This is a genomic window from Ruegeria sp. AN11 (assembly GCF_056536005.1).
Window position 1 is genome coordinate 500,488 of sequence record NZ_JBQFJD010000002.1, and the last position, 115,343, is coordinate 615,830.

Annotated in this window: 104 protein-coding genes (2 of these 104 only partly in view); 56 read left to right on the plus strand and 48 right to left on the minus strand. The window is 57.9% G+C overall.

The window, feature by feature from the left end:
* Both ACR3EQ_RS22145 and ACR3EQ_RS22150 read right to left on the minus strand, forming a co-directional pair.
* On the minus strand, positions 1–874 hold the 5' portion of the coding sequence (locus tag ACR3EQ_RS22145; protein ID WP_170463833.1) for an extracellular solute-binding protein. Its footprint begins 371 nt before the window's first position; 874 of the gene's 1,245 nt are visible here — the first part of the coding sequence; its start codon is at positions 872–874; the stop codon falls past the left edge of the window.
* Between the two features lie 98 nt (positions 875–972).
* Positions 973–2,019, minus strand: coding sequence for an ABC transporter ATP-binding protein (locus ACR3EQ_RS22150; protein WP_170611512.1), 1,047 nt, complete (start codon positions 2,017–2,019; stop codon positions 973–975).
* Positions 2,020–2,181: 162 nt separating this feature from the next.
* Between ACR3EQ_RS22150 and ACR3EQ_RS22155 the strand changes: the two genes are divergently transcribed.
* From ACR3EQ_RS22155 to ACR3EQ_RS22185, 7 genes are all read left to right on the plus strand, one after another.
* Positions 2,182–3,183 carry a nuclear transport factor 2 family protein gene (locus ACR3EQ_RS22155; protein WP_480492138.1) on the plus strand — a complete coding sequence of 334 codons (1,002 nt, stop codon included), beginning with the start codon at positions 2,182–2,184 and terminating at the stop codon, positions 3,181–3,183.
* Positions 3,180–4,070: an amidohydrolase family protein gene (locus ACR3EQ_RS22160; RefSeq protein ID WP_170611515.1), complete on the plus strand. Its 891-nt coding sequence runs from the start codon at positions 3,180–3,182 to the stop codon at positions 4,068–4,070. Before ACR3EQ_RS22155 ends, ACR3EQ_RS22160 begins: the two co-directional genes overlap by 4 nt.
* Complete coding sequence (locus ACR3EQ_RS22165; protein ID WP_170611517.1) at positions 4,067–4,543, plus strand: thioesterase family protein; 477 nt, start codon at positions 4,067–4,069, stop codon at positions 4,541–4,543. The genes ACR3EQ_RS22160 and ACR3EQ_RS22165 overlap by 4 nt, the downstream gene beginning before the upstream one ends.
* Before the next feature lie 504 nt (positions 4,544–5,047).
* Positions 5,048–5,530 carry a paraquat-inducible protein A gene (locus tag ACR3EQ_RS22170; protein ID WP_480492140.1) on the plus strand — a complete coding sequence of 161 codons (483 nt, stop codon included), beginning with the start codon at positions 5,048–5,050 and terminating at the stop codon, positions 5,528–5,530.
* On the plus strand, positions 5,491–6,141 hold the full coding sequence (locus ACR3EQ_RS22175; protein ID WP_480492141.1) for a paraquat-inducible protein A: 651 nt from the start codon (positions 5,491–5,493) through the stop codon (positions 6,139–6,141). Before ACR3EQ_RS22170 ends, ACR3EQ_RS22175 begins: the two co-directional genes overlap by 40 nt.
* Positions 6,138–8,219, plus strand: coding sequence for a PqiB family protein (locus ACR3EQ_RS22180; protein ID WP_480492143.1), 2,082 nt, complete (start codon positions 6,138–6,140; stop codon positions 8,217–8,219). Before ACR3EQ_RS22175 ends, ACR3EQ_RS22180 begins: the two co-directional genes overlap by 4 nt.
* A 2-nt stretch (positions 8,220–8,221) precedes the next feature.
* Positions 8,222–8,785 carry an ABC-type transport auxiliary lipoprotein family protein gene (locus ACR3EQ_RS22185; protein WP_170611523.1) on the plus strand — a complete coding sequence of 188 codons (564 nt, stop codon included), beginning with the start codon at positions 8,222–8,224 and terminating at the stop codon, positions 8,783–8,785.
* A gap of 182 nt (positions 8,786–8,967) precedes the next feature.
* Here ACR3EQ_RS22185 and ACR3EQ_RS22190 read toward each other — a convergent pair whose 3' ends face one another.
* The 4 genes from ACR3EQ_RS22190 to ACR3EQ_RS22205 form a co-directional block, all read right to left on the minus strand.
* Complete coding sequence (locus ACR3EQ_RS22190; protein ID WP_170611525.1) at positions 8,968–10,218, minus strand: aminotransferase class V-fold PLP-dependent enzyme; 1,251 nt, start codon at positions 10,216–10,218, stop codon at positions 8,968–8,970.
* A 211-nt stretch (positions 10,219–10,429) separates the two neighbouring features.
* The gene (locus ACR3EQ_RS22195; protein WP_170611527.1) at positions 10,430–11,017 is read right to left on the minus strand and encodes a TetR/AcrR family transcriptional regulator; all 588 of its coding nucleotides are present in this window, start codon (positions 11,015–11,017) and stop codon (positions 10,430–10,432) included.
* A 304-nt stretch (positions 11,018–11,321) separates the two neighbouring features.
* Positions 11,322–11,843 carry a DUF2141 domain-containing protein gene (locus tag ACR3EQ_RS22200; RefSeq protein ID WP_170619649.1) on the minus strand — a complete coding sequence of 174 codons (522 nt, stop codon included), beginning with the start codon at positions 11,841–11,843 and terminating at the stop codon, positions 11,322–11,324.
* A 4-nt stretch (positions 11,844–11,847) separates the two neighbouring features.
* Positions 11,848–12,756 (minus strand): sterol desaturase family protein, encoded by a 909-nt coding sequence (locus ACR3EQ_RS22205; RefSeq protein WP_170611531.1) that lies wholly within the window; start codon positions 12,754–12,756, stop codon positions 11,848–11,850.
* A gap of 238 nt (positions 12,757–12,994) precedes the next feature.
* Here ACR3EQ_RS22205 and ACR3EQ_RS22210 point away from each other — a divergent pair, with 238 nt between their 5' ends.
* On the plus strand, positions 12,995–14,746 hold the full coding sequence (locus ACR3EQ_RS22210; RefSeq protein ID WP_170611533.1) for an adenylate/guanylate cyclase domain-containing protein: 1,752 nt from the start codon (positions 12,995–12,997) through the stop codon (positions 14,744–14,746).
* Between the two features lie 57 nt (positions 14,747–14,803).
* On the opposite strand, the gene ACR3EQ_RS22215 is transcribed toward ACR3EQ_RS22210, so the two are convergent.
* Genes ACR3EQ_RS22215 through ACR3EQ_RS22230 form a run of 4 tightly spaced genes read right to left on the minus strand, consistent with a single transcriptional unit; the run spans position 14,804 to position 21,023 of the window.
* Entirely contained in the window at positions 14,804–15,784 is a 981-nt protein-coding gene (locus ACR3EQ_RS22215; RefSeq protein ID WP_170611535.1) for a C45 family autoproteolytic acyltransferase/hydrolase, read from the minus strand.
* Positions 15,785–15,789: 5 nt separating this feature from the next.
* A complete protein-coding gene (locus ACR3EQ_RS22220; RefSeq protein WP_170611537.1) occupies positions 15,790–17,241 on the minus strand; it encodes a biotin carboxylase in 1,452 nt (483 codons plus the stop codon).
* Positions 17,242–17,259: 18 nt separating this feature from the next.
* A complete protein-coding gene (locus ACR3EQ_RS22225) occupies positions 17,260–20,004 on the minus strand; it encodes an aminotransferase class I/II-fold pyridoxal phosphate-dependent enzyme (protein ID WP_480492146.1) in 2,745 nt (914 codons plus the stop codon).
* A 50-nt stretch (positions 20,005–20,054) separates the two neighbouring features.
* A complete protein-coding gene (locus ACR3EQ_RS22230) occupies positions 20,055–21,023 on the minus strand; it encodes a carbon-nitrogen hydrolase family protein (protein ID WP_170611539.1) in 969 nt (322 codons plus the stop codon).
* Between the two features lie 479 nt (positions 21,024–21,502).
* Between ACR3EQ_RS22230 and ACR3EQ_RS22235 the strand changes: the two genes are divergently transcribed.
* A complete protein-coding gene (locus tag ACR3EQ_RS22235; RefSeq protein WP_170611541.1) occupies positions 21,503–22,558 on the plus strand; it encodes a tyrosine-type recombinase/integrase in 1,056 nt (351 codons plus the stop codon).
* Positions 22,559–22,624: 66 nt separating this feature from the next.
* On the opposite strand, the gene ACR3EQ_RS22240 is transcribed toward ACR3EQ_RS22235, so the two are convergent.
* Together ACR3EQ_RS22240 and ACR3EQ_RS22245 are read right to left on the minus strand one after the other, a co-directional pair.
* The gene (locus tag ACR3EQ_RS22240) at positions 22,625–23,731 is read right to left on the minus strand and encodes a ParB/RepB/Spo0J family partition protein (RefSeq protein ID WP_480492149.1); all 1,107 of its coding nucleotides are present in this window, start codon (positions 23,729–23,731) and stop codon (positions 22,625–22,627) included.
* Positions 23,728–25,035, minus strand: a complete 1,308-nt coding sequence (locus tag ACR3EQ_RS22245; protein ID WP_170611545.1) for an AAA family ATPase — start codon at positions 25,033–25,035, stop codon at positions 23,728–23,730. The genes ACR3EQ_RS22240 and ACR3EQ_RS22245 overlap by 4 nt, the downstream gene beginning before the upstream one ends.
* A gap of 462 nt (positions 25,036–25,497) precedes the next feature.
* On the opposite strand from ACR3EQ_RS22245, the gene ACR3EQ_RS22250 reads away from it, so the two are divergent.
* From ACR3EQ_RS22250 to ACR3EQ_RS22280, 7 genes are all read left to right on the plus strand, one after another.
* Positions 25,498–26,181, plus strand: a complete 684-nt coding sequence (locus tag ACR3EQ_RS22250; RefSeq protein ID WP_170611547.1) for a DnaA N-terminal domain-containing protein — start codon at positions 25,498–25,500, stop codon at positions 26,179–26,181.
* A gap of 714 nt (positions 26,182–26,895) precedes the next feature.
* Positions 26,896–27,987 carry an ABC transporter ATP-binding protein gene (locus ACR3EQ_RS22255; RefSeq protein ID WP_170611548.1) on the plus strand — a complete coding sequence of 364 codons (1,092 nt, stop codon included), beginning with the start codon at positions 26,896–26,898 and terminating at the stop codon, positions 27,985–27,987.
* Entirely contained in the window at positions 27,987–28,916 is a 930-nt protein-coding gene (locus ACR3EQ_RS22260; RefSeq protein WP_170611550.1) for an ABC transporter permease, read from the plus strand. The genes ACR3EQ_RS22255 and ACR3EQ_RS22260 overlap by 1 nt, the downstream gene beginning before the upstream one ends.
* A gap of 3 nt (positions 28,917–28,919) precedes the next feature.
* A complete protein-coding gene (locus tag ACR3EQ_RS22265) occupies positions 28,920–29,729 on the plus strand; it encodes an ABC transporter permease (RefSeq protein ID WP_170611552.1) in 810 nt (269 codons plus the stop codon).
* Positions 29,730–29,748: 19 nt separating this feature from the next.
* Complete coding sequence (locus ACR3EQ_RS22270) at positions 29,749–30,786, plus strand: extracellular solute-binding protein (protein WP_170611554.1); 1,038 nt, start codon at positions 29,749–29,751, stop codon at positions 30,784–30,786.
* 178 nt (positions 30,787–30,964) lie between these two features.
* Positions 30,965–31,210, plus strand: a complete 246-nt coding sequence (locus tag ACR3EQ_RS22275; protein ID WP_170611556.1) for a hypothetical protein — start codon at positions 30,965–30,967, stop codon at positions 31,208–31,210.
* A gap of 14 nt (positions 31,211–31,224) precedes the next feature.
* Positions 31,225–31,587: a cupin domain-containing protein gene (locus tag ACR3EQ_RS22280; RefSeq protein WP_170611558.1), complete on the plus strand. Its 363-nt coding sequence runs from the start codon at positions 31,225–31,227 to the stop codon at positions 31,585–31,587.
* 17 nt (positions 31,588–31,604) lie between these two features.
* Here ACR3EQ_RS22280 and ACR3EQ_RS22285 read toward each other — a convergent pair whose 3' ends face one another.
* The 8 genes from ACR3EQ_RS22285 to ACR3EQ_RS22320 all read right to left on the minus strand — a co-directional run bounded on the left by ACR3EQ_RS22285 (position 31,605) and on the right by ACR3EQ_RS22320 (position 39,191).
* The gene (locus tag ACR3EQ_RS22285; protein ID WP_170611560.1) at positions 31,605–31,865 is read right to left on the minus strand and encodes a CBU_0592 family membrane protein; all 261 of its coding nucleotides are present in this window, start codon (positions 31,863–31,865) and stop codon (positions 31,605–31,607) included.
* Positions 31,866–31,873: 8 nt separating this feature from the next.
* Complete coding sequence (gene argE, locus ACR3EQ_RS22290; RefSeq protein WP_480492152.1) at positions 31,874–33,022, minus strand: acetylornithine deacetylase; 1,149 nt, start codon at positions 33,020–33,022, stop codon at positions 31,874–31,876.
* Between the two features lie 117 nt (positions 33,023–33,139).
* A complete protein-coding gene (locus tag ACR3EQ_RS22295) occupies positions 33,140–34,078 on the minus strand; it encodes a LysR substrate-binding domain-containing protein (protein ID WP_170611565.1) in 939 nt (312 codons plus the stop codon).
* Positions 34,079–34,103: 25 nt separating this feature from the next.
* Positions 34,104–35,600: an aldehyde dehydrogenase gene (locus ACR3EQ_RS22300; RefSeq protein WP_480492154.1), complete on the minus strand. Its 1,497-nt coding sequence runs from the start codon at positions 35,598–35,600 to the stop codon at positions 34,104–34,106.
* A gap of 15 nt (positions 35,601–35,615) precedes the next feature.
* A complete protein-coding gene (locus ACR3EQ_RS22305; RefSeq protein WP_170611568.1) occupies positions 35,616–36,290 on the minus strand; it encodes a DUF1028 domain-containing protein in 675 nt (224 codons plus the stop codon).
* An 84-nt stretch (positions 36,291–36,374) separates the two neighbouring features.
* The gene (locus ACR3EQ_RS22310) at positions 36,375–36,791 is read right to left on the minus strand and encodes a RidA family protein (RefSeq protein WP_170611570.1); all 417 of its coding nucleotides are present in this window, start codon (positions 36,789–36,791) and stop codon (positions 36,375–36,377) included.
* Between the two features lie 17 nt (positions 36,792–36,808).
* Entirely contained in the window at positions 36,809–38,086 is a 1,278-nt protein-coding gene (locus ACR3EQ_RS22315; RefSeq protein ID WP_170611572.1) for a flavin-containing monooxygenase, read from the minus strand.
* A 301-nt stretch (positions 38,087–38,387) separates the two neighbouring features.
* Positions 38,388–39,191 carry a helix-turn-helix transcriptional regulator gene (locus ACR3EQ_RS22320; RefSeq protein WP_480492409.1) on the minus strand — a complete coding sequence of 268 codons (804 nt, stop codon included), beginning with the start codon at positions 39,189–39,191 and terminating at the stop codon, positions 38,388–38,390.
* A gap of 167 nt (positions 39,192–39,358) precedes the next feature.
* Here ACR3EQ_RS22320 and ACR3EQ_RS22325 point away from each other — a divergent pair, with 167 nt between their 5' ends.
* The 6 genes from ACR3EQ_RS22325 to ACR3EQ_RS22350 all read left to right on the plus strand — a co-directional run bounded on the left by ACR3EQ_RS22325 (position 39,359) and on the right by ACR3EQ_RS22350 (position 45,551).
* Positions 39,359–41,428 (plus strand): oxidoreductase, encoded by a 2,070-nt coding sequence (locus tag ACR3EQ_RS22325; protein ID WP_480492156.1) that lies wholly within the window; start codon positions 39,359–39,361, stop codon positions 41,426–41,428.
* Between the two features lie 193 nt (positions 41,429–41,621).
* The gene (locus ACR3EQ_RS22330; protein WP_480492158.1) at positions 41,622–41,984 is read left to right on the plus strand and encodes a YybH family protein; all 363 of its coding nucleotides are present in this window, start codon (positions 41,622–41,624) and stop codon (positions 41,982–41,984) included.
* Positions 41,985–42,327: 343 nt separating this feature from the next.
* Positions 42,328–43,812, plus strand: a complete 1,485-nt coding sequence (locus ACR3EQ_RS22335) for an FAD-binding oxidoreductase (protein ID WP_480492159.1) — start codon at positions 42,328–42,330, stop codon at positions 43,810–43,812.
* Positions 43,809–44,219 (plus strand): DUF4383 domain-containing protein, encoded by a 411-nt coding sequence (locus ACR3EQ_RS22340; RefSeq protein WP_170611581.1) that lies wholly within the window; start codon positions 43,809–43,811, stop codon positions 44,217–44,219. Before ACR3EQ_RS22335 ends, ACR3EQ_RS22340 begins: the two co-directional genes overlap by 4 nt.
* Positions 44,216–45,268 (plus strand): hypothetical protein, encoded by a 1,053-nt coding sequence (locus ACR3EQ_RS22345; protein ID WP_170611583.1) that lies wholly within the window; start codon positions 44,216–44,218, stop codon positions 45,266–45,268. Before ACR3EQ_RS22340 ends, ACR3EQ_RS22345 begins: the two co-directional genes overlap by 4 nt.
* A complete protein-coding gene (locus tag ACR3EQ_RS22350) occupies positions 45,258–45,551 on the plus strand; it encodes a hypothetical protein (RefSeq protein WP_170611585.1) in 294 nt (97 codons plus the stop codon). The genes ACR3EQ_RS22345 and ACR3EQ_RS22350 overlap by 11 nt, the downstream gene beginning before the upstream one ends.
* 53 nt (positions 45,552–45,604) lie before the next feature.
* On the opposite strand, the gene ACR3EQ_RS22355 is transcribed toward ACR3EQ_RS22350, so the two are convergent.
* Positions 45,605–46,645: a LacI family DNA-binding transcriptional regulator gene (locus tag ACR3EQ_RS22355; RefSeq protein WP_170611587.1), complete on the minus strand. Its 1,041-nt coding sequence runs from the start codon at positions 46,643–46,645 to the stop codon at positions 45,605–45,607.
* A gap of 113 nt (positions 46,646–46,758) precedes the next feature.
* Here ACR3EQ_RS22355 and ACR3EQ_RS22360 point away from each other — a divergent pair, with 113 nt between their 5' ends.
* The 11 genes from ACR3EQ_RS22360 to ACR3EQ_RS22410 all read left to right on the plus strand — a co-directional run bounded on the left by ACR3EQ_RS22360 (position 46,759) and on the right by ACR3EQ_RS22410 (position 57,835).
* The gene (locus tag ACR3EQ_RS22360) at positions 46,759–48,270 is read left to right on the plus strand and encodes a tripartite tricarboxylate transporter permease (protein ID WP_152459976.1); all 1,512 of its coding nucleotides are present in this window, start codon (positions 46,759–46,761) and stop codon (positions 48,268–48,270) included.
* Positions 48,267–48,722, plus strand: coding sequence for a tripartite tricarboxylate transporter TctB family protein (locus ACR3EQ_RS22365; RefSeq protein WP_170611589.1), 456 nt, complete (start codon positions 48,267–48,269; stop codon positions 48,720–48,722). The genes ACR3EQ_RS22360 and ACR3EQ_RS22365 overlap by 4 nt, the downstream gene beginning before the upstream one ends.
* Positions 48,723–48,765: 43 nt before the next feature.
* Positions 48,766–49,725, plus strand: a complete 960-nt coding sequence (locus tag ACR3EQ_RS22370; protein WP_152459978.1) for a Bug family tripartite tricarboxylate transporter substrate binding protein — start codon at positions 48,766–48,768, stop codon at positions 49,723–49,725.
* 60 nt (positions 49,726–49,785) lie between these two features.
* Positions 49,786–51,207 (plus strand): acylating sulfoacetaldehyde dehydrogenase, encoded by a 1,422-nt coding sequence (gene sauS, locus ACR3EQ_RS22375; protein ID WP_480492161.1) that lies wholly within the window; start codon positions 49,786–49,788, stop codon positions 51,205–51,207.
* Positions 51,204–52,715, plus strand: coding sequence for an AMP-binding protein (locus ACR3EQ_RS22380; protein WP_170619641.1), 1,512 nt, complete (start codon positions 51,204–51,206; stop codon positions 52,713–52,715). Before sauS ends, ACR3EQ_RS22380 begins: the two co-directional genes overlap by 4 nt.
* A gap of 280 nt (positions 52,716–52,995) precedes the next feature.
* Complete coding sequence (locus ACR3EQ_RS22385; RefSeq protein ID WP_170611594.1) at positions 52,996–53,223, plus strand: hypothetical protein; 228 nt, start codon at positions 52,996–52,998, stop codon at positions 53,221–53,223.
* A gap of 251 nt (positions 53,224–53,474) precedes the next feature.
* A complete protein-coding gene (locus tag ACR3EQ_RS22390; protein ID WP_170611596.1) occupies positions 53,475–54,272 on the plus strand; it encodes an inositol monophosphatase family protein in 798 nt (265 codons plus the stop codon).
* A 4-nt stretch (positions 54,273–54,276) separates the two neighbouring features.
* On the plus strand, positions 54,277–55,977 hold the full coding sequence (locus ACR3EQ_RS22395; RefSeq protein WP_170611598.1) for a Na/Pi cotransporter family protein: 1,701 nt from the start codon (positions 54,277–54,279) through the stop codon (positions 55,975–55,977).
* Between the two features lie 330 nt (positions 55,978–56,307).
* On the plus strand, positions 56,308–57,138 hold the full coding sequence (locus ACR3EQ_RS22400) for a DeoR/GlpR family DNA-binding transcription regulator (RefSeq protein WP_480441482.1): 831 nt from the start codon (positions 56,308–56,310) through the stop codon (positions 57,136–57,138).
* 131 nt (positions 57,139–57,269) lie between these two features.
* Positions 57,270–57,476 (plus strand): FAD-dependent oxidoreductase, encoded by a 207-nt coding sequence (locus tag ACR3EQ_RS22405; protein ID WP_480492163.1) that lies wholly within the window; start codon positions 57,270–57,272, stop codon positions 57,474–57,476.
* Between the two features lie 14 nt (positions 57,477–57,490).
* The gene (locus ACR3EQ_RS22410) at positions 57,491–57,835 is read left to right on the plus strand and encodes a RidA family protein (RefSeq protein ID WP_480492165.1); all 345 of its coding nucleotides are present in this window, start codon (positions 57,491–57,493) and stop codon (positions 57,833–57,835) included.
* Between the two features lie 610 nt (positions 57,836–58,445).
* Here ACR3EQ_RS22410 and ACR3EQ_RS22415 read toward each other — a convergent pair.
* On the minus strand, positions 58,446–59,234 hold the full coding sequence (locus tag ACR3EQ_RS22415; RefSeq protein WP_480492167.1) for a helix-turn-helix transcriptional regulator: 789 nt from the start codon (positions 59,232–59,234) through the stop codon (positions 58,446–58,448).
* 91 nt (positions 59,235–59,325) lie between these two features.
* Between ACR3EQ_RS22415 and ACR3EQ_RS22420 the strand changes: the two genes are divergently transcribed.
* Both ACR3EQ_RS22420 and ACR3EQ_RS22425 read left to right on the plus strand, forming a co-directional pair.
* Positions 59,326–60,273, plus strand: coding sequence for an ornithine cyclodeaminase family protein (locus ACR3EQ_RS22420; protein ID WP_480492169.1), 948 nt, complete (start codon positions 59,326–59,328; stop codon positions 60,271–60,273).
* Between the two features lie 11 nt (positions 60,274–60,284).
* Positions 60,285–61,448 (plus strand): aminotransferase, encoded by a 1,164-nt coding sequence (locus ACR3EQ_RS22425; RefSeq protein ID WP_480492170.1) that lies wholly within the window; start codon positions 60,285–60,287, stop codon positions 61,446–61,448.
* Between the two features lie 113 nt (positions 61,449–61,561).
* Here ACR3EQ_RS22425 and ACR3EQ_RS22430 read toward each other — a convergent pair whose 3' ends face one another.
* Together ACR3EQ_RS22430 and ACR3EQ_RS22435 are read right to left on the minus strand one after the other, a co-directional pair.
* Complete coding sequence (locus ACR3EQ_RS22430) at positions 61,562–62,434, minus strand: isocitrate lyase/PEP mutase family protein (protein ID WP_480492172.1); 873 nt, start codon at positions 62,432–62,434, stop codon at positions 61,562–61,564.
* Between the two features lie 101 nt (positions 62,435–62,535).
* Positions 62,536–63,207 (minus strand): IclR family transcriptional regulator, encoded by a 672-nt coding sequence (locus ACR3EQ_RS22435; RefSeq protein ID WP_170611612.1) that lies wholly within the window; start codon positions 63,205–63,207, stop codon positions 62,536–62,538.
* Between the two features lie 87 nt (positions 63,208–63,294).
* Between ACR3EQ_RS22435 and acnA the strand changes: the two genes are divergently transcribed.
* The 6 genes from acnA (at position 63,295) to ACR3EQ_RS22465 (ending at position 70,656) form a co-directional block, all read left to right on the plus strand.
* Complete coding sequence (gene acnA, locus ACR3EQ_RS22440; protein WP_170611614.1) at positions 63,295–65,883, plus strand: aconitate hydratase AcnA; 2,589 nt, start codon at positions 63,295–63,297, stop codon at positions 65,881–65,883.
* Positions 65,883–67,037, plus strand: a complete 1,155-nt coding sequence (locus tag ACR3EQ_RS22445) for a PrpF domain-containing protein (RefSeq protein ID WP_170619636.1) — start codon at positions 65,883–65,885, stop codon at positions 67,035–67,037. The genes acnA and ACR3EQ_RS22445 overlap by 1 nt, the downstream gene beginning before the upstream one ends.
* Positions 67,034–67,528 carry a ribonuclease E activity regulator RraA gene (gene rraA / locus ACR3EQ_RS22450; protein WP_170611619.1) on the plus strand — a complete coding sequence of 165 codons (495 nt, stop codon included), beginning with the start codon at positions 67,034–67,036 and terminating at the stop codon, positions 67,526–67,528. Before ACR3EQ_RS22445 ends, rraA begins: the two co-directional genes overlap by 4 nt.
* Before the next feature lie 36 nt (positions 67,529–67,564).
* Complete coding sequence (locus ACR3EQ_RS22455) at positions 67,565–68,551, plus strand: tripartite tricarboxylate transporter substrate-binding protein (protein WP_170611621.1); 987 nt, start codon at positions 67,565–67,567, stop codon at positions 68,549–68,551.
* A gap of 79 nt (positions 68,552–68,630) precedes the next feature.
* The gene (locus tag ACR3EQ_RS22460) at positions 68,631–69,134 is read left to right on the plus strand and encodes a tripartite tricarboxylate transporter TctB family protein (protein ID WP_170611623.1); all 504 of its coding nucleotides are present in this window, start codon (positions 68,631–68,633) and stop codon (positions 69,132–69,134) included.
* Between the two features lies 1 nt (position 69,135).
* Positions 69,136–70,656, plus strand: coding sequence for a tripartite tricarboxylate transporter permease (locus ACR3EQ_RS22465; protein WP_170611625.1), 1,521 nt, complete (start codon positions 69,136–69,138; stop codon positions 70,654–70,656).
* 133 nt (positions 70,657–70,789) lie between these two features.
* Here the strand turns inward: ACR3EQ_RS22465 and ACR3EQ_RS22470 are convergent, their stop codons facing one another.
* From ACR3EQ_RS22470 to ACR3EQ_RS22515, 10 genes are all read right to left on the minus strand, one after another.
* Complete coding sequence (locus ACR3EQ_RS22470) at positions 70,790–71,353, minus strand: TetR/AcrR family transcriptional regulator (protein ID WP_170611627.1); 564 nt, start codon at positions 71,351–71,353, stop codon at positions 70,790–70,792.
* A gap of 5 nt (positions 71,354–71,358) precedes the next feature.
* On the minus strand, positions 71,359–72,420 hold the full coding sequence (locus tag ACR3EQ_RS22475) for an FAD-dependent oxidoreductase (RefSeq protein ID WP_170619635.1): 1,062 nt from the start codon (positions 72,418–72,420) through the stop codon (positions 71,359–71,361).
* A 3-nt stretch (positions 72,421–72,423) separates the two neighbouring features.
* Positions 72,424–73,107, minus strand: a complete 684-nt coding sequence (locus tag ACR3EQ_RS22480; RefSeq protein WP_170611631.1) for an SDR family NAD(P)-dependent oxidoreductase — start codon at positions 73,105–73,107, stop codon at positions 72,424–72,426.
* Between the two features lie 3 nt (positions 73,108–73,110).
* Positions 73,111–73,779, minus strand: coding sequence for a cupin domain-containing protein (locus ACR3EQ_RS22485; RefSeq protein ID WP_170611633.1), 669 nt, complete (start codon positions 73,777–73,779; stop codon positions 73,111–73,113).
* Between the two features lie 52 nt (positions 73,780–73,831).
* Complete coding sequence (locus tag ACR3EQ_RS22490) at positions 73,832–74,152, minus strand: thioredoxin domain-containing protein (RefSeq protein ID WP_170611635.1); 321 nt, start codon at positions 74,150–74,152, stop codon at positions 73,832–73,834.
* A 169-nt stretch (positions 74,153–74,321) separates the two neighbouring features.
* The gene (locus ACR3EQ_RS22495; protein WP_480441494.1) at positions 74,322–76,301 is read right to left on the minus strand and encodes a bifunctional 2',3'-cyclic-nucleotide 2'-phosphodiesterase/3'-nucleotidase; all 1,980 of its coding nucleotides are present in this window, start codon (positions 76,299–76,301) and stop codon (positions 74,322–74,324) included.
* A 486-nt stretch (positions 76,302–76,787) separates the two neighbouring features.
* On the minus strand, positions 76,788–77,414 hold the full coding sequence (locus ACR3EQ_RS22500; protein WP_170611639.1) for a lectin-like protein: 627 nt from the start codon (positions 77,412–77,414) through the stop codon (positions 76,788–76,790).
* A 146-nt stretch (positions 77,415–77,560) separates the two neighbouring features.
* A complete protein-coding gene (locus tag ACR3EQ_RS22505) occupies positions 77,561–78,028 on the minus strand; it encodes an adenylate/guanylate cyclase domain-containing protein (protein ID WP_480492176.1) in 468 nt (155 codons plus the stop codon).
* 57 nt (positions 78,029–78,085) lie between these two features.
* On the minus strand, positions 78,086–78,874 hold the full coding sequence (locus ACR3EQ_RS22510) for a hypothetical protein (RefSeq protein ID WP_170815997.1): 789 nt from the start codon (positions 78,872–78,874) through the stop codon (positions 78,086–78,088).
* A 556-nt stretch (positions 78,875–79,430) separates the two neighbouring features.
* Positions 79,431–81,827: a DUF2235 domain-containing protein gene (locus ACR3EQ_RS22515; protein WP_480492178.1), complete on the minus strand. Its 2,397-nt coding sequence runs from the start codon at positions 81,825–81,827 to the stop codon at positions 79,431–79,433.
* 335 nt (positions 81,828–82,162) lie between these two features.
* Between ACR3EQ_RS22515 and ACR3EQ_RS22520 the strand changes: the two genes are divergently transcribed.
* From ACR3EQ_RS22520 to ACR3EQ_RS22545, 6 genes are read left to right on the plus strand one after another with little or no spacing between them, the layout of a single operon-like run.
* A complete protein-coding gene (locus ACR3EQ_RS22520) occupies positions 82,163–84,574 on the plus strand; it encodes a hypothetical protein (RefSeq protein WP_170611647.1) in 2,412 nt (803 codons plus the stop codon).
* A 9-nt stretch (positions 84,575–84,583) separates the two neighbouring features.
* Complete coding sequence (locus ACR3EQ_RS22525; RefSeq protein ID WP_480492179.1) at positions 84,584–86,440, plus strand: GMC family oxidoreductase; 1,857 nt, start codon at positions 84,584–84,586, stop codon at positions 86,438–86,440.
* A 13-nt stretch (positions 86,441–86,453) separates the two neighbouring features.
* The gene (locus ACR3EQ_RS22530; protein ID WP_170611651.1) at positions 86,454–86,906 is read left to right on the plus strand and encodes a hypothetical protein; all 453 of its coding nucleotides are present in this window, start codon (positions 86,454–86,456) and stop codon (positions 86,904–86,906) included.
* 21 nt (positions 86,907–86,927) lie between these two features.
* The gene (locus ACR3EQ_RS22535) at positions 86,928–88,229 is read left to right on the plus strand and encodes a hypothetical protein (RefSeq protein WP_170815995.1); all 1,302 of its coding nucleotides are present in this window, start codon (positions 86,928–86,930) and stop codon (positions 88,227–88,229) included.
* Positions 88,226–89,725, plus strand: a complete 1,500-nt coding sequence (locus ACR3EQ_RS22540; RefSeq protein WP_170611655.1) for a Dyp-type peroxidase — start codon at positions 88,226–88,228, stop codon at positions 89,723–89,725. The genes ACR3EQ_RS22535 and ACR3EQ_RS22540 overlap by 4 nt, the downstream gene beginning before the upstream one ends.
* Before the next feature lie 9 nt (positions 89,726–89,734).
* The gene (locus ACR3EQ_RS22545) at positions 89,735–90,934 is read left to right on the plus strand and encodes a catalase family protein (RefSeq protein WP_170611656.1); all 1,200 of its coding nucleotides are present in this window, start codon (positions 89,735–89,737) and stop codon (positions 90,932–90,934) included.
* Positions 90,935–91,144: 210 nt separating this feature from the next.
* On the opposite strand, the gene ACR3EQ_RS22550 is transcribed toward ACR3EQ_RS22545, so the two are convergent.
* From ACR3EQ_RS22550 to ACR3EQ_RS22560, 3 genes are all read right to left on the minus strand, one after another.
* Entirely contained in the window at positions 91,145–92,035 is an 891-nt protein-coding gene (locus ACR3EQ_RS22550) for a LysR substrate-binding domain-containing protein (RefSeq protein ID WP_170611658.1), read from the minus strand.
* Between the two features lie 156 nt (positions 92,036–92,191).
* The gene (locus ACR3EQ_RS22555; RefSeq protein WP_170611660.1) at positions 92,192–93,124 is read right to left on the minus strand and encodes a M48 family metalloprotease; all 933 of its coding nucleotides are present in this window, start codon (positions 93,122–93,124) and stop codon (positions 92,192–92,194) included.
* Positions 93,118–93,729, minus strand: coding sequence for a hypothetical protein (locus ACR3EQ_RS22560; protein ID WP_170611662.1), 612 nt, complete (start codon positions 93,727–93,729; stop codon positions 93,118–93,120). The genes ACR3EQ_RS22555 and ACR3EQ_RS22560 overlap by 7 nt, the downstream gene beginning before the upstream one ends.
* Positions 93,730–94,098: 369 nt before the next feature.
* Here ACR3EQ_RS22560 and ACR3EQ_RS22565 point away from each other — a divergent pair, with 369 nt between their 5' ends.
* The 4 genes from ACR3EQ_RS22565 (at position 94,099) to ACR3EQ_RS22580 (ending at position 99,231) form a co-directional block, all read left to right on the plus strand.
* Entirely contained in the window at positions 94,099–95,349 is a 1,251-nt protein-coding gene (locus tag ACR3EQ_RS22565; RefSeq protein WP_170611663.1) for a sarcosine oxidase subunit beta family protein, read from the plus strand.
* A 72-nt stretch (positions 95,350–95,421) separates the two neighbouring features.
* A complete protein-coding gene (locus ACR3EQ_RS22570) occupies positions 95,422–95,709 on the plus strand; it encodes a sarcosine oxidase subunit delta (protein ID WP_170611665.1) in 288 nt (95 codons plus the stop codon).
* Positions 95,706–98,666, plus strand: coding sequence for a sarcosine oxidase subunit alpha family protein (locus ACR3EQ_RS22575; protein WP_480492182.1), 2,961 nt, complete (start codon positions 95,706–95,708; stop codon positions 98,664–98,666). The genes ACR3EQ_RS22570 and ACR3EQ_RS22575 overlap by 4 nt, the downstream gene beginning before the upstream one ends.
* A complete protein-coding gene (locus ACR3EQ_RS22580) occupies positions 98,659–99,231 on the plus strand; it encodes an aminomethyltransferase family protein (RefSeq protein WP_170611669.1) in 573 nt (190 codons plus the stop codon). The genes ACR3EQ_RS22575 and ACR3EQ_RS22580 overlap by 8 nt, the downstream gene beginning before the upstream one ends.
* A 122-nt stretch (positions 99,232–99,353) precedes the next feature.
* Here the strand turns inward: ACR3EQ_RS22580 and ACR3EQ_RS22585 are convergent, their stop codons facing one another.
* From ACR3EQ_RS22585 to ACR3EQ_RS22615, 7 genes are all read right to left on the minus strand, one after another.
* Positions 99,354–101,087 (minus strand): thiamine pyrophosphate-binding protein, encoded by a 1,734-nt coding sequence (locus tag ACR3EQ_RS22585; RefSeq protein ID WP_170611671.1) that lies wholly within the window; start codon positions 101,085–101,087, stop codon positions 99,354–99,356.
* A 69-nt stretch (positions 101,088–101,156) separates the two neighbouring features.
* Entirely contained in the window at positions 101,157–102,281 is a 1,125-nt protein-coding gene (locus tag ACR3EQ_RS22590) for an enolase C-terminal domain-like protein (protein ID WP_170611673.1), read from the minus strand.
* A gap of 31 nt (positions 102,282–102,312) precedes the next feature.
* Entirely contained in the window at positions 102,313–102,747 is a 435-nt protein-coding gene (locus tag ACR3EQ_RS22595) for a universal stress protein (RefSeq protein WP_480492184.1), read from the minus strand.
* 57 nt (positions 102,748–102,804) lie between these two features.
* Positions 102,805–104,118 carry a TRAP transporter large permease subunit gene (locus ACR3EQ_RS22600; protein WP_170611677.1) on the minus strand — a complete coding sequence of 438 codons (1,314 nt, stop codon included), beginning with the start codon at positions 104,116–104,118 and terminating at the stop codon, positions 102,805–102,807.
* Between the two features lie 5 nt (positions 104,119–104,123).
* On the minus strand, positions 104,124–104,651 hold the full coding sequence (locus tag ACR3EQ_RS22605; protein ID WP_480492186.1) for a TRAP transporter small permease: 528 nt from the start codon (positions 104,649–104,651) through the stop codon (positions 104,124–104,126).
* A 62-nt stretch (positions 104,652–104,713) separates the two neighbouring features.
* A complete protein-coding gene (locus tag ACR3EQ_RS22610; protein WP_170611680.1) occupies positions 104,714–105,694 on the minus strand; it encodes a TRAP transporter substrate-binding protein in 981 nt (326 codons plus the stop codon).
* A 62-nt stretch (positions 105,695–105,756) separates the two neighbouring features.
* Positions 105,757–107,007 carry an NAD(P)/FAD-dependent oxidoreductase gene (locus ACR3EQ_RS22615; protein WP_170611682.1) on the minus strand — a complete coding sequence of 417 codons (1,251 nt, stop codon included), beginning with the start codon at positions 107,005–107,007 and terminating at the stop codon, positions 105,757–105,759.
* Positions 107,008–107,148: 141 nt separating this feature from the next.
* Here ACR3EQ_RS22615 and ACR3EQ_RS22620 point away from each other — a divergent pair, with 141 nt between their 5' ends.
* Positions 107,149–107,850 carry a GntR family transcriptional regulator gene (locus ACR3EQ_RS22620; protein WP_170611684.1) on the plus strand — a complete coding sequence of 234 codons (702 nt, stop codon included), beginning with the start codon at positions 107,149–107,151 and terminating at the stop codon, positions 107,848–107,850.
* A 52-nt stretch (positions 107,851–107,902) separates the two neighbouring features.
* Here ACR3EQ_RS22620 and ACR3EQ_RS22625 read toward each other — a convergent pair whose 3' ends face one another.
* From ACR3EQ_RS22625 to ACR3EQ_RS22640, 4 genes are all read right to left on the minus strand, one after another.
* On the minus strand, positions 107,903–108,655 hold the full coding sequence (locus tag ACR3EQ_RS22625; protein WP_170611847.1) for an aspartate/glutamate racemase family protein: 753 nt from the start codon (positions 108,653–108,655) through the stop codon (positions 107,903–107,905).
* Positions 108,656–108,740: 85 nt separating this feature from the next.
* A complete protein-coding gene (locus ACR3EQ_RS22630; RefSeq protein ID WP_170611686.1) occupies positions 108,741–109,511 on the minus strand; it encodes an enoyl-CoA hydratase-related protein in 771 nt (256 codons plus the stop codon).
* Positions 109,512–109,513: 2 nt separating this feature from the next.
* Positions 109,514–110,827 carry a hypothetical protein gene (locus tag ACR3EQ_RS22635; protein WP_480492188.1) on the minus strand — a complete coding sequence of 438 codons (1,314 nt, stop codon included), beginning with the start codon at positions 110,825–110,827 and terminating at the stop codon, positions 109,514–109,516.
* Entirely contained in the window at positions 110,827–112,452 is a 1,626-nt protein-coding gene (locus ACR3EQ_RS22640; RefSeq protein ID WP_480492190.1) for an amino acid adenylation domain-containing protein, read from the minus strand. The genes ACR3EQ_RS22635 and ACR3EQ_RS22640 overlap by 1 nt, the downstream gene beginning before the upstream one ends.
* A 153-nt stretch (positions 112,453–112,605) precedes the next feature.
* Here ACR3EQ_RS22640 and ACR3EQ_RS22645 point away from each other — a divergent pair, with 153 nt between their 5' ends.
* The 4 genes from ACR3EQ_RS22645 to ACR3EQ_RS22660 all read left to right on the plus strand — a co-directional run.
* Positions 112,606–113,424, plus strand: a complete 819-nt coding sequence (locus ACR3EQ_RS22645; RefSeq protein ID WP_480492192.1) for a DUF6502 family protein — start codon at positions 112,606–112,608, stop codon at positions 113,422–113,424.
* 2 nt (positions 113,425–113,426) lie between these two features.
* Complete coding sequence (locus ACR3EQ_RS22650; protein ID WP_480492410.1) at positions 113,427–114,311, plus strand: DUF5666 domain-containing protein; 885 nt, start codon at positions 113,427–113,429, stop codon at positions 114,309–114,311.
* Positions 114,301–114,762: a hypothetical protein gene (locus tag ACR3EQ_RS22655; RefSeq protein WP_480492193.1), complete on the plus strand. Its 462-nt coding sequence runs from the start codon at positions 114,301–114,303 to the stop codon at positions 114,760–114,762. The genes ACR3EQ_RS22650 and ACR3EQ_RS22655 overlap by 11 nt, the downstream gene beginning before the upstream one ends.
* A 105-nt stretch (positions 114,763–114,867) precedes the next feature.
* On the plus strand, positions 114,868–115,343 hold the 5' end (the start) of the coding sequence (locus ACR3EQ_RS22660; protein ID WP_480492194.1) for a YcaO-like family protein. Its footprint extends 718 nt past the window's final position; the window shows 476 of its 1,194 coding nt (coding positions 1–476); it begins with the start codon at positions 114,868–114,870; the stop codon falls past the right edge of the window.

A 115,343-nucleotide genomic window follows, 5' to 3' on the forward strand; every position in this document is an offset into this window, starting at 1 on the left:
CGCCGCCAACGGTTGGTGCAGCCGACAAAACTGTATTCGAGGTCACCTCTTCGGTGGACCCTTCATCATCCAGAATTGGCGCGCCGCGCGAACCCCACATGACGGCCAGAGCCGCCTGACCGGATTCCCAGAGACCCTGCGTTTCGTTTGACGCGTGGGTCAGGTGGTCGGGATGGGCGTATTCCGCCAGAGCCTTCATGACTTCCAGTGCGGCCACGCCTTTTTCGTTGTTGATCGACGGCTCGGCCGACCCGGGTACAAAGAACTCACCGCCATGACCGAGATAGATCATGTTGAACACCTCGGCCAGGTTCCATCCGGTCTGAAGGTTCATTGCGATCGGATGTTCCATGATACCGGCAGCACGGATTTTCTCAGCGGCTTCAAGAACCTCTTCATAGGTGGCCGGGATGCCGTCGAAACCAGCTTGTTCCAGGATATCCTTGCGCGAGAACAGGTGCTGCGAGTTCGCCATGAAGGCCACAGCCATGACATTGCCATCGATGGTGATCAGCAGGTTCGGCGGGATGCTGTCTTTGTATTTTTCGACCAGATCGTTCAGCGGCCGCACCAGACCGTCGTTCATCAGCTGGGTCAAAGTCGAGTTGGCCAGGATCACCGATGTATATTCCGACGGGTTCGGGGTCAGAGCGGCGTTCATGATCGAGCGCGCTTCGGTGGTGTGGTTGGTGTTGAATTCAGCCGCGGCCCCACCACAATTGGCTTCGGCGGCTCCCGCGACGGCGTGGATTGCCGGAAAGTCACTGGCCAGAATGCGGATCGATTGCCCCTCGGGGCCGCAATTGGCGGCATAAGCTGCCGAGCCCATCAGGCCCACAAAGGCGGTTGCTGTAGCGATTTTTCTTAGGAACATTTCTGTCTCCCTGTTGTTTTGAGAATTTGAGCGCGAGGCCCGTTCGCGCATGAAGTTTTGTTGCCGGGGTTCGCCCCGATCATTGAGCAGGGCCGTGTTCAGATCCGGGCGCCGGTCTTGCCATCAAACAGATGGCAGATTTCGGCCGGAACCGAGATTGAAACCATGTCGTCGATCTCTGCCCGGAAATTCTTGTCTGCCTTCACCGAAATGAGGGCACCGCCAACGCGAACCGAAATCATAGTGGCGTCCCCCAGCAATTCCTGCGTGTAGATCGGGGCGTTGATCTGCCCCTGCCCTTCGGCAGCAAGGCTGGCATCTTCGGCACGGAAGCCCAATGTCAGCGGGCCGTCCGGAGCGTTCAGCCCCGAAATTTCAACGTTTTTGGCCGTGAAGGTGCCGCCCCGTGCCTCACCTTCCATCAGGTTCATCGCAGGGTTGCCGATGAAGCTGGCGACAAAAGTGTTGGCCGGAGTGTCGTAAATGTCGGTCGGGCTACCAACCTGCTGCACCACGCCCTGTTTCATGACCACAACACGATCGGCCAGCGTCATCGCTTCGATCTGGTCGTGGGTCACATAGATCGTGGTCACCGCCAGTTCGTGGCTGAGGTTCTTGATCTGTGCCCGGGTAGACACGCGCAGCTTGGCGTCAAGGTTGGACAGCGGCTCGTCCATCAGGAATACGTTCGGCTCGCGCACGATGGCGCGGGCAAGCGCGACGCGCTGACGCTGACCACCGGACAATTCCGCAGGCTTGCGATGCAGGAAGTCGTCCAGTTCCACCATTGCCGATGCACGGCGTACTTTTTCGTCATGCGTGGACGGGTCGATTCCGCGGACCTTCAGCGGGAACCGGATGTTCTCGTAGACGTTCATGTTCGGGTACAGTGCATAGGACTGGAACACCATCGCCACGTCACGATCCTTGGGCTCCATGTCGTTCACGCGAGTCCCGTCGATCAGGATGTCACCCTCGCTGGCATCTTCCAGACCGGCGATCATGCGCATGGTTGTCGTCTTGCCGCAGCCTGACGGGCCAAGAAGAACCAGAAACTCCTTGTCGGAAATCGTCAGGTCAAAATTATCAACCCCCACAAAAGAACCCCAACGCTTTCCAACATTGCGAAGTTGAATTTCGGCCATTCTGCCCTCCCAGCTGGACCTAGCGTGCATACGTTTGCAAAAAGCATAGACAGCAAAAGAAACATCTGGCAAGTTTTTTTTGCATGCGCATGCAAAATCGCCCCTTGCCATCCGTGGCATACAGCTCCATCCCAGCGCTTAGAGCACTGAAAGAAATTGAAAATGTCCTACGAAGCCCAAAAAGCCGTCGTCGTCGAGTACTACGAAGCACTCAGCAAGAACGGAGAATCGGCCGCCGCTGACGCGATGTCCGAGTTCTGTGCCGAAGACTACTTGTGGCGCGGATTCCATCCGTTTGATGAATTGCGTGGCACCGACGCAGTGGCACAGAGATTCTGGCAACCTCTAAGGCACAGCCTGCGGCATATGCAGCGACGGATGGACGTGTTCATGGCCGGCCGAAACGAGATGGACGGATTTTCCTCGGTTTGGGTTGTTTCCATGGGCCATCTGATGGGGCTGTTCGACAATGCGTGGCTGGGCATCGCCCCCACAGGCAAGATGGCGTTTCTGCGATATTGCGAGTTCAACAAGGTCGAGAACGGCAAGATCACCGAGACGGCGATGTATTTCGATATTCCTCATCTCATGATGCAGGCCGGGTTGCAGCCATTCCCGCCGCAGACCGCAGCTCAGCTTGTCCAGCCGGGGCCGATGACTCACGACGGTCTGATGTTCGGACCCCAACCCGCCGAGGAAGGAGAACGGACCCTGGCGGCCATCAACGCCATGATTTCCGATCTGGGCCAATGGGATAGCGGTCTCAGCCTTGAGGACGAGCTGCGGCGTACATGGTGCGAAGACATGATCTGGTGGGGTCCGTCCGGTATTGGTGCAACCTACACGATCGAGCGCTACGCACAGCAGCATTCAGGCCCCTTCCGCGCAGGCTTCGCGGACCGGTCGAAAACCAAGCACATTTGTCGGATGGCGGAAGGGTGTTATGGCGGGTTTTTCGGATGGCCGAATTTCACGGCCCGTCCCACCGGCGGGTTTATGGGGATGCCTGCCACCGACAAAGCTGCCGAGTTCCGGGTGATCGACATCTATCGCCGCAAGGGGGATAAACTTGCCGAGAACTGGATTTTCATCGACCTTCTGCATTTCTGGAAACAACAGGGTGTCGACATTCTGGGGCGCATGGCAAAGGTGCCGCGAACATGACCGGCTGGATTGACGCGCATCACCACCTTTGGGATCTTACCGCGGTGCATTACCCATGGCTTATGGCGCGCGGGGTGGACAGGTTCTTTGGTGACCCGGCACCCATTCAGCGGGATTACCAGTTGAACGAATTTCGCGCAGACGCTGCAGCCTGCGGCATCCGCGCTTCGGTGCATATCCAGGTGGGGGCCGAGAACGGTCTGGACGAAGCCAGATGGGTTCAATCCGTCGCCGACGCCTCCCCGGACTGGCCGATGGCGCAGGTAGTTTTCTGCGACCTGACGTCGTCCGATCTGTCCGACCGACTTGACACATTTCAGACCCTGCCGACTGTGCGTGGCGTGCGCCAGATCGTCGGTCGCGCGCCCGGAGAGGACGCGCAAACCGGCACCAATGCTTTGCTGGACGATCCACATTTTCTGGCTGGTTTGCAGGAAGCCGGACGACGAAAGCTCAGCTTCGATCTGCAACTTATTCCTGAATTGATGGAGAAGACCGCCCGCGTTCTTGCGCAGGCGCCGGAGACGCCGATTGCGCTCTGCCATGCCGGGTCGCCCCATGACCGCAGCCCAACGGGCCTGAAAGACTGGGCCTTACAATTACGCCGCCTGTCCGACTTGCCACATGTAACCTGCAAGCTGTCCGGTCTGGGCATGTTCGATCACACCTGGACCACCGACAGTATTCGCCCCATCGTGGAAGTCTGTCTTGAACAATTCGGACCGGAGCGGGTCATGTTCGGCTCGAACTTCCCGGTCGACAAACTCTACAGCGATTACGCAACTCTGGTGCAGGCTTACTGTGATCTGATTCCGGCTGAGGTTCAGGCGGCCGTATTCCATGATTCTGCCGCGCGGTTTTATGACCTGAAGGCCCCAACGGCATGAAATTCACCTTTGAAACTACCGTGAAACCCGAGTGGATCGACTACAACAGCCACATGCGGGATGCCTATTACGGGCTGGTCTTCAGCCTTGCCGTCGATGCAATGCAGGATGAGGTCGGCTTCGATGCCGATTATCGCGCGCGCACCGGATGTACGATCTACCTGCTGGAAGATCACAAGTTTTACCTGCGGGAAGTCAAGGAAGCGGACCGGCTTCGCATTGAAACCCGAGTTTTGGACTGTGATGAAAAACGCTTTCATCTGCACATGCAGATGCTGAACAAAGCTGAGCTATCGGCCGTTTGCGAGTTCATGGAGCTTCACGTCCGGCAACAACCAAGCCCTCATGCTGCACCGATTCCGGCAGACATCCTGCAGCGATTGCAGAAGGCGAAATTGCCAGGTCGGGAAGCGGCAGAGCTTGAGTTCCGTTCACGCCCGATGACAACTGGGCGCATCCCCCGATCAACATGACTGCAACATCAGTAAATCAGCCCACAGAAAACTGAGGATTGGCGAACGACCCCGATCCTAATGAACGAGCACGCATAGTCATATCCGCGGACCTGCGCAAGTCGTCCCGAAGAGAACAGCGGGAAGACGCCGCTCGATTGACAAGACAGGCGCATGGGCCTCATGACAAAGGCATCAGCATATCCACGCAGCCGTGTTCAAAGACGGCTCCGCGAAATCTGACAAAGTGATTTAAGTTGACCGATTTCAAAAAACATCTGTCAGGATAAATCAATATGATCTAAAGCACACATCCTAGGTGCACCTTTTTTGGTCCGTCCCAAGGCAAGCATTGGGGGAGAAGGTCAGATAACAAACGCGTCTCATGAACCTGTCACCCCGACGGATGTGATCGTGTGCCCGAACTGTGATGCCGCATTTCGGCTAGTTAAGCCCGAATTCGCCGAGCGTGCCAGATGCGCCAGATGTCACACTGTGCTCATTACTCCGAAGCGGAAGGCCGGTATGCAGATCATTGCCCTGGCTATTTCGGTCGCTGTACTTGTGGTCGCTGCAATGTTCTTTCCGTTTCTCACCGTCAGGGCGGGTGGCGTTCACAACTCGGTGTCGATCATGAGCACCGCGCTGGCGTTCCGGGGCGGCATTTACGGCCCTCTCGTGTTGGCCATGATCCTGCTGATCGTTCTGATCCCGCTGGCCCGCGCAGTCCTCAGCATCTATGTACTTCTGCCGATCGTGCTGGAACGCCCCTTGCTGCCCGGGGCAAAGCCCGCGTTTCGATGGGTCGAAGCGCTGCGCCCCTGGTCCATGGCCGAAATCTTTGTGCTGGGCTGCGCCGTTGCGCTGACCAAAGTTGCTGACGTCGCCGAAATTCAGTTCGGCGCCGCCTTCTGGATGTTCACCGCACTTGTCCTGCTCGTCATCGTGCAGGACAGTCTTCTGTGTAGATGGTCTGTATGGAACTCTCTGATTCATCCCAGAAAATAGTCAGCGCGCGCGAGCTTGGGCTGGTCGCCTGCCGATCCTGCACAAAGGTGCATCGCCTGGGCGAGAGCCGCACCTGTCAAAGATGCGGGCGAAAGCTCCGGTCGCGTGATGAATTGGCGATCCAGCGTGTTTGGGCATGGTGGTTGGTCGGCGTCATGGCGTACATCCCGGCCAATCTGTACCCGATGCTGGAAACACGCACGCTTTTCACCCGGCAAGCAGACACCATCGTGGGTGGGGCCGTGGATCTGATCCATCACGGCGCATTCGGAATTGCGGCCATAATCCTGCTGGCCAGCGTCGCCATTCCGTTGGGCAAGTTTGCCGCTATCGCCCTATTGGCGCTCAGCCTATCCCGCCGGTCTTCACTCTCCATGACGCAGCTCCGACTGGTGCACGAGGTCGTGGAATATGTGGGGCGCTGGTCGATGATCGACATTTTTGTAGTTGCAATCCTGTCCTCTCTGGTTCAGCTCAGCAGCCTGGCATCGATCAGACCCGGCACCGCCAGTCTCTTTTTTGCACTCTCGGTGATATTCACCATGCTCTCCGCCCAAAACTTTGATTCAAGGTTGATCTGGGATTCACGCCAACGTCAGGAAGCCAAATGAACGATGTTCCCGATGTACCGATCGAACGGCAACCGCGCCGGATATGGGACCGTGTATCGCTGATATGGGTCATCCCGATTGCGGCGGTTGCGGTCGCGCTGGCGGTTGCCTGGCAGTCTCTTTCCAGTCAGGGCCGGGTAATTCATGTCACATTCGAGGACGGCGCGGGCCTTGTCGCAAACTCGACCGAGCTGCGCTTTCGCGATGTGGCTGTCGGGTTGGTCGAAAAGGTCGGCCTGACCGAAGGGCTTAGGGCCGTCGAGGCACAAATCCGTCTGAGCAAAGAGATTTCGCCATATGTCGATGCTTCTGCCCAGTTCTGGGTGGTTCGGCCTGAACTCACCACCCAAGGCGTGTCTGGACTCGAAACGGTTCTAAGCGGCGTCTACATCGAAGGCAGCTGGGATGCGAATCCGGGCGAACCGACCAAACTCTTCAAAGGCAGACCGCAGCCGCCATTGTTCCGGGCAGACAAGCCCGGATTGCAGCTGACCTTGCGCAGCTCGGCCCGTGGCCAGTTGACGGATGATGCGCCCATTCTTTTTCGTGGCATCGAGGTTGGGCGGGTCGGCAAAGCCTCGATCGATCCGCGCGGAAACTTTGCCGTGGCCGAGGCGATCATCTACAATCCGCACCAACGTCTCATCAATGACACGACGCGGTTCTGGGATACGTCCGGCTTCAGCATTTCCGTCGGCGCCGCCGGGGCATCTGTTGATTTCACTTCCATAGCCAGTCTCGTGGCAGGAGGCATCACCTTCGACACGTTCGTGTCAGGAGGCTCGGCCGTATCTGACGGTACGTTGTTCCAGGTCTATGAAGACTCCGAAGCCGCACGGGACAGCATCTTCAACCAGTCCCAGGTCGATGAACTGTTTGTCAGTGTGATCTTTGACGACAACATCTCAGGCCTCAGTGTGGACGCCCCCGTTGAACTGGCGGGTCTGAGGATTGGAACGGTGAACAGCGTCATCGGTCTTATTGATGAGGAGGCCTTCGGGGACAACCGGGTGCGCCTGAATGCGGTCCTGGCCATACAACCGACGCGTCTTGGCTTGCCAGATGAAGTTTCACCCGCTGCCGCGCTTGAGTTTCTGAAAACACGGGCCGACGAGGGGATGCGCGCGCAACTGGCTTCTGCCAGCCTGCTTTCCGGTGGCTTGAAGGTGCAATTTGTCGACAACACCGATGATGATCCGTTCGACTGGAATGAAACCGCCGAAGGGATAACAATCCTACCTACCACCCAGAGCGAAATCCAGTCGGGGGAAGCCTCGGTCGAGCGTGTTCTGACGCGTATCCAGGCCCTTCCGGTCGAAGAGTTGATGTCCAGTGCCGTCGCGTTTCTTGACACTGCCCGCGCTTTTGTGGCCAGCGACGCGATCCGGGAAACGCCCGAAGACCTGCGTAAGCTGCTGGCGGCGGCCACGGCGGTGGTTGAATCTGACGACGTTCGCTCGGTCGCGGGGAATATCAACAAACTGCTGGATCAGGTCGATGCAATGTTGACCGAACTCAGGACCGAGCAGGTCACACAGCGCCTGCTCGGCGCCGTGGATGCGGCGACAAACGCCATGGAATCCGTGGACACATCCATTGCCGGCCTTCCAGAGCTGTTGTCGAGCCTGAACACTCTGGCTTCAAGGGCCAGTGCTTTGCCCCTGGGCCAGTTGGTCACCGAACTGACCGGGATTGTCGCAACATTGGATGAGCTCATTCAAACCGAAGGCGTTCAGGACCTGCCTGTGCAACTGAATGCGACACTGGCCGAAGTAAACGCCGCTTTGGTCGATTTGCGCGAGGGTGGCGCGGTCGACAACGTAAACGCAACCCTGGCCTCGGCGCGCAATGCCGCCGACGCGATTGCCAGCTCGACCAGCGAACTGCCCGCTCTGGCCGAGAGAGCCAGCAGACTGATGGACGAGGCATCAGCCACCATCAGTGGATTCAACAAGGGTGAAGCACTCAGCCGCGATGCACGAGCGGCGCTGCGCGACATTCAGCAGGCGGCCAATGCCCTTGCGGCGCTGCTTCGAACGCTGGAACGCGATCCTAGCATATTGATCAAGGGACGATAGACATGCCGCTACAAAAATTCCTCACGTGCCTGAGCCTGGTGCTGTTGGCGGGCTGCGGCGGGCTGAACGACCGGGTTTCAGTCAATGAACCAACTTTGGAAGGCCGTGTCAGAATAGGCGTTTCATCGCTTGAGATCAAAGAGCCATCGCTGCCCGGTTACGCCGTGGCGGACGAGATTTCGATCGAGGTCGAAGGCGGTCTGCTGGTTACCGAAGGGTCGGTTCTCTGGGCGGACAAACCACCACGCGCGATTGCGCTGGAACTGACCCGTCATCTTACTGGCCTGACCAGAACTCGGATTGCATCCTCACCGTGGCCATTCGAGGAACCGCCTGCAGGAATTCTGGACCTGCGGTTTGAATCCTTCGTGGCACGGGCCGACGGCACCTTTTTTGTCTCAGGGCAGTATTTCCTGGGTCGGCTCGACGGGGGGCGAGAACGTTCGGGGCTGTTTGAGTTGGTTGAGCCAATCGGCGAACCGCTGAACAGCACCAACATCGCCAAGGCCCGGGGACGAGCCGTCGCAAACCTTGCCCGGTTCCTGGCAAGCAATGCACTGAAATAGTCCTTTGGCCGGGCTGTTGCCCATGGGACAAAGGGAACGCGCAAAGGGGTGAAGGCAGGTCAGATACGGGCGTTTTGAGGGCTTCATTCCAGCGCACCGCGCTCCAAACGAGCGCAAACCAGGCCTGCCCCGATCACTGCTGCCCAGGCATGCGTTTTCAAAGGGCGTTCACGCCTGCGGATTCAGGCGGCGATGGATTTCATTGCGCCCAGGAACTGGGCGACTTCGGCAACGCTGTTGTAATGGCACATTGACACGCGCACACAGCTGTCCATGCCAAGCGGCGTCAGGATATTGCCAGAGTAGTGATCTGCCTTGCGCAGATGCGTTCGGATACCCTGCTCGTTCAGCATTCGCACCACATCGACTGAAGGCACACCCTCGACCCGCAGCGACACCAGACCTTCGCGCGCCGGGTTGTCGATGCCGCCCAGAATGGTCACCTTCTCCATCTCGGCCAGACCCGGCAGGTTGCCGGTGCCGTGGATCATCGCATCCGTCAGCGCCTTTTCTTGCGCGTGGATCGCCTCGCCCGCCGCAACGAACTTGGCCCGCCGGTCGGTGGCGTCGCTGACCTGCTCGCCCAGCCACTCGAAATAGCTGACCACGTCGGACATGGTGGCGTAAGATCCGGTGTCGCGGGTCCCCATCTCCCAGTTGTCGGCAGGGCCATCCAGCAGGCTGTTATGCGGCAGCGCCGTCAGCCGGTCCGAGATCCAGGCAACCCCATAGCCATGGCGCGAAAACACCTTGTAGGGCGAAATCACATAGCCATCCACACCATAGGCCGTCAGGTCGATCCGACCATGCGCGGCGTGCTGGATGCCGTCGACGATGATGTAGCATTCGGGCGCAACCGCCCGGATGGCTGCGGCCACGGCCGCCACGTCGACACCCATGCCGGTGACGGGTGAAGTATGTACGATGGTTGCAACCTTGGTGTCGGGTGTGACTTTTGCGGCATAAGCCTCGGCAGTCACGGTACCAGTGGCATTGTCATGCGCGACCAGTACATGGTTCTGCCCGGCGATACGCGCCCAGCGGTCACAGGCGCTGCGGGTGGCCGGGTGTTCCAGGGTCGTCCCCAGAACCTGACCCGCGCCGGTGCCCAGACAGGCGTTCATGATCAGGCGGAACAGCAATTCGGTGCCACTTTCGCCCACAAAGAACTGCCCGCCCGGCGCATTCATGAACACGGCCATATCTTCCTTGGCCGTGTTAATCACGCGCACCAGCTCATGGCTGCCCGGGTTGTCACGCCCCTGATTGTCGGGAATGGCCGCATAGTCCTGCGAGGTTTTCACCACTGAGTTCAACGTCAGCGCGCCGCCAGCGTTTTCGAAGAAAATCCGGGGTCCCTGTTGCGGGCAATGGTCGATCTGGGCAAAGCGATCGCGGATCTGCTCAAGCAGCGGTGTGTTGATCTCGGGCATGGGGACTCATTCGTGTAAATACTTCTGTCTGACATATATTGTTCGCGGGCCCAGTTTTCTCACAAAAAATGAATGGGCAATGCCTTTGCATTTTTCATGCTTTATCGGACGATCAGGTATCAGCAGCCCCGACCAACGAATACGGTGCCTGACTTTGGTAAGCTGGCACCCGAATTCCCGTGATCCTCCCTTTATTTCGATGCTGTCCCTCTCAAGGGCTTCCAAGCGACTGCGCCAACTTCACAGCCCCCAGATAGGCCGATCGACGCCAATCGGGCGGGGGGTTCAGCGGCGACAAGGCATCGGCCGTAAGATAAAGGTCGACGACTCCGTGCGCCACTGTCTGGACATCCTCCGGGTCCGCCGACGGATACTCTTTCTGGACAATTTGGCGGGCAAGCGCGTAGAACTCAGCCATAACACCCGTCAGAATTTGTCTGAGGTCCGGGTACTGTTCCACGACCATAACCAAAGCCTGATAAGCGTTGTTCAGACGTGTATCAGTTTCGCTGTCCTCGCTGAACAGGGCGTCCACAAAGTTCATTAGCCCCGGATAATCCTGCAAAGCTGTTCGCAAATTCTCCAAAGAGATGCGCTGTTCTTCCACAACATGCAGGGCCAAGGCGCGTACCATCTCATCCCTGTTTCCAAGATGGTGCCGTATCAACGGCCGCTTAAGTCCGGATTCCTCCGCAATTCTCTCAAGCGTTGCACCCTCAACCCCGAAACGGGCCACCAGCGTCATGAACGCATCCAGCACTTCGGCTTTACGCTGTTTCTGAACCGAGGGACGCCCCATTGGTATTTCTCCGTCTCTTCAATTTCGAACCGGGCGGATCCGTCCAAACAGACCGTCAACTATTCTGAACTGCCCAGTGTCTGGCATACCGGAACTATGCTTTTTCCAGCTATTTTTCATCAAGCGCAAAGCTGGCGTATGTGCATTTTGCCGCCCGCCTTTAGGCATTTGCAAACCCCGCAGATACCCGAGGGAAGTGAGTAGCGCCCTGACCCGCTGATTGGCAGCCCAACCCCGGGGCAAAGCGGCGTCACCACACCGAAATGCCCCGGTTCGAGACAACCATAACCTACCGGCAGGATGATCAGAACCAACCCGTCAAATACTGATCCGGCCAGTAAAAGAACGCCAGATCCACCGGAATACCCGGGCTGATCAGTGAGTACTCGAATACAGGGTCATCGTAGAGATCATTCAACCCGGAAACCGCATAGCCCTCCGTTGGCGTCCAACTCTCATCGAGACCCATCTGATAGTCACTGTCTTCGTCATGAAAAGCCACCACGCTGTAGTAGTTGTCATTCAGGTCCGGGAAATCGACGCGCTGCGGTTCCGTGCTGGCGGGAAGCGTGACGTAGCCAGCCGCCGTGTTGAAATCAAATGCGTCAAAAGAAGCCGCGTTGTCAAAGGCCATGACAACAAACTGGCCTCTGTCGTTACGAGCACTGTGCAGGTTAATCACCAACCCATTGTCCGAAGACGCACCGGTCGAGGATGCCGATGTCCGGGGGATGTCCGTACCAAATCCCGAGGCCATCCAGGCTCCGCCGACGAACAGGGCCGTTGTGACCAGCGCCGCGACTATTCGCTGTGAATTTGAAGGCATGGCTTTATCCCTGTTTATGGTTTGCGGAAGCGTTGGCGCCTTGTTTTTGGGGTCGCCAGCCGGGCGGACCGAACAGAACCCCCAGCTTGTTTCGGAACCCCGGCATTCGCCAGGCGTCGCCAAAGGCACGGGCAAAGCCATGAAAAAAGGCTACAAACGGATTGACCGAATTGATCGGCGTAACCAGACCGTAAGTGACCTCTTCTTTTTCTTCTTCGAACGTGCCGAACATGCGGTCCCAGATGATGAAGATTCCGGCGTAATTCTTGTCCAGATACTTGCGGTTGGACCCGTGATGCACACGGTGATGCGACGGCGTGTTCATTATGTATTCAATGGGTTTCCAAAGCTTGCCGATAACTTCGGTGTGCAAAGCGGTCTGGTAGAGTTGCACCAGCAATTCCGCAACCAGGACAACAAATGGATTGAAGCCCAAAAGCACCAGGGGAATATGAAAGAACAAGGGCCAAAACCCATCCAGCGGACCATGCCGGTAGGCTACCGAAATGTTAAAGAAGGGTGAGCTGTGGTGCACCGAATGTGTGGCCCACAAGATGTTTATCCGATGCAGGATACGATGCTCCCAATAATAGGCCAGATCTGCGAGGATCAGCACAATCAGGAACGAAGCCCATGTGGTGGGGATGTCAAAGAACGCATATTGCGACGCCCAGACATAGGCTCCGACGTAGAAGCCCGCCATCAAAACAAAGGTGATCGCAAGGAAGAAGCCAAGCGTGATGAAGTTGGTGACGGTATCGCCAACCATCTCGAAGGTCAGCTTTTTGCCAATCGCGTAACGCGCAAGTTCAAACACCAGAAAACCGATCGCAAAGACGAAAAACCAGTCGTCGATCATCGTCTCCCAATAGCTGATCTGGAAGTCGCTGACATACGTGTTGAGGAAGTCCATTTAGGTAGATCCTGTTAAATTGTCTTTTTTGACAATTAAAGAGTTTTAGCCCCGTGTCAAGTGGCCCTCACGCCAACGCTCGACCTTGATGCCGACACAGCCCTATCCATTGCGCTGTCTTGCGATCATGCTCGACATCGGTAATTCCTGAAAGAAACCGTTCGTCAAAACAGACACCTACCCATTACAAGTTTAGCAAATGCCCAAAGCTGGCCCGCAATCAAAAGTCCGAATTGGAATGTCAACGCTTCTGGCGCTGGCCATAGGCGGGTTGGTGGCGCTTTCGGTCAGTACGGTGCTTCTGGTATCAACCTACGCCAATGTTCAAAACACGACTGAATTGTGGAACACCTCAGCGTCGATGATCGTCGAGTCAATTGAGGACAGGGTCGTTAGCCTGACGACCCCTATCGAGGAATTGGCGAACTCTCTCCAGAAAGATGCAAGTTCGGGCGACGTCGAATTGTCCAACACTGACTTTCTGAAGGCATATTTCAAGGGCGTCGCAGCCTCCGCCCCCTATCTGACGGACCTTGCCGTTGTTTACCCGGACGGCAGCCTTTTTGTGACCAGTCAAATCGCCGATTCAGACGGAATTTCCTTTTTCACCATCACAGAGCCCCCGGTGGATGGGCGATTGCGGTATCTTGAAGATATCAAAAATTATGAGAACCTGTTCTGGAACGAACCGTTTTTTGAAGAAGGCAGGACGCATATTTCGGCCACCGTACCGGCCTATCGGGACGATGTGTTCCTGGGTGCCATATTTGTGTCTTCAACCGTGCATCATTTCTCGGACATCATCGATGAGTTGGGCAGCAAATTCGGCGCGACCGGTTTCATTCTCTATGGCGACAACCGCGTCCTGGCACATCCGAAGCTGCTGAACCTGTCCGGAAGTTCCTTAAGTCCGGACACGCCTTTGCATTCAATCGCTGCGCTCGATGACGCGGTGATCTCGCAAGTGCTAAAACAAGACCCCGAGTTTCAGGGGGGCGACAGCTCTTTTGACGGCTACGTAGTGGAGAACGCAACCGGTGAGTACTTGGTTCTGACCAGTACTTTGGATGAGTACGGTTTGGAACCATGGGTCATTGGCCAGTACTCCCCGCTAAGCGATTGGAGCAGTCAATGGAAGCGCCTCAGCTACACTGCCTTTGTCAGCATTGGGTTCCTAATAGCGTCAATGATTGCGGCGATTGTGCTGGCCAGAAAGCTTTCGGCCCCAATCAAAAAATCAACCGAAGAAGCCATCAAGATCAGCGAACTCAATCTGGATCAGATCGACTATCTTCCCCCCTCTCGCGTTGAGGAGGTAAACCTGCAGGCCGTGGCATTCAACAAGATGCTCGATGGGCTGCGCTGGTTTGAAACCTATCTGCCCCGCACTCTGGTGCGGCAATTGTTGAATTCCGGAGACCCTGATGTTGTCAGGCCTCGCGAGGTCGAGCTGACTGTCATGTTCGCCGATATTGTGGGCTTTACGGCTGCGTCAGAAACGATGACACCGCAGGCCACGGCCGACATGTTGAACAGCCATTTCGCGATTTTGAACCGTTGCATCCAGGCCGAGGGTGGAACGCTCGACAAGTATATCGGCGACGCCGTGATGGCGTTTTGGGGCGCTCCTCAGGAACAAGTCGACCACGCCGAGCGGGCCTGCCGTGCAGCGGTGGCCATCAAGCACGCCCTGGCTGAGGCGAAAGTTGGCTATGGACTGAAGATTGCGATTCACACCGGTCCGCTCATCGTCGGGAACATCGGAGCGGTCGAGCGGATGAATTACACCGTGATCGGAGATACGGTTAACACCTGCGCGAGGATTGAGACTTTGGCCGGTGATCTTGCCACAGAAGAGCCAACCAACATCCTCGTCAGCGACGCAACTGCGCGACGTCTCAGCGCGTCGTTCCAGCTGGAACATGTCGGCGATTTCCATGTGAAAGGCCGGTCGAAACAGGTGACCGTCTACCGGGTCAAAACTGAATAGATGATGGGATCAGTGGTACTGTATTGGAACTGCCCGCCCTGTCCGATCTGTCAAGTTTCAGACCGGATCCCGTGGGTAAATGACCTGCAGGCTGTCCGTGTGAAATTGACCAATGCTCTTTTTCCATCTCCGGCCCGGCCACAGCAGTTCGGCTGTCAGATCGTGGGGATGGTAGGCTGCGGTGTAAAGGGTTCCGAACCCCTGATCGAAAGCCAGCGAATACAGCGGCGGCTTCAGAAAAGACCCGACAAAAACCTCTTTCGTCTCTGGGTGCAAAGTCAGGCGATGCAGCAGGAAACGCTCACGCTCGACAGTGGCGGTAAGGCGTGCATGGCTTTTCCATTCCACGCGCTCCTGATGGTTGGTGGAAACAGCAGCATGGGTGAAAAGCGTCGGCCGGTCCGGTGCAAGAAACGCCGTAAAGAACTGCCGGTCCCGGTTCAGGACCGTAACGTTGTAGCTCATGTGGCACGGGACCCGTAGCAGAACCTCTTTCGCCTCTTCCAGCGTCGAACATGTCTGCAACAGGTATCGCAGGATCAGGGGAACCCCAAAGCCTTCGCCGACCGCGCGGCGGCCACCGAATGTCAGGGAAACGGTTAGCCCTGCATCATTCATGCCATCCAGCAATCCAAACAAGCCATCCGAGGTGCCCATGACCTGACGCCCGTTCCATCCGGTCTTCAGGAATATTCCATCAAAGGCCGACGGGTTGTAGTCGTAGTTCCGCACCATCAACGGTTCTGGCCCCTGCCAAATCGCCTGGCTGCACCCCGCCAGATAGCGCGGCGGGCAAAAGAAGCTCAGGAACCGCGCCTCCAGATCGCCGGCGCCAAAGGCGGCGCACAGCATATCATACGGCTCGAGCATTTCCGGCATATATGTTTTCAGCGCATGACGGCACTCGGAATATGTCGGGCGTGATGACAACCCTTCGCTTGCCCACCATTTAAGGTAGGCATTTCGATATTCGGAGAAAATCCCGGACAGTTTCTGTCCGGGTTTCTTTTCTTCTACGGCGCGAAAGGTTAGTTTCATGCACTCTACATAATCTTAAACGCCGGATCCTCAAATGCCTGAGCCGATGGCAGCGGACGTGCCGAGAACGCGTTCTTGATGCCATTGATCCAATGCTTCGACTTTGCCGTAAGCTGAAAACCCTTGGTCATCGACCGGCCGCGTGTGACCAGGATGCCCAGATCGGCCCCTTCGTACCGGTAGTCGCCAACATTCGATATCCGCAAAAAGAACGCTTCGTCTTCGCTTTCCACCGCGCGCCGGTGATAGTCGAACCGGTCGAACACCACCCGCCCGTCCGGCAACATCTTGTAGATCCCGGATTCCGGGGCATTGGTGATGATATCGACCGTGTCCTCGGTGTGCTTGATCACCATTTGCGACCAGGAATCGATCATGTCGGGATCGGCCCAGCGTGCGTTCAGTTCCTCGACACCCAGGTTGAACGGCTTTTTCGAGAACTCCAGCAGGTGAAACAGGAACAGCGGCGCATCTGCATGCGCAAAAGCCGCGTGGTTGGTCATCGAGGACGCGCCCGTGATCCGGGGGTTGAGTTCGCCCAACCAGATGTCGCCGGTCTTTTTGTCGATCAGGAAATCCAGTTCGAAATAGCCGCGATATCCTTCCTTGCGAAGTTGTTCGCCAAATTTGAACGTCAGTTCCCGCGCTTTCTCGCGCGTCTTCGGCGGGAACGCGGTCGAGAAAATCTCGTTTCCGCACCAGCCTCCGCGATAGGGCGTCAATTCCTTGAACCCGACTAGTTCCGTCATCAGTGGGCCGACAATCGTGCCTTCCGACGTGGCGCAGGCTTCGATCGCCGAACCCCGGCAATCGATGCGTTTCATGATTTTGATTTCGCCCTGGCCCACGATCTCATGTTCGTGTTTGCGGAAATCGGCCTCGGACTTGATGAAAAAGGTGGTGTGGCCCGAGTCTCCAAACGCACTTTGCAGGACAAGATCGTCGCCAAGCCCTGCCTTCTTGCAGACCTTTTTCAACTGGTCATAGCTATCGACCTTGGACAGCGTGTTGGGAACCGACGGGACACCCGCCTTGTTGCCGACCCGGACAGTTTCGATCTTGTTGTCCATCTTGGTACGCAGCTTCGCCTTGGGGAACCAGACCTCGCCGCCCAGTTCCTTGACCAGTTTTTCCGTCTTTTCGTCGAACATCAGGAAAACGAATTTCGGCTTGCCGCCGCGCGCCTTGACGTAATCGACAACTTCCTTGTGCTGAAGCAGATAGTTGTTGATGTCTTCGATTGACTGAAACTCGTCATGGGGAAGTTCGGAAGGAACCAGAACGTTGGGATGGCGTCCGTCAAAGCAATCCATGTAGCAGATGTACTTGAAATTCTTGACCCATTCATCCAGACCGAGCAGGTTGAAATTGGTCGCCGAGACAAAGTAGATCGGGTCCGAATTCGTGTGAAAGTAACGGCGGATTTCCGAAATGTTCTTGAGTACCTTCTTGGGCATTTAACCTCTCCCCTGATATTATTTTTTGACGGACTCCAAGGCCTCTTGGGTAAACACGCGCAGACCCAGGTCTTCGCGGAAACCATGAATTTCACTGACGTCCAGCGCCCGCATGAATGACAGGATTTCCGGACTGATGACCTGACCGGGCACCAGAATCGGGAAGCCTGGCGGATAGGGAATAATGAAGCTGGACGAGACAAGCTCCTCACCCGCTTCAAGCCGCGCCATCAGCTTGTCATCGGTCGGAATATAGTCGCAGTTGTCCTCGTCATAAGCGAGGAAAAACGCGGTCCGGATATCTCCTTCGGGCGTATCTGATCCATCCCTGAAGGCATCGTGGAACCGGCTGAAATCCGGCAACGGCGGCACGTCTTCAACCAAAGCCTGGACCCGGTTTTCAAATGACCTGCGTTCCATTTTCGAGGCATCGTCCAAAAGCTCGTCCAGGTCATTGGCAATTTCGACCAGCACTTCGATCAGGTAGGCGACCGAGGATCGGGTTGTCCCGATATTGGTCATGAACAGCACGGTGTTCCGCGACGTCTTGTTGATCTGGATGCCATATTTGTCCATCAGGATCTTGGTCTTGAACGTGTCGCCGTCCCAGCCTGTTCCACCCACGGCCAGCGTAATGCGCGTCGGGTCCAGTACAAATTCGTCCTGACTCCACATCGTCCATTTATCGACCCAGCCGTGATCGGGATCGTAATAGGCCTGCACGCCGCTTTCCCGGTATTCTTCCGGGATCATTTCTCCGGCAGTCACCACCTTGAAATACTTCTGCAAAACCGGATGGTCCGAGATGGCGCGCCGGATCGACATGGCTGTCTCGATCTGCTTTTGCACAAATTCGAACCCTTCCAGTTCGACCTGTCGGCGCCCCACGTCCAGGGAAGCGATGATCTGGTAGTTCGGTGAAGTCGAGGTGTGGGTCATGTAGGCCTCGTGGAAAGCCTGCTCCACCTCGCCTTTGAAATCCTGATCGTTGACGTGAATCATCGACCCCTGCCGCAATGACGTCAGGGTCTTGTGGGTCGATTGCGTGGCATAGACGCGGACGCGGGCATCGGGTGGCGGAACCAGCCGGGTCCCGAGCAGCTTTTCATGGCTCGCACCCTCAAGCTTTTCCTGCTGGGCCGCCCAGGCGCTGGCCGCTTCCGGCGTGCGCAGCGTTTGCCGCAACACGTTGGCCACCCCCATGGCGGTACGCTGGCGGTAGGTCGGGTCAAACCGCGCAAAACCGAACCAGGCTTCGTCCCACAGAAAGATCAAGTCCTTCTTGATGGCCAGACACTCTTCCATGACACGCTGAACATTGTAGACAACCCCGTCGAAGGTGCAGTTGGTCAACAGCACCATCCGGACGCGATCCAGCTTTCCGGCATCTTTCAGCTTCAACAAGGTGTGCTTGATCTCTTTCAGCGGCACGGCACCGTACATCGAATGCTCGTGCAGCGGATAGCTGTCCATATAAACGACGCTCGCCCCGGCGAGAACCATGCCGTAGTGGTGCGATTTGTGGCAATCCCGGTCGACCAGAACGATATCACCTGGTCGAACGACCGACTGAACAACGATCTTGTTGCACGTCGAAGTGCCGTTAGTGGCAAAGAACGTGTGTTTCGCCCCAAAAGCGCGGGCGGCCATGTCCTGCGCTTCCTTGATCGGGCCGCGCGGTTCCAGCAGGCTGTCCAACCCGCCCGAGGTCGCGGATGTTTCAGCCAGAAAGATGTTCGACCCGTAGAATGCCCCCATGTCCTGAATCCAGTGCGAACGGCTGATCGATTTTCCACGGCTGATCGGCATGGCGTGGAAAACACCCGTTGGCTGTTTCGAGTATTCCTTGAGGGCCGAGAAAAAAGGGGTTTTGAATCTGCGATCGACGCCGCGAAGGATGTTGAGGTGCAGTTCCTGAAAATCCTCCTGATTGTAAAAGACCCGTCGGCAGCGGCCCAGGTCCAGCCCGGCAATATCTTCGGCAGAACGGTCTGTGACAAGATACGCGTCCAGTTCGGGTCGGATTTTTTCAATAAGCCGACAGGCTTCCGGTCCGTATTCATGCGGGTCGAGGCCGTCAACATCCTCGTCCTCGCTGACACGCGTCAGGTACTGATTCAGGATCGGAAGATCGATCTTCGACTTGAGCGACAAGCCCGGCCGGATCACCACGGCCTGAACGTTGTAGTTGAACAGAACCCCGATCAGGGCGTCCTCCAGCGACGGAACAATGACCGGTTCATAAATGAAGGAATCTTCCAGCCGACGCATGCGCAGCAGGTTTTGCCGCAGGAACCTTTCCTGATGTTCAGTGACATCGTCGACGATCAGCACCTCAAAATAGGGCCGCCCCAATGCACGGGCTTCTGGCGCAAGCGAGGCTTCGTCTTCATAATCTTCATTGTCTATTTCATCGGAAGACAGCGGAATCGACCGCCGCCGGTAAGCGCCCGACGTCAGCGCCCGCGCAATACGACGAACGCAGATCGACAGATCCTGAACATTGCCATTTTGCAGAAGACGCCGCAGATGCTCGAACGCGTGGATTCCGGGGAACGCCCAGTAAAGCTCGATCGGTTCCAGAACATCAAACAGATGCTCCGCCGTCGACATCAGCTTCTGGCTTTGGCGTTTTTCCCGGCCATGAAGGGCGAGGCCTTCAGCGGCCTCTCGTAAGGCGCTCCATCGATCAGCCCGAAGTTGCGTGGCGCTGTAATAATCTCGTAGGGACGGCAACTTCTTCTTCTGCGAGTGCAAGTTCAATACCTGCCTCCTTTCTGTCGCGTCCGGATCAGTGCCGCCTCCTGATCCGATTAATCCGAACCTGTCTTTCCGTGTAAGACAGAAAGGTTAGGCGGCGTCAGCAAATCTCTTTCCGCTTCTTCAATCGAAGTTCTGGGGTCGGATGCCAGCAAACCGCGATCCGATCCCTGCCGGGGAATTTCCAGCGGCCCGAGCGTGTTCAGGTAAGCATCGGCACCGCTTGTGCGATCATAAACCGTGAAATCCGCGTCGCGATCCCGGAAGCTCTTGAGAACTTGCCCAAGTCCCTTGAGACCGGTTTCCCGTTGACGCCGTACCTGGTCCAGATCGATTTCGATCGGGAACATGTCTTCCTGTCCGGCGGACTGATGCAACACTGTTGCTGATGGGTCGACCACCAGCGAACGACCGACACCACCGGCCCCCAGGCCATTCACGTCAATGACGTAACACTGAAACTGCGCCGCCGTCGCCCTTGCAATGGCAAGTTCCGCTTCGCGGTCAGTGGTCCCGGTCAGGACCGGGTGAAGCAGAACTTCGACGCCCTGACTGGTCAGTTGCCGCGTCGTTTCCGGAAACCAAATGTCATAGCAGATGGAAAGGCCGAAGCGCCCGACATTCGGAACATCAAAAACACAGAAATCAGTCCCGGCCGAAATCCCGGCCTCATACGGGCGGAAGGGAAACATCTTCGAATACTTGGCGACAATTTCGCCGTCGGGATTGATGACGACAGACGTGTTCAGAATACGCCCATCTTCGGTCTTTTCGAACATCGACCCGGGGATCAGCCAAATTCCGAAGCGGCGCGCATCCTCCTGAAACTGCAATATAGCGTCATTCGGGAAGGGCTGCGCGAAACGGTCCAGTGGCCCATAGGGCGCAAGTTCGGAAAACAGAACCATCTGAGTCCATGGAAACCGGGCCATCAGAATTTCAATACGATGGCGCATCGCCTCTACGTTCGAATGAAGCGCTGCGACGTGCATCTGAACGCCGGCGACCGCAAATGGAGTCATATTGGGCATCTCTCCCGAGTAAGCTGTCTGATCACCTTATTTTCAGGTGAACCCCGTTACCAGCCTGTTTTTTTGAGCACCCCAGATTTCTATCGTAAACTGTTTGATCGCTGGCACTCGTGAACTTAGCCGATGAGTGATTTAGGGAATTGGCAAGGTGCCAGTCTGTTCGTGTCTTGCGTCCATGCTAGGGCTTGTCGCCAATCTGCCCGCCCTGCCCCGGTCGGAATGGCAGCGCGATGATCGACAATTTTCCGGTCATTCATGTCGTATCACCCGATTGGCAAAATAGTCGTCTCGCTCCAATACATCGGCTTTTGAATACTTCTTGATCCGATTTCCATCTTCTCACCATATGTGCGAAATTTTCAAATTTTGCTCACTACTTCGAGCGTGACTCTAAATGACCTTTTATAACCGATAAGTATCTCTTATCGAGTCAATTGAAAAGCGAACTGAATTGACGCAGAATACGCGCTATGAGTACCCCTGCCCCATATCTCCCAGCCTCTTCTCCTGCACTGTCCTCAGCAGATCAGGACGCGCTGACCGATCTCTATGTCCGCGGCACGCCGGAAAACACATTACGAGCGTACGAGCGTGACCTGGTCTACATCACGGCCTGGAAGGCCGCTCGGATGGCCTCGATCCTCAACTGGCCCGAGAATGAAGAAGCCGCCCTCGCCTTCATCCTCGATCATGCCCGGGATCTGAACGACGCGCCGGAAACGGATGTCGCCCGCCAGACGGCAGAAGCGCTGATTGCACAAGGGTTGCGCAAGTCACTGGCCTGCCCGGCCCCCTCAACGCTGGACCGGCGTATCGCCTCCTGGCTGGCCTTCCACCGGATGAAGAACCTTCCCAGCCCGTTTGAGGCGCCGCAGGTGAAGCAAGCGCGGGCCAAGGCACGCCGCGCAGCAGCCCGCCCCCCTGCCCCAAAATCCGCCCACCCCATCACCCGCGATGTGCTCGAGCAACTGTTGGCGACCTGCCGTGGCAGTCGTCGCGATTGCCGCGACCGGGCGATCCTGATGCTGGGCTGGGCCAGCGGCGGGCGCCGCCGCTCGGAAATCACGGCGTTGATGCGCGAGGATGTTTCCCTGAAGGAGTTCGCCAAGAGTGGCGTCATCTGGCTGTCCCTGCTGGAAACCAAGACCACCCAGAAGGGAGAAACCCCCAGACTGGTGCTGAAAGGCCGAGCAGCGCAGGCTTTAGTGCATTGGATCGAAGTTGGGCAGATCAACGACGGCCCCCTCTTCCGCCCGATCTCGAAAGCTGATCGGGTGCTGAACCGCCGCCTTTCCCCCGACGCGGTAGCGCAGATCGTCAAACATCGATTGAAGCTGGCCGGCCTGCCCGAAGACTTTGCCTCTGCCCACGGTCTTCGTTCGGGCTTTCTGACCCAGGCCGCATTGGACGGCGCCCCGATTCAGGCAGCCATGCGACTGTCCCTGCACCGCTCGGTCGCGCAGGCGCAGAAGTACTACGACGACGTCGATATCGCAGAAAATCCCGCTACGGACCTTTTGGGCTAACACGAAAAAGGGTGTTGGATTTTAGTCCAACACCCCACGGATGCTTCACATGATTTCTGGAGATTCTTACCCGTGGGTAAGATCATCCTCCTCTCGCAGGTATTCAATCATCGTTGCAATGGCGGCCTCCAGCCTAGCACGATCAACACGCGTAAAGTCCAGATCGTGCCTGATCTCCAACCGTCCACTCGAGGCCGAACACTTCGCAATCCCAGCGCGGCCAGACACCTGAAACGTCGTCTTCGCCCGGCGCGGCTTTCCGGGACTGTTCGGTTTCGGCCTGGCAACAGCTTCCGAGGCCTGTCCCAAAAAAGACCGGAGAATCGCAACCTCTCGTGCGTTGTCCCTGTCGGGTTCGCTCATCAACGCAGTGCTGACTGCGCGGATCAAACCCGGGTCAGAATCAAGCTTGCGCTTCAGTTCGACCCCCACATTTCGCGGGATTTCATTTGGGTGATTCAGAACCTTGTCCAGCCTGGTCAGCAGGCTCGCGAATGCCCGAATATAACTTCGCTTTGTGTAGCTTGCTGATTTGAAAAGAATCGAAACCGCCTTGTCCACATCCGCACAGTCATTGGCCGGATCCTCTGCGTAGGCCCGGGCCAACGCACCCATTTCCGCAAAGGAGATGTCCTTTCGGATCAGGTTTTCATCCACCATACGCCGATAGCTGCTGTCCAGATCAGCGGCGTCCGAAATGCCGGCCGGAATTTTTGCGTAGATGGAATCGCCGGTTTCTTCCAGCAACAAACGATAAGCGGAAAGGCGGCGCATCCCCTGAATCAGGTCAAATCGCCCGTCTGCGCGACGCTCCAGCCGGATCGGGTTGGAAAGACCGATTTCCCTGATCGACGCTTTCAACTCCTCCAATTCCGGATCCGAACCGGGTTTGCGATCGCGCGTCAGTTTTTCTGTAACGACGTCTGACAGGGCTACACGTTCCGTCACCAGTCCTTCGGCCCGCAGGCTCACCAGTTCATGCGCAAGCCTGTCATTTTCCGCGCGAATGGCATCCTCGGTTGACTGCTGATCGCGCAGAGCACCAGCATTCTCCGAGATTGCTGCGGCCATCGGACCCCGCCGCTTCTCCAGAACTTGGTCCGGAACCTTACCCACGGGTATGTCTTCCATGGCAGGCATATCAATGTCGAACATTCTGCGTTTGCGGGTCATGCGTCATCCTCCAGCTTATCCCAGGCCGACAGCATGACGCCCCGAAACTCTTCATATACGTTGTCAAAGGTCGATCGTGCGCGGCGCCAGGTTTCCCGGGTCATCTCTCGGTAATCCATCTCGTAGACCGAACTGAGGAAACGACCGGATTGTTCAACCGCGCGGGTCATCTCGACCGGGTGCTCGGCCACGTGTTCCCCGAACACCTTTCGAAATGCGTCGAACATGGCGTGGTGCAGGGCGTTGCCGGGCTCATATCGCGTCAGCAGAAAGCGCAACTCACAGAAGGTCTTGGGAAGCCCGATCTTACCCGTGGGTAATGTTTTGTCGAACCCATAAGCGAGGTCCTCCAGAGCTTCAGCAAGCTGGCCAATGAACGAGGTCGTGGAGTCGTATTCCCAGTAACCCGGGCCGGATGGGACATACAGCATGTCCGCCGCAAACACTGCGTTCATCGACTGGTAGCCAATGGCAGGCGGGCAGTCGAACAGGATCAGGTCGTAAGAGTCATCGGGGATCTGGTCCAGATAACGCGATACTGCCGCAAAGAACGACCATTCCGGATTCAAGTGCCGGTACTGAGCCGAGGCAAACTCGACAAAAGCGGCGTTGGCGCAGGACGGGATGGCGTCGATGCTGGACCAGGACGTCTGCTTGATAAAGTCACCGATCCGCAGATCTCCGAGCCCCATGTCCGTAATCGATGGCGGCAACTCGCGGCGGGGCAGGGCGGTCCCGGATTCGGCGGCGGCGGGGCGGTTGTTCATCCGTTGGGTCTCGCGGATAAGATCACGCGCCATAATGCCCCAGACCGTAAAGTCTTCGGCAACATCCGTCAGGCCCATCGAATGGCTCAGTGTCGCCTGCGGGTCGAAATCCACCACCAACACCCGGTAGCCATCCAGTGCCGCGGCATGGGCCAGATGCAACGCCACCGTAGACTTGCCCGCGCCACCTTTGAAGTTGGCTACAGCGGCACGGATGGCACGCTTGCCGGCCGGGCGGGGCGGCATCAGGGTCTTGCGGTTCACCTTCAACCGTCGACGCAGCTCGTTGACTTCTTCCAGGCTGAACCATCTCTGCCGGCCATCTGGCTCCACCTCACCACTGGGCAGGGTCGGGTCCGAGGCCAGCTTGCCCCGAAATGTGGATTGGTTGACCTTAAAGATCAGCTCCGACACTTCCCAGCTTGAGAACCGGCGGAGGGTCTTCTCCATCTCAGGGCTAAAGGTCTGCTGGCGAATCCAGCCCTGCAATTTGAGCGACTGATTACGCAATGCATTCAGGTCTTCGTGCGTGTACATGCCTCGGGTCTCGTTTCTTAGGACGTTAAATTTTGTGGTTTTCATATTTACGCTTGATTTGCAGCTTTGGCAAAAGAAATTATGATGGGATGACAATCTTACCCACGGGTAAGAAAACAAGGGCCATCGGCACGTGGGCCGATTCGATTCGCGACGCTGACGAGGAAAGGCGCTCGCTAGGGCGAACGCTCCAGAATTAGGGGGTCAATAAGTTCGAATATACAGCATTTAGGGGGACAAAATACCCAAATAAGGGGACAGACAGGGTGTCCCCTATCACCAATACTTCACCAATTTCTTTTCTTTTTTGATTGCCGGAAATAAATCCCCAACCGCCCAAAACAAGACAGCTCTTGACAGAATCGATGCGCTGGACGCTAATTGGGACATCATCACGAAAAGCGTTGGAAAAGCGCGAGGCGGTAAGCAACCGCGTGAGGCAGATAGAGCGGTGAGGGACAAATGCAGGTTGCAAAACCGGTCGGGCGCAATGCCTCGGCCCTGAAATATGACATTCTATCGGCGCTGTCTGTCCACGCGCTGTCTGGCGACAAGCATCGCCAGCGCAGCATTCTTCGCATAATGGTTCTGATCACCACCCGCTACAACTGGCGCAACAACGAACTGTCAATCGGGCGCGAGGAAATTGCGCGCCTGTGGTCCGTGGATGAACGGACCGTCAAACGCGAGATGGCCAAGCTGCGCGGCAGGGGGTGGATTTCAGTCAAGCGACCGGCAGCACGGGGGCGGGTTGCGGTCTATGAACTGGATCTGAAGCAGATCATGATCGACACCGAAGAGATCTGGCCCACTATTGGCAGGGATTTTCAGGACAGGATGGGGCAGGCCCCGGCCGAAGAAACCAACATCATACCGTTCAAATCCAAACCTCCGGCTCCGGAAACAGGCGACGATGACGTCTGGCGGTCGGTCCAGGCGTTTCTGTATGAACGCGACCCAGAGCTTTGGTCCAGTTGGTTCCAGCATCTGGTCGAGGCTGGCAGGGCAGGGGGGGTGGCCACCCTGATTGCGCCTAGCCGTTTCATGGCGGATTACATTTCGCAAAAATGGACAACCCGCGTTTTGGCCGCGTATGCGCGTGTGGACCCTTCTGTCCGAACCCTGCGGATCGACGCTGCGGAATAAGTCAGCGAGGGCAGGCAAGACCAGCTGATAACCATACGGGTCACCGGCGTCGCCTCTGATTGCGCCAAACGAAGGTTTTCTGAACATCGCGGTTGCGATGCTGAGCATTTGAGGAGATGTAATCAAATATGGGTGGTGCGCAAAATGCCTGATTTTTGCGTATCAGTATCTGACTGAAGCTGTAACGCATGTTTCCGGAAAGACCTGGAAGTTCCGTAGTACGTGGCCCGTCTCAGCCAACATGGTCCAAGATGGCCAAATCACGCCGGGCTTTTCTACTTTATACAGTTGATCCAAATGGCCGGCTTCCGTCACGATACTACGCGAAGAAAATGTCGGGCGTTGTCTTCAAGGCGATGGCCGCGTGCCCGGTGGTCAACGGTTCCTTGCACTCGTAAGAAAAACGGTCTTGGCCATTTAGCTGGTGTCTTGTGGAACGCTGTGTCGCAATTCGTCTGCCCCACACGCGACGAGGGTCTTCCGCCCTCGGCTGTACAAAACCAAGCGGCAATCCAAGGTGCATTTCTGGCAGGTGAGGGGCCACGCGAACCACGGGGCAACGACCAGGCATTCCATTGGTAAATGCCTGCGTCGCATCAGGAAACAATAAATGATTAGGTTTAGCCTAATGTTTGGTGAGGAACTCAATTCTTCAGAGGTTCCGCCGCTCCGTATATACCTGTGCCAAATTTCGCGGTGCTTAGGGAGGCGGATGTGTCTGACAGTGGAAATGTCGCGATTGACGTGCGGGATGCGGTCAAGCGCTACGGCGACTTTACGGCGCTGAAAAGGATCTCACTGTCGATCATGGACAATGAGTTCTTTACGCTGCTGGGGCCGTCGGGCTGCGGCAAGACCACTTTGCTGCGGATGATTGCCGGGTTCGAGGACGTGACCGAAGGCGCCATTTTCCTGTATGGCGATGAGATTGAAAACCTGCCACCGAACAAGCGCCCGGTGAATACGGTGTTCCAGAACTATGCGCTGTTTCCGCATATGACCATTCTGGACAACGTGGCTTTTGGGCTTGAGATGCGCGGTGCGTCGAAGTCTCAGGCGCGCACGAAAGCCGGTGAAATGCTGGAACTGGTGCAGCTCAGCCAGTTTTCGGCGCGCAAACCAAGCCAGCTTTCGGGCGGCCAGCAACAGCGGGTCGCGTTGGCGCGTGCATTGGCGCCACAGCCCAAAGTGCTGTTGCTGGACGAGCCGCTATCCGCCCTGGACCTTAAACTGCGCAAGGCCATGCAGCTTGAACTGAAGCACCTGCAGCGGGAAACCGGGATTACCTTTATCTTCGTGACGCACGATCAGGAAGAGGCGCTGACCATGTCCGATCGCATTGCGGTGATGTCAGCAGGTGAAATGCAGCAACTGGGCGCGCCGACGGATATCTATGAGCGACCGCGCAACATGTTTGTTGCCGATTTCATCGGCGAGACGAACCTGCTGGAAGTATCCGTCGACGGGCTCCGGGACGGTCGCGCGATCTGTCATCTGGGCGGCGGGCACGAACTGACCTGTGATCAGGTCGAAGGTGTCGGGGTGGGGTCAAAGGTTCACATGTCGATCCGACCCGAGCGTCTGTACATGTCCGACAAACCGGTCGAAAGCGAAAGCCTCAAGGGGCGCGTGAAGGACAACATATTTGTCGGCACCGACATCACCACGATCGTGGATCTGCAGGACGGACCCGATTTCGTGGTGCGCACGTCGAACTCTGATCGCGGCAACAAGCGCATCTTCGAGCCGGGCACCGAGATGTTCGTCAACATGGAGCTGGGGGCCGCGCGCCTCCTGGTGGACTGATGGCCGCCGGTGCAGCAAGCGGCGGCAGCGCAACGACCGACACCTATAAGGAGGCCCGCACTTGGCTGCTGTTGCCTGCATGGGTGACGCTGAGCATTTTGGTCCTGGCACCGGTGTTCATGATGCTGGTCTACTCGTTCCTGACGAAAGAGTTCCGCGGCGGCGTGATCTGGGAGTTTTCGCTGGCCGCTTATGATCAGTTCTTCTTTGACCGTGGTCTGTTCGGGGATGAACCGCCCAAGATCGAATGGACCTACCTCACCATCTTCTGGCGTTCGATCTGGCAGGCGGGCGCGGCGACGGTGCTTAGCCTGGTGATCGGCTTTCCGACGGCCTATTTCATTGCCACCCGGCCCGAAAACATGCGGCCCGTCTGGGTGTTCCTGATCACGATCCCGTACTGGGTGAACCTGCTGATCCGGACCGTGTCGATGAAATTCCTGCTGCGCGACCAGGGTCCGCTGAATGATTTTTTGATCAGCATCGGTTTGATCGACAGCCCCCTGCATATCGTCAATACCAACTTCGCGGTGCAACTGGGCCTGTTCTATTCCTATCTGCCCTTCATGGTGCTGCCGATCTACGCGGCGGTGGAACGCTACAACTTCGCGCTGAGCGAGGCGGCAGCGGATCTGTATGCAACCAAGTGGACGACTTTGCGGCGCATTCTCCTTCCGGCGGTGAAGCCCGGCGTGATCGCCGGATGCATCCTTGTGTTCGTTCCCTCAATGGGTTCCTTCCTTGCCCCCGACCTGCTGGGCGGCGCCAAGAACTTTATGATCGGCTCGCTGATCGAGGAACAGTTCAAGGGCAATGCCGGTAACTGGCCGTTTGGCGCGGCTGCGTCGATGATCCTGCTGACCATGGTTCTGATCCTGCTGATGCTGTTTGCACGGCAACAGGCCAAAGCCGAGAAAGCGGAGGGCTGACCGATGGCAAGCAAGCAATTCGACATCAAGTCCTATCGCGGCTTCAAAGGTATCACCCTGTTGTGTCTGATCGTTCTGTATGCGCCGCTGCTGGTCGTGACGATCTACAGCTTCAATGCCTCGCAATCACTGACAAACTGGGAAGGTCTGTCGCTGCGCTGGTATGCGGACGTGTTCACCGGACCGGAAAGCGATAAGTTCAAGCAGGCCGCCAAGAACAGTTTTATCATCGCCATCGTTGCAGCCACAGTGTCGACGTCAATTGCGACACTGGCGGCGACCGGAATGGTCCGGGGCGGCAGGTTCAAGCTGCGCACCCTGTCATTCGGCCTGATCAGCCTGCCACTGATGGTGCCCGAGATCGTGACGGCCGTTGCAACCCTGATCTTTTTCAATTCGATCGGATTTGAACGCGGCATCATGACCATCCTGCTGGCTCATATCGCGTTCTGCATTCCCTTTGCCTATTTGCCGATCTCGGCCCGGATGCAGGGGATCGAGGACAGCTATGAACAGGCCGCGCAGGACCTTTATGCCACCAAGCGGCAGGCATTTACCAAGATTCTGCTGCCGCTGATGATGCCCGGTATCATCTCGGGCTTCCTGCTGGCTTTCATCGTCAGCCTGGATGACTTCATCATCACCAACTTTGTCAAAGGCGCGGGTGTCGAAACCCTGCCGACGGCGATCTTCGGTTCGGTCAAACAGGGTCTCAAACCCAATATCATGGCGATTTCGACCATGCTGCTGGCCGTGTCCGTCATCATGGTCACGATAAGCTACTTCGTCAGCAAAACTGACAACACGAAATAACCAACAGAGGGAGAACACAATGAAACATATGATGAAAAGCGGCGTCGCCGCGCTGGCCATGACTTTGGGCGCAAATGCAGCAGCAGCCGAAGGCGAACTGGTTGTCTATCACTGGTTCGAATACATCCCGCAGGAGCTGATCGACAAATTCTCCGAGGAAACCGGCGTCGAGGTGACCATGGACACCTACGATTCAAACGAGGCGATGCTCGCCTCGCTCAAGGCTGGCGGGATCGGAACTTATGATGTTTCGGTGCCGGGCGACTACATGGTGTCGATCATGGCAGGCGAGGGCATGCTGGACACGATCGAAGACGGCGAACTTAAGAACAAGGGCAATATCGAACCCGAATGGGCCGATCCCAGCTTTGACCCCGGCCGCAAACACTCGATCCCGTATCAGTGGGGCTCGACCAGCTTTGCCGTGAACCGCGACGTCTATTCCGGCGACATCCAGACCACCGACATTCTGTTCAACCCGCCGGCCGAGTTGCAGGGGCGGATCAACATGCTGGACAGCCAGGGTGAGGTCATGGCCATGGCGGCGCTGCATATGGGCATCCCGCAGTGTTCCACCGACCGCGAACAGCTCAAGGCGCTGAACGCCATGCTGCAAGAGGCCAAGCAGCACTGGTCATCCTTCAACTCGGACACCGCCAAAGAGGTTCTGGTCTCGGGCGATGCGGCGGTCGGCCAGATCTATGACGGGTTCTCGGCCAAGGCGCGCGAGGAAGGCGCAAATGTCGAATATGCCTACCCGACACAGGGCTATATCGCCTGGATGGACAATGTCGTTCTGCTGAAAGATGCCCCCAACCGTGACAACGCGCTGAAATTCATGGATTTCCTGCTGGAGCCGGAAAACATCGCCGCTGTCACCAACTTTGCTCGCTATAACGCGGGGGTCGCAGGCGTCGAAGAGTTCCTGGACCCCGCGCTTGCGACGCAACCGGAAAAGAACCCGCACGACAAGGTCGGCCCCGGTGTCTTTATCGAGGTTTGTTCGCAGGAAGTTCAGGCCGTCTATGACCAGATCTGGACAAATCTGAAGAAGTAAACTCTCCCCGTGCAATAAGCACCAATTTACCGGGCGGCCAGGCCGCCCGGTCTTTTACTCTATCGGTACTGCGACGAGTTTGAGCAGCAGCAGGAAAAGCGCACGCTCGGTGATGATGTCCAGCTTGCGATAGGCGCTTTTTGAGTGTGCGCAACGCTGCATCCATGGTGGTGCAGGTTTGGCGCTGCCGTTGGGCACGGCTGTTGTGCTGACGTCAAAAAAACCCGAAGATCAGGTCTATCAGAACCTGATTGTGTGCGGGGACGAGTGGGAGGACGCAGGCGTCAAATCCGTCAGCCGGATCGGCGATTGCGAGGCCCCGTCGGTCTTTGCGGCAGCCGTCCATGCCGGGCACCGCTGGGCGCGGGACCTGGATAGCAGCGAGAGGCCGGTGCCGAAATTTCTGCCGATGCCACTGCGTTAAAAAAGGAGGAAAGCATGACCAAACCTATCCGCTTGCTGGCCGATGGCCACCCCGAATTCGGCTTTGTCCCGTCTTCCCTAGTGGCTGACGGTGATTTCACCACCTCGGACAAGACCGAGACCATAAGCAGCTTTTTCGAAAGCCGGGATGAGAAGATTTCGGTAGGGGTATGGGAATGCGCGCCCTGTCGCGAGGATATCGAGGCTTATCCGGTGGATGAGATGATGACCGTGATCTCGGGTTCGGTCACGCTGACCGGATCGGACGGGGTGGCGCAGGTTTTTGGGGCCGGAGACACCTTTTTTGTACCCAAAGGCACGCCCTGTACGTGGGAAATCACGCAGACATTGCGCAAGTTTTACATGATTGCGGAATGATAGGCGCGCGGCGCGGGTTACCGTGCGCCGCGCAAGTTTCGCAAGACCGCCAGAACGGCGATGAAAATGAACATGACCTCGATCACGATTGCGCCCGGATTTGGCCGATGGATCAGGGAAATCATGACCAGTGATCCGCCCAGAATGTTCCAGGCATTGAATGGTATCTTGTTTGCGGGAAGGACATTGCATGTCGCCAGATAGTAGACGCACACGATAATTGCCGACCCCAACAGGCCGATTCCGTCAACAAGAGTGAGGTCCTGCAGCAATTCCATATCCGGTCTCAGTGGCTGATATCGGCCAGGATACGGTCCATCATCGCGTCACAGGCGCTGAGTTGCCCGAGGTCCAGATATTCGTCCGGCTTGTGTCCTTGCCTTTCCATTGATCCCGGCCCGCAAACGACGGTGGGAATGCCCAACTCGCTGAAAAACCCGGCCTCGGTGCCAAACGCGACCTTGGTGGTAGCGTTGCTTTGCGACAGCTTCAGGGCATAGCCGATGACGGCATCCGTGTCGGGCACGTCCAGACCGGGATAGGCGTTATATTGTTCGACCTCGACGCGCGCCTCGGGGCATGGGTTCTGATACGCCGCACCAACTCTGTGGGCCGCATCCTGTATCTGGTCGAGGATATCTTTGCCGCGGTCCGATGCCAGATGCCGGTATTCAAAGGTCAGCTCGGCGCGGTCCGCCACGATGTTCAAAGCCTTGCCGCCGGACATCATTCCGACGTGAAAGGTTGTGTAGGGAACGGAATATTCCGGGTCGATGTTTCCACTTGCGGCATAGGTTTTTTGCAGGGCGCGCAACTCATTCACGAAATCAGTCGCCAGGTGCAGCGCGTTGACGAATTTCGGCGCCAACGCCGAATGTCCGCTTTGCCCGTGGCACACGGCCCGCAATGCGGCTTTGCCCTTGTGTCCGACAGCGACCTGCATCTCGGTGGGCTCGCCCACAAAGCAGGCGCGGGGCTGACCCAGCATCGGCGCCAGCCGGTCCAGCATGTGCTGAATGCCAACGCAGCCGACTTCTTCGTCATAGGACAATGCAATCCTGAGCGGCTCGCGCAGGTTCGAAGTGCCCGTGCGGTCGGCCAAAGCCATGACCGAGGCCACATAACCCTTCATGTCCGTTGTGCCGCGCCCGTAAAGCCGGTCACCTTCGCGGGTCAGCCGGAAGGGATCCCTGGTCCAGCTTTGCCCTTCGACCGGAACGACATCCGTGTGCGCGGACAGCAAAACGCCATCTCCGTCCGGTCCCTTTTCGGCATAAAGCCCGGTTTTCTCGCCGCCGGGGTCGGTGATGCGGTGAACAGCAAAACCGCGCGCCTCAAGAAACGCTTCGACATAGCTGGCCAGCTCAAGGTTCGAGTTCTTGCTGACCGTATCGAAGCCGACCAGCTTTTCCAGAATTTCCAGCGAAGACGTCATACCCTTTGTGCCTGTGATTTGGATGAAAATACCCGTGTTGTGCACAGCCTATACGACCTGCAAAAAACATAAATCCGGGATTGGCGAACCAGAGGTTAGGATAAAACGAAGCTGATATCAGCCCGCTTTCTGATTGCAGAGACCCGGGAGCGTGCCGGACTTCTCGGCTTGTTCACAATGCTCGACAAAGGCCTTCACCGTGTTGGTTTCATTCTCGGCGCGCGCTGTGAGCAACCCAAGATGCATCGGTCTGAGATCCCCTGCCAAAGGAACGAAGATCAGCTTTTTGCCATCGGGCGACAGCACATTCAGGGGGCGGATATTTGCGATCGAAAATCCGAAGCCATTGGCCACCAGGGACCGCATCACGGACATGTCGGCAGTGCGTTCCCCGATATTCGGTTTGATATTGGCATCCCGGAAGAAAGACAGGAAATACTCACCACTGAACGGCAGGTCCAATAGCACCATCGGGCTGTCCTGAAGATCGGGGATCGTCAGTTCTGTCCGGTCGGCCAGCGGGTGGCCTTCACCCAGGACAACATAGGGCGGCAGCTTGTGAAGGGGCCGGAATTCCAGATCGGCAGGGATATCCAGATCATATGTCAGCGCGATATCCAGTTCTGCCCGGCGCAACTGGCTGAAGATTTCCGCCTGATTGAGTTCGCGCTGCTCGATGCGCACGTCGGGGTATGTGATCTCGAATTCCCGCCGCAATCCGGGCAGGACGATCTGCGCAAAGGTCATTAGACAACCCACAGAAAGGATGCCCTGAACCTTGCCGGTGATTTCACCTGCCAGCGTCGCCAGAAGTTCGGCCTCGCGCAGAACGAATTCGGTGCGTTCCATGAACTTGTGCCCGGCCTTGGTCAGTGACAGGCCCCGTGCGTGTTCACGCACGAACAGATTGACGCCGAACTCAAGCTCAAGCTGGGTGATCGCCGCCGAGATCGACGGCGACGAGACATTCAGTTTGTCGCTGGCAGCGGCGATGCTGCCTGCCTTTCCAACGGCCACAAAGTATTCCAGCTGCCGCAGCGTGTATCTGAAAGGCAATGGCGCATCCCCGCGTGGTTGCGGATCAAGCCGTGTACTTGATCCACGTGGTCTTCAAAGCAGTATACTTTTCAAGCGAGTGCAATGACAAATCCCGTCCGAAGCCCGATTGTTTCATGCCGCCAAATGGCGTTTGGGCAGACAGGGCGTCAACGGTGTTGACCGAAACAGTGCCGACCATCAACTTGTCGGACACCCGGCAGGCGCGGCTGAGGTTGTCGGTCCAGACCGAGGCCGCCAGACCGTAGATCGAGTCATTCGCCATGGCGACGACCTCATCCTCGCTGTCAAAGGGAATGACCGACAGGACGGGACCAAAGATTTCATCGCGGGCCAGAGGGTTGTCGTGGCTCACGTCGTCAAAGATGGTGGGCTGAACAAAGCAGCCTTTGCCGTCTACAGTGACACGCTCGCCGCCTGTCACCAGATTGGCCGATTTCTTGCCTTCTTCGACGAAACGGATAATGCCTTGCGTCTGCTTTTCGTCGACGATGGCACCCATTTTCGAGGCCGGGTCCAGCGGGTCGCCCGGCTGCGTCGCCTGCGCCCGTGCGATCAGCTTTTCGACGAAGGCATCCTTGATCGAGCGTTCGACATAAAGCCGCGAGTTGGCCGAGCAGACCTCGCCCTGATTGAAGAATATTCCAAAGGCGGCCATGTCGGCGGCGGTGTCCAGATCCTCGCAATCGGCAAAGACCAGATTGGGGCTTTTGCCGCCGGTTTCCGGCCAGATCTGTTTCAGGTTCGACTGCCCCGAATACTGCATGAACATCTTGCCGATGGCGGTCGAGCCGGTGAAGGCCAGACAATCCACATCCATATGCAGACCCAGCGCGCGACCGGCCGTCGCGCCATAGCCCGGCACGACGTTGAAGACCCCGTCCGGGACACCGGCCTCGGCGGCCAGTTCGGCCAGGCGCAATGCCGAAAGTGGCGATTGCTCGGCCGGTTTCAACACAACCGAGTTTCCTGCGGCCAGCGCGGCGGCGGCTTTCCACGTGGCCATGTCCAGTGGGAAGTTCCATGGGGTAACGGCGCCAACGACGCCAAGGGGGACGCGACGGACCAGTGCCAGATCGCCGGGACCGGTGGGGGCAACCTCGTCATAGACCTTGTCAATGGCCTCGGCATACCACTGGAAGAAATGCGCGGACCCCGGCGCGTCGATGGTGGCGGCATCAGTGACCAGCTTGCCCATGTCGAGGCTGTCCAGCAGCGCCATCTCTTCCAGATTGTCCCGGATCAGGTCGGCCAGTTTCAGCATCACCGCCTTGCGGTCCCCCGGTGCCATACGTGACCAACGGCCATCTTCGAACGCAGCGCGTCCCGCGGCAACGGCCCGGTTGACGTCCTCTTCGTCACATCCCGCAACTTTGGTCAGAACCGCGCCGGTGGCCGGATTGACGCTGTCAAAGGTCTTGCCTGAGGCCGCATCGACGAACGAGCCATTGATGAAGGCCTGCCCCCGGAACGACAGACCGGCGGCACGGGCTTTCCAGTCTTCGTGTGAATAGTCCAACATTCTGTCTCTCCCTGATTACTGGTCGCCGGGAACGCCGTAGGACGGCGCCTCGCGCGGGTCGAGTGCGCGCTGGATGTAGGCGTCCAGTTGTGGCTTGTAGATATTCCAAGCGGTTGCAACAGCCTCGATGGGACAATCCTCGGTCCAGTCGCAGCGCAGATCGGCCACCGGCCAGCTAACTTTGTCGACAATCTTCAGGCCTGCGGAATGCACCGGACCTGCCTCGCCACCCGCAGCAAGTCCCGCGCGCATCGCGGCAATCAGGCGGTCGCCGATATGGCCCGAGGCCGAAAGGAACCCGTCGACGATGGCCTGCGGAATGCCGTCATTGTCCAGCAGGTTCCCGCCCGATGCGACGTTCTCGGCCTGCGCCTGTGTCCAGATACCAAGGCTGTTCGGGCCGGAGTGAATTGCGGTGCGCCCGGCCGTATCTACAGCCAGCACCTGACGGTATTCGATGAATTTTGCGCCGGCCTTCATGGCCTCGATAGCCTCGGGTGCGGTCTTGCCCTGTTCCATCAGGTCCAGCGTCAGCGGACCAAGGCTGGGGTCGGTCACGTTCTGCGTTGCGACCGCCCCGACTCCGGCGCGGGCAAAGGAACAGCGGGCCGCCACGGCGGGCGACGAGGAGGAAATCGCTAAGCCAAACATTCCGGTTTCAGCGCAACGGGCAACCAATGAAAAAGTCATTCAGGTCTCCTTGAATCACAGCAACCGGACCGCGCGTGAGAGCAAGAAAGGGACGCGGTCCGGTCTGTCGACTGATCGAAACGATCAGTCAGGGATAACGGCGGTGCCGTCGATTTCGACCAGCCATTCCGGACGTGCCAGCGCCTGAACCACCAGACCGGTCGAGACCGGGTGAACGCCTTTGATGTATTCGCCCATGGTGCGATAGACGGCCTCGCGGTGGCGGACATCGGTGATGTAGACGACGACCTTGACCAGATGCTCCATCGAGCCGCCGCATTCCTCGATCAGCTGCTTGATGTTCTGCATCACTTTGTGGGTCTGCTCGACCGGGTCGTGACTTTCGATGTTGACCGCATCGTCCAGGTTCTGCGGGCACTGGCCACGCAGGTAGACGGTCTTGCCACCCTGAGTCACAACGGCCTGGCAAAGGTCGTTGTCGAGGTTTTGCTCGGGGTAGGTGTCGGAGGTATTGAATTTGCGGATACGTGTATGCGCCATGTCGGGGTCCTGTCTTCTTACTCTGCTGCGGGGGCAATGATGGCTGCTTCGCCGTCATAATCGGCATAGGCCCGCTGGATCGCGATCTGATCGGCAATGTATTTCGCATCGTGCCAGACGCCCCACAGGAAGGTCGAGCCGCGGCGCGACTGCCAGGGCAGGCCAAGGAAATACACGTCCGGTTCAACCGAAACCCCGCGCTGATGGATCGGCGCGCCTTTGTTGTCGAAGGCATTGGCCTTGATCCAGCTGAAATCCTGACGGAAGCCCGTGGCCCAGATGATCGTGGTAATGCCTTCCTTGGTGAAATCGACCGAACCGAGCGGATTGGTCAGGCTGTCGGGATCGGCGAAGGCTTCGCGGGCCTCGGGTTCTTCCGGAAGATCAAGCCCGGTGCGGTCCACATAGGCGTCCGCCAAATCCAGCATTTCGTGATAATTGGCATCGCCAGCGGCCACATTGCGCTGCAAATCGTCGGCAAAGCTCAGAACGCCGTTCTCGAAGCTTTTTGTCATGCCAACCAGGGTAACGCCTTCGTTGCCAAGACGACGGAAATCCATTGTGTGTCCGCCATAGGCGCCGCTGACCGAGATGGTCACGTGTTCGGTTCCCGGCTTCATCGCGGCCACGTCCCACAGGCCCAGAACGCCCAACCACCAGACGAAATCCCGGCCTCGGTAGCGGCGCGGCGGGCGGTCATGCGGTCCAACCGACAGAAACACCTTGCGGCCGGCCCGGTTCAGCTCATCCGCGATCTGTGCGCCGGATGATCCGGCACCGACGACCATCACGGCACCTTCGGCCAACTGGCCGGGGTTCTTGTAGAAAAACGAGTGAATCTGGTCGACACCTTCCGTTTCCGGCACAATCGGCGGGATCACCGGATGCTGGAAAGCGCCCGTAGCGGCAACAATGCGCTTGGCATGGATTTCACCGGCCGAAGTTTCGACACGGAAGCCGCCCTCGCCGGGCATACGCTCGGCCCTGAGCGCCTCGACGCCTTCGCGGATGGGCGCGTTCACCATTTCGGCATATTCGACAAGATAGTTGGCCACCCGGTCTTTCGAGACAAAGGCATCCGGATCGTCGCCCTTGAACAGCAGGCTCGGGAAACGATCGTGCCAGGCCGGGCCGTTGGCGACCAGAGCATCCCAGCGACCGGTACGCCATGCCTCGGCCGTCCGGTTCTTTTCCAGAATGATATGCGGAACATTGTTGTTTCCCAAATGCTCGCTGAGCGCGATACCGGCTTGACCGCCACCAACAACCAGTGTGTCCGTTTTCTCGATGGGCATGTTTCGTTTCCCTTTGACTGTATCTCGGTCCGACACAAATGGCCGGGCAAACTCATGGCTGAACTGGATAGGGTCTGTCAGACGGCTCCAAATATGGAGGCCCCTGTAATCACCGATTTCGGAGGACGGCGTGCAGTCGTAAAAGTGACCATTGTTCGGGCGACGGTCACTTCGCGATTACAGCTTTCCGTGCCGATCCAGCACGCCTTGCGCGTTTCGTGAGGAACGTTCCACAAGTTGGAATTGGGCGAAATTACTGTCTAGCTTACCCTTAGTTAGGTTTTGGCTAATCTGGCAGGATTTACGCTTGTTTTGATTGCAGTTGGCCGTGATCGGACAGGTACGGTGCGATCAGATAAAACAGCTCTCCCTGCGAAGAGATCTGGCATTTCCTGTAAAGCTGCTTGCGTATGACTTTGACGGTTTGCGGGCTGATCCCAAGCGTGAGGCCGATGGAAACCGACGAATGCCCCTGCAGGATCAAAAGTGCGATCTCAGCTTGCCTTGCGCTCAAACTGATCTCGAGTTCCGAGGACAGTCGGTGACGCAAAAGATCGACGACATCTTCCGGCGTGTCTGAGCCCCGCGGTCTGAGGTCCGACCAGTTCTGCCTGACCAGCGCGTTTACAACCGGGGCCAGCTGCCTTGCCTGTTCAAGATCACGGGATGAAAACCGTGATGCGGTGGTCGCATCCCGCCCCAGACAGACGGTTATCGACACGCCCTGCGTCGGAGACGAGAAGAATGCGATCTCGTCGGCGAGCGTGGTGCGTTGATAGTAGGATTTGTAGTACTCGTTGCGATGAAACTGGTCCGGGGCAATGTCGCTTAGTCGGTACATCCCATCTGTCGCGTCTGCCGCGTGCAGGGAATAGAACGGGTCCAGCAGGTAGGCGCCTGTTACATAGTGGCTGTTCATACGTTCAAACACGCGCTTCTCGCTGGCTTGGGCCAGAAAGACCTCCGGTTGTTGGCTTTTGAAGAAAGCGACGATGGTCATGTTATCGATACGCAGGCAGGCGCCGAGCCAGTTTTGCAATCGCCGGGCAAACCCGGTGGTACCTATGGACAGGATTGTGTCTGCCAGAAGCTCTGGCTTGGGCATGTGGTCCACGGCGCTATACCTCTTTGGGGGTATATACCCCCTCGTGATCCATGATCTACCATGATTTTCGGAATAAGGGGGTATATCCAGCGCGAAATACGCTCTGACCATCAGAATTTCGGCCCGCCACAGGGCGATACCGCCAGATGCCTAAGGGAGATCCAGCAATGCGCGATCCACGCTATGATGTTCTGTTCGAACCGATGAAGATTGGCCCGCTGACCGCCAAGAACCGCTTCTATCAGGTGCCGCACTGCAATGGCGGCGGCTATCGTGATCCTTCGGCTGCTGCCGCGATGCGAGGTATCAAAGCCGAGGGCGGCTGGGGCGTGATCTTTACGGAACAGTGCGAGATGCACCATACCTCGGAGATCACGCCGTTCATCGAATTGCGTTTGTGGGAAGACAAGGACATTCCGCAACTGCGCAAGATGTCCGAGAAAATGAAAGAACATGGCGCGCTGGCCGGGATCCAATTGGCCTATTCGGGCATCAACGGGCCGAACCTTTACACGAAAGAGGTACCGCTGGCACCGACCGCATTGCCGATCCGGACGTTCACCAACGATCCGGTTCAGGCGCGCGCACTGGACAAGCAGGACATCCGGGACCTGCGCCGTTGGTTCGTGAATGCGGCCAAACGGTCGCAGGATGCCGGATTTGACCTGATCTGCCTGTATGGCGCACACGGGTTCGGGATTTTTCAGCACTTCCTGAGCCGGGCCACCAACCAGCGCAGCGATGAATATGGCGGTTCTCTGGAAAACCGGGCCCGGTTCAGTCAGGAAGTCATCGCTGACATGCGCGACGCTGTGGGCGACAAGATGGCGATCACGCTGCGGGTGTCGCTGGACGAAACCATCGGCGAACTTGGCTTCTCGAACGCCGAGGTGCGTGACTATGTCGAGATGAACAAGGATCTGCCCGATCTCTGGGATCTGGCGCAAGGCACCTGGGAAGATTGCTCGGGCCCGTCGCGGTTCAAGGAAGAGGCGGCGCAGGAACATCTTGTGCGCGGCATTCATGAACTCACCGAAAAGCCCATCGTCGGGGTAGGGCGGTTCACTTCACCGGATGTGATGGCCAGGATGATCAAGTCCGGAACGCTGGATTTCATCGGCTGCGCCCGCCCATCCATTGCCGACCCGTTCCTGCCGAAGAAGATCGAGGAAGGCCGGATCGACGACATTCGCGAATGCATCGGCTGCAATATCTGCATCACCGGCGACATGACCATGTCGATCAGCCGCTGCACACAGAACCCGACCTTCATGGAGGAATGGCGCAAGGGCTGGCACCCCGAGAAGATGAACGAAAAGGGCGACAGCTCGAACGTGCTGATTGTTGGCTCTGGTCCTGCGGGACTTGAAGCGGCCTGGGCGCTGTGCCGCCGCGGCTACGATGTGGCCGTGGCCGAAGCGCGGGACGTGATCGGAGGACGTGTCACCCGCGAACGCGCGTTGCCGGGGCTCAGCGCCTGGGGGCGTGTCGTGGACTACCGGGAATACCAGTTGCAACAGCGCCCGAACGTGGAGATCTACCGCGAGAGTGAACTGGATGCCGACAGCATTCTTGAGTTCGGATTCGAAAACGTCTGTATCGCGACCGGATCCACATGGCGTCGCGACGGTGTTGCCCGTCAGCATGTCGTGCCAATGCCGATTGCAGATGGCGCCAAGGTCTATACGCCTGACGACCTGATGGATGGTACGATCCCTTCGGGTCGCGTGGTGGTGTATGACGACGACCACTACTACATGGGTGGCGTGCTGGCCGAGTTGCTGGCCAGAAACGGAGCGCAGGTGACGCTCGTCACGCCGTCAGCCTATGTCAGCGACTGGACGAACAACACGCTGGAACAGATCGCTATCCACCCGCGACTGGTCGAAGCGGGGGTCGAAATCGTGCTCAATCAGGGTGTGGCGGAAATCCACACCGATCATGTGGTATCGAACTGTGTGTATACGGACCGCACCTGGAAGATCGAAGCCGATGCCGTCGTAATGGTCGCATCCCGGCTTGAGAACAATGGCGTCTACAACGCCCTGAAGGCGAAAGAGACCGATTGGGCCGACGCAGGCATCAAGTCCGTCAAGCTGATCGGAGACGCCAATGCACCGGGGCCGATTGCATGGGCGACCTATGCCGGGCATCGATACGCCCGCGAGCTGGACGGGCCGGATATCGGGGACGCCTTGCCCTTCCGCCGCGAGATCACGGAACTGGCAACGGATTGAGATTGGCGTGGGATTGTTTGCCGCCGCCAATCGGGCGATGGAGGACCTGAGGCAAAGCGACCTAAGCTGAGCCGATTGGCCTTCGTCGCCTTCCGCTTTTCCCGGGGCTTACCTAGTCCTGGCATCGCAGATGTGAAGCGACTCGGGCAACTGTGGTAGTCTGTGATCATCTGCGAAAAACCGGGAGGAGAAGATGTCAGTTCTGGACACCGTTAAAGCGCTCGATGCGGCAATCATTGAAGGGATCAACGCAAAGGATGCCGGCAAGGCAACCGCACCCTATGCCGAAGACGGCGCGATCATGCCGCCGGGCGCACCGACCATGTCGGGTCACTCCGCGATCCGCGAGTATTGGCAGGCCGCAATCGACGGAGGTCTAAGCAACGTCGTGGCCAACCCGACCGGGGCGCATGTCAGCGGAGACTTTGCCGTTACCATGGGAACGTTGACGGGCTCGATGGGAGGGCAGGACCTCTCAGGGAAGTACATTCTCTACTTCCAGAAAGGCAACGACGGATGGAAGGTTCAGCGCGACATATGGAACTTCGACGCCTGAACAAAGCTGTGCGGGTATTGTTCGTCACTTGCATCAAGCTGTCGTGATGTTCGTCGGTCGGCTTTGATCACTGGCTTCAAGGCGGTCTGAATATCCGCGCAGAAATCTGCCACCGGCGGGTTCGAAAACGTGAGAGACCGATGCAGAGTTTCCTGTCATCGGGCGGAATGGCGTGTTTCCGTCCAGGCATTTCGCACACGGAAATTGCCACTTGGTTTCATTTCTCTGCGGTGCCTTCCCTGCGGCCATGACTTTGTGAGATAACTCCTCCAAAACACGGTATTAGCTCAGCTGATTTCAGTATTGTTTTGGGTTTCCGCACCGACTGTGGGAGGAAGACATAATGAAGAATTTTACACGCCGCGCCGCGCTGGTCGGTGCCGGTGGTTTGGCGGGATGGGGATTGGCAGGCCTGTTTCGGGCGGAGTTGCCCACCTATGCAGGTGCAAACCGCATCGTCGCGCCGACCGGGGAGAACTACCTGAACGATGCAAGCGGTCTGTCGGCGACGCCGATCCACAAGCATCTGCGGATTTCAGAGGGCGATCAGGAACTGGTTGCGGTGATCCGGCGAGAAATGTCACAGGCGCGTGCAGAAAGACGGCCCCTGAACGTCGGCGCGGCGCGTCATTCCATGGGGGGGCAAGCGATCCCGCGTGATGGCACGGCCATGACTTTTGACAATGCGCGTATCGAACTGGATACGGCCAATCAAAGCTATCGCGCCCATGCGGGCGCGCGGTGGTCGGATGTCATTGCGGCGCTCGACCCCCAGGGATGGTCGCCCAAAGTGATGCAATCCAACAATGACTTCGGCCTCGCTGCGACCTATTCGGTCAATGCGCATGGTTGGCCCGTGCCGTTCGGACCGATGGGATCCACTGTGCGGTCCCTGCGGATGGTGTTGCCGTCCGGCGATCTGGTGACCTGTTCACCAACCGAAAACACCGATCTGTTCAACCTTGCGATGGGGGGATACGGCCTTATCGGGGTCGTTGTGGACATGGAGATCGAGATGGTCAGAAATGCCCGGCTGTCTCCGGCATTTGAAGTGATGGAAACCGGCGATTTTGCTGACCGTTTCAAGGCGGCAATCATGGATCCGACAGTGACAATGGCCTACGGGCGGTTGAATGTGGAACGCGTGTCGTTCTTTCAAAAGGCGCTGATGATCACATATCGCGAGACCGAAGATCAAGACGATCTGCCGGCGGCCTCCGGTTCCGGATGGATGGCCCATGCGGCCAGCCGGATCTATCGCGCCCAGCTTGGCAATGAGACATTCAAATCCTTCCGCTGGTGGAATGAAACCAAAGTGGGCCCGGCTCTGGGGTCGGGGGAGGTGACGCGCAACTCGCTGATCAATGAACCGGTGGTGACACTGGATGATCGCAACCCCGACCGGACGGACATTTTGCACGAGCATTTCGTCGGGTTTGACGCTTTCGACAGCTTTGTCGAGGCCTGCCGCGAGGTGATCCCGGCCTCGTATCAGGAGTTCCTGAACGTGACCCTTCGGTATGTGGCGCAGGACGATCAGTCCGTGCTGTCCTTTGCCCGTGTACCGCGGATTGCTGCCGTCATGTCTTTCAGTCAGGAGCTGACCCAACGCGGCGAGGCGGATATGGCGCGCATGACCCGCGCGCTGATTGACCGGATCGTCAAGATCGGTGGGGCCTATTACCTGCCTTACCGCCCGCACGCCACAATCGGTCAGTTGACCGGTGCCTACCCACGGGCAGAGGAATTTGCGAAAGCAAAGCGGGAACTGGACCCCGATCTGGTGCTGCGCAACAATCTTTGGGATCAGTATCTGGGGCAGCTATGAGCAATCTGCAAAAACTGTGTTTGGGGTATTTCGTGGCGCTCATGATCGCGGCGTCGCTGAACTATATCCCGGGCCTGACGGATGAAGATGGGTTGGTTTTTGGCATCTTTGCGCTGGATATCTACGACGATGCACTGCATGTGGCTTCGGCCCTGTGGGCGCTGATCGCGGGGCTACTTTCCCATCGGGCGGCGCGGACATTCCTGATCCTGTTCGGGCTGGCCTATCTGGGGGATGGGATATTCGGCATCTTCACCGGCTACGGGTTCCTTGATCTTGGAATATTCACCAACGCATCGCTGGGCACCGATTGGTCGCTGCCGCGGTTCCTTGCGAACCTGCCGCATCTGGCATTGGGCGGAATCGGCGTCTGGGCCGGGTTTCGCGGCGGAGCCGAGCACGGGTGAGGCGGCTGTGGCGATACTGCAAATGGCTGTTTCTGGTGGTAGTGATCTGCGTTGCGGGATTGCTGTCGCCGATTGCCTATGTGGAAATCATGTGCCGGGGGTCGGGCCAGCCTGCCGCCTATGAGGCGCTGATCGATCCCGCCTTTCACCGACCCGAAACCCGGACCCTGATGACCTATCCGGAATGGCACATCGTTCATGCTTACGAGGATTACGCCACGGTCATCCAATCCGGTGATCCGCATGAGTACGGATATTTTCGCGCTGTCGGAGGGTTCTGGTCTTCGCTTTGCGCGCTGAGTGCTGCTGCAAGTTCCCATGGCGCGGTTGATGGCGCGACCAAGCAAATGGTCTATGTGATCGGGGTCAGTTTTTCCGCCGAATTGCTGCTCAAAGCCGCCTATGAGGAAACCTTTGGCCGGGTTTTCGCGGCGCTGCGCGGACAGACACGGGCGCCTTTGGATGATCTCTCGGCCAGCCAAGCCGCTGGCTATGCCAGGTTTTTGCAGCAGGTTCCGTGGTACAAATGGCGGTTTCGCGAGGATCGGGCTGATTTGAACGAACAGGCCACGGACAATTTGCGGGACCGTGAGCGGCGGATCGCCCTGGGGATCGAATACGGGGTCAAGGCCGCCTATGCGGATGTGATCGCCGATGCGGTGGCGCAGGTGGGTCAGGATGAACCGACCCTGCGGATGATTGTTGAAAATGCGGACCGTTCCCTGCTGGACAAAGAGGAGGGTGTTCATGTTCTGGCGGAGCATCCGCAGGGGATCGAAGTGGAAACTCCCCGATACCGCGCGTTGACCCTTCTGCTGCAACGCTGGGCGCGTGAGGGAGTGGATTTTATGGAGATCGCAGGGAATGACGACATCCTGTTCACAGTCCTGTCCGGTGATCCGGACATGGACGGTGCTATCTACAGTCGTTTACGGCAAGGGTCTGGCGATTACCGGCATCTGATGGTGGTGAAAGTTTCCGAATTGGCCGACCGGATCCGTGCATTAGATATAGGAGAGCAGAAGCTGGAGCATATCCATGACTACTAGGTCTGTCCTGATTGCATTACCTTCAATGCTGATCGGCTGGCTGGTCATCATGCTGGTGACGGCCCTGTTGACGGACGAGGCCCCGGCCTATGTCGTCTTGTTCCCGACCGACGGGTTTCTGCAGTCCCTTCCGAACGAAATATCGATGATCTCAGCTTCAGTTGTCAGCGTTACACTCACGTCCGAGCAGGATGGCTTCGTGCCACTATTGTATCGGTCGGGGGCCTGGATGGTGCTGCCTGCGGGATTGACAGGCTGCTTGCCCATGCCGAAGGCAGATTGAGCAAGGCCCGCCTGGGATCACGCGGTCGTCTTGTCTTACTGGGCAAGAACCATTCAAACAGTTCGGGAAAAACGAGTGCTGGCAGTTGTTCCCCTGACAATGCACTCCAGTTCACAGCAGAGCCTGAAAGGCTCTGGTTCGTCCGAGGTTATGTAGTCGGTGAACCTTTCACCGGCGAGCTTGCCGATGGTTTCGGCGGGGATGCGAATGGTGGTGAGCCCCGGTTCGACATCTGCGGATCCCTTGAAATCCCCGATACCGATGATCGAGAGGTCATCGGGAACCTTCAAACCTAGGCTCTGGGCCGCAAACAAAGCGCCCTGCGCGATGACGTCATTTCCGCAAAGCAGGGCCGTGGGACGAGATTGTTCCGTCAAAAGGGTCAGGGCGGCCTGTTTGGCCTGAGACACACTGTACGGAGCTTCCGACTCATGCTCGCTCGGGATGGATACGCCCATTTCCTCAAGTGCATCATGCACGGCGGACAGCCGGTTTTGCGCACGGTCATTGCCGGTCGTTTTGGGGAAGATCAATCCAATGTCCCGGTGCCCCAAGGCCAGCAGGTGCTCGGTCGCAAGACGTCCTGCCAGTCGATTGTCTGCCCCAACACAGGGAAGGGCGGAATCCTCGGAATAGTTCCAGATCGCAAGCGCCGGGATTTTCTGCTGTTCGATCAGTCGGGCGGTGGCATCGGAATGTTCCAACCCAACCAGTGCCACGCCGTCGACGCGATGTTCCAGCAGCTTGCGAACCATGGCGTATTCCCGATCCAGGTCATACCCGTGCGACGCCAGCAAGAGACTGAAGCCGGCCTTGTCGATTGAATCCGAAAAAGCCTGAATGACTTCGGCAAAAATGGCGTGATTGATTGTTGGCACCACCAGGCCGATCGTGCCCGACCGTTTTCCATGCATCGTCTGAGCCGCGCGGTTGCGGATGTAGCCCAATCGCTGAACGGCCCGGTTGATCTTTTTCCGAGTCGCAGGGTTGACCAGATTGGGGTGGTTGAAGGTGCGGGAAACGGTCGAGGGTGAAACTTTTGCGGCCTTTGCAACGGCCACGATATCCACCTTATCCTTCTGAAATTTAGCCATAAAACCCTCTCGCACAGTCGATTTTATGAAAACATTTGCAATACTATTTTCATCGCCTAACCTGATTTGTCAACAAAAGTAAAAGTGTGAACCGACGGGTTGGGAGGCCCTGAATGGAATTCATTTACTACTTCGGAGATGTGTTCACGCCGCTCTCGTTCCTGTTGCTTTTGGGTGGCACGATCGGCGGGTTGATCCTTGGGGCGACGCCGGGCCTGTCACCCACGATGGCGGTTGCGTTGCTGATCCCGTTCACCTTCCAGCTTGAGGCCGCGCAGGGCCTGATCCTGCTGGGCGCTGCCTATACCTCGACCGTCGCGGGCGGCGCGGTCAGCGCCATTTTGCTGAAAATCCCCGGAGCGCCTGCCAATATCGCCACGACGCTGGACGGGCACACCATGGCGAAACAGGGACAGGGTGCGCGGGCGCTGCAATTGTCCTTTCTCGCCTCGGCCGTCGGCGGGATATTTGGCGTTTTGCTTCTGATCTTCCTGACCCCGGTTCTGGCGAAATGGGCGCTGGCCTTTGGTCCGTCGCACCTGTTCTGGCTGGCCATTCTGGGTGTCACGGTGATCGGAACGCTGGATTCCGCGTCGGTTGTCAAAGGGTTGCTGTCGGGTTGCATCGGGCTGTGGCTTGCGACCATCGGCTTCGACGACATCATGGGCGCGCAGAGGTTCATTTTTCATCCCGCCTTGGGTGGCGGCATCAACATCATTGCCGCCCTGATCGGACTTTTCGCAATCCCGCAGGTTCTGACGATGTTCGCCAAAGGGCGCCACAATGCCGGAGCCGAGGTCATCGAGGTGCAGCGCCACTCGATAATGGCCGCCTTCCGGGAGCTGTTCAGCCGCACGCGGGCCCTAAGCATCGGAACCCTGACAGGTTCGATCATCGGCCTGATCCCGGGTGTCGGTGGGCAGATCGCGGGCCTTGTGGCCTATGACCAGACCAAGAAGTTCTCATCCGAAAAAGACAAGTTCGGCACCGGTCATTCCGAGGGCGTCATTGCCGCGGAATCCGCCAACAATGCCATGGTCGGCCCGTCTCTGGTGCCGCTGCTGACCCTTTCGATCCCCGGAAGCCCCACCGCTGCGGTTCTGCTGGGCGGATTGCTGATCCACGGCATCTTCCCGGGGTCGGACCTGTTCGACAACCACCCGGACGTGGCATGGACCTTCATCAACTCGATGCTGATCGGGCAGGTGCTGATGTGCATCTTTGGCCTTTACGTTGCCGGTCTTGCAGCCCGTGTCGCGCAGGTGCCGCAATCGGTGATGGCTGCAATCGTCCTGGCGCTGTCCGTTTTCGGAGCATACTCGGTTCAGGGTTCGATGGGTGACGTCTATGTCATGGCTTGCCTGGGGATAGGCATGTTCTTTCTGGAACGGTTTGGTTTTTCGGCGGCGCCACTGGTTTTGGGCCTGATCCTGGGACCCATCGCCGAAGCCAACTTCATTCAGGGCGGAATGATTGCTGACGCCACCGTGGGCAAGGCCGCATACTTCCTGAGTGGCGGTTTGAACCTGTTCCTGATCGCCATTGTGCTGGCGTCGGTCGCTTATTCGGTTTGGATGGAATTGCGCCACCGTCGCTACACCACCAAAGAGGAGGCACAGGCATGAACCGTTCGCAGCATGTATTCGGATCAGGTCTTGTCTTTTCGGTCGGCCTTTGGGTGACCTGGGTCAGCTACACCCAGCAACCGGCCGAGGCGTTCCTGTTCCCGCGTCTGATCGCAACCGTTTTTGTGGTTCTGGCCGGATGGACGTTTGGCAAGGCAGTCATGGGATTGTCCAAGGTTGGCAACGGCGTCACGCGCACGATGTTTGTCAACATGCTGCCGGGTCTGATCGTGACGCTGATCTATGTGTTCTGGGCGGCCAAGTCGCTGGGTTTTTACACCGCGACAACAATCGCCTTCTTCATCCTGCTGTCGATCTATGACCCGGCGCCGCATTCGGACGTCAAAAGCTGGATCCGGCGCGGGATCATCACGGGCGTCTTCGTGGCGGTGATGTACGGCCTCTTTTCCATGCTTCTGAACGTCCACACGCCAAGGGAAATTCTGTTCTGACCGCGCAAACAGCGGAAGAACCAAATCAGGGAGGAAACGCAAAATGAAACGATTGATTGCCGGGGCGGCTTTGGCCCTCATGAGCCTGACGGGTGCGGCGGCGGCCGAGGACTATCCCGAACGGCCGATCATGATGATGGTCAGCTACGGGGCTGGCGGCGCGACAGACTTTCAGGCGCGGATCGTGACCATGACCGCCGGAAACGAGGACGCGCTGGGAATGCCCATCGCCATCATCAACAAGCCCGGCGCGGGTGGCCGCGTGGGCTGGAACTGGTTCGCCACGCAGGCGGATGCAGACGGCTATACGCTGGCGGCCTACAATGTTCCGCATTTCATCGCCCAGTCGATCAAGGGTGGCGTGGAGTATTCGACCGACAGTTTCGAACCTATCGCGAACTGGGGTGCGGATCCGGCGGTATTTGTCGTGGGCGCCGACAGCCCGTTCAACTCGATGCAGGATGTCATTGCCTATGCCAAGGAAAACCCGGGCAAGCTGACGGTATCCGGTGCCGGATTGTTTGTGGGCCACCACATCGCGGCGCTGCAAATCGACAAAGCAGCCGGAACCAAGATGGCTTATATCCCGACCAAGGGTGGCGGCGCGGCGGCCATGAAGGCCGTGATTGCCGGTGAGGTCATGGGCGGCATCAACAACCTGTCCGACGCATTCCGCGCGCAGGAAGCGGGCAATGTCAAAATTCTGGGTGTCGCCGATCTTGAACGCAACGCGTTCCTGCCGGATGTTCCAACGATGATGGAACAGGGGCTGGACGTGGACAACTCGTCGGTCAATTTCCGGGGTGTGATGGTGCCAAAAGGAACACCGCCCGAAGTGATTGAAAAGCTGGCCGCGACAGTACCTGAGATGTTCGCCAATTCGCGCGTCGCCAAGAAGATGGAGGCCGGCGGGTCGCCGATGCACATCATGACCCGTGACGAGGTGATAGAGATGTGGGGCCAGCGTCAACAAACACTGAACGAACTGCTGGCCGGTCTCTGACCCGGACATTCTAAAACGGGGCGGAACAGGTCCGCCCCGGTCAATCTATCGAGGACCAAGATGAACGCTCAGGACGGGATTGCCCCCGAAATTGCCGAAGTGGACCGGATCGTCGAACGGGCGCGTGCCGCTCAGTCTGCTTTCGAAGCCAGTGGTAGTCAGGCGCTATATGACAAAGCGGCACTTGCAGCGGGATGGGCCATCATGGAACCGGAACGCAACCGGGCCCTTGCCGAACTGGCCGTGGAAACCACCGGCCTGGGTAACGTGCCCGACAAGATCACCAAGAACCACCGCAAGACGCTCGGGTTACTGCGCGATATAGCCGACGCCAATACGCACGGGATTATCAGCGATGATCCGGCAACAGGTATCACCGAGATCGCGCGCGCCATCGGCGTGATTGGTGCGGTTGTGCCGTCGACCAACCCTGCCGCGACGCCGGCCAACAACATCATCAATGCACTCAAGGGCGGCAATGCCATCGTGGTCGCGCCGTCCCCCAAAGGTGTTGCGTCCTGTGAATTGCTGCTTGGCTACATACATGCCGAATTCGACAAGCTTGGGCTTAATCGCGATCTGGTGCAGATGCTGCCTGCGCCCGGGTCAAAGGCCAAGACACAACGGTTGATGGAGGCTGTTGACCGGGTGATCTGCACCGGCAGCCAAAACAATGTTCATCGCGCACAATCCTGCGGCACGCCGGCGGTGGCTGTTGGGGCTGGCAATGTCACGGTTATTGTCGACGAGACGGCCGATCTGCAGGCCGCAGCGGCAAAGATTGCCGCTTCGAAGTGTTTCGACAACGCGACCTCCTGTTCGTCCGAGAATGCTGTGGTCGTGGTGGATGCGGTCTACGACGCTTTCGTTGCGGCGATGGCCGCCGAGGGTGGTGCCCTGGTCCGTTCTTCCAAAGCAGGTGATATCATCGCCCGGCTCTGGCCCGATGGTCATCTCAACCGTTCGGTCATCGCGCAGGACGCGGAAAGGATGCTTGAAGCGCTGGGCATGGCGGGCAAGATGCCCGAGGGAACCCGATATTTGGCGGTTGAGACTGACGGGATCGGCCCGGATCATCCCCTGTCTGGAGAAAAGCTCAGCCGGGTTCTGGCGCTCTATCGCGCGGCAGACTTCGAAGAGGCCCGGACAATCACCGCCCGCATTCTGGCACATCAGGGGGCAGGGCATTCGGTTGGAATTCATACAAAGGACGACGCGCGCGCGATCGGGTTGGGTCGGGATCTGCCGACCTGTCGTGTTATCGTAAACCAGGCGCATACCTTTGCCACCGGCGGTAGCTTTACCAACGGGATGCCTTTTTCCCTGTCGATGGGCTGTGGCAGTTGGGGGGGAAACTCCATCGACACAAACCTGCATTGGCGGCATTTCATCCAGACCACCAAAGTCGTGCGTGAAACTCCGCCGCGGGAGCCCGCGCTGGGAGAGATTTTCGGAAAGTACTGGTCGGAGGCCGGGCAATGATCGACCCGCCCAAAGGAACCCTCCGTGACTGGCTGGACAAACGGGCAGCCGAGGGCGGAACCGGTTTCGTTTTTCCGGATGGCGCAAGCGACCTGAGCTGGCCCGAGCTGCGCGAAACTGCGCAGAGAATTGCGGTCATGTTGACCGGGTCAGGTGTCGAAAAAGGAGAGAGCATCGCCATCCTTTATCCCAATTGCCGCGAAGCGCTGGAGGTCCTTTTCGGCGTCCTTTACGGCGGGTTCCGGGCGACGATGATAAACCTCGTCGCGGGGGACAGCGCGGTGGCCTATGCGCTGGACCACAGCGGTGCGCGCTATGGTTTTGTGCACCCCGAACAGGTGGATTTGTTTGAACGTACGGCCGACCCAGCGAAAATAACCGTGTTGAGAATTTCAGATGCGAAAGATGCCGATGGCGATCTGCACGACCTTTCGCCGGGCGATCACGCGCTTCTGATGTACACGTCCGGAACAACAGGGCGCCCAAAAGGCGTCGTTCACACCCATTCCAGCCTGTTGGCGGGCGGCTGGACCACGGTGGTTGCACATGAGCTGTCCGAAGCTGATCGCGGGTTTTGCGTTCTGCCAATCTACCACATCAACGGCCTGTGCGTGACGGTTATGGGAACGCTTGTCTCTGGCGGATCATTGGCCATGTGTGAACGATTTTCCGCCAGCCGGTTCTGGGAAAACCTTGGGAAGGCCGAGGCGACATGGTTTTCGGTTGTCCCGACCATCATTTCCCACCTGCTGCATTCCGATACAAAACCGGATGCGCCGACCCGCCATCGTGTGCGTTTTGGCCGCTCTGCATCTTCCGCTTTGGCGCCGGACGTGCAGCGTGCTTTTGAAAACCGTTTCGAAATCCCGATTGTCGAGACCATGGGGCTTACGGAAACCGCCGCGCAGATACTGTCCAATCCGTTGCCGCCCGGCATTCGCAAAATCGGATCACCGGGCATCCCTTTTGGGAATGAGGCGGATATCTTTGACAAGAACCTCCGGCCCGTACCACGCGGAGCAGAAGGTGAACTGGTCATACGCGGTCCGAATGTCATGCTGGAATATCTCCAGAACCCCGACGCAACCGAAGGCACATTTACATCCGATGGCTGGCTGCGGACCGGAGACCTCGCCCGTATGGATGAGGATGGTTATGTCTATGTCACCGGCAGGCTGAAGGAACTTATCATCAAAGGGGGCGAAAACATTGCGCCGCGCGAGATTGACGAGGTGCTTTACTCTCATCCCGATGTTGTCGAAGCGGCCGCATTCGCCCGACCTTGTGCCAGTTATGGTGAGACTGTCGAGGCAGCGGTGAAAATTCGCGAAGGCTCCTCTTTGACGCCACTGGAATTGTCCAGGCTTTGCAATGCTCAACTGGGCCATTTCAAGTCGCCCGATGAAGTTCATGTTTTGCAGGACCTGCCAAAGGGGCCATCCGGAAAAATCCAGCGAAACAAGATCCTCGAGATGATCGATGAAAAGGCCAGCAAAAGGTCTGTTTGACATGCAGGTCGGGTGGTCGAGTTTCACGCCGCTACCGGCCAACTCTGTTCCCAGATCGTGCTGCCGGCGCGTGGGCGCCAGCAGATCGGAAAATTCGAGCTCTGAAAAGTAAACTAGCGCCAGCTCGTAGGCGCACTTTCGGCGTAATCTTCGCGGTCACGGCTTGTGAAGCGTTGTTATACCGTTCGCTTTCGGTAATGAGTTGTCCGACCCGGCCAATATGGGGACCGGCTTCGGGTAAAAAGAGCGCCGGATCTTACGCGTCAAAGAAGCGTGGAGCTTGCGACGTATCGGTGTGGCCGACGGTGCGGGCGTTGTTTACACCCCATTTTCTACGCAAGCTGTTTCAGCCGGTTGGAAAGAGGCCTGTGAAATCCCCAAACACCCACACAGTTGTCCGGAAAACAAACAAAAACAGTACTATTCACTTGTGTTGGAGAGAATTTGTGGGTTTATTGTGGGGATTGATCGCGAAATGTGGGATTTTGATGCCGCAAATACGCTATAGTCATAACCTTCGGGAGCGGAGGGTTTGTTTGCCCGGATCACTGCAAAGCCATGGTTTCTTCGAAGGGTCTGGCGTTGTGCGTGGCACAAGATGGTGCGCCGAACAACAGGACCCTATCAGCAATCGGGCAAAGATTGCGGCTCCGGTAGTGAAAAACGCTCCAAGTAGCGTGGGATGGGACCTTCGGCGGGTTCATTCGCAGTTGTTGTTGCACTGAGCCAAGACTCCATAAGTAAACAGGACAGAAACGGATGCTGAATCCAAAGAACTCTCAAACGTTCGAAACGGCCGAATTGGTGTCACACGCGGTGAAGATTGCCGAATTGGCCAACAAGGCGGCACGGGGGTACTTTCGCGGCAGACTTGGTGTTGAGTTCAAGTCCGACGAGAGCCCGGTGACGCAGGCCGACAAGGGTGTCGAGGCGCAGGTTCGGGCCTACCTGGAACAACACTTTCCGGATCACGGCATCTTTGGAGAAGAACATGGGTTTGAAGGGCAGAACCGCCGCGAAGTCTGGATAATAGATCCGATCGACGGCACCCGGTCTTTCCTTTCGGGGCATCCGCTTTTTGGCTTTCTGCTTGGGCATCTGATCGATGGTAAGCCGGATATCGGAGTGATCGGCATGCCTGCGATAGATGAAGTTTTCATTGGTGTATCCGGTCAGGGCGCGACAATGAACGGCAAGGAGATCGCGACTTCGAACCAGACGCGGTTGGATCAGTCCATCCTGTTTGTGAATGAAGGGGATAAGATCTATCGTGATCATCCGGCGTTATTCGCCAAGCTGATGCAGTCCGGTCAGACCAGACGGTTTGCCTATGACTGCTATCCGCACGCGCTTCTTGCGGCGGGGCATGTGGATGCAGTGATAGACTATGATCTGCAACCTTATGATTTTCTGCCGGTGCTGGCCGTGATCGAGGCCGCAGGTGGGGTGATGACGGACTGGGATGGTAAACCACTCGACCTGAATTCGGATGGTTGTGTGATTTCGGCGGCGACGCCCGAGCTGCATGCTGAAATGCTGGAAATGGTGAACGGATAGGATCATGGCGATTGTAAGCTTCCTCATCAGTCTGGCCGGAGCCACGATGTTGCTGCTTTACGCGGTGCGAATGGTGCGCACCGGGATCGAGCGCAGCTACGGAGCCTCTTTCCAGCGGGTCATGACAGGCCAGCGCAGCTATGTGCAGGCATCAATGGTCGGTCTTGCAATGGCGGTGGTTCTGCAAAGTTCGGCCGCAGTTGCATTGTTGACATCCGGTTTTGCCGCAGGCGGTTTTCTGGCTTTTCCCACCGGCCTCGCGATTGTGCTGGGGGCCGATCTTGGGTCGGCGCTGATTATCCAGGTCCTGTCCTTCAAATTGGACTGGCTGGTGCCGCTGCTGCTGGCGATTGGCGGGTATCTCTTCGTCAAGACCGAGTCCAAAAAGCCCCGGCAACTGGGTCGCATCCTGATGGGTGTTGCGTTCATTCTGATCTCATTGCGCTTTCTGCGCGAGGCGATGGATCCGATCCGGGACAGTGCTTTTCTGCCTGCCGTCGCAGAATATCTGGCCCGAGATTACATAACCGCATTCTTGGTCGGCGGAGCGCTGGCCTTTGTCATGCATTCATCGGTTGCGGCGATCCTGATGTGTGTGACACTGGTTCAGATTGGCGCAATTCCGTTTGCCGCCGGACTGTCGTTGGTGTTGGGGGCTAATTTCGGCTCGGCCTTCATACCGGTTTGGCTGACCCGGGGGATGGAAATGCCAGCCAGGCGCATTCCGTTCGCCAATCTCGCGTTGCGTGGCAGTTGGGCCGTGGTCACCCTGTTTGCAGCTACTGCGGCTTTGCGTGCGGGTGTTTTGGGGGATCTGCAAGGCGGGCAGATGCTGGTCAATGCGCATCTGGCGTTCAACGCCTCGTTGCTGGTGTTGGCTTTGCCGTTCTGCGGACGTTTGCGTGCACCATTCGAGCGGCTTTTTCCGGAGCCGAAATCAGCCGAGGCGATGGTCCAGCCGGGCCGTCCGACCAGCGCGCTGGATATGCGCAATAGCGGCAGCCCCAGCCAGGCGCTTTCAAGTCTCAAGCGCGAGCTGTTGCGGATGAGCGATCTGGTCGAGTCGATGTTCAGGCCGTCGCTGGAGTTGTACCGCAGCGGTGACAAGGAGCAGATACGTGCTGTTCGGCTGGTGGATGAAGACGTGAACGACTGCCTGTCGGGTATCCGGAAATACGTGGCCGCCATTTCAGCCGAAGAGTTCGGCAGGCAAAACGCCAAGGTGGCCCGGGATCTGATGGAATACGCAATCCGTCTGGAAACCGCAGGCGATGTCGTTGCCAAGCGACTGACCGTTCTGGCCGCCGACATGCGCAAAAAAGGGGCCTCATTTTCGAAAGAGGGATGGTCGGAACTGGTCGAAATGCACGAAGGTATCCTGGCCAATCTGAAATTGGCCTCAAATGTGTTGATCTCGGACGATCTGGAAAGCGCCCGCCTGTTGAGCCTTGAAAAAACCGAGATCAAGCGGGCCGAGCGTGACAGTCGCAAACGCCACCTCAGACGTTTGCAGCATGGCAGCACGGAAAGTTTTGAGACCAGCGACATCCATCTGGAGACATTGCGCGCGTTCCGGGAGTTCAACAGTCACATCGCGGCCGTGGCTTATCCGATCCTGTATCGGAACGGACAATTGCTTGAAACGCGCCTGATCGAAGAAATGCCGCGGATGGAAAAGGATGCGGACACAGAGGCCGATGGATGACAGCACCGGTCGATGGCGGCTTCCGCGCCTTTTGCAGGACCTCAACGACAGCCCCGGCGGAAACGCCATCAATCTCACAAACCTCTTCAAAGCCGCGTTGTGATCTGAATCGGACCCCGCACGTTTGTTTCGGATCAATAGGCGCGTAACAACGAAACAGAGCCGAACCAAAGGGCGGTCAAGCTGACACTCGACTTGAAGCTAAAAAACAAAGCCCGGCCCAGTGAACGAATTTGTTGGAAAATGAGGGTGCCCGACCCAAAAGGCGGAAATTGTCACAGAACAATTGCCTGCGACGTGGAACTTTAGGCTAAACTATGGTGAAATTTGATGATGGCTGACGACAGCGAAAACATCCCCCACCGCGGCCGAGAGCTGCTTGATGTGCTGGCGCGGCTGGGAGGCTCGGCACGCAATACACAGATTGCGCAGGTCATGGACGTATCGGAAGAAACCGTTCGCCGACTGGTCAAGGGCCTGGCAAAGAAAAACATGGTTGAAAGGGTGCACGGCGGGACCTTTCTGTCGCGTGCGCAGGATACACCCATGTTTTCCGGGGCGCTGGAACTCAACGCGGAAGAAAAGACGCTTATCGCGAAAAAAGTCAGTCAGATTGTCGAGGACGGCATGGTGTTGTTCCTTACGGTGGGGTCAACCATGACGCATGTCGCCGAGCAATTGCGCGACCGGAAAAATTTGACCGTGGTCAGCAATTCGCTGTCGGTTGTCGCATCGCTGGCTGATCACAACGGAACCCGTGCGGTTCTGGCCGGGGGAGAGGTCATTCGATCCGAACGCGGCAGTTTCGGTCGTGCCGCCGAGCAGCTTGCCTGCCAGTACAGCTATGACGCGGTAATATGTGGCGCGGATGCCCTGTCGCTTTCCGGAGGGGTTCTTGCGCTAAACCCGCTGGAGGCTGAACTGACGCGCGCGTTACATAACAACACCCGGCGCATGATCGTTGCGGTGGATCACACGAAGTTCGGAGAGAGAGCGGCCAATGTAGCCTGCCGGTTCGACCAGGTCACCGATCTGGTGACCGACGCTGCACCGCCCGAACCTTTTGCTGCGGCTTTGAAGGATGCAGGGGTCAAAATTCACATCACATCTCGCCGGGGTGGCAAGAAGAAAAAGAAGGGTAGCGGTGGCGCGATCACCTGACCTGTTTCGCGATCAAAGGAAAACAAAAGCGCGCTTGCCCATGGGAGACAATAACAGATACTTCTGATGTCAGGTTTGGCCGTTGACGAAAGCGTCGACAGAGATTTGGCAAGCAACGAAGGTGAGCCGGGTTGGAGGCCTGCATGCCTGACAACCTGCCGGTCATCGGATCGGCCGCGGATACGCCGCGCGCCTTTCACGCTTTCGGGATTTCAACGCATGGATTACAGATGGCTCCTGTCGTAGGGCAGGTTCTGGCGGATTTGATGACTGGCGGAGCAGGCCGTTTCAATCTATCGCCCTTCCGCATTGACCGAATTGACCGCAAGGTCCCTTGATGGAGAGATCCGACATGACAATCACCCGTATCGAAACCGGCCAACGCATGAGCAAGATCGTCAAGCACAATGGAGTTGCCTATCTGTGTGGGCAGACTTCGGATGCGGCCACTGTGGCGGATCAGACCCGCGATATCCTGGCCAAGGTCGAGGATCTGCTGGCCAAAGCGGGCAGTGACAAGACGCGAGTTCTACAATGCACGATCTGGCTGGCGGACATGGCAGACTTTGCCGAGATGAACAAAGTCTGGGATGCCTGGGTGCCGGCGGGCCACGCTCCGGCCCGCGCGTGCGGCGAAGCCAAACTGGCGCGCGATGTTCTGAAGGTCGAGATGATCGTCACCGCTGCCTGCGACTGATTTATCAATCAAACCGCCTTGCCCAGACCATAAGGCATGAAGCGGTCGGTTGCGTCTGCCGTTCTTCGAAAAAGTTCACCGCCTTGGTTCTGGTGAAATTCGTTGGCCGTCAACGGAATAGGTGCCGGTGGGTGAGTGGCTATTTAATTAAAGATCAATTCGACTCGGTTCTCTGAAGCCTGTATTTCGCCAAATGCGGGCAAAAACAGATCGCGGTCTTATGCAGCCAACCTTTCAAAGAATGTTGGAAAACTGAACCACTCTGCAGTGTATTTTCTTGTGTGTCGGCTAAATTACTCTGATTGACCAGTCAGGCGTGACTGAAACGCGACGCGCCATCCGAATAGGGTACCCTGAGATCATTCAGGTCGAAATTCGTTCTGAGAATTAATTCACAAATGGCCTGGTTCCAAAATCTGAGTGACAAAAGGCAAGCATTCGAACCTCACGTTCAAGTTTAGAATGCCAAGGGAAGCGGCTGCACCGTGTCTCAAGTCGTCGATCATCCTTTGATCCGTCTCGCAATACATGCAGTACTGCGGTCCGCGTCAAACCCGGAACTTTCGGTGCAATAACTGACGCTGTGATGGCACCTGAATGCCAATGGCCTTCATTCGTTGAAACCGAGGTTCAAGCCATCGACGAAGGCGTGAAATAGCTGAGATTGAGTGCTGATCCCAAGCTTTGCATACGCATTTCGACGATGTGATTTCACGGTCGGCATCGCTATGCTCAGTGTCTTGCTGATCGAAAGACTTGAATGGCCTTTCAGGATCATCTGGACAACTTCAGCCTCTCGCGCGGTCAGAACGTCACGGCCAAAAGACTCCGGTGAAGGTGATGGACGACCCGACGCTTGCGTCTGCTCTCTGGACAGCCGTAGAAACGCCAGCCGGATCAATGGCAGGACGGATCGCAAAACTTCCAAATCCTGCTGAGGGATACCGTCAGGCGTGGCTTTGCGGGCCAGGCTTACCTCACCCATGATCCTCTGGGGCATGTCGACCAGGACTGAAACTTCCTGCAGACCGAAGGGCCAGCCGGGCGTCCTGAATTTGATCTCTTCGCTCTCATCCGCGATGACATCCGGCGTTGTTGCGACCCAGTTATCCGGTGCGAGATCGGCCATCCGGTATACCCCTGCGGCGATACCTGCCCGGATCGCATTGTGCACCGGGTTGAGCAGGTAGGTTCTGGAGACATACAGCTGAACCGCGGCCTTGGACGCTGGATTTGGGTAGCTATCCGCCAGATAAACCGGAGGCCCTGAGGGTCGGTTGAGCACCGCAAATGCCGCCTCGCACGGAAATAGGTATTCGACGGCCCGGATCAGGGCATCGCTTTTTGCCTGCCCGTCGATCACTTCAGAAATGGATTGGCTGAATTCCTTTAACTGCAAATCCGGCCTTCTTCCTACCGTTGTCTCATCCCTTGGGACGATGGTTTTACTATAATGTTGCTGATACCGAACTCCGCAAAGGAGTATCAATATGCCGAACCCGCCGATTGTCCTTGATAATACAACGGTTTCAGAACACCTGGGCAAGCTGGATGTGGTCCAAGCGATGCGCACGCTGTTCACCGAGCTTGGTGAAGCCCGTGCGGTACAACCACCGCAGACCGTGACCGAAATTCCAGGGGGCGGCGATTTCATAACCTATCTCGGAGCGCTCGAGGGGGCCGGTGTGTTCGGGGCCAAGTTGTCGCCTTATCTGCCGCGCGCCAATGGACCCATCATCACCACCTGGACTGTTCTGATGTCCATAAAAGATGGTCAGCCATTGGCGTTGATCGACGCAGGCGTGCTGACCACCGAACGCACGGCCGCCACGACCGCATTGGCGGTGGATGAGCTGGCTCCGACGGGCCGCCCGCTGACGCTGGCCATCATCGGAACAGGTCAGGTCGCACAGGCGCATATGCGCCATGTGGCCGGTCTGCGCGACTGGGCAGAGGTGCGCATCTACTCGCCGGGTTTGGGTGAAAACGCGGATATTCAGGCGACATGGAAAATGCTGTGCCCTGACGCCAAGTTGGCCTCGAGTTCCAGGCAGGCTATTGCACAGGCCGATGTTGTCATGCTGTGCACGTCATCGGGTAGTCCGGTCATTTCCACGGAAGATATAGCGGTCGATGCGCTGGTGACATCGATCAGCACCAATGTTGCCCGTGCGCATGAAGTTGATCCGACCTTTCTGGCATCCGCGCAGGTCTATTGCGACTACCGGGAAACAACCCCTGATACGGCCGGCGAGATGCTGATTGCGGTGGAACGACACAACTGGAGCAAGACCGCGATCCTTGGCGATCTTGCGGAACTCTGTACCGGCAGATGCCAGCGACCTATTGCAGGAACTCCGGTCTTCTTCCGCTCTGTCGGGTTGGGGCTGGAGGACATCGCCGTGGCAAAAGCCGTTTTTGACCAGACTTCAGCCTGAGGAGAGCGCACATGTTCATCGAACCGTTCAAAGTCGAAATCTGGATGAATGAGTGGGAAACCCGCTGTACCCACAATCTTGCCGAAACCTGCGTGGCCAGCATCACGATCGATCAGCTGTTGCAACTGTCCGGACTTAATCAAAACGACTTGTCCGAACTGCTGCCAATGAAAATGACCTACGGTGCGATCGAAGGGTCAATCCGCCTGCGTCAGGCCATTTCAGATCTCTATGACGATCGGAACGTCGAAGATATCACCATTACCCACGGCACGATTGCGGCCAATATGCTAGTGCATAAGGCAGTGGTTTCGCGCGGGGACCGGATGGTTTCGATTGTGCCGACCTATCAGCAACACTATTCGATCCCCGCCAGTATCGGAGCCGATGTTCAGATTCTGCCACTGCGCGCGGAAGACGCATTCCTGCCTGATCTGGACCGGTTACGTGAACTGGTGACACCGGAAACCAGACTGATTGCCCTGACAAACCCCAACAATCCGACGGGTGCGCTGATCGAACGGCCAATGTTGCTGGACATTGCCGAGATTGCACGTTCTGTCGGCGCATATGTCCTGTGTGACGAAGTCTATCGCGGCACCGGGCAGGAGGGCGACGGCATGTCGCCTTCTATTGTTGACATATACGAAAAGGGGATCAGCACGGCGAGTACATCGAAAGCGTTTTCGCTGGCCGGTTTGCGCGTCGGTTGGGTGGTGGCCCCGAAAGAGGTGACCGAGCAGATCCTGATCCACCGTGATTTCGATACGATCTCGGTCGGTATGATCAACGATCACTTTGCTGCCATCGCATTGGAGAACCAGCATAAGGTTCTGGCCCGCAGTCACCGGATCACGCGGGGGAATCTTGCTGTGCTGGACGCATGGATTGCCACGCAGCCGCGCGTTGATTGGGTCAAACCCCGCGCCGGGACAACCGCGATGTTGAAACTCGACATACCGATCAGCTCACGCGAATTCTGTGTCGACTTGGTGCAGACAACCGGAGTGATGCTGACCCCGGGCGACGCCTTTGACATGGAAGGTTATGTCCGTATCGGTTTTGCCAATGACCCCTATGTGCTGCGGGAGGGTTTGGAAAAACTGTCAGGGTTTCTGATAGCCCGCTTCGGTCGCGCCGACGGTGGTTTTGTCGCAGACGTTTCGGAAGAATAAGGCCGGGCTTGGAGGTGTTGGTTTGACTATTTTTGTCCGGATGCAGCCTTTCGCACGATTGGCAACGCGCCTGGTCAAAGCGCCGATCAGAAACGGCAGGCCGCTTTTGCGGTTTATTCCGAGTAGCGCATCTCCATCTCGTCGTAATGTGCTTTCTGAACTGCGTTCTGACGGATTTCGAAACTGGCGACGGGTCCGCTTTCGTCCATGCGGCCGTTGGCTTGAAGCATCGACAGCGCGTCGTTCATGCCCTTCAGTGCGCCCTGCAACGCGACATTGGCATATAGGACCAGGCCAAACCCCATTTCGTCCAGACCAGAGAATTCGATGATTGGAGTTTTGCCGCCTACAACCAGATTGATCAGCTGTGGCGTGCCTGCAAGCCGCTTGGGAATGCTGCGAATATCGTCAAGGCTGCGCGGTGCCTCGATAAATGTGATGTCAGCCCCGTCTTCGATGAAGGCTTCCGCGCGTTCAATGGCGGCGTCGAACCCTTGGGTCGCACAGGCATCGGTGCGCGCGACAATAAGGAAGTTTGGGTCGTGGCGGGCGTCTGCTGCGGCCTTGATACGGCTGCGCGCCTCTGTCAGATCGACCACATCCTTGCCGGAGAAATGACCGCAGCGTTTGGGATTAACCTGATCCTCAAGTTGAATGGCGCTGGCGCCGGCGCGTTCCAGCGTGCGCACGGTATGGTGGACGTTCAGGGCATTGCCGAAGCCGGTATCCGCATCAACCACAATGGGCAGTTCGGTGCTGTTGCGGATGGCCGATGTGTGCTGGGCGATCTCGGGCAGCGAGATGAAGCCCAGATCGGGCATGCCCAGATAGGTGTTGGTCAGCCCCGCACCCGAGATATAGACGGCCTCAAACTCCAACTGGTCGATCACGCGTGCCGCAAGAGCATTGGCTGCGCCGGGCATCAGAACGGCTTTGCCCGTGTTCAGGCGTTCACGGAATGCTTTGTTGATCTCATGGTTCATCATCGGCGCGCTCTCCGGTTCAATGGTCTGCCTGCCTGCCTAGCGAAGCCTGCGGTACGAGGCAAGTTGCTGTGAATTGCGTTCTGTCAGATGAAACAGTGCCGTCAGCGTGTGGTCAGACTGCGCGCAAGACTTTCCAGCAGCGGGACCGTATTTGCCCGCGCCTCGGTATCGAACCTGTTGGCCAGACCGGACACTGTCAGGGCGCCGATGAGATCGCCGTTTGCATCAAAAACAGGGGTCGCGACAGAGGAGATGTTGGGATTTGTCTGACCGACTGAACTGACCGTGCCGTTCTTGTTGAACTTGGCCAGGTCACCGACATCCTCGCCCGAGAAATGCCTCAAGACCAGCCCGGAGGCCCCAGTGGACAATTGCAGGCGCATACCTTCCTCAACATGGAATCGCAGCAGGTTGGGGGAATTTTCCCTGTATAAACAGATACGTTCATTGCCCGAGCGGACATAGAACGAGGCGGTTTCCCCAGTTGCCTCAGCCAGGATTTTTAGCGATGGCGCGACGTGTTCGCGCTTGGTGAAATCGCGCCGGAATATCAACCCCAGCCGCCAGACGCTGGGGCCGACACTGAACATGCCGTCACTATCGCGCTGAATGAAGCCATAGATCATCATCGAGTTGGTCAGCCGCAGGATCGTGCTTTTGTGCAGGCCTGTCTCTTCGGCCAACTCTGCAAGAGACATGATTGGGCGCTGTGTCGAAAAGGCACTGAGGATGGACATGGCACGTTCGACGGATTCGGTTCTGTTCGCGGGCATAGCATTCTGCCAGGTGAAACGGGGTTAGATCGATCTTGCTGATATCCAGCCGCAATGTCTAGCTTGTCGGCAAATCAGGAGGCAACCGTGACAATCGCAACCTACAAACCTATCGCCAACACCTCTTTTCGGGCCGTGGACTATTGCGCCCTATTGGGCCCCGAATTTCGAAAGCTTCCTTATTCTCTAAGGGTTCTGGCGGAAAATGCTGCGCGTCATTCCGAAGGAGGCGCTGCGGCGCTGGATGTGCTCCGACGCTCTGGCGAGGCTGTACCGTTCCGTCCTGCACGGCTGTTGTTGCACGACATGCTGGGAATTCCGGCGCTGATCGACATCATGGCCATGCGCAACCGGCTGGAGGAGGTGGGCGGAGATCCGGACGTAGTTGATATGAGCCTGCCGGTCGACCTGGTGATCGACCATTCCATGTCGATCAACCATTGGGCGGACAAGTTTGCGCTGGCCAAGAACATGGACCGAGAGTTTGAGGTCAACCGTGAGCGTTTCGCTTTTCTAAAAGCCTGTGAAGCACGGTTCCCCCGACTGCGGGTCATTCCGCCGGGGGGTGGGATTTGCCATCAGGTCAATCTGGAATATCTCGGGCAGACTGTTTTGCCATCCAACGAGACCCCCGATGTTCTGATCCCGGACTCCAGCCTTGGCACTGACAGCCACACGCCGATGATCAACGCGTTGGGGATCATGGGCTGGGGCATTGGGGGGCTAGAGGCCGAAGCGCTGCTGTTCGGTGAGACCACCCCGGTCAATGTGCCCCGCGTCATCGGGCTTGAGGTAACGGGCAACCCGTCCGACGATGTCACCGCCACTGACATTGCGCTGGTCATCGCCGAGAAACTGCGCGCCATCGGCGTGGTCGACACCTTTGTTGAGCTGTTTGGCACCGGTTATTCCGCGCTGAGCGTCGCCGACCGCGCCACCATTGCAAACATGGCGCCGGAATATGGTTCCACTATGGTGTTCTGCCCGGTCGACGAGCGCACCATTGGGTACCTGCGCCAGACCGGCCGCAGTGAAAGCGCCACATTGGCCGAGAGCTACTGCAAGGCGCAAAACCTTTGGGTCGATGGCATGGATGCGGCCATTGAATACGAGCAGGTGGTTGAATTGAACCTTGATCAGGTTGGCCGGTCCGTTTCGGGCCCGTCCCGGCCGGAACAGCGGATTGACCTGTCCGCCGCCGCTGAGCGTCTGACTTTTGAGGGCGAAACGGACCGTCGGGTTCCGGTCCCGAATGCCGATCACGACATCGGTGACGGCGATGTGATCATCGCTGCGATCACCAGCTGCACCAACACCGCCAACCCGCGCAACATGGTTCTAGCCGGGCTGGTGGCCCGAAACGCCGTGGCGCGCGGCCTGACTGTCAAGCCACATGTCAAAACTTCGCTGGCTCCGGGTTCGCGGGTCGTGGCTAAATACCTGGCGGAAAGCGGCCTGCAGGCGCCCTTGGACGCCCTCGGGTTCGAAGTTGCGGCATTTTCCTGTTCGACCTGCAACGGCATGTCGGGACCGCTGCATCCAGATCACGAAAAGGCGATCAAGGACAATGATGTCAAAGGGATCGCGGTCCTTTCCGGGAACCGGAACTTTGCCGGGCGCATTCACCCGCTGGCTTCGCGCAACATGATTGCCTCGCCGCCGCTGGTCGTGGCCTATGCGCTGATGGGTACGATCCATAAGGACATTACGACCGAGCCCCTGGGGGTGGACCGGGACGGCAAGCCGGTGATGCTGAATGATCTGTGGCCCTCGGCGGATGAGGTGGCGCGGATTGTCGAGACTTATGTCACACCTGACGAGTTTCGCGACAACTACGCTGCAATCGGAGATGTGAATTACCAGTGGAACGCGATGGAGGTTGGCACCGGAACATATGAATGGGTGCCTTCGACCTATGTCTCATTTCCACCCTTTGTGAAAGGCATTCGCCCCGAGAACGCCGGGATCGAACCGCTGCGCGGCCTGCGTCCGCTGGCCATTCTGGGCGACAGTGTCACGACCGACCATATATCGCCGTCTGGTATCATCACCACCGATTCTGAGGCCGGGCAGTTCCTTCAGGCAAAGGGTGTCACCCAACGCGACTTCAACTCGTTCGGGACCCGCCGGGGATGTTCGGATGTGGTTATTCGTTCGACCTTTGCAAATTACCGTCTGCGCAACGAGATGACCCCGGACAAAGAAGGCTCGTGGACCCGGATCGAGCCTGAAGGTGAGGTTACATCGGTCTTCAAGGCGATTGAGACCTATCTGGACCGGGATCAGAAACTGGTGGTGATCGGCGGCAAAGAATATGGCTGCGGTTCTTCCCGGGACACGGCGGCAAAGGCCCCCTGGCTTGCCGGAATACGCGCCGTGATCTGTGAGAGCTTTGAGCGGATCCACCGCTCGAATCTTGTAAACATGGGGATTGCGCCGCTGTGTTTCCCGGAGGGCGTGAACCGCAGGACGCTGCAACTTGACGGGTCCGAGACTTTTGACATCGACTTCAGCGATGATCTGACCGAGGCCAAGCTGACCATCCACAGAAAGGATGGTCGCACGGATACCACGCCGCTGGATTTGCGTCTGTACAATGACGGTGAGCGTGCGACCTTTGCCGAGGGCGGTCTGCTGCCGCGTGCGTTCCGCGGATTTCTGGCGGGGGCGGCGTGATGGCGGAACGTTTACGGGCCGCGTTTTATCGCGGCGGTACATCCAAGGCTGTAGTGTTCAACGGTGCAGATCTGCCCAGGGACCGGGCCGCGCGCGATCGCATATTCCTGCATGTCCTGGGAAGCCCTGACCCCAACGGGCGCCAGCTGAACGGCATGGGCGGCGGGTTGTCGTCCTTGTCCAAGGTGGTCATCGTCGAGCCTTCGGATCGTGACGATGCGGACGTGGATTATACATTCGTGCAGATCGCCGTGGACGAACCGGTCGCCGATTACGGCTCGGCCTGCGGAAACATGTCCTCCTGCGTCGGCCCTTTCGCGGTTGAGGAAGGCATGGTGCAGGTTGCAGCGGATCAAAGTGAGGTGCTGGTCCGCATATTCAGCACCAATACCAATGGCGTTTATCACGCGCGCTTTCCGGTGCGGGACGGTCAGCCCGTCGAACAGGGCACGCTTGAAATTCCCGGTGTGGCGGGAACCGGGGCGAAAGTGACGATAGATTTCCTTGCACCCGGTGGGGCCGGAACCGGCAAGCTGCTGCCGACGGGCAATGCGCTGGATACGCTTCAGATCGAAGGGTTCGGAGCGCTGGAGGTCTCACTGATCGACGCGGCCAATCCGGTAGTGTTTTTCCGCGCTGCTGATCTGCACAAAACCGCCACCGAACGCCCCCAGGATCTGGATGGTGATCCGGACTTTATGGCTCTGGTCGAAGAAATTCGCGTTGCTGGTGCTGTTGCAATGGGAATGGCTCCGTCGCGCAAGGACGTAAAACGCTCCAGCCCGAAAGTGGCGATGCTCGGTGCGCCCGCTGAGTTCACGGCGCTGGATGGCAGCCTTCACAAAAAGGACAGCCATGACATCAATGTGCGGCTCGTGTCGATGGGCAACTTTCATCGCGCGATTACACTGACGGGGGCCATGTGCACCGCCGTTGCAGCCCAGATACGGGGCAGTCTGGTGCAAAGGATCGCGCAACCTGAGGGTCAGGAATTACGCATTGGAAACCCATCGGGTGACTTGCCAACCATCGCGGATGTCCGGCCAGGCCCGTCGGGACCCGAGGCAATATCGGCCGGTACTTTCCGCACACAGAGGCGAATTATGGAAGGGGCCGTCCTTTACCCATCCGAATTGATGGAGGAAGCGCATTGACCAGTTTCCAGACCAGCCGACCTACGACGGATCTGAGTGATGCCCATCCGGACAAGGTGCGCCCTGTACTGCAACGGTTCAACGATTACGGTGCAAAACGCAGCTTTTCGGGGCGTATTCATACTGCGGTGACGGCGGAAGATACCCGTCTGATTCAAGAGAAACTCTTTACTTTACAGGGAAATGGCGGTGTCATCGTACTTGATGGCGGTGGCTCGCTCCGAACAGCTATGTTGGGGGACATGATGGCGGAGAGGTTGATCGCCAATGGGTGGGCCGGGATCGTCATCAATGGTGCTGTCCGCGACAGCAAGCGTCTGGCGCAGCTCGACCTTGGCATCAAAGCGCTGGGCGTAACTCCGGTTCGGTCCGCCAAGACAGGGATCGGCGCAATAGACGTTCCGGTTGCCTTTGGCAGCGTGCTCTTCGAGCCCGGAAGTTACATCTACTGCGATGAAGACGGTATCCTGATTGCGGAGGAACCACTTTAAACAAAACAAGGAAATGCCAGCCAATGGGAGGAAATCATGGCAAAATTCAATCTAACCCGCAGGACATTTGCGGCTGCCGCCGTGGCGGCGGTTTCACTTGGCGCGCCGACACTGGCGCACGCGGAACAAGTCGTTGAAAGTATCCACTTTCTGATCCCCGGCGGTGCCGGCGGCGGTTGGGATGGCACCGCGCGTGGTACCGGCGAGGCACTGACAGAATCGGGGCTGGTCGGATCGGCCAGCTACGAGAACATGTCAGGCGGCGGCGGTGGCAAGGCCATCGGTTATCTGATCGAAAACGCCGACAGCAACCACGGCACGCTTATGGTCAACTCGACCCCAATCGTGATTCGGTCGTTGACGGGCATCTTCCCGCAGAACTTCCGCGATCTGACCCTTGTGGCCGGGACCATCGGGGATTACGCGGCGCTTGTGGTCGCGGCAGATGGCCCGGTTCAGGACCTGAACGGGTTGATCGAAGCCTTCAACGCCGACCCGAACGGCGTTGCCGTGGGTGGTGGTTCGGTACCTGGCGGTATGGATCATCTGGTCGCCGCCATGGTTTTTCAGGCAGCTGGTGCTGACCCTGTGGCCATGAAATACGTCCCCTATGACGGCGGCGGTGCGACCATGGCCGGTTTGCTGTCGGGTGAGGTACAGGCCGTTTCGACGGGCTTCTCGGAAGCGGTGGAATTGGCCAAGGCCGGTGAGGTGCGCATAATCGGCGTGACCTCGGACGAGCGTGTGGACGCTTATCCCGATGCTCCGACCATGAAAGAGCAGGGCAACGACACCACGTTCGTCAACTGGCGCGGGTTCTTTGCCGCACCCGGACTGCCGGAAGACAAGCTGGCCATGTATCAGGATGCGTTGACCAAAATGTACGACACGCCGGAATGGGTGGCAGTCCGCGATCGTAACGGTTGGGTCGATATCCACAACAACGGTGATGATTTCCGTGCGTTCCTGGAGCAGCAGGAACAGGAAATCGGCGACCTGATGAAGAAGCTGGGCTTCCTCTGACGCGGTCTGCGATATCCTGAAAAACGGGTGCCCGGCTGTGTGCCGGACACCTCAAACAAAAAAAGGGGAGGGGATGGAAATGGCACTGGATCGCTGGATTGCACTTGTCATTCTTCTGATCTGTCTGGCCTATGGCTATACCGCCTATTTCACCATGGACGACCTGTTGCCGCCAATCATGCGGCGCAGCCCGATCTGGCCGTCAAGCTTTCCCAAGGTGTTGGCCATAGGTGCTATTTTGATGTCGGTGTCCATTATTCTGGGGTTGGAAAAAACACCTGAGAAACAAGATGCGGCGGACATCAATCTGGCGAAGCTGCATGAATACAAGTTGGGTCAGGCGTTGCTGCTGGTGGCCTTGATGGTCGGTTATGCGCTGCTGCTGCGTCCGCTTGGATTTCTGGTCTCGACCTTCCTCTTTCTCACGGTAGGAAGCTTCATTCTCGGCGAGCGCCGGTACGTGCTGATGGTCATTGTCAGTGCCATTGCCGCCGGGGTGGTCTGGTATCTGGTGGAAGTGATACTTGGCATTTTCCTCAGCCCGTTTCCCGGATTTCTGAACGCGATGGCAAACGGAGGCTGACATGCTTGAAGGACTCATGATGGGCCTCGCGACGGCCTTTACGTTCACAAACATTCTTATGGTGATCGGCGGCTGCCTGATCGGTACGTTCATTGGCATGCTGCCGGGTCTGGGGCCGATGTCGATCATTGCGATCATGATCCCGATCGCGATTACCATCGGCGACCCGTCGGCCGCATTGATCCTGCTGGCCGGTGTCTACTATGGCGCCGTCTTCGGAGGATCGACATCATCGATCCTGATCAACGCGCCAGGGGTGGCCTCGACAGTTGCAACCAGTTTCGACGGCTACCCGCTGGCCCGTTCGGGGCAGGCAGGCAAGGCGCTGACCGTCGCCGCAATCTCGTCCTTTGCCGGGGGCACGATCGGGGCGGTGCTGCTGATGGTCTTTGCGCCGGCTCTGGCCTCGGTGGCACTGCTGTTTCATTCCTCGGAGTATTTCGCGCTGATGGTCGTCGGTCTTTCGGCCATTGCCGCCTTTGCCGGAACGGGGCAGGTCAGCAAAGCGCTGTTGATGACCTTCCTGGGTCTGATCATGGCGACGGTGGGCGAAGGTGTGCTGTTCAACGCGCCGCGCTTCACCATGGGCATCATGGACCTGCAGTCCGGATTTGGTTTCATTACGCTGGCCATGGCAATGTTTGCTTTGCCGGAAGCGATCTACCTTGTTCTGGACCCCAACCGGTCGAAAACCGGGGGTGGCGATAGTGGTGAAATCACGAACCTGAGAATTGACCGCAGCGAGGCGAGAAAGATAGCCCCGGTCATCGGACGCCAGTCCATTCAAGGGTTCTTCATCGGCGTTTTGCCGGGGGCCGGGGCGACGATTGCCTCTTTCCTTGGCTATGCGGTGGAACGCAACATCGCGCCGAAGGAAGAACAGGAGCGCTTTGGCAAGGGCGAGATCAAAGGTATCGCCGCGCCGGAAAGCGCAAACAACGCCGCCTGTACCGGGTCGTTTGTACCGCTTCTGACGCTGGGCATTCCCGGGTCGGGTACCACTGCGATCCTTCTTGGGGCATTGATCGCGCTGAATGTCAGCCCCGGACCGCGCCTGATGATCGACGAGCCGCAGATTTTCTGGGCCGTCATCATTTCGATGTATCTTGGAAATCTGGTGCTGCTGATCCTGAACCTGCCGCTGATCCCTTATATCGCCAAGGTACTGGCCGTTCCGCGCAACTTCCTGATCCCGTTCATTTTGTTCTTCACGCTCATGGGGGCGTATATCGGGCAGAACAATGCGACCGAATTGCTGATCCTGGTCGGCTTTGGTGTTTGCGCGACGATCCTGCGCTTTGCCGATTATCCTCTGGCGCCACTGTTGATCGGGTTCATTCTTGGACCCTTGCTTGAGAACAACTTCTCGCGCGCGATGCAGCTTTATGATGGCATGAGTTTTATCTGGCAGCGGCCGATGACTTTGGGTCTTCTGGTTCTCGCCGTGCTTCTGGTGTTGCTGCCTAGCTTCCGCCGCCGCCGCGCGCGTGCCCGGGCCGAAGGGGTTGCGGATGGTGACTGAGTTTCAGGCGTTTGTTTGGCCTGCGGGCCAAACAATACGTCGTTGCTAGTTTGGATCACCGGCAGTGGACGACCGCATCTGGGTGGTTTGATTGAAGCGTTGCCGCGCCCACGTGATCAGGATCAGGCCCGTGTCAGCATCTGGACTGTAGTATTGCCACTGCGTCATCAAAGGTTTGCGGGCTTTCCTCGGCCCGCGCGGCCAGGTGGGCGCCTTCCAGCAAGGCCAATGCGGCACGCGCTTCCGCCCGAGGTTCACTAACGCCCGAGATCGACCCATCTGCCTTGCCCAAAGTAAAGACCCCTTCGATCCACGAAACCAACATGCTGCGGAATTCGCGAATTTTATCAGTGACTTCATGTGAAAGGCTTTCCCGGCTGCTGATCAACGAGACACACAGGCACAGGGTTTTCCCACCGTTCAATGCTGTGCGATAGAGCGCGATCAACGCGCTTATCCGCTCGCCCGCCGTGTCATACAGCCGCTCAATCTCGGCACAGCGGCCGGACAACTCGCTGTGGTAGCGGATCATCAACGAAATCGTCAGCGCGTCTTTGGTAGGGAAATGGTAATGGATCGAGGCTTTGCGGATGCCCACCTCTTTGGCAAGGTCGGCATAGCTGAACCCGTCAAACCCTTTGCTGCGGGCGGCACGCTCGGCAGAATTCAGCAGAGCCGTCTTTGTATCTGTTTCCATGGCGTCTAAACCCTTTCCCTACGCACCAAAGCCGCTGCGGTTTCTGCCGCTTCCAGCGCGCCTTCAAGATATCCCCCGAATTGCGCGGCTGTTTCCGTGCCGCTGAAAATGATCCGATCCCTCCAGATGCCCCGCATGGCTTGCGGCAATCCGTATCGCGGATGCGTGTACAGAGGTTGCAAGTCCAGGTCGGTAGAGGTGAAGGGGTCGAATGCCCAGTCTTTAATGTAAAGCGCATTTGGATTTGCCGCCGCTGAGCCAAACAGGCGCACCAGTTGTGCAAGAACCTGCTGGCGCAACGTCTGTTCATCCGCGCGCATGTGTGGTGGAACGCCAATAAAGCCAAACAGCGCATAAGTACGGCCTTCGGCGGGCGAAGCGTCGTGTATTTCCACCAACGGCCCGCGCCTGCTCATGGCGTCGCCTGATAGTCCCGCCTCGCGCCAAAAGGGCGTGTCGTACACGGCAATCGCCTTTGCCTGTCCAGCCATCCAGGTCGCGACCTCGCGCATGGCGGAGCGAGTTTGCTCGGGTAAAGGTGGATTATAGGTCAGCTCAGCCGCGACGCGCGGGGGCAACGCAAGAACCGCACGCTGTGCGCTGATCTGCTGACCCGATTGCGTGGTGGCCAGCACTCCGTTTTCGGATTGCGTCAGCGCGGTGATCCGGGTGGACAGGTGGATCATTCCGGCAGGCACTCGGGCTGCCAGTGCATCGATCAAGGCGGCAAGGCCGCCTTTCAGGCGAAATGACCCTTCCATCGATGAAAATCCCCGGCCGCGCTCGACACGGCCGTGCTCATCCTCGAAACTCAGCGCGCCGGTGCTGAACTGTTCGAACCGATTCAATCCAAGCTGGTCGATCAGCGTGGCAATCCGGGGCTGACCCGGCCAGAACCAGGACGGGCCCAGGTCGAAATAACCGTCGCCCTGCGTTTCGGTCAGGATGCGCCCGCCCAGACGGGCGCGTGCCTCGGCCACCAGAACGTCCTGCCCCTGATCCATCAGTTGCGCCGCCAGGCTGAGGCCCGAGAGCCCTGCACCGATGATAAGCGTATCCGTGCGCATGCCTCAGAACGCCTCACTCAAGGGGCGCAGGTCCAGCTCATGGGTCCAGGTCGAACGCGGCTGCTGCGCCAGTTGCCAATAGGCCTGCGCGATGTCTTCAGGCTTCATCATCTTGGTAGGATCCAGACTGTGGCGATCGCGCGACTGGGCTGTATCAATGATGCCGTCCAGAAGGACATGCGCGACGTGAACACCCGCCGGCTGGTATTCGCGCGCCAGCGATTGTGTCAGCCCACGCAGGGCAAACTTGGCCGAGGCAAAGGCCGAAAAACGTGCCCCGCCGCGCAGCGAGGCGGTTGCCCCCGATACGATCAGGGCACCGCCGCCACCACGGACCATCGGCTGCATCACCGATTGCGCCAGCACGACCAGGGTTTGTACCATCGAGGTCCATGTGCGCTGAAAGTCATCCAGCGACGTTTCTGCGAAAGGCGCGACTACAAGCTCTGCGGTGTTGTGCACGACAATCTTTGGCGGCCCGTGTTCCGCGATCAGGTCTGCAATGATTGGTGCGGTCAGGTCCGGGTCGGACAGGTCGATCTCGTGAAACACGCCGACGGAGTTTTCCGGACGGCTACGGCCAAGACCAACCGCCTCCATGCCTTCGGCCTGAAAACGCGACACCAGAGATTGGCCAAGGCCAGCTCCCGCTCCGGCGACAAGCGCCAAGGGTTTTTGTTGGGTCATCGGTTACACCGCTGGTGGCCGGGCAAACGGCAAATGACCGGTCTTCATCCAGATTTTGGCGCCACTAGGCCCTGCAACGGCTGACAGGCTTTGACCTTCGGGCAGGCGCAGCCAGTCGTTCCTGACCAGTTCATCCCCGCTTTCTGTGACCGAGCCGTCGATGATCAGGACCTCGATGCCTCCTGTGGCATCCGAGGTCAGCGTCGCGCCCGCATCCAGATGGCTATAGGTGACAACCTCGCGCTTGTCTTTGTGCAGGACCGCCGTGGCGACGCCGTTTTCCGGCGCGGCCAGCTCATCCGCCATTGTCTTGCGGAACTGGTTGCGGTCCTCCATGTCGAATTGCCAGAGTTTGACAAAGATGGTGCACCCGGGCTCCGACCCCGGCGTATGTTGCGTGGTCGGGGGGTTGCGAACGTAGGTGCCTTCGGGGAAGTCGCCGTGTTCGTCCTGAAACACGCCATCAAGAACGATGAACTCCTCGCCCCCGGTATGAGTATGGGCAGAAAAATGACTACCCGGCGCGTAGCGCACGATTGTGGTCGCGCGTGCCACCTCGTCTCCGATCCGGTCCAGCATCCGGCGCTCTACACCCTTCATGGGCGAGGCTTGCCACGCAAGCTGGTCGGAGTGAACTACAACGCGATCTGAGAAGTCCGAGTTTATTTCCATTGGTCCAATTCCCTCTGCGATTTGTGATGCCGACGACCCGGAGATCAACCCGCTACAGGCGGGCGGTTCGAATGTTTGGCGCGCCAAGACTGCAGGTTTTCAATCTTTCGGAAATGTCTAGCTTTGCAAAATCTGCCAAGGCCGCGCCGATAAATTCGGTGACCGCATGGCAGTGCGAGATGTATGTGCCACCCGCCAGTTCCGGGCAGGGTACCACGGCCTCGGGGTTCCTGGCCTTGAACGCCTTCGTGCGATGCTCGCCGCCCATCATGTCCACGGGGACGAATTCAACCCTGTCCTTGGCCCCTTTTTCAGCAAGCACGATACGGGCACAGGCAGGATTTGGGAAACCTTCAACGTCATAGAATTTCATGAGGCCTGTCCCTTTGGGTGGATCAATCAACAGATAACTACCTATCAGTAGGTAGAGAAAAGTCAAGGCACGCCCTCACACAGGCAGCTGTTACCGAGGAGACAGAGCGGGCTTCGAGATTAAACAAAGGGCGACCCATCGGCCGCCCTTGAGATTGAACTGTTGCGCATCAAAGCTTGATACGGAACGCTGCGAAGCCGTCGGCGCCGTCGCCGGCGTCTTCAATGCTTACACCTTTGACATCGTTCATATAATCACGAGCCTTGGGCCCGGTTTCGAACAGGACGGTGGTCCCTTCCAGCGGGGCAAACGACCAGTTGGCGTCTGCCTTGGGGTCGATTGTTCCCTGCTCGACGATATAGCGAACGATTACATCACGGTTTGTATCAGGGGCCTCGAAAACAACCGTGTCCCCCAAGGCGCCCGGGAAGGATCCACCGCCCGAGGCGCGGTAGTTGTTGGTGGCGATGATGAACTCCATGTCGTCTGTCACGGGCTCGCCGTTGAACTGAAGGTTCACAATCCGCGCAGCGTCGGGATTGACCTCTTCCCCCTTGGGGCCAAAGCGTGAGGGTTGAGACAGGTCGATCTGATACGTCACACCGTCCATGACGTCGAAGTTGTAGGACGGGAAGCTTGGGTCCAGCAGGATCGCGTCCTTGGAACTGGGCTCGATCTGATTGAACATGCCTGCCGACCGTTCCAGCCAACCTCGCACTTGCGCTCCGTTGACCCGCACGGCCCGCACGGTGTTGGGGTACAGATACAGGTCTGCCACGTTCTTGATTGCGACATCACCAACCGGGACATCGGTGTAGTAATCGGGTCCACCCCGACCCCCGGCCTTGAAAGGTGCCGCTGCCGACAGGATCGGCAGCCCTTCGTGCTCGGTCCCCTTCAACATCTGATCAATATACCATTTCTGCGCGATCGAGACGATCTGGACCGAAGGGTCATCCGCCACAAGCGCAAAATAACTGTGCAGCGGAGCTGAGGTTTTGCCCACCGCGCGGCGGACATAGGCCAGCGTCTCTTCATGTTCTACGGCAACCGAATCCAGCACTTTCTGATCGTCACCGACAAGAGCCGTGATCGAGCGGTCTTCGTTCCGCTTCGAGATCGGGCGCGCTTCGGAGGTGGTGGTGACGACACGCCATTCGGATCCGTCACGTTCCAGCAGCAGGTCCAAAATGCCCAGATGCGAACCCCAAAATCCGCCCATGACGGCTGGTTTTCCCATCAGCGTCCCTTTCTCGACATCGATACCGGGGCGATCCGCAAAGGTCGGTGACGGGAAGACCAGGTGATTGTGCCCGGTCACAAGGGCGTCGATCCCGTCAACCCCTGCCAGTGCGACCGAGGCGTTTTCCATACCGTCTGTATGGTCGGCTTCGCCAATCCCCGAATGCGATAGGGCGATAATCAGATCGCAGCCCTGTTCCTGCATTTCAGGGACATAGGCTTTGGCGGTTTCGACGATGTCGCGCGTCTCGACATTGCCATCCAGATGCTTGCGGTCCCAGTTCATGATCTGCGGCGGGGTAAAGCCGATGACGCCGATCTTGATCGGGTGTTTGGTGCCGTCGCCCATCTCAATCTCGCGGTCGAGGATGGTGTACGGCTGAACCAACGTCTTGTCCCCGAGCGGGCCGGCACCCTTTTCCTTGGCCACGTTGGCCAGAACAACCGGGAATTCCGCGCCTGCAAGTGCTTTCTCCAAAAAGCTCAGGCCGTAGTTGAATTCGTGGTTGCCTAAGGTGGCCGCGTCATAGCCGACGGTGTTGAACGCCGTGATGATCGGATGGCTGTCGCCCTCGTTCATTCCGCGTTCATAGGCGATGTAGTCGCCCATGGGGTTGCCTTGGAGAAAATCGCCGTTGTCGACCAGGAGGGAGTTCGTGGCTTCTGACCGGATCTGATTGATGATCGAAGCGGTGCGCGACAGACCCACCGTGTCGCGGGGCTTATCGGCATAGTAATCATATGGGAAGACGTGGACGTGAATATCCGTGGTTTCCATAATTCGCAGGTGCGCCTGATTTCCACTTGCCGCTGCCGAGTAGGGATGCAGCACGACAAGCGCTGCGCCAGCCGTGGTCGTGGCAAGAAACTGACGGCGAGAAAGGGCCGTTGTGTTTTTCATAGTCATGGGACACCTGTTGGGTTCGTGTTTCGAAGGTCTTCTGCAAGGTATTGGCTACAGTCTTGTGACAGCGGCCCGGATCAGTCGAAAATAGTCAGAGCTAAAGGCTGGAAACCTCCAGACAGCTTAATGCATAAAGTTGCGTTTGTGTGATGTAGAATCGACTGCCGCCGATCCGTGCCCAACTTTTTCTCTTCGGCAATCTGACCTGGACCCAGAAGCTCCGATGCGAACGCACCATGCGACGTGTTGCCTGTTGATCTTCGTTGAGAAGGAGAACCGACAAATCAAGCGTGAGAACCATCCGTCCGTTTCCCGAGCGAAGTCGCGCCTGAGGTTTCAAAGACGGGCGCGGTAGCAGAACTAAAATGGCCCCAATGGTTGGGCTTCTGGAGCGCATTTCTGTGTGCTACGACGATCTCGAAATTCGGTGCATGCCGTCAAAGTTCCCTGAGACAGAAAACCAGTTTCTGCTGAAAAAATTCCAACTCTTCAGTTCTGGATCGAGGAACCTTCGAATTCGACCAGATATCCTCGCGCGGTCGAGACATGCCGGGCATCATCCCATTTGATCCCGGGCTGGTCTGAAAACTGGCGAAACCTTCCGAAATGCTCGCTTCCGTCATAGTTGTCGGGCTGGTGCCAGAACCAGTTTGTAAAGGCAACGGGTTCACCGTTGGACCATTCCCAGCCTTCGGCAGGTTCGTTTGAACCTTCCTTCTGAACCAGTCCGATCCAGGGTCCGAAACGCTGCCAACGGTCCCCTTCGTCGCGCATCCGCCAGACATCATCTTGACCGGCAATCAGATCGACGAGGAAATCGTTCTCGGCCTGTGAACCAATTTCAGCCAGATATCCGCCCATGGCGCGGGCCTCTGCTTCGGCCTCTACCCATTTAATACCCCAGGCGTGCACCAGTGCGTAATCATGTTCCTGAAAAGTGGCCTGCTCCAGGATTTTTCGTGAGTTGATTGAACGGGTTGCCCAATCGTCAAGATCCCGTTGGTTGAAGGTATCTCCAACAACAGGTGAAGCGGGTGTCGCCATGTTATCGGGCGCGGACAGGTTCAATACTGTCAGGCCCAAGACTGCCAGTCCGATTGAAAGCGCGACCAGCAATGGAACAACCCACTTGTTGCGGAGGGCAGAGCCTGAAACCGCAACGAAACGCGAAACCTTGCTTTGCTCTCCTGCAACTCGGTAGGCCTGAACTGGTTTTGGGATGTTTTTCAGCCATTTTTGACCGATCGACACAAATTCAAGGGTCAGTTTTCCTTCGATCTGTTCGCGTACCTGGCTTGAAAGGCAAATCCCCCTGGCTCTGCCAGCGCCTCAAGCCGAGAGGCCACGTTGACGCCATCGCCCAGCAGATCATCGCCCTGAACCATCACATCGCCAACGTTGATCCCGATCCTGAATTGCGGCACCCGATCATCTGGCACCCCCGCGTTTTTGGACCGCAGCGCTTCCTGGACCTCGACCGCGCAGCGCACCGCCTCGACGGAGCTTTCGAACACCGCCAGAACGCTGTCTCCGGCGGTGTTGGCAATACGTCCACCACGCTTTGAGATTATTGCATCCATGGTCACGCGGTGATCGGCAAGCCGCAGCAGCGTACCTTCCTCATCCAGCGACATCAGCCGGCTAAAGCCGACCACATCCGCAGCAAAAATTGCGGCCAGTTTCCTGCGGACAGCGGAGCGGCCGCCGGGAGATGATCCTTCAGTTTCCAAGGGGTGATCCCCGAACCGGATGACTTGGAAAGGGGTCCGGCAAATCGGGGATTTGAACTACCAAAGGCATTCCGTAGGTCCTCCGATATTTCGTCCAAAAAAGCTTCTCCCGCCCGCACCTTTGCTGACAACTGCGGCCTTCAATCTTTTAACATCCGCCGAGGCCGGGCCATACGGATACCGGCTAAGATACATAGGAATCCATGCCAAATGCGCCGCGAACCCTTTTGTTCGAAAGTAGCTGACTGATCCGCCATCATCCGCTTGTGTCCGTGTTTCAACCAGTCCAAGTTCCAACGTACGGATCGCGTGCGCCTTGACCGCATCGTGCAGGGTCTTTCCATTCATTGCCATGTTGTACCCCGACAGCCCGTTGCTTCGCTGAACTTCCGCAGATAGCATGACCATGGCGATTGTCTCGTTATTGTCGCGCAGGTTGCTTTCGAACAGGCCATTCTTGTCTATCCGCTTGAACGTTCTGATGAAGCGGCGATACCCTTTTTTGTAGATCTTGGGTTGCTGGGTCGCAGCACCCCACGCCATTGCCGCCGCCCCCTGGGCTGCAACGGAATCCACTGAGGGGGTGCCATACTTCCATTGATTGCGTTCGATCTTGTTGCCCCAATCAATGACCAACGCCCTTTCCTGTGCCGACCACGCCTTGCGCAAATCGAACAATGAAAACGCGAAAGCGGCGTTGATCAGGAGCACCGATGACTGAAATGACGGGTGCGTATCGTGGTCTACGCCTGGCAGCTTGGTCAAACTGCCTTTTTGCGCCAGCGATATGTACTGCTGAGCGAATGCACGTACATCAAAACTTCGGCTGCCAATCGCAGATTGCATGTTGGATCCGCTGGCCTGAGTGAAGCGCTGCGCAGATGATTTCCCTTCAAAAGCCCCGCGGGTGACGATTGTTCTTTCGTCAGGCAGGGTGTGCAGTTTTTGCACGCTGCATGTGGCGGTGCTACCGGGTTGCGACCAGAAGACTGAGTTCGCGGGCAAACTTTGCGCGAAGATCGGTCCGGCACAAATTTCAAGGGCAAATGCCCAGCCAAAGACACGCATTTCAACACCAAAACATCTCAAAAACACTGAGCAGCCAAGCCTAAAACTATGGCGGCCATTGGATCTTTGTCAAATTCGACTGTCGAGAAGAGCGCCGTTTGGATTGTTCGCGAAGTGTGTTTTCCGAATGGTCCGGAAGGTCTCGAGTCATCGCATCCTGTCTTGGCTGACATCGCGCTTTTGGGTCTCGGTAACTCAGTTGGGACTTTGCCTTTCGCGGCTGATGGCACCGCACCCAGGCACTAGCGACAGTCTTGATTGCTGCACTTCAGCAAAAGCGGAGGGAGCGCATGTTGACGGTCAGAGCTTTGAAACAGTTCCGCTGCATTAAGAGTCATAGCGGCGGTTCCTCTGCAAGGATGCTGACACGGGCGGAGCCACCGTTGTTGGCATAGAAACCGTCAAAGGGCCAGATGATCGCGTCGTTCACGTACAGAAACAGCGGTCCGCTTCTCTCTGCCCGGATACGCGTCGTCATCGCCTTGGGTGCATCAACCGGATCGCAATTGCGTCCGTCTTCGGCGGCCATGTCATCAAAGCACGAAATGAACGCCGTGGTTTTGTCTGTGTAGTCAAAAAGCGGTAAAATCGATTCGCCCTTCGCCCCGATTTGCGCGACCGGTTGAAACCAGTTTGCGCTCGAACGTCGTATCAGGCTGCCCAGTACATACACCCGTTTGTTGGTCTGGAACCCGGTCATCGGAACGCGTGCGCCTTTGTCGGTGAATGGATCGGTTTCCTCCAGCCTGATCCAGTATGTTAGCCCTTCGACAAGATCGACACCAGTCGGCCAGCAGACAGATTGGGGCGAAAACTCATCTTGCAGAACAAAAGTGCTTCCCGGTTCGATCACGTGTCCGGGGCCAGTGTCTGGGCACAGACTGCCGCTGACGGTGGTGAACATCAGGCTAAAAACATGCACAAGCTTGAACACGCCGAGCAACATCAACACAGCCAAGACGACCTGCACCAGCTTGGGGCCCAGAAATGCATAAGCCGCATTCAGTGTTCGGCTGGATTGCAGCAAATTGCCCGTTCGAACCAGAAACCGGTCTGCCGGTTTTTGCAGATTGGTTTTGCGATCCGAGGTCCAGGCCTGACGGGCGGTATCCTTTATCCGGTCCCGAAGCGCCGCGCCGGACAGAAACAGCGCCACAATTGCCACGATGAGCGGTATCGAAAGCACTGGATGCTTCCACAGGGATTGTATCCAGGGCTGAACGATGCCGGGTGCGACGGACGATATGGCGTCGGGTAGCACGACGCCATCTGACCCGACCGGCGGTCGGCCGGGCTGCAACATGGCCCGGACGGGCTCGCCCGCCCATGGCAGGACCAATGCGAACAAAAGCAGGCTGATGAACGAGATATTTGCGATCCTGCGCCACAAGACCAGTGCCTTGACCTGCTCGGCAACTTCCGCGTTGTGGTGCAGTGAAACCTGTTGTGGTTGATCGTGCGGCTGGAAATCGTCGTTCATCATCACTGGCGCATAGCCATCCCGGCCAGTCAGGATCTTTTGGACGACCGAGCTGTGCACAACAGGCTTGCCACCAAATGCCTCACCACTTTCAACGGGTCGGGGTGTGTAGCGGTAGGCCGATTTCAATCCGCTGCGTGAATCGTGAATCAACGCGTTTTTCGAGCGCCGGCTGTCAAGTTCGTGGACCTTTTCGTCAATGAAGATCAGGCCATCCTTTCTGGCTTCCTCAATCATCCAGATCAGCGGCTCAAGCGAAGCTTCATCGTCGGGATATCCGCCACCAATGTCGGCGTGGACACCGGCAAACCAAACCTCCTTGATCCTTGGCCCGTCCTTCTGATTGCCTGAGCCCTTGAGATCGAGTTGTGGAGTCTGATCAAATCGCAGCGGGTGATAGGTGCGTCTCTCATCATCAAGGGACAGGGCGTGGCAGACATGTTCTACGACCGGGCTGCAGACGCGGTTGCGAAAACTGATGGGCCATATCCAGAAATCGAAAACCGCGCGCAGCTCTTCCAGCGGCACTCCATAAGCTTCGACCGTATCAAACAGGCCCAGGAACCTGATTTTGATCTGGCCGGCGCAGCGTTCGGGTTGCTCAGTTCGCAGAATCTCAATCACCTGGACATGTTTCTTCTGCCTGCTGATCGTCCGTTTGGCCCATACGCAAGCATCCCGGATGAAGCGCCCGATCGAGACGGTCGGGCTCATGCGAACTTTGCCTGTGCGAGGATCGCGAAATGGTGCGGTCTGCCGTCTGTAGGCACGCCACGCGCCTTTCGAGTTGCGATGCATTTCCGCGACTGACATGGTGGTCCCGTCGACTTCCCGGGGCATCAACCCTTGGGAGCTGATAAGTCCAGCCAGCGTACGCACGGTAAAAGCGCCGCGACTGAAGCCGAACATCCAGATTTCGTCACCGGGTTCCCAGTTCCAGCACAGGAATCGATACAGCTTTTGCACGTTGCCCGGCACGCCCAGCCCCGTGGCACCGTCAAACAAGCGCACCAGTCCAATCGATGACGTTCCGACACCCGGGATATAGCGCGCCAGTTGCGGGCTGGACTTCAGGGGGCTAAGCCCGCGTTTGTCGATGGCCTCATAAAGCCGCCAGATGTTCGATGCCTGACCGCCGAATGCGTTGCCTGTACCGTCAGCGAACACAATGAGCCGCTTGTTCGGTCCTGTGCGCGGTTTGCGCCCTTCAGGAAGGCCCGCTGCAGTCTTTGTGTCTTCATGGTCATCCATAACGCACCTTCGGACTAATCAATTCCCTCGCGCACCGGTGGCCGGAAGGAGGCAGTAGGCTCATCGGTGAAAAATTATCATGTCATTAAGATTTTGAAATAAAACATTAAAATCCTCATCCGGTTTGCTGGCCAGACGACCGGAGCACACTGTCATACGGTGCCAGAAACTGGTCACCAAAACGCTTCAGCCGCAAAATTCGGCCCTTCGATCCAGGCGCAAATACCCGGCTTTCCCTTCATGGTTGCAATAAATTCGATTCGGACCAACACTGATATGACAGTACCAACTGAGAGGTTGATGCCAATTTCTAGCTGAAGATTGGAGTTTGCCTGATGTTTTGTCGCATTATTTCGCTGACTTTTCCGGTCGCATTTCTGCCCGTTGCCGCCCTGGCGCAGCTTTTTTCAGGCCCGCTTGACGAGGCAATGCTGGTCGGGCGAGACGAGACGTCTTTTCCGCCTGCGGATGAGGACTATTTCGCCGAGATTGACAACGGCATTCCGCTTGGCCCGGATGAAATCAAGGGTCGCAACATGTGGATGGTCTGGACCGGCGGCAACGATTTGCTTTGGGATCGCCTGACGCGCGACACGTTCGGTCAATTTGATCTTCTCAAGACCCTGTCTTCGCATCCTGATCTGCCAGCGCAACGCGCCAATCGGTTCGAATATCTGGGTCTGATAAACGAACCGTGTTTCGATCAGGCGACTGGCCCGGATCCCGAACGCTATGGGCTCTGGCTGGACAAACGGCGTGACGATTGCGCAGCCGACCCATTTGACAACGCCGAAAAATATCCGGGCGTTGAAATCGGTGCGCGGGGCCGCAACATGCCTGTCGGCTCATATTACGGTGAACCAACCGGCGTTCTGGGTCTTCGGTTATTCCCCAACCCGGATTTCGATGAACGCGCTGAGCGGCGTTGGGATCCCGAGCGTTTCTACAACGACCCCGATTACTATTTCGACAAGGATCTGGTCCGGCCTTATCGCGTTGGCATGTCTTGCGCCTTCTGCCATGTCGGTCCAAGCCCGATCGACCCGCCAGAGGACCCCGAAAACCCCGAGATGCGCAATCTCAACGCGACGGTGGGCGCCCAGTATTTCTGGTTCGACAGGGTGTTCGCGTGGAAGCCGGACGACCGGCAGTACATGGTTCAGTTGATTCACACAGCGCGGCCCGGATCGCTTGATACGTCGCTGGTGTCGCCTGACTACATCAACAACCCGCGCACAATGAACGCGATCTATCTGCTGGAGGAACGTCTGCGCATAGCCGAAAGGCTGGGCGAGGAACGCCTGACCGGGGGCGAGCGCGACAACATGCAGTTTCAGGATTTCGTGGATCAGGGTCCGCTGACACAGCTTTTTGAGCCGCCCGATATCAGCTTCAGCCCGCGCGTCCTGAAGGACGGCGCGGATTCGGTTGGCGCGCTTGGGGCGCTAAACCGGGTTTATCTCAATATAGGTCTTTTCAGTGAAGAATGGACGCGGCACTTCAACCCGATTGTCGGAGGCCGCACGATCACGCCCATCGAGATTGAAACCGCGCAGAAGAATTCGGCCTATTGGCGCGCGACGGAACTGCAGTCTCCGCTGACTGCGCTCTATTTCCTCAAGGCCGGACGTCCGGACTACCTGGCTGACGCGCCGGGCGGGGCAGAGCACCTGACCGAAGATGACGAGACGGTGAACCGGGGCAAGACGCTGTTTGCCGAAAACTGCGCCCGCTGCCATTCCTCCAAGTTGCCCGAAACGGCCTTTGCGGCCATGCCAGGCGGATGTTCGGGGCCGGGATACCTGCAGTGCTGGTCGAACTACTGGGAGCTAACAAAGACGGATCAATTCAAGGCAGAGATGACCGAAATCGTCAACGCCGACGATTTTCTGGAAAACAACTATCTGTCGAATGAGATGCGGATTCCGGTCACGCTACTTGAGACAAACGCCTGCAGCCCGCTGGCGACAAACGCCATCGAGGGTAACATCTGGGACAATTTTTCGTCCTCGACCTACAAGGCGCTGCCGTCGGTCGGCGAGATCGAGGTGCACCATCCGGTGACCGGCGAACCCTACATGTACGAAATGCCTGCAGGCGGCCGTGGTTACACGCGTGTACCTTCGCTGATCAGTCTTTGGTCGACGGCGCCGTATCTGTTGAACAACACGGTGGGCTATTATGAACCCGACCCGTCGGTCGCAGCCAGGATGCGCACCTTCGACGATGGTATTCGCAAGATGCTGTGGCCAGAACGCCGGCTGCGTGACAGTGAACTCGGCGACAAGGTGCCCGGGCTAATCGATCGCACGACCGAGCAAAGCTACCTGATGATCCCGCGTGGTTTCCAGCCCGACTTCCTGGTGCGCCTGTTCGAACCCTTCCGGGACGAACTGCCCTGGCTTTTCAGCGAAAACGGCGACATCGAACTGGGCCCGATCCCTGCGGGGACACCGATCAACCTGCTTGCCAATCTCAACATACGGCTGGACAACGCCGACTTGTTGGAACGGATCGAGCATGATTTCAGGCTCGCCCGGCTTGTCATCATGATCAAGCGGAACCTGAAGGATTTGCCCGACAATGCCAGCAATACTCAGGTGCGGGCCATGTTCGCTGATCTGGTCGAACCGCTTCTCGAACTCAGCAAATGCCCCGACTTCGTCGTCAATCGTGGTCATTATTTCGGAACCCGGCTGACGGATCCGCAGAAGGAGGATCTGATCGCCTACCTCAAACGTTTCTGAGGTATGAGCGTGGACGCGCCCATTTATGACTATGTCGTCGTCGGCTCGGGCGCGGGCGGCGGCACGGTTGCGGCCCGACTGGCCGAAGCGGGAATGCGCGTGCTGCTTCTGGAGGCAGGTGGCGATCCCCGTTCCGCACAGGGCGGTGTGCGGGGATTGGGCGCGGAAAACCGGTTGCCCGATGACTATGACGTCCCGGCATTTCATCCCTTCGCCACCGAGAATGAAGCACTGCGCTGGGACTTTCATGTCAGCCACTATGCCGACCCGGCCCTGCAGGCGCGCGATCCAAAGGCGGGGCCTGATGGCGTACTGTACCCACGGGCGGGTACGCTGGGTGGCTGCACGGCACATAACGCAATGATATTCCTTTACCCGCATCACGATGATTGGCGCCACATCGAGAAGCTTACCGGCGACGCCGGTTGGTCGCCGAAGGCGATGCATCAGATTTTCCGCCGGATCGAAAACTGCCGCCATCGCCCGATGCAAAAGGTGCTGAATGCAATTGGCATCGACCGGACCGGCCACGGCTATCGCGGTTGGCTTTCTACGGAAAAGGCGATCCCGCGTGCGGCCCTGCGCGACGACGACATCATGGACATGCTGCGTGCATCCGTTCGCGAAATGCTGGGTGATGGAGACAAGGTATGGCGGCACCTGCGCTGGCAGCTCAAGAGTGCGGCAGATCCAAATGACCTTGACCGGATCGACGGCAACGCCGAGGGCCTGGTTTACACGCCGCTTACCACGCAAAACGGACGGCGTATCGGCACACGAGAGCGGGTGCTCGAAACCGCACGGCGTTATCCGGATTGTCTGACGGTCGAGCTTGACGCACTTGCGACCCGGGTTCTGTTTGATGATCAGAATCGCGCGACCGGGATCGAATACCTCAAGGGAGAGCGGCTTTATCGTGCGCATGCAACCCCAAGCGACAGTCAGGGAATTCGACGGCGCGTGCAGGCTAAACACGAAGTTATTCTTGCGGGTGGCGCCTTCAACACTCCGCAATTGCTGATGCTGTCGGGAATTGGTCCGGCCGACGAACTGGCGCGGGCGGGTATTCCGCAACGCGTAGCGCTGGACGGCGTTGGTCGCAACCTGCAGGATCGCTACGAAGTTGCCGTCGTAAACCGCATGGCGGTGGATTGCTGGGAAAGCTTGACCGACTGCCGTTATGAATCCGGTGATCCGCTATGGCGGGAATGGCAGGACACCGGTAAGGGTCTGTATTCAACCAACGGAGCGGCGCTGGGCGTTATTCGGCGTTCGAGCCCGGACAAGAAGCTGCCTGATTTGTTCTGCATGGCATTGTTAGGGCGGTTCGCTGGCTACTACCCCGGCTATGCTGCTGATCTGGCGCGCAGCCGCAACCATCTGAGCTGGGCCGTCCTGAAGGCCCATACAGCAAATGCGACGGGGCGCGTGCGGCTGGCCTCGGCTGATCCGCGCGACCGGCCCCTCATCGAGTTCAACTACTTTAAGCAAGGCGGCGACGACGACCTGCAAGCGGTTGTCGAAGGGGTGAAATTTGTTCGCAACCTGACCGAGCCGCTGCGCCGCAACGGCCAGATCGAGGCCGAGGAAATTCCCGGCCCGGATGTCAAAACGGATACGGAAATCGCCCAGTTTGTAAGTGACGAGTGTTGGGGGCATCACGCGTCGTGCAGTTGCGCCATCGGGCCGCCCGACAGCGGCGTGTTGGACAGCCGCCTGCGCGTACACGGTACAAAGGGGCTACGGGTAGCCGACGCCTCGGTCTTTCCGCGAATTCCGGGATTTTTCATCGCATCCTCTGTTTACATGGTCGGCGAAAAAGCCGCCCAGGACATTCTGGAGGATGCAAAACACGTCACTGTCTAGAAAGGGGGCCATTATGGCACATAGCATCGAGTCGCTCATGGATATGAGTCAGGAAGAACTGGACGAACTGTTTTCCAGCGTACCGGCCGGGGACATTCCCGACGGCGAAGCCGAAGGAACCGCCATCGTGGCCCCGGGCACGAAATTCACACCGCTGATCTCTCGCTTTATCAACAGTTTTGCCTGGCAGGGCAAAGTCTTCGACCAGTCGAAAGGGGTGCTGCGCAATCGTATCTTGCCGTTTGGGCTTAACGCCATTCTGGCCAAGGTTTACAAGGACAAGAGCTGGCTCGATGGAAAGGAATGCATCGTGCTGGACTATTCCGACACATCGCTTCTCGCACAATGGATCCGCGACGAAATCCGGGCCATCGGTCCTGGCCTCTATCTGGGCAAGGTCTATTGGGACGACAATCGCCTGATCGACTTCGCGCTGGATTTCAATGCTGACGCGATATCGTCCTAAATCTGGTAGACTGGCCCCGCCATGACACAGCAGAGCACCTTTCTGATTTTGGCCCCCATTGCGGAGGGACGCATCGAGGATTTGCGCGCGCTGCTGTCCGAGATGGTGCTTAAACCGGGGCTTGCGGATCCCAAGAACCCGATCGTGCCCTTCGCTGATTTCGATCGTTTGCACGTCGCGCGGTTATTTCTTCCGCAAGTCGACACATGGCGGGACATTGAAGCTTATGGCGTCGAAGCGCGCGCCTTCCCGCCGCATCTGGCGTTTCTGGGCGATATGGACGGAGACCGGGACAGCTTTCTGGTTGAGATGGCAAATCACGCGGGCGAAGGGTTGCGTCGCATCTTTTCGCATTGCGAGGACTTCCGTGAAGGTACGGACCTGCGTGATTGGATGGCCCGGCACAATGTGGTCGAGGCCGCCAATTACGTAAACAGGCGCGGTCGCACGGTGCAGCAGATTCACGAGGAAGCCGCGCTTGCGCACGCTCTGAAATTGGAATTGCACGCGCTTATTGAGGCCCACGGGGCAAAAGATGCCATCCTGCTGCACGAGCGGTTGCAGGAATTTGTCTCGGCCGAACGGCGCGAAGGACGCCTGCGCCTGACGCCGAGGCGGTCACCTTCGTTACGGCGGGTTTTCATCGACTGGACCGAAAAATTCGGTGTGCCGTTGGTGCTCTTGGCGATATCGCCGCTCGTTCTGCTGGCCTCGCCGCTATTGATCTGGCGCCTGCGCCGACTTGAGCGTTCGGATCCCGAAATCCTGCCGCGCCCGGATGACACGCATATCGCTGCGATGGGCACTTATGACGACCACGACGTCACCAACCCCTTTTCGGCGGTTGGCGATCTCAAGCCCGGTGGATTCCGGCGCGCGGTGACAACTGTTGCGCTGTATCTGTTGAATTACGCAGCAAGGCACATCTTCTCGCGAGGCTACCTCACCCGCGTTCAGACAATCCATTTCGCGCGTTGGGTCTATTTCGATGACAAGCGCCGTGTGATGTTCTGCAGCAATTACGATGGCGCATTGGAAAGCTACATGGACGATTTCGTCAACAAAGTTGCCTGGGGGCTCAACCTCGTGTTTTCGAACGGCGTGGGTTATCCCAGTACGCGGTTTCTGATCAAGGATGGGGCCGAGCAAGAGCACAAGTTCAAACGCTTCCTGCGGAACCGCCAGCAAGCCACATTGGTCTGGTACAAGGCCTATCCCGGTCTTACTGCCGTCGATCTCGACAGGCATTCGCAAATACGCGCCGGGCTGGAACGGCGGCCGTCCGGGCTTCGCGCGCTGCGCAAATGGCTGGCCAAGATATGAGCAAAAACAAGGATATCCAGACCACACAGGTCGATTTCGCGGACATGCAAGGCTTGATCCGGTTTGGTTATGGCAAGCTGCCCGAGGCCGAGTTTCTGCTGCTGACCGTTTCGGATGCTCGGACCGCCCGGGATTGGCTGGCATCCGCACCCATAACGTCGGCCGAGTGGTTGGATACCCCGCCCGAGGTCGCGCTTCAGGTTGCGTTTACGGCTGGCGGATTGCGCGCACTTGGTTTGCCGGACAAGATTCTGGCGCAGTTTTCGCAGCCATTTCTGGCCGGAATGGCGGGCGAAGACAGCCGCATCCGAAGGCTTGGCGATTCCGGTGGAAACGCGCCGGAAAACTGGATGTGGGAAGGCGGTAAAGTCCATTTGCTGCTGATGCTCTATGCACGCGAGCGCGGGCTCGGCCCTTTCAAGTCGACAATTCTTGAACACGCATTTCACGATGCATTCGACATCATCCAAGAACTGCCGACGCGCCTGAATGACGGCATCGAGCCTTTCGGTTTTGCCGATGGTATCAGCGAGCCGAAAGTGGATTGGGACCGAAAAAGCCCCCCACCCAAGCATGGTCGAGAGACGTATTCCAATCTTATCGCACCCGGCGAGGTCGTTCTGGGCCATGTCAATGAATACAAGGAAGTCTCCTCCGGTCTGCTGATCACCGCCGAAGATGGATCAACGGCGCATGCCGGCGCGGCCTCGGGGGACAACGGCTTTGGACACAATGGCAGCTATCTGGTCATGCGCCAGCTTGAACAGGACGTGCCGGGGTTCTGGCGACATCTCGACTCGGTGGCGCATGGCGACGCCGCGCACCGCGAAGCGCTGGCAACGGCGATGGTGGGTCGCGCGCGGGACGGCACACCGATGATAAAGGGCAGGCGCGAGATCGAGGGCGGGCGTCAGGGAAACAATTTCACCTACGAGGATGACATCGATGGCGTGGTCTGCCCGGTTGGCGCCCATATCAGGCGCGCCAATCCGAGAACCGGTGATCAGCCACCCGGTGTCACCAGCCGATGGGCCTGGATCACCAGCACGCTTGGGTTCCGCCGCAGGCGGGACAAGCTGCCGGGACGGCATGATCTGGTTGCGTCGACACGCTTTCACCGGCTTGTCCGTCGCGGGCGCGCATACGGGCCGCCGCTGTCGCCTGAACAGGCGCTGTCAGGCGAAGGGGCCGATCAAGAGGCAAGGGGGCTGCATTTTGTCTGCCTTTGCGCCGATATCACGCGCCAGTTCGAATTTGTGCAGAACGCCTGGATGTCTTCACCTTCCTTCGATGGTTTGCACGGCGAGGCGGACCCGATTGTCGGCAGCCGCGAGCCCGTCGGCGGCGTGGCATCAGACAGTTTCAGTATCCAGCGTGCAACCGGTATCGCCGAGCGGCTGGACCACCTGCCGCAATTCGTAACCGTCAGGGGTGGCGGCTATTTCTTCCTGCCCGGCTTGCGCGCGTTACGCTTGCTCGCAGAACAGAAGGAATAGGAGATCCTCATGCGCGCTATCCTTCTTTTCATCCGCCGTTTTCTGCATTCACTACTTCAGATCGGGTTGCACTTCGAACGCAGGTTGGAGCCATTTTTCCGCCCGCAGCTAAACCGCCTGGTTCGCGCACCTGCGGCGCGCTTTCTTCAGCGTCTCAAGAACCGCAAGCGCCCGAACCTTGGGCTTGGCCTGGCCGAGGAGAAGATATTTGACTGGGAAGAGGAGGCGCTGCAGACAATCATCGACGAGATGCGCGAGCAGATGAACCTGCATTTTCAACCCGGTGCCTACGAACGCGGTGGCAATACCAAAACACACGGGCTGGTACGCGCAACCTTTACGGTGAATCCCGATTTGCCCGAACACCTGCGTAAAGGCGTATTTGCGACCGAACGAAGCTATCCGGCCTATATTCGCTTTGCCGGGCCCGGCCCGGATGTGCCTGAAGACATTCGGGATGTCGGGTTCGGGTCGATGTCAGTCAAGCTGATGGACGTGCCGGGGCCGAAGCTGATGGAGGAGGAGAAATTCACTCAGGACTGGCCCGCCGTCGTCACGCCGACATTCGTGACGCCGGACGTGCGCGAGAATGCCAAGCTGCAATACTGGAGCACTATTGACGAGCCGATCTGGTATTTCCTGAACCCAAAGGATTCACACCTGATTGACTTCCTCATGCAGGGTCTGTGGAACGAGACCCAGTACAATCCGCTGGGCCAGCGCTACTTCAGTTGCGTGCCGTACCTTTTGGGCGAAGGGCAGGCAATGCTGTACTCTTACAAGCCTTTGACCGATGTGCCGATGACCATCCCCGGGGTTCCGTTCGGGCGCGTGCCACCGAACTACCTACGGGACAACATGTCCCGCGCCCTGCGCGCGGGTCCGGCCGAATTTGAGATGCTGGTGCAGATCCAGTCCGACCCGCACCTGATGCCGGTCGAGGATGCCTCGGTGCTGTGGCCCGAGGACAAATCGCCCTGGATACCCGTCGCGCGTATTCATATCCCGCAGCAGGAATTTGATACTCCGGCCCAGATGTCTTTCGCGCGGAACTTGCGGATCAATCCCTGGCATTCGCTGGCCGACCACCGCCCGCTAGGCAACCAAAGCCGGGCGCGGCGGCGAATGTATCAGGAACTGGCAGTCTTTCGTCAGCAAATGAACAAGGCCGCCCACATCGAACCGGACGGATCGGAGACGTTTGAATGAAGGTCGTCTGTTAGCGGCACTGTCGATGAGCGCCTTATCGAACAAGCTTTGGCCGGGTGTTTGCCTTTGACACCAGGTTGGTTGGAACCCTGATGTCGGACGAGGAATGCGTTCTTTGCTTTCCTTACTCAGGCGGTCCGAGCAGTGACCACCTTCCGAAAGGTCATCATTTCCGCAACCTGACCATGTCGCCGCCAATTGCAGCATGATCTAGGCTGAGTTTGCCTTCTGCCGGGCGAGGTCCAGGAAGATCTTTGCAACCGCCGACAAAGGCTCGTTTTTGGACCAGAACAGGATGGCCTGAAAGCTAAGCGGCGCCGCAAAGGGCAGGGCAATGCACCCGGGCATCGTTTTCAGGTAATCTCTGGACGATCCGACAATGGATACGCCCAGGCCGCGCGCGACCAGACGGCAGATCCCGTCCGTTGTCCGGGCTTCGTATTTCATTCGTCGCGTAACAGAATTGGCCTCAAAAAACCGATCCACTTCAAAGCGAAAGCGGGACAGGCCCATGTATGAGATAAAGCTTTCGTCCTGCAGATCGCGGGCTTTGATGGCTTCCTTGGTCGCAAGCGGATGACCTTTGGGCAGCACGCAATAAACATCGTCGTCATACAGCTTCAGGCTTTCAAAGGACGGGTTTGACGGCGGGCTTGTCTTGATGCCGAAATCATAGTTCTGCGACACCAGCCACTCGACAGTGTCGTCATTGGCTTCGAATTCCATGCGCGCCATCGCTTCGGGGCAGGTTTCCGAAAATTCCTTGATAAGATCGGGAGCCAGTTGTGACGCAAATGACGGGGTGGTAACCAGGCTGAGGCGTGCGTGGCCGAAATGACGGATCGCCGTCGCAGATTGCTTGATATGTTCCATGCCGCTGACGGCCTGGCGGACTTCGTTCACCAGTAGCCGCGCCTCTTCCGTCGGAACAAGCGCCCTGCCAGAGCGCTGAAAAAGGCTAAATCCAACTTCGGATTCCAGATCCGAGACAAGCCGACTGACCGCAGGCTGCGAAATTCCGAGCACCTCGGCGGCTTCGGTCACAGTTCCGGTTGAAATCACTGTCCGGAACGCATCGATTTGTTTGAACGTTATTTTCATATCCTACGTGTGCCACCATCAGATCTGTTTTCGCAAGGATATTCAAAACGATATTATCGACGTGGCGATGACGCTGGTTCCGCAATCGAACATCGCCCGCGAAACACGAGTAACGCAAACGGGATTTGTGCGGTCTGGCAAGGTTTTGATCCGCACCTATTGGTGGGGGCAGGCCTGACGCAGATTGGACAGCGGATAGTCGTTGAACATCGCCGGAGCCATCCAGGTCAGAAAAATGTCATCGTCAATCAGATCGGCAAATGCGGCCGTCATGACGCCAAGCTGCCTTACAAAGCCCGCTTCACGCTCGGGGTTGGCCTCGCCATGGGCGAAATCGCCCGGGTTCTCGATCAACCGGTTCGCCATCGACCGGATGCGTTCCGCTGAAATCGGATGGGTGTTTTCGCGCCTTCCACGGTCACTGGCCGGGTCGTGCCACCATGCGGCCTGATAGTACCAGAATATTCCCATGGGGTTTCCACCCAACCGTGCGAAATGATCCAGTGCGAAACTGTCGGCTTCGGCTTCCTGTTGACGGCTTTCTGCGCCTTCAACACCGGCCTGATGATCCAGCAGAACATGCCCCAGTTCATGAACCAGAATGAACTGAATTGCCGAAGAATAAATTTTGCCGCTCAGGTCATAGGTGTAGTTGTCGGCAAAGAGCCGGTCACGATCCAGACCAAAAGCGACAAGCGGGGCCGGCAGATCCTCGCCCGCCCGTAGAAGTCCTGCGAGGTAGGTCTGAATGTATTCCGTCGGGCAGTCCTGGGATTCAAACCAGGCGTGAAGCGTCGCGATATCATCGAAAAACCGTAACGAGGTCAATGGCATGTAGATTTCGCCATTTGCGGGTGACGCATAGAATGACATGGGCCCCGGTCCGCGTTCCGGGAAAAACAGCTGCACGTCACTGGCGGTGTCTCGAAACTGATCAGGCAGGCGTGGCACGATGTCCTGCCACATGACGGATTGAATCGTGGGAATTGCGCGGTCGCGAACGCGCTGAAGATCGGCAGGACTGTAGACGACTTCGGCCGCAAGACTGCCGGTCATCAGGACGTAGATGAGAATAACCAGCCTCAACATCCCGTGTGCCTGCCTTCAAATACCTCAAGCGCCGCATCGGAAGGGCGAACGCCTTCTGATGGATTTTGCGCCCAGCGTTCGAATTGCACCGGATTGCCCCAATCGTCCTGCCAGACCTGTTTCATCAAAGCCAGCTTGATGCTGATCAGGTCGCTCTGTGCCGAAGGGCGAACGGTTGTCGAATCCGCAAGGCAGTTCAGGGTCCAGATCTGATGGCGGGCCTGCTGGCGCGCATAGGCGTCGATCTCGGACGCCGCGACTTGATGGGACTGCTGGCTCAGAGATCCTGTGAAACTGCTGGGGGCGCTGCCTGATGCTTCGGCAACTTGTTCTTCCGCAGCGCTCTGCGGTGCCGCGTCGGAATAGGAAATGGGATGCGAAAGACTGACCCACGCGTACAGTATCACCGCCAACAGCGCGAAAACCGGTGTGGACAGGGCCATTGACCCGGCAACACCCAGCGGGCCACTGTCAGTCACCGTAATTTTTTGAACGGTTTTCCAGAATCCGACAAGAACAACCAGAGCGACGACAATGACTATTGCGGTCAGCAGCAATCGTTCGGACATTCGGAAGGCAATTATGGGGTTTAAACCTTCAAACATGTCTAAATCCTTTGTCTTATTGTGAAATCATACCACAGCTCCCGCCCTTCTCAAAAACGCTCATGTTCCCCGGCTGCTGCGAACCGCGCCGAAACACAGGTCGAACATCAGCGAACGCAGTTTCTGGCGCTAAGATCTGCAGATCGGAATGGAACCAAGCATCTTGACGACGCATGTGCGATTGCCCGCTTCTTGTGTTCGAGCACTCGATTTAGAATACTCGAGAGGTCAAGTCTCCTAACCGACTTCTCTGAATTTTGACCCGAAAACGAAAAACAATGTCGCGGAATGACATGTGTTGGTCTTAGATTCGATGAGTATGGCCAAGCGGAACGCCAGACGGCGTTCCAAACGAGAACGAGGCAAAGCATGCGATATTCCGGCTTTCGGGTCATCAAAGAGGCTCTGACCGGGCACAAGGGCTGGGAACCGGCGTGGCGCGACCCTGAACCTCAGGGCCAATACGATATTGTTGTCGTAGGCGGCGGCGGCCACGGTCTGGCCACAGCATACTATCTGGCTAAAGAGTTCGGCGAGGCGCGGATTGCGGTTCTGGAAAAGGGCTGGATCGGCGGTGGAAATGTCGGGCGGAACACGACGATCATTCGTTCGAACTACCTGCTGGACGGGAACGAGCCGTTCTACGAGTTTTCCCTGAAGCTTTGGGAAGGGCTGGAGCAGGATTTCAATTTCAACGCCATGGTCAGCCAGCGCGGCATTCTTAATCTTGTGCATACGGATGCGCAGCGCGATGCGGCACGGCGCCGGGGCAATGCGATGATCCTGAACGGCTCGGACGCTGAACTGCTGGATACAGCGGGTGTCAGGGCGATGTATCCATTTCTGAACTTCGACAACGGCCGCTTTCCGATCAAGGGCGGGCTTCTGCACCGGCGCGGGGGAACGGTGCGCCACGACGCGGTGGCCTGGGGCTATGCGCGTGGCGCGGATCAGCGTGGCGTGGACATCATCCAGAACTGCGAGGTCACTGGCTTTCGCATCGAGAACGGCAAGGTTCTGGGGGTCGAGACCTCGCGTGGGTTCATCGGGGCCAAGAAAGTTGGCGTGGCTGTGGCTGGGTCTTCAGGCCGGGTGATGGAAAAGGCGGGCATGCGTCTGCCAATCGAAAGCCATGTGTTGCAGGCGTTTGTGTCCGAAGGTTTGAAGCCGGTGATTGACGGTGTAATCACCTTTGGCGCGGGCCACTTCTATTGCAGCCAGTCCGACAAAGGCGGACTGGTCTTTGGTGGCGATATCGACATGTACAACACCTATGCCCAGCGGGGGAACCTGCCGGTGATCGAGGATGTTGTGGAAAGCGGCGTGGCTCTGATCCCGGCGCTTGGCCGGGTGCGTCTGCTGCGCGCCTGGGGCGGCGTTATGGACATGTCGATGGATGGGTCTCCGTTCATCGACCGGACACATATCGACGGACTCTATTTCAACGGCGGCTGGTGTTACGGCGGGTTCAAGGCGACCCCGGCCTCGGGCTGGTGCTTTGCGCATCTGCTGTCCACAGACCGGCCGCATGATGTCGCGACCGCCTATCGCCTGGATCGGTTCCGCACCGGCCACATGATCGATGAGAAGGGGGTGGGCGCGCAGCCCAACCTGCACTGAAGAAGACATGAGCATTTTCTGCAAAACCGGTAACCGGTTCCGCGGTTCGAAAATGCGACAGGAGCCAATGCCTTGATTATCAACCATCCGCTTCTTGGGCCCCGCGATGCGCAGGAGTTTGTCTATCTCGGCGACGCTGCCCTGATCGACCGCCCCGACTGGCAGGCCGAAAATGCTGCTGACGCCTTTCACGACTATCTCTATCTGCGCGACAACCCGGCCGGAGAGCATCGTGAGTTGTGGTATCACGAGCAAGGCGACCGGTCCTGGTTGGTGGTGACGCGCAACACCTTGACGCATGAGATCACATCCGTCGAACTGGCCCGTGATGTGGCCCGGGCAAGGGGGCGCAGCAAATGAGTGTACAGACCAACCGGTTGAATGGCGGTCTTGTCGATCAGACCCAACCCCTGAGCTTCAGCTTTGACGGTAAAAGATATCAGGGTCACCCTGGCGACACACTGGCCTCGGCTCTGCTGGCCAATGGCGTGCGGCTGATGGGTCGGTCGTTCAAGTATCACCGTCCACGCGGGCCGCTGACGTCCGGATCCGAAGAGCCCAACGCGCTGGTCGAACTCCGCTCGGGCGCGCGGCAGGAGCCCAACACCCGCGCCACCGTGGCCGAGCTTTTTGACGGGCTCGAGGCAAAATCGCAAAACCGCTGGCCGTCGCTGAAGCGGGATGTGTTGTCGGTCAATGACATGTTCAGCAACTTCCTGACCGCAGGCTTTTATTACAAGACATTCATGTGGCCGAAGGCGTTCTGGGAAAAGCTCTATGAACCGGCGATCCGGCGCGCGGCCGGTTTGGGCAGCGTGTCCGGACAGGACGACCCTGATGTATACGACAAGGGCTTTCTGCATTGCGATCTGCTGGTGATCGGGGCCGGTCCGGCGGGCCTGATGGCCGCGCTGACAGCGGGTCGTGCGGGTGCACGGGTCATTCTGGCGGACGAGGATTTTGTCCTAGGCGGGCGCCTTAACGCCGAAAGTTACGAGGTCGGCGGAATGGCCGGATCGGACTGGGCAGCGCAGGCCGTGGCAGAGCTGTCGGCGATGGACAATGTACGCCTGCTGTCGCGCACCACCGTGATCGGGGCTTTCGATCATGGCACCTATGGTGCTGTCGAGCGAGTGGCCGATCACGTACTGACGCCCGGTGTCGGGCAGCCCCGGCAGATCATGTGGCGGATTTATTCGAAACAGGCGCTGTTATGTGCCGGCGCAACCGAGCGGCCCATCGCATTTGCCAACAATGATCGCCCCGGCGTGATGCTGGCCGGGGCAACCCGGGCCTATGCCAATCGCTGGGCAGTGACACCGCACGAACACATGGCGGTGTTTACCAACAACGATGACGGTCATCGCACGGCTGCCGACCTGATATCCAAAGGTGTACATGTCACCGCCGTGATCGACACGCGGGCCGACGCACCCGCCATCGAAGGGACGGAACTGTTCGCCGGTGCGCAGGTAATCAACAGCAAGGGCAGACTGGGTCTGGGGTCGGTGACGGTCCGTACGGCGAAGGGGTTCACCCGCGATATCATATGCGGTGGTCTGGCTGTCTCAGGCGGTTGGAACCCCAATGTGCACCTGACCTGCCATCAGCGCGGGCGCCCGCAATGGAACGAGGGTCTTGCAGCGTTTGTTCCGGGTGACGTGTTACCGGTCGGAATGTTGGTCGCGGGGGCCGCGGCTGGCTTGATGTCGACCCACGGCGCGCTGAAATCCGGCGCAGAAGGGGCGGCGGCAGCACTGTCGGGCCTCGGGATTGCGGCGCAGGTCGGGGATGTACCGCAGGCCGAGGACGCACCGGTGAACCTGCAACCCTTCTGGTATGTGAAGGAGGGCAAGGGTCGCGCCTGGATCGACCAGCAGAACGACGTGACCGTCAAGGACGTCAAGCTGGCGCATCAGGAGAACTATGTCTCGGTCGAACATCTGAAACGCTATACCACGTTGGGTATGGCTACCGATCAGGGCAAGACGTCGAATATGGGTGGCCTGGCGGTAATGGCCGAGATGACAGGCAAGTCGATCCCGGAGACCGGCATCACCATTTTCCGCCCGCCCTATACGCCGGTTGCGATGGGTGCTCTGGCTGGCCGGTCGGTCGGCAAACATTTCCATCCGACCCGAGAGACGCCCAGCCACAAATGGGCAACGGAACAGGGCGCGGTGTTCACCGAAGTCGGCGATTGGCTTCGGGCACAATGGTTCCCGCAAAAGGGTGAGACGCACTGGCGGCAATCGGTGGATCGCGAGGTTCTGCAGACCCGCAAATCGGTTGGTGTCTGCGATGTTACCACCCTGGGCAAGATCGACGTGCAGGGAACGGACGCGGCTGAGTTCCTGAACAGAATCTATGCCAACGGGTTCGCGAAACTGCCGGTTGGCAAGGTGCGCTATGGCCTGATGCTGCGTGAAGACGGCATCGCCTATGACGACGGCACCGCTGCGCGACTGGCCGACGACCACTTTGTGGTCACGACAACCACCGCCAACGCTGTTCTGGTTTACCGCCAGATGGAGTTTGCGCGGCAATGTCTGTGGCCCGATCTGGACGTGCAGTTGATCTCGACCACCGAGGCCTGGGCCCAGTATGCCGTGGCCGGGCCGAATTCCCGCAAGTTGCTGGAAAAGATTGTCGATCCGGGTTTCGATCTATCGAACGAAGCGTTCCCGTTCATGGCCTGTGCCGTGATCACCGTTTGCGGCGGTTGCCGGGCGCGTTTGTTCCGTATCTCTTTCAGCGGTGAGCTGGCCTATGAAATCGCCGTGCCCACACGCTATGGCGATGCGATGATCCGTGCGCTGATGGAGGCGGGAGAGGAATTCGGTGTGGTTCCCTATGGCACAGAAGCCTTGGGCGTCATGCGGATCGAAAAGGGGCACGCCACCGGCAATGAGCTGAACGGCACCACCACGGCGCTGAACCTTGGCATGGGCCGGATGGTCAGTAAAAAGAAGGACTGCATCGGCAACACCCTGAGCGAGCGCGCTGGGCTGAACGAGGAAGACGCTCTGCGTCTGGTGGGCTTCAAACCGGTGGATGCCGGCGACCCCGTGGTCGCAGGGGGCCATTTGATGACCAGTTATGGACCGGTCGACGCGTCCCACGACCAGGGCTATGTCACTTCGGCCGCCTATTCACCGGTCCTGGACAGTTCGATCGGCATCGGGTTCCTGAAAAACGGTGCAGATCGGATGGGCGAGGTTCTGCGTCTGGTCAACCCCCTGGAGGGCAGCGAAGTGAAGGTCGAGGTGGTCAGCGCCCATTTTGTCGATCCCGATGGAGGACGTCAGCGTGCATAAACTGAAACCGCTCACACCGCTTGGAGGTGCCGAGCCCCGATCAGACGGCTTTCCCGGCTTGACGATCACGGAAAACACCTCGCGGGCGCTGGCGTCACTGACCGCACGTCAAGGGCATGAGGCAGCGTGTGTCACCAAGGCAAATGAGTTGATCGGTGCGGCTCTGCCTGCGCTGGGCCAATCGGTGGCGACATCGGCCTTTTCGGCATTCTGGATTGGTCCCGACAGTTGGATGATCGATGCCGATCACGCAAGCCACGAGATGCTGGCAGTTGAGGTCAAGGCCGCTGTCGGAGACACTGCTTCGGTTGTCGAACAAACCGACGGCTGGTGCCGGTTTGACATTACTGGCCCGACCGCCTGCGATCTGTTCGAACGGCTTTGCAATGTTGATATCCGAACCATGCAATCCGGTGCCGCAACCCGATGCTCGATCCACCACATCGGTTGCTACCTGTGGTGCCACGAGACCGGAACGTCCTTCTCCGCCCTTGGCCCTCGGTCCTCGGCCAAGTCACTTCACCATGCCATTACTGAAATAGCTGAGGCCGTGTGCCGGGGCTGAGGCGATTTCGTTGTCCGTGTTGGCGCATGTCAGCACGCGCCAACCTAATACCTTTCTTAGTGTCCTTGGTGAAATAAGACAGGTTTTAGCGCGGCCCCCGGCCAATGGGGCCGCGGCTTGAGTCAGTAGAAGTGCGGCAGGTTTTTGGCCCGCGCGGCGCGCACCCAGTTCGGTACAAACGGGACGATCTTGTCCTGCGACGGAACCATGATTTCGATGAAGTTCGCTCCGGGGTTGGCGATCGCCTCAGACAGAACAGCCTCTATTTCTGACTCACTTGTGATTTTCGCAGTGCGGAAACCAAACCCCTCGGCAACCTTGCAATAATCCACACGGCCGAAGTCGGTGGACCAAGGTTCATCTATTTCGTCCAGAAGGATAGCTTCGCCCCGGATCCAGCCGAATGTATCGTTGCGGGTCAGGATGATCGTGACGTTTTTGCCGGAACGCTTGATCGACTCCATGTCGCCAATGACAAATCCGAACGACCCGTCACCGGTAAAGGAAATCACCGGGCCGTCATTGGCATAGGACGCTCCCAGACAGGCAGGCACCGAATATCCCAGCGCCCCCATGGAGTAGTTGGTGATGTAACGCCGGCCCGGCTTTTTGAACGTCAGAAGGGCAGACGGGTAGATCGCGCTGACGCCCGGCTCCGACGTGATCACGGCGTCGTCCGGCATTATTCTGTTCAGCGCTTGGCTGAGCTTGACCGGTGAGATCGTCCCTTCGGGCATCGGGATGTTCGAGTTGAACACATTGTCGAGCGCGGTTTTCTTCATCGGGTTCAGATCGATCCGTTCGCGCTTCAGGTTCGGATGCTCGGCCCTGATGATCTCGACCATGTATTCAATGCTGGCCCGCGCGTCGCCGACCATGCCCACTTTGACGGGAAAGTTGTTGCCGACATGCGCCTCGGCAATATCCAGATGCAGAAAGGTCTTGGATTTTGGGTCCCCGTACAGCTTCCAGTGGTCGGTCGCAGCGCTGTCGGTGTTTGACCCGACAAAGAAGATCGTGTCAGCTTCGAACACGTACTGGTTGGAATATTCCATTCCGCCGCGCCCCCCGATGACGCGCAGCGCCAGTGGGTGATCTTCTGGAATAGTGCCTTTGCCGGGCGTTGTCGTGCCGACGGGAATTTGCAGAAGTTCCGCCAGTTCCAAGATTGCGTCGGAGGCCTTTGAGATCAGCCCGCCCTGACCGCAGACAATGGCCGGTTTTTTGGCAGCCAGAAGAATCTCGATTGCAGCACGGATTTTGCTGTGGTCGGCAACTGGGCGGTGCGCCGGGTATTGGCTGTATTCCGCCTCGGCATAGAGATCGTCAATCTCCACTTCTTCTCCGAAGATGTTGATCGGCACTCGGATATGCACCGGTGCCGGGCGACCGGAGGTTGCGACACGAAAGGCCCGGCGCAGCAGGAACGGGATTTCCCTTGCGTTCGTCAGCACAAAGCTTTCCTTGCAGATACTGTCGTAGAGTTTGGTCTGATCGATCCCGGTCAGGCCGTGTTTTTTGTCCTGATTGATCGGAATGTCCGAACTGAAAAAGATCACCGGAACCGAGCTGAGGAATGCTTCGGTGATGCCGGGCGAACAATGGGTGACGCCGGGGCTGGGCGCTTCGAGAACGCATGGGCGCCCAGTGATCTTCGCATAGGCCTCGGCGGCGTAGGATGCGGTTCGTTCATCGCGGGTCAGGACGAACTCTATATTGCTGTGTTCACGCCATTCCTTGTACCAGCCGATGGTTGTTTCCCCCGGCAGGCCGAAAACATGGCGGACGCCGTGCAATTCGAGCATCTTCAGGATGATATGGGCGCCGTTCATGCGCTTTGTGTCTTGGTGTTCCATGGGTAGGTTCCCTTTCCCGATCAGCTACCGCACACAGTGCTGTATGCAGCCGATCCGAAGTTTTTGAGATTACGTCAAAGGTTCTGCGACTGCGTATTTTGTCAGCATGTCAGGATTGACCTGAACGCCCAGGCCCGGCCCGGTCGGAACGTGTACCCGCCCGTTTTTGACAGGGAAGGGTTCGGTCAGAATGTCTTCCGCGGCGTAGTAGGTCGCCATGTAGAATTCGCATTGCAGGACCAGGTCCGGTACGGCGGCCATCAGATGGGCACCGGCGGCATGGGCCAGTCCCGTTTCGAACATGCAGCCGCCATAGATCTCGATTCCGGCAGCACGGGCAATTGCCGCCACCTCCAGCGCTCGCCGAATACCACCGGATTTCATGATCTTGAGCGAGAAAATGTCCGCGATCCGGATCTGCGCCCCGTAAAGCGCGCCTTTGGGGTCAAACACGCTTTCGTCCGCCATGATCGGGGTATCGACTACATGCGCAATGTGGGCCAGGGCTTCACGTTCGTGCATCTTGACGGGCTGTTCGACAAATGTCGGGCGAAACGCCTCGAGATCCCGGATGCAGCGCACGGCGTCATAGGCCGGAAGACCCTGATTGTAGTCGATGCGGATGTCCGCCTCGTCGCCATAGATATCACGCAGTTTTTCACAGCGCATAAGGTCGAACCGATGGTCGGCAAAACCGGTCTTGAACTTGAAGATGCGCACGCCGTCTTCCCACATCGCGGCGATGTCATCGAGGTCAGCGTCGAAATCTGGGTTGGCGACCGAAAAGCTCATCCCCATGCTGTCACGCATTTTACCGCCGACCAGTTCGCAGACCGAAAGGCCGGTGATCTGGCCGGTGATGTCCAGCAGCGCCATTTCCAGCGCGGCCTTGGCCTCGGGGTGGCCGATCAGCACCTTCTCCGCCATGTTCATGTGCTTTTCGACCTGGACCGGGTCCTGACCGATCAGATGCGGGCGCAGGTGCACGTGCAGGGCGGCGGCGTTGGCCTCGGCGGTTCCGGTAAAGACAGGCCAGGGTGAGGCTTCGCCCCAGCCTGTAAGGCCGGTATCCGTTACCAACTCCAATATCGCAACGTTAATACCTGCTACGTCGCCGCTGCCATGCGAATGGACAGCTTTGGTGGGGATCGAAATGCGATGAACGCGCAGAGTTTCGATTTTATGGTCGCTCACGTATGTCTCCGAAAGTGAGAGTTGATGGTGGTCAGTTCGGCCGCACGACCAGCACGCTGCAACGGGCGTATCGCGACACCCGGGCAGCGTTTGGTCCGATCAGTAAATCCCGGACCGATGGTTTGCTGGCACCGATCACGACGAAACTTGCTGACTGATCGTCGGCGTGGTTGATCAATTGCTCGTAAACGACACCGCGCAGCACCCTGGTTTTGTGTGCGACGCCGTGCCAATTGAAGTCGGCGCAATACGCGGCCAGATCATTCTCTGCCTCGATCAGTACCTGCTGGTGCATTTCTGCCGGGATGTAACCCTGAACATAGCTGAGCTCCTGATCCGGTATGACAAAGATCACCTCGACCGTGCTGTCATGGGATCGGGCCAGCGAAATCGCTTCGTGAACGACGTGGGCGTCGCTGTCTTTGTGCACAAGATCAACGGCTGCGAGTATTTTGGATCGGGTCATGACGTGGGTCCCCCCTGCTGTGACAGGCGAATATAAAGTGTGGAAGGGGCCGGCCGGTTACCGGCCAGCCGAGTTCCGCATATTGTCAGGCAGCCAGGTGGCCAGTTCCGGGAAAGCGATCATCACAAAGACCATCACCACCATGATCAGGAACAGCGGCAGGGCGGTCTTGGCGATATATCCCATCTCGTGCCGGGTAATCCCCTGCATAACAAAAAGGTTGAAACCAATCGGGGGTGTAATCTGCGCCATTTCCACAACCACCACGATGAAGATTCCGAACCAGATCAGATCGATGCCCGCGCCCTCGACCATCGGCTGCACAATCGCCATGGTCAGGACGACCGACGAGATGCCGTCCAGAAACATGCCGAGAATGATATAGAACAGCATCAGCGCCAGCAGCAGAGAGAAGCGCGACAGTTGCAACCCTTCGATATATTCCGCCAGCGCGCGCGGCAGTCCGGTAAAGCCCATCGCCAGTGTCAGGGCAATGGCACCCATGAGGATAAAGGCGATCATGGCCGAGGTTCGGGTGGCACCCAATAGGCTTTCTATGAAGGCCTCCTTGGTCAGCGATCCCTGCATGGCCGCCAGAATGAACGATCCGATAACCCCAATAGCGGCAGCCTCGGTTGCCGTGGCAAAGCCGCCATACATCGAGCCGATGACAACCAGGATCAACAGGATGATCGGGATGAGGAACCGGCTTTCGTTCAGTTTCTGCCCAAAGGTCATACGGTCGGAGATTTCCGGTACTTCATCACGGCGCAGAAAGGACCATCCAGCGACATAGGCCATGAACATGCTGGCCAGCACGATACCGGGCAGGATGCCTGCCATGAACAGTTTCGAAATCGATTGCTCGACGGCGACCCCGTATACAATCAGGGTCAGAGATGGCGGAATCATCAGGCCCAGCGTCGCCGCGCCGGTCAGGGTCCCGATGATCATATATTCAGGGTATTCCCGTTTGCGCAGTTCCGGGATCGACATTTTGCCGACGGTGGTGAGCGTAGCCGCTGAAGAACCGGACACGGCAGCAAATATGGTGCAGCCGACGATATTCACGTGGACCAGGCCACCGGGTAAACGTTGCATCCACGGGCTCAGACCCCGAAACATGTCCTGCGATAATCGACTTCGGAACAGGATTTCGCCCATCCAGATGAACAGCGGCAGCGCCGTCAGTGTCCAGCTTGAGGATCCGGTCCAGATACGGGTCAGCATCGCGTCGCCAGCCGGGCGTGATGTGAACATCTCAAGTCCAAGGTAAGCCACGCCAAACAGCGCGAGGGCGACCCAGACGCCTGTGCCCAAAAGCACAAACAGCGCGAACAGAAAGATGGAGACGAGGTAGAATTGTTCCACTGGGCTTACTCCGCGTGCACATCGACCCCGGCGGATCGAATGTTGTCCTTACCCGTGAAAAGGGTACTGATCAGGTTGTCGAAGGCGCAGATTGCCAGCAGGACCGTGCCGATGACCATCGACATCTGCGGGATCCAGATGGGCCACGCGTCCTGCCCCTGGCTGATGTCGTTGAAGCGATAGCTTTCATAGGTCAGTTTGATGGCGTAGCGCGCGAACAGATATGTCAGGTAACTGGCAACTGCCCAACACCAGATTTCCCCAAATCGCCGGAACCGTCCAAGCGCGTTCAAAAGCAGGTTCACCCGAATATGGCTGCCGCTGTTCAGCGCATAGGGCAGCGCCAGAAACGACGCGGCGGCCATGCAATAGCCGGTGAAATCTGGTCCACCCACGACAACCTCACCCACCCATCGAGAGATCATCTGCATCGAGACGAAACACAGGATCAGGATCAGAAAGACAGCGGCGATATATCCGGCCCAGCGGTACAGAGCATCCAGAACAACGCGCAACAGATTGAACAGCGCCACGGCAATTCTCCTCTTCTGCGCCCCGACGCCGGACCGGCATCGGGGCTTGTTTCAGTCAAGGATTATTGGGCAGCCTTGAAGGCGTCGACGATTTGCTGACCTTGTTCGCCGGCAGCTTCCAGCCATTCGGCGGTCATAGTCTCGCCGATCGCGCGCAGTTCAGCGGCCAGTTCATCGCTTGCGGGGCCGGTGGTCATGCCGTTCTTGCCCAGCTCGTTCACGGTGAACTCCGTGTACTGGATCGAACGCCAGTCGCCTGCATATTCCGCGGCAAGGGCGCAGCCGTTCACAACGTTCTTGGTCGCGTCATCCAGGCCGTTCCAGGCATCCATGTTCACCAGAACATAGTTGCGCGGCATCCAGGCATCCACGCCGTAGTAATGCGACAGGCTTTCCCAGACTTTGCGGTCGTAACCGGTGGACCCGGACGAGACCATGCCCTGTGCCACACCCGTCGCAAATGCCTGGCTGATTTCTGCGGCTTCGATCTGCACCGGCAGCATCCCGGCAAGCTCGGCCATGCGGGCCGAGGCAGAGTTATAGGCGCGGAACTTCAGACCTTCGGCATCGGCCAGTTTGTTGACCTCGCGGTCGAAATACAGACCCTGACCCGGCCACGGTACCGAATAGAGCAGATGAAGGTTCTGTTCCGCCAGCAGTTCGGACAGCGGGCCCTTGGCCACATCCCACAGCTTTTCGGAATCCTCGAACGAGGTCGCAAGGAATGGAACAGAGTCAAAGCCGAACAGCGCGTTTTCGTTCTGGTGACCGGACAACAGACGCTCACCGATGTTGACCTGCCCTGTCTGGATTGCGCGTTTTATTTCCGCGCCCGCATAGAGCGAGCCGCCCGGGTGGGTTTGAATGGTCAATTCACCCGCCGTTCCCGTGGTCACGCATTCAGCAAACATCGCACCGGTGGCCGAGTGGAAGTTGGTGGCCGAATAGGCCATCGGCATATCCCAGGTTTCAGCATTGGCCGATACCGCTGATACGGTGGCTACCGCGACACCAGCGGCAATTTTGGTGATTGTATTTGGCATTTCAAACTCCCTTGTTGCCTATTTTCGGCCCCTGATTTTCCGGGGCGTTTATGGTCGTTTCTTCAGAACCGCTGCGGATCGTAGACGGTCAGATCAATATTGCTGCGCTCTCCGGTCACCAGCCCGGCCAGAATGCGTCCGGTTTTGGGCCCGGCGGTCAGGCCAACATGATGATGCCCGAACCCGGCCAGAACTCCGCTATGGCCAATCTCTCCGATCAACGGCAGGCTGTCGGTCGGGGCAGGGCGATGGCCCAGCCAGCTGTTCATGTTTTCGAACCTGAGGTGCGGAAAGCTTTCCTCGACCTTGCGCCTGAGCAAATCAAGCGGCGCTTTTGAAGGCCCGGCTTTCAGCCCGCCAAATTCGACGACACCGGCACAGCGTAGCCCATTTGCCATCGGGGTGGCGACAAATTTGCCGGTGGTGATCATCAACGGGGTTGATGGCCCGTTTTCCGCCCCCGCGAATTCAATGTGGTAACCACGCTCGGTTTCGAGTGGCACGGACAGTCCAAGCTTTTTCGCCAACGGCCCGGACCAGACACCTGTCGCCAGAACAATATTGGAGCAGGGCAGTGTGCCGCTGTCGGTGATAACGGCCGTTGCCTTACCGTCAGTGAACTCGAAATCTGTAACCTCGGCCTGACGGATCGAAGCCCCCAGTTTTTCGGCTTCGGTTGCCAGCGCGGCCACGTATGATCCGGGGCTGCGTGAAAATCCGTGATCGTGCATCACGGCCAGAAGTTTCAGATTTTCCGTCAGGTTCGGTTCGAACTCGCGAACGGCGTCCCCTTCCAAAACCTCGGGTTCAAAGCCTGCGGTTTGACGCAGCATCCACGTATAGCTGTCCGCTTCGAAGGCGGCGCGGTCGGGATAGGCGAAACTGTAGTCCGAGGTTTGGACCCATTGCGCGGCATCTGTTCCCTTAGTCAGGGCAATGTGCTGCTCGACCGAGTCCGAGGTCAGCGGAGCCAGCCCGGCAGCAATTCTACGGGTGTCCTTGTCGTTGGCATGTGACAGGTATTTTGTCAGCCATGGCACAAGCCGTGGCAAATAGGACCAGCGCAGAAACAGCGGGAAGTTCGGGTCCAAGGCCATTCGGGGACCTTTGAGAACCAGTCCCGGCGCCGTGACAGGGGCGACTGAGCATGCCGCCAGCACCCCGGCATTGCCATATGACGTCGCCCTGTCATCCCCTGGCGCGTTGCGGTCCACAATGGTGACGTCGGCGCCCTTGCGACGCAACCAGATAGCGGTCGAGACACCGACGATCCCGGCGCCAATTACGACGACTTGTTGAGCCTCAGACGTCATATCATCCCATTGCGGCGAGAATCATCGCCCCTTGCATCGTATTCCAGCCTGTATACAGTACTGTCGCAATCTGTGAAGACAAATGTTTCTTTTCCCGTGCGCTTTGATAGAACGGGCAAAATCCGAACTGTTGGGTATGAGATGTCCAAATCCGAAGGAAGCGTAGAACGCGCCTACGAGGCGTTACGCAAGAAGGCGATCAGTTTCGAGTTCATGCCCGGTGAGCGCCTGAACGAGACCGCGTTGACAAAAACCCTTGATGTCAGCCGCACCCCGCTGCGCGAGGCATTGAACCGGCTTGCCGCCGAAGGGTTCCTGACTTTCGAACTTGGCAAAGGGTTTTTTTGCCGCCCACTCAGCCCCGACAAGATTCTGGAACTTTACCAGCTACGATGCGCGCTTGAGACCGAGGCGCTGATCCGTACCATTGAAGGAGCGGATGACAACGCAATCGCCGAGGTTGTCGCCTATCTGGACGAGGCCGAGAAATCCTATTCTGTTTGCAGCGATCTGAATGTTCTTTTGCGCATGGACGAAGAGTTTCATGTCAAGCTCGCGACACTGTCGGGCAATAGTGAACTGGTCCGGCTGCTGTGCAACGTGAACGAACGCATCCGGTATGTAAGGATGATAAACTTGCGGCTGCTGCGTGATCGCCGGGATACGCCTGACTATGATCACTCTTCCTTGTCACAGCATCGCATCATCCTGAATGCGGTAAAGGCACGGGACAAAGACGCCGCGATCGCAGCTTTACGGCGTCACATTGAACGCCGCAGTGAACAGACGGTCGAATTGGTGCGCGTGGCGTTTTCCCAACTCTACGTTCCGGGGAACTTGTAGACCCACAGTCCTGCCCAACTGTGTCACGCAGCTGGGTCAGGATGCGCGATGTCTACCTCGCCAACCCCAGCAGTGGATCATCCAGTTCCGGGGAAAACCGATCCGGTACAAGCGATTCATGAAACCATTTCAGGAAGGTGTAGATCGAGAACACTGGCAGCCCGGTCAGTTTGCGGACGTCCGCCGCGTAAGGCGTCATATTGGTGCATTCCAGCAAAATTGCGCCGACATCCGGATGTTCTGTCACCAGTTGCCGCGCCGCATCAAGCATATCCAGCCGGCATGCCGCAAAATCGATTTCGGGGGCATCTCCCAGTATATCACGGGTAAACGCCCGACCACCCTCGGTGCCCACGACCGGAGTATCAGCCGGTACATTCGCGGCAGCCAGATGGGCCGGCGTCAGCGTTTCTTTCGAGATCGTCAGAATGCCCACGCGTTTTTCGGGGGGAAGCGTTGCCTGAATCATGGGGGCCTGCATCAGAGAGGATGTGGCAACAGGAACCCGTACCGCCTCGGCCAGCCTGTCCTGAACAATCGAAAGAAAACCGCAATTTGTCGTGATACCGTCGCATCCTGAGGCAACCAGGTCTTTTGCGGCTTCGATGAAAAGGTCAACCAGTTCCCGTGCATCATTGCGCACCACCAACTCGGGCGTGGCGCTGCGCACGACGCGGTACTGTACCGGGAAAGGCCAGGTCAGCGCATTTCCGATGTCGCCGGGAATGCGCGGAAACTGCGTTTCAAGCATAAGAATGCCAAGGTTGGCTCCGTATACCGTTTTTCCACCGTAACAGGTCTGCATGGCGTGGCCCCACTGGATGCAATTGTACGCATAGCTGTATACAATTTTGGGAAAGTCAATCCCGATCTTTCCCGTTCGATGGAATTCAGGCCGAATGGAACCGGGGTTCTCTCTTTTCCAGAAACGCATTCATGCCTTCCTGTTGCGCCGGCAATCCATAAAGGGCGTGGTACATCTGCCGCTCATAGCGAAGACCGGAGTCCAGCGTGCTATGTTCGGCCATGTTTACACAGGCACGAGCCATTTCTGCGATGTCAGGTGCATAGCCCGAAATGGTTCGTCCTACATCCTGTGCGGTTTGTTCAAGTTCTTCGGACGGTACTACGCGGCTGATCAGACCCATCTGAAGCGCCTCCTGCGCATCCACCAGGCGACCGGTCAGGATCATGTCCATCGCCCGGGCACGTCCAACCAGCCGGGTAAGGCGCTGCGTGCCGCCGATACCGGGAATACAGCCGATCTTGATTTCAGGCTGGCCAAACTTTGCGGTGTCCGACGCCAGGATGACGTCGCACATCAGGGCAATCTCGCACCCGCCGCCCAACGCGTAGCCGCCAACAGCTGCAATCTTTGGCAGTTTCAGTGCGGCGAACCGGTCCCAGCCGCCAAAGAAGTCACTGGCCCGCATACTGGCATAGGTCTGAACCGCCAACTCGCTGATGTCAGCCCCGGCCGCAAAGGCGCGCTCGTTTCCGGTCAGGATCAGGCAGCCGATTGCCGGATCGGCCTCAAAGTTGGTTGCCGCGTCCAGCACCTCATGCATGACCTGCGAATTCAGGGCGTTCAGCCGATCCGGCCGGTTGAAGCGGATTGTGGCGACACGCCCGTGAGTTTCCGTCTGAATTGTCCCATACATGATCAACTGTCCCAGATTGCGCCATAGGCGGGGATGCCCAGGCTTTCCATGTCGTGCACGACTTTGCGCGTAAGCTTCTGGTTCGAAATCACGATGACAGCCTCGGCGTCGCTGTCACGCACCGCCTGCAAAGCCAATGCGGAAAGGTTCGGTTTGCCCCTTTCATCTGTGTCCCAGATCAGAGGGGTGTCAGTATGCGCTTCGATCTCGTCAACCAACGCGTTCCCATAGGTCTTTCGGGGGCTTCGGGTAGACCAAATCAGCCTGTTCGGCACATCACCGGCCAGAAGATGAGGCAGGATCGGACCAATTCCGGACCCGGTGCCGACATAAACGACCTTTTTGAACAAAATCTCAATGCGGGCCACGCCAGATGTCGTGATGCCTTTGACCCAGACCCTGTCAGGCGGGTTGTCGATGAATCGTCCTGTCCAGTCTCCGGCCCGGCTGATTGCCAGCCGGTAGCCTTTCTGGTTCGGGGCCGGGATATTGGCGAATGAGTGATACTCTCCAAACGGTGTGTGACTGATGGCGTTGGAACTGCCGGGGAACGGCGTGTCGCCGTATTCGAACCGGGCAATCACCGCATGGTTTGACGGTTTGACAATATCAACCTTCACCTGTTTCAGCGTCAGCCACGGAGACAGGATCGACAGTGTGATCAGGCAAAGCATCCAGAACGCTGTGCTGTGCAACAATGCATCGCCCGTGTCAGAACTTATTGACACCGTCTGTGCCCAGAACAGCGCCAGGACGGTCCATCCGATGAAGCGATGTATTTTCTCGAACATATTATGGAATCGGGCTCGGATCGGTCCCAATGCTGAAACCACCATGACGGTCATCAACACGACCATGGCGGCGCTTAGCGTCAGTGTCAGGCCCGAGGGCGAATCCGCCCCTGCACCCCTGTTCGCGATCATTCCAAACAGCAAGAACCCGAACCAGATCGTGCCCGCAACGGTACATCCTGAATGCAGTCCGCCAAAATGAAAGACCTTGCCGGCACCCCAGCGAATCCACAAAGGCCAGGATGTCGGAACCCGGGTCGCCAGCCAGAACAATGCGTTGACCGCCCTTTGCTGCCGGATCAGGATACCGATGCTCAGGTTGATCAACGCCATGTCCGCGATGAGGTTCAGCGCGTACTCACCATCATGAAACCACCTGCCCTGGTGCAGCCCCATCACGAAAACACCCAGATTGACGACGGCAACCAGCGCCGCCAGTCGCCGATATTCCATCAGCGCCGGGTGCCGTGTGACCCGCCGCCAGTTCAGGCCCCGGGATTGCAGATTTGTGGTTTGAGTTGTCATCACTTCAGCTCCGTCCCGGTTTGCGCGATGTGGTCACGGGCGAGTTGCTTCAGCAGGCGCTTGTCCAGTTTGCCGCGTGTTGTCCGTGGCAGGGCGTCCATCGGCATCACCACAGCCGGACAGCAATAATAGGGCAGACGGTCCGCAACCGATCGCGCCGCACGCTTGGGGCAAGCGGAAGCAGGCGAGATGAAACTTACCAGATTTCGGCTGTCGTATTGCAGCGTCACGGCCTGTTGGCAGCAGGGCGACTGTTCGAGCGCGCCTGAGACGCTGTCCAGTTCCACCCGAAAGCCGCGTATCTTGACCAGATCATCAACGCGGCCGAAATGTTCAAGCTCTCCATCGTCGGTCCAGCGGCCCAGATCGCGGGTGCGAAACATCATATGGCCAGGGCGAAACGGATCGGGGCGGTAACGCTCATCCGTCAGCTCAGGGTTGGCGAGGTATCCGGTTGTCACGCAATCCCCACCGGCCCACATCTCACCCTTCTGGCCAATTGGCAGGGCGCGCAGGTTGTCGTCCAGAATGTAGACCGTGTTGTTGGGTGTCGGACGACCGATGGACAGTATCTGTTTGCCGGGGTGATGCGGCTCGGCCGTGTTGATGATTGTCGTTTCTGTCGGGCCACAGGAATTGTAGAATGTGCAAAAGGCCGACCACCTGTCGGCAAGAGGGCGTGGGCAGGGTTCTCCGGCAACGGCGGCGACTTTGACCTGTTGGCATCGTGTATGATCCAGCGCGTTCAGGATCGACGGCGTGGCGATCAGAACGTCCACCTGTTCCGCCGTATCCTGAATGGACTTGCCACGAATAACCAGCGTTGCCCCGTTTGACAGCGCCCCCAGGGTTTCCCAGGCGGCCATGTCGAAAGCGATGGATAGAACCTGTCCAACCTTCATGCCCGGGCGCATTCCCAGATCACCGGGCGCGGTCAGCAGGATATTCGCCAGATTGGCATGGCTGACCTGAACGCCATTGGGAACACCTGTCGTACCTGATGTAAACAGGATCATCGCAAGATCTTTGGGTCGCGCCCGGTATCGGGTATCCGGGGCTGGGGCATCCAGGAGCGGGTCGAACATGACCGTGTCGATGGTGATCAATGTCTGGTTTGCCGATACGGGCACCTGATCCGCCAGCTCACTGAGGCTGAGCAGAACGCGCACGTGCGTCACCTCGGCCACATGCCGGAGCGTTTCGGGAGGCGCAACGCCGACATGCTGCGGTACATACGCAGCACCCAGTTTGATGGCGGCCACAATGCCAACCACCATTTCGATCGAGCGGTGCAAAAACAGGCAGACTGCATCGCCACGTTTCACACCATGGGCGCGCAATACGGCGGCCAGACGGTTGGATGCCTGGTCCAACGTACGGTAGTTTATCTCGTGCCCACCGCAGTCGATGGCGACCGCGTTTGGGTTCCGCTGCATTTGATGTTGCAAGGCTTCGGCAATTGTGGCGTGGCGCGGTTCCGCCTTGGGCCCCCAGCCGAAGTTTCGGAAGCGGACCTGATCCATAGGGCTGAGATGGCAGAGGACATCCGGCTGTTGTCGAAGGGGCAATTCTGAGGAGCTAAGAGGGGTAAAATTGCTTGAAGCTGAGATGTTGATTTCTTGCATGACAATTTCCTATCGGTTCAGGGGTCGCGCGATATTGATAATGGGAAATTTTCCCATTATTACTCACGATTGATCACGAAATAGTCACGAAAGCGTTGAATGTGTTAATGCGTGACAGATGTTATCCGCCAAAGGCCTTTAATGAGTAGCGCAATGTCGACGACCCCCAAGACACCTCTTGAATCCGCATTGCCAGCCTTGCTGGAGCCTTTGGCGCAGGCGATGGTCGCGCATGGCGTCACAGTTGGCAGCGCGACCGAGGCGCTGAAAAAGGCGTTGTTGAAAGCGGTTGAAGACAGTTCAGACACACCTCTGAGCGACAGCCGCGCCAGCCTTTTGACGGGGCTGCATCGCAAGGATGTAAAACGCCTGCGCAATCTTGATGATGAGGCCCCGGAAAAGCGCAGTTGCAGTGCGGCCGCGCTGGTGATCAGCCATTGGGCAACATCACCCGAGTTTCAGGACACCTCCGGTGAGCCGCGCGAACTGCGGCGAAAGGGCAGCGAGGGTGGGCCGGGATTTGACGATCTGGTTCGGCTTGCACGTATCGACATGGCCCCGGGTACCGTTCTGAAAACCCTGCTTGACCAGAATATCGTCGAACAAGGACAGGATGGGGATTTGCGTCTTTTGACCCACGCCTTTCTGCCATCGGGCGGCGGGGCGGAACAGGTCGCAGCGTATCAGGCGACATTGTCGGCACATCTGTTGGCGGCCACGCAGAACCTGCTGGCAGAGCCGGGCGCACGGCGGAACTTCGACCGCGCTGTCCGGTATTCACATCTCTCAGAGGCCTCGATCGAAGAGTTGCGAAAAGTATCCGATGAAAAGGCGCAGGCGTTGTTGCAGGAAATTAACGCGCTGGCACGATCCCTGCAGGACAAGGATCAGGGTAAGGGCCACTCGGGCCGATTTGCGACGGGCGCTTATGTGATGCCCTTGCCGGACAAAGGCAGGGATAAGAGTGAGTGACCATGTTCTTGTTTGCCCGTGCCTTGTCCGCAATCCTGACAACCCTGATACTGACCACGCTTGCCGGGGCAGAGGGAAGTGAAGAGCGGGAAGGCGGGATAATTGGCACCGGCATTGCCGGAACGATTACGCATCTCGGCAGTATCCATGTGAACGAGTTACGCATTCAGATTGACGATCAGGCATCCGTGGCAGATTCGGTTCCGGCAATAGCCGCCGGGTCACTTCAACCGGGCCACACGGTCGCGATCACAGCCGAGCGTAGGGGAGATGGTTGGCACGCAAGGCAAATCCGGCAGGTTCTGCCGGTCGCCGGGCCAGTGTCGGATGTCAAAAGCGGAACCCTGACCGTGCTTGGGACCCGGATTGAAGTCGCAGATCAGAAACCGGACGCGCAAGTGGGAGACTGGGTTGCGATCAGCGGTTTGTGGCAAGCGGAGCGCCTGCTGGCCTCTCGAGTCGAACGGCTAAACGGCGCGGATCATCAGGCCCGGTTGAGCGGAACCTATCTGGGTCCGGACCCAAATGGCGATATCGTCATAGGAGGCAGCAAGATCACCGGGATCAGACCAATGCACCTGGAACCCGGCGATGTGATCCGAGTGTTCGGTATGCCGACGTCGGACGGGATCGAGGCCAAAAGGATCGAAACCGGCTTGTTTGATGGTCCTCTCGGGATTGTGCAGGTTCAGGGGTATTTTTCCGTTCCGAAACCAAGTGGTCTTTACACGGTTCTCGGCAGCGGGCTTGTTTCGTACACCGACAGGCCCGAGATGATTGATCCCAACAGCCAGGTCATCCAGTGCGGGCAGGCGGGGCAACTCGGTGTGGACAGCACAAATACAAGCCGTCAATCGGACCAGATCCGGGCCGATCTTGGCTGCTGATCCATTCGTGATTTTAGCAGTATTTTGTGGTAATAGGGCGCGTCGCCAATTCCGGGTGACATCCAAAGGATCAGGAGACCAAATTAACCCAAGGAGCTACTTCATGTTGGATAATCAGACTATTGTTCGCGCGCCAGATGGCAGGCTGATCTCAATCGGTCGGACAGGTGTAAAAGTGGAAACACCGGTCAAGGCATCGACCGGAATTTCAAGATCACCGGAAATCAACGGTAGTAAGCCCCGTTCCAGTCCTGCTCAGGTTGGCGCCAAGATCGATCCAATGCAACTTGGTGCGAGAATTGATCCGGCGCAGCACGGCGCAAAGATTGACCCCACCCAATTTGGTGCAAGAATCGACCCAACCCAGCATGGTGCGAAAATCGATCCGACCCAGTGCGGAGCCAAGATCGACCCGTCACAACACGGCGCCAAGATTGATCCGGCAGCCTAGGGCTAACAGCTGGATCAGAACGCCAACCTCGGCGTTCTGGTAACGGGCCCGGGAATAAAACCTGGATCAGATCCCGGGCCCTGTCCTTTCCGGCAGAGATTGGTTTTGAAGCAGTATTTCGAAGGCACACACAGGGTCCGCCCGCCGGGCCAGACCGTTGACCTGATGCGCGATCTGTTCCCCGTTTTCGGGATAACGCGCATCGCGGATGTCACCGGGCTCGACCGGGTTGGGTTGCCGACAATCGTCGTGTGTCGGCCAAATTCCCGCTCGATGGCTGTATCGCAGGGAAAAGGGGCCACTTATGATGCCGCCGTCGCCTCGGCGGTGATGGAGTCCATAGAGATATTTCATGCAGAGCGTATCGTCTTTCCGGTAATTCACGCCTGTTATGAGGACATCCGGTATACGCACAATGTCGTTGAGCCGGATCTTCTGCCGCAATGCAGGGGAAGACAGTTCGATCCCTTCCAGCCGATATTGTGGCTGGAGATGAAAGCGCTTGGGGGCAATTCCGGGGGCTGGGCGCCATATGAACTGATACACACAAATTACACACGGCCTTTGCCGCCTGGCAGTGG

Bases quoted from the DNA above. Each gene is read 5' to 3' on its own strand.
- ACR3EQ_RS22150 (WP_170611512.1), bottom strand. From the start codon at position 2,019: ATGGCCGAAATTCAACTTCGCAATGTTGGAAAGCGTTGGGGTTCTTTT.
- ACR3EQ_RS22155 (WP_480492138.1), top strand. From the start codon at position 2,182: ATGTCCTACGAAGCCCAAAAAGCCGTCGTCGTCGAGTACTACGAAGCA.
- ACR3EQ_RS22160 (WP_170611515.1), top strand. From the start codon at position 3,180: ATGACCGGCTGGATTGACGCGCATCACCACCTTTGGGATCTTACCGCG.
- ACR3EQ_RS22165 (WP_170611517.1), top strand. From the start codon at position 4,067: ATGAAATTCACCTTTGAAACTACCGTGAAACCCGAGTGGATCGACTAC.
- ACR3EQ_RS22170 (WP_480492140.1), top strand. From the start codon at position 5,048: ATGCAGATCATTGCCCTGGCTATTTCGGTCGCTGTACTTGTGGTCGCT.
- ACR3EQ_RS22175 (WP_480492141.1), top strand. From the start codon at position 5,491: ATGGTCTGTATGGAACTCTCTGATTCATCCCAGAAAATAGTCAGCGCG.
- ACR3EQ_RS22180 (WP_480492143.1), top strand. From the start codon at position 6,138: ATGAACGATGTTCCCGATGTACCGATCGAACGGCAACCGCGCCGGATA.
- ACR3EQ_RS22185 (WP_170611523.1), top strand. From the start codon at position 8,222: ATGCCGCTACAAAAATTCCTCACGTGCCTGAGCCTGGTGCTGTTGGCG.
- ACR3EQ_RS22190 (WP_170611525.1), bottom strand. From the start codon at position 10,218: ATGCCCGAGATCAACACACCGCTGCTTGAGCAGATCCGCGATCGCTTT.
- ACR3EQ_RS22195 (WP_170611527.1), bottom strand. From the start codon at position 11,017: ATGGGGCGTCCCTCGGTTCAGAAACAGCGTAAAGCCGAAGTGCTGGAT.
- ACR3EQ_RS22200 (WP_170619649.1), bottom strand. From the start codon at position 11,843: ATGCCTTCAAATTCACAGCGAATAGTCGCGGCGCTGGTCACAACGGCC.
- ACR3EQ_RS22205 (WP_170611531.1), bottom strand. From the start codon at position 12,756: ATGGACTTCCTCAACACGTATGTCAGCGACTTCCAGATCAGCTATTGG.
- ACR3EQ_RS22210 (WP_170611533.1), top strand. From the start codon at position 12,995: ATGTCAACGCTTCTGGCGCTGGCCATAGGCGGGTTGGTGGCGCTTTCG.
- ACR3EQ_RS22215 (WP_170611535.1), bottom strand. From the start codon at position 15,784: ATGAAACTAACCTTTCGCGCCGTAGAAGAAAAGAAACCCGGACAGAAA.
- ACR3EQ_RS22220 (WP_170611537.1), bottom strand. From the start codon at position 17,241: ATGCCCAAGAAGGTACTCAAGAACATTTCGGAAATCCGCCGTTACTTT.
- ACR3EQ_RS22230 (WP_170611539.1), bottom strand. From the start codon at position 21,023: ATGACTCCATTTGCGGTCGCCGGCGTTCAGATGCACGTCGCAGCGCTT.
- ACR3EQ_RS22235 (WP_170611541.1), top strand. From the start codon at position 21,503: ATGAGTACCCCTGCCCCATATCTCCCAGCCTCTTCTCCTGCACTGTCC.
- ACR3EQ_RS22240 (WP_480492149.1), bottom strand. From the start codon at position 23,731: ATGACCCGCAAACGCAGAATGTTCGACATTGATATGCCTGCCATGGAA.
- ACR3EQ_RS22245 (WP_170611545.1), bottom strand. From the start codon at position 25,035: ATGTACACGCACGAAGACCTGAATGCATTGCGTAATCAGTCGCTCAAA.
- ACR3EQ_RS22250 (WP_170611547.1), top strand. From the start codon at position 25,498: ATGCAGGTTGCAAAACCGGTCGGGCGCAATGCCTCGGCCCTGAAATAT.
- ACR3EQ_RS22260 (WP_170611550.1), top strand. From the start codon at position 27,987: ATGGCCGCCGGTGCAGCAAGCGGCGGCAGCGCAACGACCGACACCTAT.
- ACR3EQ_RS22265 (WP_170611552.1), top strand. From the start codon at position 28,920: ATGGCAAGCAAGCAATTCGACATCAAGTCCTATCGCGGCTTCAAAGGT.
- ACR3EQ_RS22270 (WP_170611554.1), top strand. From the start codon at position 29,749: ATGAAACATATGATGAAAAGCGGCGTCGCCGCGCTGGCCATGACTTTG.
- ACR3EQ_RS22280 (WP_170611558.1), top strand. From the start codon at position 31,225: ATGACCAAACCTATCCGCTTGCTGGCCGATGGCCACCCCGAATTCGGC.
- ACR3EQ_RS22285 (WP_170611560.1), bottom strand. From the start codon at position 31,865: ATGGAATTGCTGCAGGACCTCACTCTTGTTGACGGAATCGGCCTGTTG.
- argE (WP_480492152.1), bottom strand. From the start codon at position 33,022: ATGACGTCTTCGCTGGAAATTCTGGAAAAGCTGGTCGGCTTCGATACG.
- ACR3EQ_RS22300 (WP_480492154.1), bottom strand. From the start codon at position 35,600: ATGTTGGACTATTCACACGAAGACTGGAAAGCCCGTGCCGCCGGTCTG.
- ACR3EQ_RS22305 (WP_170611568.1), bottom strand. From the start codon at position 36,290: ATGACTTTTTCATTGGTTGCCCGTTGCGCTGAAACCGGAATGTTTGGC.
- ACR3EQ_RS22310 (WP_170611570.1), bottom strand. From the start codon at position 36,791: ATGGCGCATACACGTATCCGCAAATTCAATACCTCCGACACCTACCCC.
- ACR3EQ_RS22315 (WP_170611572.1), bottom strand. From the start codon at position 38,086: ATGCCCATCGAGAAAACGGACACACTGGTTGTTGGTGGCGGTCAAGCC.
- ACR3EQ_RS22320 (WP_480492409.1), bottom strand. From the start codon at position 39,191: ATGCCCAAGCCAGAGCTTCTGGCAGACACAATCCTGTCCATAGGTACC.
- ACR3EQ_RS22325 (WP_480492156.1), top strand. From the start codon at position 39,359: ATGCGCGATCCACGCTATGATGTTCTGTTCGAACCGATGAAGATTGGC.
- ACR3EQ_RS22330 (WP_480492158.1), top strand. From the start codon at position 41,622: ATGTCAGTTCTGGACACCGTTAAAGCGCTCGATGCGGCAATCATTGAA.
- ACR3EQ_RS22335 (WP_480492159.1), top strand. From the start codon at position 42,328: ATGAAGAATTTTACACGCCGCGCCGCGCTGGTCGGTGCCGGTGGTTTG.
- ACR3EQ_RS22340 (WP_170611581.1), top strand. From the start codon at position 43,809: ATGAGCAATCTGCAAAAACTGTGTTTGGGGTATTTCGTGGCGCTCATG.
- ACR3EQ_RS22350 (WP_170611585.1), top strand. From the start codon at position 45,258: ATGACTACTAGGTCTGTCCTGATTGCATTACCTTCAATGCTGATCGGC.
- ACR3EQ_RS22355 (WP_170611587.1), bottom strand. From the start codon at position 46,645: ATGGCTAAATTTCAGAAGGATAAGGTGGATATCGTGGCCGTTGCAAAG.
- ACR3EQ_RS22360 (WP_152459976.1), top strand. From the start codon at position 46,759: ATGGAATTCATTTACTACTTCGGAGATGTGTTCACGCCGCTCTCGTTC.
- ACR3EQ_RS22365 (WP_170611589.1), top strand. From the start codon at position 48,267: ATGAACCGTTCGCAGCATGTATTCGGATCAGGTCTTGTCTTTTCGGTC.
- ACR3EQ_RS22370 (WP_152459978.1), top strand. From the start codon at position 48,766: ATGAAACGATTGATTGCCGGGGCGGCTTTGGCCCTCATGAGCCTGACG.
- sauS (WP_480492161.1), top strand. From the start codon at position 49,786: ATGAACGCTCAGGACGGGATTGCCCCCGAAATTGCCGAAGTGGACCGG.
- ACR3EQ_RS22380 (WP_170619641.1), top strand. From the start codon at position 51,204: ATGATCGACCCGCCCAAAGGAACCCTCCGTGACTGGCTGGACAAACGG.
- ACR3EQ_RS22390 (WP_170611596.1), top strand. From the start codon at position 53,475: ATGCTGAATCCAAAGAACTCTCAAACGTTCGAAACGGCCGAATTGGTG.
- ACR3EQ_RS22395 (WP_170611598.1), top strand. From the start codon at position 54,277: ATGGCGATTGTAAGCTTCCTCATCAGTCTGGCCGGAGCCACGATGTTG.
- ACR3EQ_RS22400 (WP_480441482.1), top strand. From the start codon at position 56,308: ATGATGGCTGACGACAGCGAAAACATCCCCCACCGCGGCCGAGAGCTG.
- ACR3EQ_RS22410 (WP_480492165.1), top strand. From the start codon at position 57,491: ATGACAATCACCCGTATCGAAACCGGCCAACGCATGAGCAAGATCGTC.
- ACR3EQ_RS22420 (WP_480492169.1), top strand. From the start codon at position 59,326: ATGCCGAACCCGCCGATTGTCCTTGATAATACAACGGTTTCAGAACAC.
- ACR3EQ_RS22425 (WP_480492170.1), top strand. From the start codon at position 60,285: ATGTTCATCGAACCGTTCAAAGTCGAAATCTGGATGAATGAGTGGGAA.
- ACR3EQ_RS22430 (WP_480492172.1), bottom strand. From the start codon at position 62,434: ATGATGAACCATGAGATCAACAAAGCATTCCGTGAACGCCTGAACACG.
- ACR3EQ_RS22435 (WP_170611612.1), bottom strand. From the start codon at position 63,207: ATGCCCGCGAACAGAACCGAATCCGTCGAACGTGCCATGTCCATCCTC.
- ACR3EQ_RS22445 (WP_170619636.1), top strand. From the start codon at position 65,883: ATGGCGGAACGTTTACGGGCCGCGTTTTATCGCGGCGGTACATCCAAG.
- ACR3EQ_RS22455 (WP_170611621.1), top strand. From the start codon at position 67,565: ATGGCAAAATTCAATCTAACCCGCAGGACATTTGCGGCTGCCGCCGTG.
- ACR3EQ_RS22460 (WP_170611623.1), top strand. From the start codon at position 68,631: ATGGCACTGGATCGCTGGATTGCACTTGTCATTCTTCTGATCTGTCTG.
- ACR3EQ_RS22465 (WP_170611625.1), top strand. From the start codon at position 69,136: ATGCTTGAAGGACTCATGATGGGCCTCGCGACGGCCTTTACGTTCACA.
- ACR3EQ_RS22470 (WP_170611627.1), bottom strand. From the start codon at position 71,353: ATGGAAACAGATACAAAGACGGCTCTGCTGAATTCTGCCGAGCGTGCC.
- ACR3EQ_RS22475 (WP_170619635.1), bottom strand. From the start codon at position 72,420: ATGCGCACGGATACGCTTATCATCGGTGCAGGGCTCTCGGGCCTCAGC.
- ACR3EQ_RS22480 (WP_170611631.1), bottom strand. From the start codon at position 73,107: ATGACCCAACAAAAACCCTTGGCGCTTGTCGCCGGAGCGGGAGCTGGC.
- ACR3EQ_RS22485 (WP_170611633.1), bottom strand. From the start codon at position 73,779: ATGGAAATAAACTCGGACTTCTCAGATCGCGTTGTAGTTCACTCCGAC.
- ACR3EQ_RS22490 (WP_170611635.1), bottom strand. From the start codon at position 74,152: ATGAAATTCTATGACGTTGAAGGTTTCCCAAATCCTGCCTGTGCCCGT.
- ACR3EQ_RS22495 (WP_480441494.1), bottom strand. From the start codon at position 76,301: ATGACTATGAAAAACACAACGGCCCTTTCTCGCCGTCAGTTTCTTGCC.
- ACR3EQ_RS22510 (WP_170815997.1), bottom strand. From the start codon at position 78,874: ATGCAATCTGCGATTGGCAGCCGAAGTTTTGATGTACGTGCATTCGCT.
- ACR3EQ_RS22515 (WP_480492178.1), bottom strand. From the start codon at position 81,827: ATGGATGACCATGAAGACACAAAGACTGCAGCGGGCCTTCCTGAAGGG.
- ACR3EQ_RS22520 (WP_170611647.1), top strand. From the start codon at position 82,163: ATGTTTTGTCGCATTATTTCGCTGACTTTTCCGGTCGCATTTCTGCCC.
- ACR3EQ_RS22530 (WP_170611651.1), top strand. From the start codon at position 86,454: ATGGCACATAGCATCGAGTCGCTCATGGATATGAGTCAGGAAGAACTG.
- ACR3EQ_RS22535 (WP_170815995.1), top strand. From the start codon at position 86,928: ATGACACAGCAGAGCACCTTTCTGATTTTGGCCCCCATTGCGGAGGGA.
- ACR3EQ_RS22540 (WP_170611655.1), top strand. From the start codon at position 88,226: ATGAGCAAAAACAAGGATATCCAGACCACACAGGTCGATTTCGCGGAC.
- ACR3EQ_RS22545 (WP_170611656.1), top strand. From the start codon at position 89,735: ATGCGCGCTATCCTTCTTTTCATCCGCCGTTTTCTGCATTCACTACTT.
- ACR3EQ_RS22550 (WP_170611658.1), bottom strand. From the start codon at position 92,035: ATGAAAATAACGTTCAAACAAATCGATGCGTTCCGGACAGTGATTTCA.
- ACR3EQ_RS22555 (WP_170611660.1), bottom strand. From the start codon at position 93,124: ATGTTGAGGCTGGTTATTCTCATCTACGTCCTGATGACCGGCAGTCTT.
- ACR3EQ_RS22560 (WP_170611662.1), bottom strand. From the start codon at position 93,729: ATGTTTGAAGGTTTAAACCCCATAATTGCCTTCCGAATGTCCGAACGA.
- ACR3EQ_RS22565 (WP_170611663.1), top strand. From the start codon at position 94,099: ATGCGATATTCCGGCTTTCGGGTCATCAAAGAGGCTCTGACCGGGCAC.
- ACR3EQ_RS22575 (WP_480492182.1), top strand. From the start codon at position 95,706: ATGAGTGTACAGACCAACCGGTTGAATGGCGGTCTTGTCGATCAGACC.
- ACR3EQ_RS22585 (WP_170611671.1), bottom strand. From the start codon at position 101,087: ATGGAACACCAAGACACAAAGCGCATGAACGGCGCCCATATCATCCTG.
- ACR3EQ_RS22595 (WP_480492184.1), bottom strand. From the start codon at position 102,747: ATGACCCGATCCAAAATACTCGCAGCCGTTGATCTTGTGCACAAAGAC.
- ACR3EQ_RS22610 (WP_170611680.1), bottom strand. From the start codon at position 105,694: ATGCCAAATACAATCACCAAAATTGCCGCTGGTGTCGCGGTAGCCACC.
- ACR3EQ_RS22615 (WP_170611682.1), bottom strand. From the start codon at position 107,007: ATGACGTCTGAGGCTCAACAAGTCGTCGTAATTGGCGCCGGGATCGTC.
- ACR3EQ_RS22620 (WP_170611684.1), top strand. From the start codon at position 107,149: ATGTCCAAATCCGAAGGAAGCGTAGAACGCGCCTACGAGGCGTTACGC.
- ACR3EQ_RS22625 (WP_170611847.1), bottom strand. From the start codon at position 108,655: ATGCAGACCTGTTACGGTGGAAAAACGGTATACGGAGCCAACCTTGGC.
- ACR3EQ_RS22630 (WP_170611686.1), bottom strand. From the start codon at position 109,511: ATGTATGGGACAATTCAGACGGAAACTCACGGGCGTGTCGCCACAATC.
- ACR3EQ_RS22635 (WP_480492188.1), bottom strand. From the start codon at position 110,827: ATGACAACTCAAACCACAAATCTGCAATCCCGGGGCCTGAACTGGCGG.
- ACR3EQ_RS22640 (WP_480492190.1), bottom strand. From the start codon at position 112,452: ATGCAAGAAATCAACATCTCAGCTTCAAGCAATTTTACCCCTCTTAGC.
- ACR3EQ_RS22645 (WP_480492192.1), top strand. From the start codon at position 112,606: ATGTCGACGACCCCCAAGACACCTCTTGAATCCGCATTGCCAGCCTTG.
- ACR3EQ_RS22650 (WP_480492410.1), top strand. From the start codon at position 113,427: ATGTTCTTGTTTGCCCGTGCCTTGTCCGCAATCCTGACAACCCTGATA.